Annotated in this window: 72 protein-coding genes (1 of these 72 running past the window's edge); 18 read left to right on the top strand and 54 right to left on the bottom strand. The window is 35.9% G+C overall.

Annotation, left to right across the window (positions count from 1 at the left end; genetic code table 11):
* From AB6B24_RS08580 to AB6B24_RS08495, 18 genes are all read right to left on the bottom strand, one after another.
* The coding region (locus tag AB6B24_RS08580; RefSeq protein WP_369164476.1) for a hypothetical protein at nt 1–3,409 on the bottom strand (3,409 nt) is incomplete at its 3' end.
* A complete protein-coding gene (locus AB6B24_RS08575) occupies nt 3,390–6,686 on the bottom strand; it encodes a KxYKxGKxW signal peptide domain-containing protein (RefSeq protein ID WP_369164474.1) in 3,297 nt (1,098 codons plus the stop codon). The genes AB6B24_RS08575 and AB6B24_RS08580, both read right to left, overlap by 20 nt.
* Before the next feature lie 467 nt (nt 6,687–7,153).
* Nucleotides 7,154–8,590, bottom strand: a complete 1,437-nt coding sequence (locus AB6B24_RS08570; protein ID WP_015426628.1) for a glycoside hydrolase family 1 protein — start codon at nt 8,588–8,590, stop codon at nt 7,154–7,156.
* Nucleotides 8,591–8,637: 47 nt separating this feature from the next.
* Nucleotides 8,638–10,548 (bottom strand): beta-glucoside-specific PTS transporter subunit IIABC, encoded by a 1,911-nt coding sequence (locus tag AB6B24_RS08565; RefSeq protein WP_058206903.1) that lies wholly within the window; start codon nt 10,546–10,548, stop codon nt 8,638–8,640.
* Between the two features lie 100 nt (nt 10,549–10,648).
* Nucleotides 10,649–11,488, bottom strand: coding sequence for a BglG family transcription antiterminator LicT (gene licT / locus AB6B24_RS08560; protein WP_311803261.1), 840 nt, complete (start codon nt 11,486–11,488; stop codon nt 10,649–10,651).
* A 176-nt stretch (nt 11,489–11,664) separates the two neighbouring features.
* Entirely contained in the window at nt 11,665–12,426 is a 762-nt protein-coding gene (gene trpA / locus AB6B24_RS08555) for a tryptophan synthase subunit alpha (protein ID WP_311803258.1), read from the bottom strand.
* Nucleotides 12,423–13,631 carry a tryptophan synthase subunit beta gene (gene trpB, locus AB6B24_RS08550; protein ID WP_311803256.1) on the bottom strand — a complete coding sequence of 403 codons (1,209 nt, stop codon included), beginning with the start codon at nt 13,629–13,631 and terminating at the stop codon, nt 12,423–12,425. The genes trpA and trpB overlap by 4 nt, the downstream gene beginning before the upstream one ends.
* 37 nt (nt 13,632–13,668) lie before the next feature.
* Nucleotides 13,669–14,730: a phosphoribosylanthranilate isomerase gene (locus AB6B24_RS08545; RefSeq protein WP_311803254.1), complete on the bottom strand. Its 1,062-nt coding sequence runs from the start codon at nt 14,728–14,730 to the stop codon at nt 13,669–13,671.
* A complete protein-coding gene (trpC, locus tag AB6B24_RS08540; protein WP_311803252.1) occupies nt 14,720–15,514 on the bottom strand; it encodes an indole-3-glycerol phosphate synthase TrpC in 795 nt (264 codons plus the stop codon). The genes AB6B24_RS08545 and trpC overlap by 11 nt, the downstream gene beginning before the upstream one ends.
* A 46-nt stretch (nt 15,515–15,560) precedes the next feature.
* Complete coding sequence (gene trpD / locus AB6B24_RS08535; protein WP_259757935.1) at nt 15,561–16,568, bottom strand: anthranilate phosphoribosyltransferase; 1,008 nt, start codon at nt 16,566–16,568, stop codon at nt 15,561–15,563.
* Nucleotides 16,558–17,154: an aminodeoxychorismate/anthranilate synthase component II gene (locus tag AB6B24_RS08530; protein WP_095587061.1), complete on the bottom strand. Its 597-nt coding sequence runs from the start codon at nt 17,152–17,154 to the stop codon at nt 16,558–16,560. Before AB6B24_RS08530 ends, trpD begins: the two co-directional genes overlap by 11 nt.
* A 123-nt stretch (nt 17,155–17,277) precedes the next feature.
* Entirely contained in the window at nt 17,278–18,648 is a 1,371-nt protein-coding gene (gene trpE, locus AB6B24_RS08525; RefSeq protein WP_058219893.1) for an anthranilate synthase component I, read from the bottom strand.
* 457 nt (nt 18,649–19,105) lie between these two features.
* The gene (locus tag AB6B24_RS08520) at nt 19,106–19,465 is read right to left on the bottom strand and encodes a DUF1304 domain-containing protein (RefSeq protein ID WP_038600249.1); all 360 of its coding nucleotides are present in this window, start codon (nt 19,463–19,465) and stop codon (nt 19,106–19,108) included.
* Nucleotides 19,466–19,479: 14 nt separating this feature from the next.
* Nucleotides 19,480–20,118 (bottom strand): nitroreductase family protein, encoded by a 639-nt coding sequence (locus tag AB6B24_RS08515; RefSeq protein ID WP_038602791.1) that lies wholly within the window; start codon nt 20,116–20,118, stop codon nt 19,480–19,482.
* 11 nt (nt 20,119–20,129) lie between these two features.
* Nucleotides 20,130–20,549, bottom strand: a complete 420-nt coding sequence (locus tag AB6B24_RS08510; protein ID WP_003130420.1) for a MarR family winged helix-turn-helix transcriptional regulator — start codon at nt 20,547–20,549, stop codon at nt 20,130–20,132.
* A gap of 113 nt (nt 20,550–20,662) precedes the next feature.
* On the bottom strand, nt 20,663–21,406 hold the full coding sequence (locus AB6B24_RS08505; RefSeq protein ID WP_311803243.1) for a class I SAM-dependent methyltransferase: 744 nt from the start codon (nt 21,404–21,406) through the stop codon (nt 20,663–20,665).
* 75 nt (nt 21,407–21,481) lie between these two features.
* On the bottom strand, nt 21,482–22,162 hold the full coding sequence (locus AB6B24_RS08500) for a VIT family protein (RefSeq protein WP_311803241.1): 681 nt from the start codon (nt 22,160–22,162) through the stop codon (nt 21,482–21,484).
* The gene (locus AB6B24_RS08495; protein ID WP_003130417.1) at nt 22,162–22,851 is read right to left on the bottom strand and encodes a VIT family protein; all 690 of its coding nucleotides are present in this window, start codon (nt 22,849–22,851) and stop codon (nt 22,162–22,164) included. The genes AB6B24_RS08500 and AB6B24_RS08495 overlap by 1 nt, the downstream gene beginning before the upstream one ends.
* Nucleotides 22,852–22,976: 125 nt before the next feature.
* Between AB6B24_RS08495 and AB6B24_RS08490 the strand changes: the two genes are divergently transcribed.
* The 3 genes from AB6B24_RS08490 (at nt 22,977) to AB6B24_RS08480 (ending at nt 24,939) form a co-directional block, all read left to right on the top strand.
* Nucleotides 22,977–23,363: a Fur family transcriptional regulator gene (locus AB6B24_RS08490; protein WP_010905993.1), complete on the top strand. Its 387-nt coding sequence runs from the start codon at nt 22,977–22,979 to the stop codon at nt 23,361–23,363.
* 145 nt (nt 23,364–23,508) lie between these two features.
* Entirely contained in the window at nt 23,509–23,856 is a 348-nt protein-coding gene (locus tag AB6B24_RS08485) for a YxeA family protein (protein WP_311803239.1), read from the top strand.
* 195 nt (nt 23,857–24,051) lie between these two features.
* The gene (locus AB6B24_RS08480; RefSeq protein WP_311803237.1) at nt 24,052–24,939 is read left to right on the top strand and encodes an EamA family transporter; all 888 of its coding nucleotides are present in this window, start codon (nt 24,052–24,054) and stop codon (nt 24,937–24,939) included.
* A gap of 40 nt (nt 24,940–24,979) precedes the next feature.
* On the opposite strand, the gene AB6B24_RS08475 is transcribed toward AB6B24_RS08480, so the two are convergent.
* Nucleotides 24,980–25,414, bottom strand: coding sequence for a MerR family transcriptional regulator (locus AB6B24_RS08475; RefSeq protein ID WP_010905994.1), 435 nt, complete (start codon nt 25,412–25,414; stop codon nt 24,980–24,982).
* A 76-nt stretch (nt 25,415–25,490) separates the two neighbouring features.
* Between AB6B24_RS08475 and AB6B24_RS08470 the strand changes: the two genes are divergently transcribed.
* The 7 genes from AB6B24_RS08470 to AB6B24_RS08440 all read left to right on the top strand — a co-directional run bounded on the left by AB6B24_RS08470 (nt 25,491) and on the right by AB6B24_RS08440 (nt 32,163).
* Entirely contained in the window at nt 25,491–26,222 is a 732-nt protein-coding gene (locus AB6B24_RS08470; protein WP_026138919.1) for an SDR family oxidoreductase, read from the top strand.
* A gap of 205 nt (nt 26,223–26,427) precedes the next feature.
* Nucleotides 26,428–27,468 (top strand): spermidine/putrescine ABC transporter substrate-binding protein, encoded by a 1,041-nt coding sequence (locus AB6B24_RS08465; protein WP_311803235.1) that lies wholly within the window; start codon nt 26,428–26,430, stop codon nt 27,466–27,468.
* Nucleotides 27,469–27,598: 130 nt separating this feature from the next.
* The gene (locus AB6B24_RS08460) at nt 27,599–27,946 is read left to right on the top strand and encodes a P-II family nitrogen regulator (protein WP_195935986.1); all 348 of its coding nucleotides are present in this window, start codon (nt 27,599–27,601) and stop codon (nt 27,944–27,946) included.
* Nucleotides 27,947–27,973: 27 nt separating this feature from the next.
* Nucleotides 27,974–29,095 carry an ABC transporter ATP-binding protein gene (locus AB6B24_RS08455; RefSeq protein ID WP_195935987.1) on the top strand — a complete coding sequence of 374 codons (1,122 nt, stop codon included), beginning with the start codon at nt 27,974–27,976 and terminating at the stop codon, nt 29,093–29,095.
* Entirely contained in the window at nt 29,085–29,960 is an 876-nt protein-coding gene (locus tag AB6B24_RS08450; protein ID WP_195935988.1) for an ABC transporter permease, read from the top strand. Before AB6B24_RS08455 ends, AB6B24_RS08450 begins: the two co-directional genes overlap by 11 nt.
* 1 nt (nt 29,961) lies before the next feature.
* Nucleotides 29,962–30,750 carry an ABC transporter permease gene (locus AB6B24_RS08445; RefSeq protein ID WP_104141671.1) on the top strand — a complete coding sequence of 263 codons (789 nt, stop codon included), beginning with the start codon at nt 29,962–29,964 and terminating at the stop codon, nt 30,748–30,750.
* Between the two features lie 45 nt (nt 30,751–30,795).
* Nucleotides 30,796–32,163 (top strand): putrescine aminotransferase, encoded by a 1,368-nt coding sequence (locus tag AB6B24_RS08440; RefSeq protein WP_195935989.1) that lies wholly within the window; start codon nt 30,796–30,798, stop codon nt 32,161–32,163.
* A 103-nt stretch (nt 32,164–32,266) separates the two neighbouring features.
* Here the strand turns inward: AB6B24_RS08440 and AB6B24_RS08435 are convergent, their stop codons facing one another.
* Both AB6B24_RS08435 and AB6B24_RS08430 read right to left on the bottom strand, forming a co-directional pair.
* Nucleotides 32,267–34,066, bottom strand: a complete 1,800-nt coding sequence (locus tag AB6B24_RS08435) for a 1-deoxy-D-xylulose-5-phosphate synthase (RefSeq protein ID WP_311803228.1) — start codon at nt 34,064–34,066, stop codon at nt 32,267–32,269.
* 264 nt (nt 34,067–34,330) lie between these two features.
* Nucleotides 34,331–34,750 carry a MarR family winged helix-turn-helix transcriptional regulator gene (locus AB6B24_RS08430; protein ID WP_003130113.1) on the bottom strand — a complete coding sequence of 140 codons (420 nt, stop codon included), beginning with the start codon at nt 34,748–34,750 and terminating at the stop codon, nt 34,331–34,333.
* A 182-nt stretch (nt 34,751–34,932) separates the two neighbouring features.
* Here AB6B24_RS08430 and AB6B24_RS08425 point away from each other — a divergent pair, with 182 nt between their 5' ends.
* Both AB6B24_RS08425 and AB6B24_RS08420 read left to right on the top strand, forming a co-directional pair.
* Nucleotides 34,933–35,838, top strand: a complete 906-nt coding sequence (locus AB6B24_RS08425; protein WP_311803226.1) for a magnesium transporter CorA family protein — start codon at nt 34,933–34,935, stop codon at nt 35,836–35,838.
* Nucleotides 35,839–35,942: 104 nt separating this feature from the next.
* Complete coding sequence (locus AB6B24_RS08420; RefSeq protein WP_038600219.1) at nt 35,943–37,322, top strand: MATE family efflux transporter; 1,380 nt, start codon at nt 35,943–35,945, stop codon at nt 37,320–37,322.
* Between the two features lie 43 nt (nt 37,323–37,365).
* Here the strand turns inward: AB6B24_RS08420 and AB6B24_RS08415 are convergent, their stop codons facing one another.
* The 14 genes from AB6B24_RS08415 to AB6B24_RS08350 form a co-directional block, all read right to left on the bottom strand.
* Entirely contained in the window at nt 37,366–39,102 is a 1,737-nt protein-coding gene (locus AB6B24_RS08415) for an MFS transporter (RefSeq protein ID WP_311803223.1), read from the bottom strand.
* Nucleotides 39,103–39,384: 282 nt separating this feature from the next.
* A complete protein-coding gene (guaA, locus tag AB6B24_RS08410; RefSeq protein ID WP_017864699.1) occupies nt 39,385–40,926 on the bottom strand; it encodes a glutamine-hydrolyzing GMP synthase in 1,542 nt (513 codons plus the stop codon).
* Nucleotides 40,927–41,134: 208 nt separating this feature from the next.
* Complete coding sequence (gene scrK, locus AB6B24_RS08405) at nt 41,135–42,010, bottom strand: fructokinase ScrK (RefSeq protein WP_153241306.1); 876 nt, start codon at nt 42,008–42,010, stop codon at nt 41,135–41,137.
* A 102-nt stretch (nt 42,011–42,112) separates the two neighbouring features.
* Nucleotides 42,113–42,994: an ROK family protein gene (locus tag AB6B24_RS08400; RefSeq protein ID WP_276871069.1), complete on the bottom strand. Its 882-nt coding sequence runs from the start codon at nt 42,992–42,994 to the stop codon at nt 42,113–42,115.
* A 36-nt stretch (nt 42,995–43,030) separates the two neighbouring features.
* Nucleotides 43,031–44,458 (bottom strand): glycoside hydrolase family 1 protein, encoded by a 1,428-nt coding sequence (locus AB6B24_RS08395; protein ID WP_311803218.1) that lies wholly within the window; start codon nt 44,456–44,458, stop codon nt 43,031–43,033.
* A 30-nt stretch (nt 44,459–44,488) separates the two neighbouring features.
* Complete coding sequence (locus tag AB6B24_RS08390) at nt 44,489–45,097, bottom strand: YesL family protein (protein WP_012898106.1); 609 nt, start codon at nt 45,095–45,097, stop codon at nt 44,489–44,491.
* A 114-nt stretch (nt 45,098–45,211) separates the two neighbouring features.
* Complete coding sequence (locus tag AB6B24_RS08385) at nt 45,212–47,983, bottom strand: discoidin domain-containing protein (RefSeq protein ID WP_369164468.1); 2,772 nt, start codon at nt 47,981–47,983, stop codon at nt 45,212–45,214.
* Nucleotides 47,984–48,004: 21 nt separating this feature from the next.
* Nucleotides 48,005–49,597, bottom strand: coding sequence for an alpha-glucosidase (locus tag AB6B24_RS08380; protein WP_311803214.1), 1,593 nt, complete (start codon nt 49,595–49,597; stop codon nt 48,005–48,007).
* Nucleotides 49,587–50,564, bottom strand: a complete 978-nt coding sequence (locus AB6B24_RS08375) for a family 20 glycosylhydrolase (protein WP_311803212.1) — start codon at nt 50,562–50,564, stop codon at nt 49,587–49,589. The genes AB6B24_RS08380 and AB6B24_RS08375 overlap by 11 nt, the downstream gene beginning before the upstream one ends.
* Before the next feature lie 77 nt (nt 50,565–50,641).
* Nucleotides 50,642–52,093: an ABC transporter substrate-binding protein gene (locus tag AB6B24_RS08370; protein ID WP_311803210.1), complete on the bottom strand. Its 1,452-nt coding sequence runs from the start codon at nt 52,091–52,093 to the stop codon at nt 50,642–50,644.
* 102 nt (nt 52,094–52,195) lie between these two features.
* On the bottom strand, nt 52,196–53,116 hold the full coding sequence (locus AB6B24_RS08365; RefSeq protein WP_003130090.1) for a carbohydrate ABC transporter permease: 921 nt from the start codon (nt 53,114–53,116) through the stop codon (nt 52,196–52,198).
* 55 nt (nt 53,117–53,171) lie between these two features.
* Nucleotides 53,172–54,104: a sugar ABC transporter permease gene (locus tag AB6B24_RS08360; protein WP_003130089.1), complete on the bottom strand. Its 933-nt coding sequence runs from the start codon at nt 54,102–54,104 to the stop codon at nt 53,172–53,174.
* The gene (locus AB6B24_RS08355; RefSeq protein WP_058203004.1) at nt 54,101–56,788 is read right to left on the bottom strand and encodes an alpha-mannosidase; all 2,688 of its coding nucleotides are present in this window, start codon (nt 56,786–56,788) and stop codon (nt 54,101–54,103) included. Before AB6B24_RS08355 ends, AB6B24_RS08360 begins: the two co-directional genes overlap by 4 nt.
* 34 nt (nt 56,789–56,822) lie before the next feature.
* A complete protein-coding gene (locus AB6B24_RS08350) occupies nt 56,823–58,082 on the bottom strand; it encodes a glycoside hydrolase family 125 protein (protein ID WP_058203080.1) in 1,260 nt (419 codons plus the stop codon).
* 274 nt (nt 58,083–58,356) lie between these two features.
* Here AB6B24_RS08350 and AB6B24_RS08345 point away from each other — a divergent pair, with 274 nt between their 5' ends.
* Together AB6B24_RS08345 and AB6B24_RS08340 are read left to right on the top strand one after the other, a co-directional pair.
* The gene (locus AB6B24_RS08345; RefSeq protein WP_017864709.1) at nt 58,357–59,394 is read left to right on the top strand and encodes a LacI family DNA-binding transcriptional regulator; all 1,038 of its coding nucleotides are present in this window, start codon (nt 58,357–58,359) and stop codon (nt 59,392–59,394) included.
* Nucleotides 59,391–61,544 (top strand): GH92 family glycosyl hydrolase, encoded by a 2,154-nt coding sequence (locus AB6B24_RS08340; RefSeq protein WP_311803207.1) that lies wholly within the window; start codon nt 59,391–59,393, stop codon nt 61,542–61,544. Before AB6B24_RS08345 ends, AB6B24_RS08340 begins: the two co-directional genes overlap by 4 nt.
* A gap of 92 nt (nt 61,545–61,636) precedes the next feature.
* Here the strand turns inward: AB6B24_RS08340 and AB6B24_RS08335 are convergent, their stop codons facing one another.
* The 8 genes from AB6B24_RS08335 to xylA form a co-directional block, all read right to left on the bottom strand.
* Entirely contained in the window at nt 61,637–64,105 is a 2,469-nt protein-coding gene (locus AB6B24_RS08335; RefSeq protein WP_311804351.1) for a phosphoketolase family protein, read from the bottom strand.
* Nucleotides 64,106–64,189: 84 nt separating this feature from the next.
* Nucleotides 64,190–65,563: a sugar porter family MFS transporter gene (locus AB6B24_RS08330; protein ID WP_195936001.1), complete on the bottom strand. Its 1,374-nt coding sequence runs from the start codon at nt 65,561–65,563 to the stop codon at nt 64,190–64,192.
* Nucleotides 65,564–65,731: 168 nt separating this feature from the next.
* The gene (locus AB6B24_RS08325; RefSeq protein WP_311803200.1) at nt 65,732–66,334 is read right to left on the bottom strand and encodes a sugar O-acetyltransferase; all 603 of its coding nucleotides are present in this window, start codon (nt 66,332–66,334) and stop codon (nt 65,732–65,734) included.
* Between the two features lie 58 nt (nt 66,335–66,392).
* On the bottom strand, nt 66,393–68,072 hold the full coding sequence (locus AB6B24_RS08320) for a glycoside hydrolase family 43 protein (RefSeq protein ID WP_311803198.1): 1,680 nt from the start codon (nt 68,070–68,072) through the stop codon (nt 66,393–66,395).
* Nucleotides 68,073–68,096: 24 nt separating this feature from the next.
* Entirely contained in the window at nt 68,097–69,581 is a 1,485-nt protein-coding gene (locus AB6B24_RS08315) for an MFS transporter (RefSeq protein WP_311803197.1), read from the bottom strand.
* A 54-nt stretch (nt 69,582–69,635) separates the two neighbouring features.
* On the bottom strand, nt 69,636–70,640 hold the full coding sequence (locus AB6B24_RS08310) for an aldose epimerase family protein (protein ID WP_311803196.1): 1,005 nt from the start codon (nt 70,638–70,640) through the stop codon (nt 69,636–69,638).
* Between the two features lie 2 nt (nt 70,641–70,642).
* Nucleotides 70,643–72,148, bottom strand: coding sequence for a xylulokinase (gene xylB / locus AB6B24_RS08305; protein WP_058208504.1), 1,506 nt, complete (start codon nt 72,146–72,148; stop codon nt 70,643–70,645).
* A gap of 66 nt (nt 72,149–72,214) precedes the next feature.
* Nucleotides 72,215–73,534, bottom strand: a complete 1,320-nt coding sequence (gene xylA, locus AB6B24_RS08300; RefSeq protein WP_153241293.1) for a xylose isomerase — start codon at nt 73,532–73,534, stop codon at nt 72,215–72,217.
* A 110-nt stretch (nt 73,535–73,644) separates the two neighbouring features.
* Here xylA and AB6B24_RS08295 point away from each other — a divergent pair, with 110 nt between their 5' ends.
* Complete coding sequence (locus AB6B24_RS08295; protein WP_023188757.1) at nt 73,645–74,598, top strand: AraC family transcriptional regulator; 954 nt, start codon at nt 73,645–73,647, stop codon at nt 74,596–74,598.
* Between the two features lie 144 nt (nt 74,599–74,742).
* Here the strand turns inward: AB6B24_RS08295 and purK are convergent, their stop codons facing one another.
* The 3 genes from purK to purD are packed head-to-tail and all read right to left on the bottom strand — an operon-like array spanning nt 74,743 to nt 77,655.
* A complete protein-coding gene (gene purK / locus AB6B24_RS08290) occupies nt 74,743–75,849 on the bottom strand; it encodes a 5-(carboxyamino)imidazole ribonucleotide synthase (protein ID WP_311803194.1) in 1,107 nt (368 codons plus the stop codon).
* A 50-nt stretch (nt 75,850–75,899) separates the two neighbouring features.
* Nucleotides 75,900–76,385: a 5-(carboxyamino)imidazole ribonucleotide mutase gene (gene purE, locus AB6B24_RS08285; protein WP_012898130.1), complete on the bottom strand. Its 486-nt coding sequence runs from the start codon at nt 76,383–76,385 to the stop codon at nt 75,900–75,902.
* 31 nt (nt 76,386–76,416) lie between these two features.
* Entirely contained in the window at nt 76,417–77,655 is a 1,239-nt protein-coding gene (purD, locus tag AB6B24_RS08280) for a phosphoribosylamine--glycine ligase (RefSeq protein WP_311803266.1), read from the bottom strand.
* 355 nt (nt 77,656–78,010) lie between these two features.
* On the opposite strand from purD, the gene AB6B24_RS08275 reads away from it, so the two are divergent.
* Nucleotides 78,011–78,637 carry a TetR/AcrR family transcriptional regulator gene (locus tag AB6B24_RS08275; RefSeq protein WP_311803192.1) on the top strand — a complete coding sequence of 209 codons (627 nt, stop codon included), beginning with the start codon at nt 78,011–78,013 and terminating at the stop codon, nt 78,635–78,637.
* Nucleotides 78,638–78,739: 102 nt separating this feature from the next.
* Nucleotides 78,740–80,137: an MDR family MFS transporter gene (locus tag AB6B24_RS08270; protein WP_195936008.1), complete on the top strand. Its 1,398-nt coding sequence runs from the start codon at nt 78,740–78,742 to the stop codon at nt 80,135–80,137.
* 35 nt (nt 80,138–80,172) lie between these two features.
* Here the strand turns inward: AB6B24_RS08270 and AB6B24_RS08265 are convergent, their stop codons facing one another.
* The 4 genes from AB6B24_RS08265 to AB6B24_RS08250 all read right to left on the bottom strand — a co-directional run bounded on the left by AB6B24_RS08265 (nt 80,173) and on the right by AB6B24_RS08250 (nt 84,490).
* Nucleotides 80,173–80,865, bottom strand: a complete 693-nt coding sequence (locus AB6B24_RS08265; protein WP_012898134.1) for a YjjG family noncanonical pyrimidine nucleotidase — start codon at nt 80,863–80,865, stop codon at nt 80,173–80,175.
* A 176-nt stretch (nt 80,866–81,041) separates the two neighbouring features.
* On the bottom strand, nt 81,042–82,598 hold the full coding sequence (gene purH / locus AB6B24_RS08260; protein WP_311803189.1) for a bifunctional phosphoribosylaminoimidazolecarboxamide formyltransferase/IMP cyclohydrolase: 1,557 nt from the start codon (nt 82,596–82,598) through the stop codon (nt 81,042–81,044).
* A gap of 175 nt (nt 82,599–82,773) precedes the next feature.
* Nucleotides 82,774–83,316, bottom strand: coding sequence for a hypoxanthine phosphoribosyltransferase (gene hpt / locus AB6B24_RS08255; protein WP_003130055.1), 543 nt, complete (start codon nt 83,314–83,316; stop codon nt 82,774–82,776).
* Between the two features lie 136 nt (nt 83,317–83,452).
* Entirely contained in the window at nt 83,453–84,490 is a 1,038-nt protein-coding gene (locus tag AB6B24_RS08250) for an NAD-dependent epimerase/dehydratase family protein (protein ID WP_311803188.1), read from the bottom strand.
* A gap of 129 nt (nt 84,491–84,619) precedes the next feature.
* On the opposite strand from AB6B24_RS08250, the gene AB6B24_RS08245 reads away from it, so the two are divergent.
* Nucleotides 84,620–85,150 carry a TetR/AcrR family transcriptional regulator gene (locus AB6B24_RS08245; RefSeq protein WP_058219847.1) on the top strand — a complete coding sequence of 177 codons (531 nt, stop codon included), beginning with the start codon at nt 84,620–84,622 and terminating at the stop codon, nt 85,148–85,150.
* 50 nt (nt 85,151–85,200) lie between these two features.
* Here the strand turns inward: AB6B24_RS08245 and AB6B24_RS08240 are convergent, their stop codons facing one another.
* The 4 genes from AB6B24_RS08240 to clpB form a co-directional block, all read right to left on the bottom strand.
* A complete protein-coding gene (locus AB6B24_RS08240) occupies nt 85,201–86,790 on the bottom strand; it encodes an ABC transporter ATP-binding protein (RefSeq protein WP_311803187.1) in 1,590 nt (529 codons plus the stop codon).
* Nucleotides 86,791–86,958: 168 nt separating this feature from the next.
* Nucleotides 86,959–87,507: a phosphoribosylglycinamide formyltransferase gene (gene purN, locus AB6B24_RS08235; RefSeq protein WP_311803186.1), complete on the bottom strand. Its 549-nt coding sequence runs from the start codon at nt 87,505–87,507 to the stop codon at nt 86,959–86,961.
* A gap of 27 nt (nt 87,508–87,534) precedes the next feature.
* Complete coding sequence (gene purM / locus AB6B24_RS08230) at nt 87,535–88,557, bottom strand: phosphoribosylformylglycinamidine cyclo-ligase (RefSeq protein ID WP_311803185.1); 1,023 nt, start codon at nt 88,555–88,557, stop codon at nt 87,535–87,537.
* A gap of 182 nt (nt 88,558–88,739) precedes the next feature.
* Nucleotides 88,740–88,882, bottom strand: partial view of an ATP-dependent chaperone ClpB gene (gene clpB / locus AB6B24_RS08225; RefSeq protein WP_311803184.1) — the final stretch only. The gene runs 2,461 nt beyond the window's last position; 143 of the gene's 2,604 nt are visible here — the last part of the coding sequence; its start codon lies off the right edge, out of view; it ends in the stop codon at nt 88,740–88,742.

The following is an 88,882-nucleotide window of genomic DNA, read 5'->3' as shown; positions in this document are numbered from 1 at the left end:
CGTCATCACCTGTGCCAGTTTTACCGTCTTGTCCAGGTAATGTAATAGTACCATCTGGGTTAATGACATTGCCACCTGGGAGATGAACTGTGCCATCTGGGTCTACGACACTTCCTCCTGGAACATTAATCGTTCCTCCTGGTGTTGTAACTGTACCTCCTCCGTCTGGGAGAGTGACACTTCCATTATCACCTGGAATAATTGGGCCGTTTGGTTTAACCTTACCGTCATCGCCTGTACCAGTTTTACCGTCTTGTCCCGGTAATGTAACAGTACCATCTGGGTTAACGATATCACCACCTGGGAGATGAATCGTGCCATCTGGGTCTACGACACTTCCTCCAGGAACATTGTATGAGCCATCAGGACGATCAACTTTTCCTCCATCACTTGGAAGTGTAACACTTCCGTCTGAACCTGGTGTCAATGGTTGATCCCCAGTTACAGTAACATCATCATCTGTACCTGGCTTACCATCTTTACCTGGTAAGGTAACGGTTTTACCGTCACTAGGAGTAGTTGGGTTTGTTGTGCCGCCTGAACTTGAGCCGCCATCTGTGCTTGAGGTTGGGTTTGTTGTGCCGCCTGAACTTGAGCCACCATCTGTGCTTGAGGTTGGGTTTGTTGTTCCGCCTGAACTTGAGCCACCATCTGTGCTTGAGGTTGGGTTTGTTGTGCCGCCTGAACTTGAGCCGCCATCTGTGCTTGAGGTTGGGTTTGTTGTTCCGCCTGAACTTGAGCCGCCATCTGTGCTTGAGGTTGGGTTTGTTGTTCCGCCTGAACTTGAGCCACCATCTGTGCTTGAGGTTGGATTTGTTGTTCCGCCTGAACTTGAGCCGCCATCTGTGCTTGAGGTTGGATTTGTTGTTCCACCTGAACTTGAGCCACCATCTGTGCTTGAGGTTGGATTTGTTGTTCCACCTGAACTTGAGCCACCATCTGTGCTTGAGGTTGGGTTTGTTGTTCCGCCTGAACTTGAGCCGCCATCTGTGCTTGAGGTTGGGTTTGTTGTTCCGCCTGAACTTGAGCCGCCATCTGTGCTTGAGGTTGGATTTGTTGTTCCGCCTGAACTTGAGCCGCCATCTGTGCTTGAGGTTGGATTCGTTGTTCCGCCTGAACTTGAACCGCCATCTGTGCTTGAGGTTGGGTTTGTTGTTCCGCCTGAACTTGAACCGCCATCTGTGCTTGAGGTTGGGTTTGTTGTTCCGCCTGAACTTGAGCCGCCATCTGTGCTTGAGGTTGGGTTTGTTGTTCCGCCTGAACTTGAGCCGCCATCTGTGCTTGAGGTTGGATTCGTTGTTCCGCCTGAACTTGAACCGCCATCTGTGCTTGAGGTTGGGTTTGTTGTTCCGCCTGAACTTGAGCCGCCATCTGTGCTTGAGGTTGGGTTTGTTGTTCCGCCTGAACTTGAACCGCCATCTGTGCTTGAGGTTGGGTTTGTTGTTCCGCCTGAACTTGAACCGCCATCTGTGCTTGAGGTTGGGTTTGTTGTTCCGCCTGAACTATCCGAACTAGCATTTGATGAAGCGACATAGCTTGAAGCTGCTGAAGCATTTGATTCAGCTTGACTTGCAGCATATGATGCAGCTTCAGCTTCACTTAATGCTTGTGAAGCAAGACTTGATGCTGCTATTGAGTCTGCCATAACTTCTGACCGATAAGAATCAAAGTCAGGATCACTACTAATAGCTGCAGATCCAGCTTGGTTTGCTTCTGAGCTTGCTTTATCAACAAGTGATTGTGCTTGACTTGCATGATCGCTTGCTTGACTCGCTAATGAGCTTGCTGTGCTTGCAGATGTTGAGGCATCTGAGGCATAGCTTTGGACATTAGTATCATCTGGATATTGATTTGCAAGAGAACTTGCTGTTGAAGATCCAGATGAGACTTCATTTGAAGCTTCAGATGCAATACTTGTTGCAGATGAGGCTGTGCTTTGCGTATCATCCCAACGAGGTGAGACATAAAGACCATTTCCTGAATTACCAGTCAAAGGATCCCCAACAGAAAAGTCAGAAGTCAAGAATGCATTTGCATATTGACTCAAATCAAGTCCAGAGAATTTAAAGATATTTTCTTTAGATACGCCATCAGCTCCAACTTTGATAGACACATTGATAGTGGCAATTGCTTTACCATCTGCGTACAAAGTAGCAGTTCCATCTTGAGTAGAACTTGGCATATCCGCATTCCAAACATCAAGAACAGCATAAACTGTTTGATTTGTGCTTGCTGGAAGATTTTCTCCTTGTTCGTAGGCAAGTGTATATCCATAAGAACCTGTGAACTCTTGACCAGTAGATGGATCAGTTGATTCGTATGTAAATGTGATTGGGCTTCCAGCTGTATCAACTGTTGCCGAACTTGCGGTTCCAGCTACAAGTGCATATCCTGAAATTGTAGGTGCTGAAACTGTTTCTCCAGCATACTTGTCATAGGTATATGAACCGATTGATGTACCATCAGACGTTACAGCATTGATGACTCCTTGAATATCATTTGTATTTACTTGATAAACAATTGAAGTATATTGGGTTTGGCCTGGTGCTGCTGATACTCCTTGCACTGCTCCTAAAGCATCTGCTGTAATTACTGTTGTTTCTGGAACGAAAGTATTATCTAATTGTCTGTCAGTTGTAGCTGCAGATTGACCTTCATAATAATAATTAGCTGTTTTTAAATTCTCTAAAATTTGTTCTGTTGGATCGTTAAATGTCAAACCAACTGCAACTGTCGCAAGTCCAGTTGCTGAATAACCTGAACTTGTTAAAATTTGTTGAACAGCTGAAGACATTGCAACAGACATTGCACTAGAAGCTCCTGATAAAATACCATTAGATTGAGTAACTACATTCATGGCGGACGTGTCAGCTGCTACAGAACCCGTTGCATTATTTGCAGTATTCAACATATTTTGGAAAATCGTATTAATATTTCCTTGAGCTGTTGCAATATAACTACCTGCAACAGAAGCTGTATTAGTATTCGTTGATAGACCGTAAATTGCGAGGGCGCCTGATAATGCAAGATATTTTGCATAGGCAAGATTTACTCCAAGGTTAGATTGCAAATCACCTGATGCAATAGCATTTGAAACTGCTGCGGAAAGATTGATTGGCATTAATCCAGCAATATTGGATGAAGATAAGGCTGCTGCGGATACTTTTGTTGATGCTTGGCTTGCTTGTGCTGTAGAAACAGCAATAGGAAGCGTAGAAACAGTATTAGCTGCTAATGTCGCCTGACTAATTAAGTTAGCCATGATATTTGAAATATTTTGACTAACCGCTGTTGTATATGAAATTCCATCGGCATTGATTGTTAAAGTACCATCAGTATTCATTGTTACAGGTGCCAAAATGGATTGTGTATAAATACCATTTGTTCCCTTAACTACAAGCTTTAGCATTTGTTGCTAAACCATCCAAAGTCGTTTGTGCTGCATTTACTGTTTGTTGATAAGAAAGTAATGCGTTAATTAACGCAGATAAGGGTTGCTGTGCTTGAGTTGCTGCTTGAGCTATCGAATTTCCAAGCACTGCTGTTGTTGCTTGAGTAATATCTTGATAGTTATTTAGTCCTAGGATATCGGAAATTTTAAAAGAGCCAAAAGTAGGACCTGTAATTGGGATTCCAACGTTCACAACATAATCCATCAAAGCATTAAGTTGATAGGTTTGCAAATCTTCTGAATAGATATTATATAATGCTCCATTATTATACACAGTAACTTGAGTGGTTCCTGTTCCTCCAGCAACTGGTGTGACATTTCCATTAATATCGATATTAAATGTGGTTGCATTATTTACTGCACCTAATAGTGAATAAGTTGGCGTTCCAATCAAAGCTGTGGTTGCTTGAGATGCTGCAACAACTGCTGCGGAATTCATCAATTTATTTGCTTGGGAAGCATTCAATTGAGTTATAAGTTGTTGAGTGTTGGTTGTATCAATTAATAGATTTGATGCTCCAACCATTTTAAGCATGTTATTTTCTGCTTGTTGAGCTGTATAAAGCTGTAATGCAAGGCTAAGTAATGTCGAATTCGTTGCCGTCGCTAAAGAGTCAACTGCTACTGCTGCGGCAGCATAAGAAGCAACTCCTGAACTAAAGGCTGTATTCACAAGTGATGTTGCTGATGAATTACCTGTAAACTGAACAGAAACTAAGGCTTGCGAATCTTGGGTCGTTTGATAGTTTCCATAAGTTGTTGTCAAAGCATTGTTAGAACCAAGCGAAGCAATTGTTTGATTGTTTGCAACTACAGCTGAGGATAGCGCAAGGATATTCCCTAATTCAAGAAATTCAAGGGTTGATCCTGTTTGAGCAGTAATTAAAGCTGAAAGACTTGTTAAATTCGTGTTATTAGTGAAAACTGCAGTTGACGCGGTAGCTGCCGCTGTTGATGCCATATCATATAATGATTGCGCAGTTTGTTGAACTGTGGCCAAACTTGAAGCAATTGTACTATAAGAGTTAGCAATATTAGCATATGATGAAGCTAAGCTTGTATTCGATTGTGTTTGATATGAGGATGCAATTATTGAATAAGAAGTTGCTAAAGAATTTTGCATTGCAATTCCAGCACTTGCAGAAGCTGCTACAACCGAAGCTGAGGAAAGTATCTCACTCTGTTCATCAAAAGTAGTATTTGCAGTAGACGCATTAGATGCAAATGTAGAAGCGTTAGCAAAATCATCTGCTTGTGATTTTTGTAAATCATTATATGCCGCTACAGATGACGCAATTGCTGTACCTGAATTATTAGTTGCAATGGAATCTGTAATTGAAGTAGCGATTGAGATATAAGCAGACTGTGCTCCATCAAGTAAGACTGACTCTGAATGAATAATAGTAATATAAGAGTTAGCAATACTATTAAAAGCCGATTGTGCTGCCGAAGCTGAATTCAATAGTGAAGTTGCCGAAGTTGCTACTGAAGTTGCAGATGAAACAATAGAACTCATAGTTGTCATTGTGGCATTCGCTGAAGAATATGCATTTGAAGCTTGCACATAGGCCCCAGAGGCATTAATTGCTGCTGTACTATATGAATTAGCTATCAATCCATAAGAACTTGCAAGTGAAGCATAAGAAATATTGTTAGGATCAGAATCAGCGGCTGCTTGGGCAGTTTTACTCGTGCTAGATCCTGTAATAAGATCTGATGGGTTGGGAATATAGACACCAGCAACAATGGTCCCCCCTGCTGCTTTATAAGCGGAATCATAGGCACTTTGGGCGTATGATGAAGCTACGCTTGATGTATAGCTTGATGCCAAACTTTCCCAAATATAATTACTCGTTGTTGCAAGATTTGCTGCCGATTGACCTGCAGCTACTTGAGAATTAAAAGTGCTAGTAGCTGATGAAGTATAGCTTGATAAGCCAGCAGAGTTAGCCCCAATTGCTGCTACTGAAAAAGCAGATTGTTTATTCATTTCAGATGAATTCGAAATGGCATTTGAAGAGGCTACTGACGCTGTTGAGGTTGCTGATGAAACTACTGAACTTGCAGAAGAAATCGTTGTTGTAGCATTTGAGGCAGCTATCGCATAAGAACCGGCAGATGACATATTTTGTAGTGCAAGCAGTGAACTTGCTGTATAGCTGGCTTGGATAGATGTCAGGGTTGCACTCAGTAGAGAATAAGCAGAGCTGTAGGTTAATAAATTATCAGATGTCGCTACCGCTGAAACTAGCGCAAAAGCTGAAGAAACATTACTAGCTAAAGAAGATAATACTGTAGTGGCGCCATCAGATATTAATACTGCTGTTTCTGAGTAATATGCAGATTCGAGAGATGCATTTGATTTACGAAGTGCATCAATCATTGAATTATTTGCTGCTACTGAAGAGGCTGTAATTGTATTTGCTGTTGAAGTTGCTGTAAAACTTCCGGAAGATGGCTGACCACTTGTAAGTTTTGTGTATGTCCCACCAGCAAGTTGAGCTGTCGCTCCTCCTGCAGAGGACTGACCAGAATCCGTACCAGGAGTTGTAATTGTTACAGCAGCTACAGAATAACCTGCTTGTGTTTGATCAGTTGATGGCGAAACAGTCCATGAATAAGAACCATCTGAAAGCGTAGAACCTGAATTTGAAATTGACTGAGTTGCTTTAATATCAACTGTTGTTTGTGAAGCCGCTCCAGAACCAGCTGTTACTGCTCCGTTTGAATTCAAGTTTGTCGAAGAGGTTGTATTAATCGTTCCTCCACTTGAAGCAGTAGATGAACTATTGATACCAATTGTTGTTGCTCCACCAGTGCCGTTTGTGTTTTGTGAGTTACTCGTTTCTGGTGCGCCAATTGGATTTCCAGAATTATTATCTTGCTTAAGTACAGCACTTGAAGAATTTACTTGTGCATCAGTATAACTACTCGGATTTGCTGAAGATTTTGCCGCTGTATTAGCTGAATTTGCTACAGAAGCATTATCAGCTCCAGCTGTAGCATTTGATCCAAGTCCACCAGTTGCAGTGTTTTCTGCTCCAGTTGTTTTACCTGTTGAAGTTGAAAGAACTTGGTCAGCAAAAACGCCATGTGAAGAGGAAGCAATTGCTCCACCTGAAACTACTAAAGCAAGGATAGACGAGGCATAGAGCCATTGTTTTCCTGATTTCCAAGTTCTAAAGTTTTCATGAACTTGTGCATTTTCAGGAATTTTGAATTGATTGTTTTTCATCAGTTCTCCTTTGTTCGTCATAATATTTTTTAGAGTAAATGTTTTTATTATGACTAGTGAATATTCCAATAATTTAACATATAATAAGTTTCAACTAAAACTACTAAAAGTCATTGTGACTTCTTTCAATAAACGGGAAAGCCCCTAATGGTAACATTACTTATTCTCATTTTCATGCCTCTTTTCTTTTGACTTAGTTCAATGATTATTTCCATGAATAAATGTAAAATGATGTATTTTCAGCCTTTATGAAAGAATGAAAACCTTATCAGGAATATGTACAAATTCCTTTTGATAAATTATACAACTTTCTTTCTTTTATTTCAATATATTTCTTTTAGATTTTTTGTTTTTATTTTAAATAAACATAGTATTTCATAGAATACATTTTGATTTTACCTTTCATTTAATTATCTTTTGAGTTAACAATTAAAAAAACCTCATCATATTGATGAGGTTTCTATCTTTTACATGTTAGTACCGTTTGAAGCAATTACTTCTTTATACCAATCAAATGATTTTTTCTTAGAACGTTTTTTTGTTCCATTTCCTTCGTCATCTAAGTCAACGTAGATGAATCCATAACGCTTACTCATTTCTCCCGTAGATGCTGAAACTAAATCAATACAGCCCCAAGGTGTGTAACCCATTAGGTCGACACCATCTTCAACTGCTTCATTCATTGATTGAATGTGTTTTTTGAGATAATCAATACGATAATCATCTTGTATCGTTCCGTCTTCTTCTACTTTATCAATTGCACCTAAGCCATTTTCGACAATGAAGAGCGGGACTTGATAGCGACCGTATAAATCATTAAGGGCGTAACGAAGTCCGTCAGGGTCAACTGCCCAACCCCATTCGCTTTCTTTTAAGAAGGGATTTTTAACTCCTCCAAGAACCATATTTCCTGAAGCTTGAACGCCTTCCCCTGTTTTTGATTCTACAGTCGACATATAATAACTAAATCCTATATAATCAACTGTTCCTTCTTTTATTATCTTTAGATCTTCTTCGGAAATTTCAAGTGCATCTGCATTTACTCCGTGTTTACGGTGAAGTCGATTCGTAAATGCGGGATAGGCTCCTCGAACTTGTACATCATTACAGAAATAATTAAACTCTTGAATGCTTTCTTGTGTTGCTAATTGATTTACTGGGTTTGCATCGAACGAATAAGTTGTTGAATAAATACTCATACAACCAATTTGTAAACTCTTATTCAAGTCATGCCCAAATTTTACAGCTTGAGCACTTGCAACAAATTGATTATGCCAAGCTTTGAAAACATTAGTTTTATCATCTCCACCATTAGATGGAACAAGTCCTTGACTTAAGCCTGAAAAGAATGTTGCTGAATTGATTTCATTAAAAGTCATCCAATATTTCACTTTGTCTTGATAACGTTCTAACAAAACTTTTGCAAAACGGACATAAAATTCGATTAGTTCGCGATTTTTCCATCCTCCATATGTTTTAGCTAAATTAAGTGGCATTTCATAGTGGGAAATTGTAACCACTGGTTCAATTCCATATTTCAAACACTCATCAATTAGTTGATCATAAAAAAGCAAACCTTTTTCATTTGGAGTTGTTTCATCTCCCATTGGAAAAATTCTTGACCAAGCTACCGAAAAACGGTAAGCTTTAAATCCCATTTCTGCAAATAATGCAATGTCTTCTTTAAACTGATGATAATGATCAATTCCATCATGATTTGGATAAGTGAAATGTTCAGTGTCAATCGTCCAATCAAATTCCGGACTTGCAAGAATTGCCAATCTTTCTTTACCTCCTGGCATTGCATCTGCTACTGAGAGCCCTTTACCATCTATATCATAAGCACCTTCTAATTGATTTGCTGCCGTTGCTCCACCCCATAAAAAGTCTGTTTTAAATGTCATTTTATAATTTTCCTATCTAATTTTTAAAGTTTTTCATCAATGCTATTTTAAACTGGATTTGCCACTAATTCAGTTGTTTGTGCATTAACTGCAGTTAGTAACACTTCATTTTGATGAATCGTCGATTGATTTGTAACTAGAATGTCCATATAATCCTGAGTATTTGTTACAATGATTGGAACTTGAGTACTGTATCCCGCATTTTGAATACGCTCAATATCAAACTTGAGGAGTAAGTCACCTTTTTTTACACTCTGTCCTTGTTTTACAAAGGTTTCAAAGTATTTTCCTTCAAGTTGGACAGTATCTATTCCGATATGAATGAGAAGTTCAGTTCCCTCATTTGAAATTAAACCTACTGCATGTTTAGTTGGGAACAAAATCATAACCATTCCATCAAATGGAGCACGAACCTCACCTAGTGTTGGTTCAATCGCTGCTCCTTTGCCCATTACACCTGCAGAAAAGGCTGCATCTTTAACTTGTGATAGTGGAATAACTTTTCCTTCAAGAGGGCTTCCAATTATTTCTTTATTCGTTTTTTGTTTATTAAATTTTTTGTCAGGGATTGGATTTTCAATAACATCATCTTCAAATCCCACAAGATAGGTTACTACAAAGCCAGCTATAACTGCTACAGCTGATACAATCATCATTTTAATCGCGCCTGAAACTTCACCTGTAAGGGTAATATTAGATGTAAAACTGAAGATTCCCAAAGCTCCCATTGTATAGGCTTTAATTCCCAAGGCCATGGCAACAGCTGATAAAATTCCACTTACGATACATGAAACCCAAAATGGACGTTTCTTAGGGAGGGTAATTCCGTAAATTGCTGGTTCTGTAACACCAAACCAACCAGAAATAAAGGCTGGTATTGCTAATTCACGAAGTCGTTTATCTTTTGTTTTTAACATCACTGCTCCAACAGCTCCAGTTTGCGCAAACGATGCTACACTTGCGGCAATTAAAAGCGCGGTTGGTTCTCCTTTTGCTAATGCGATAATTGCAAATGGAACAATTGCCCAATGTAGTCCAAACATGACTAAGACTTGCCAAGCAAATCCTAGCACTAAACCAAAGATAATAGGATTAAATCCTTGTAATGCTAGTAAACCTTTACCTAAAGCATCTGAAGCAAGATTCATTACTGGTCCAATAACTAGGAAGCCTAGAGGAATTGAGATGATTGCCGTAAAGAATGGTGTCAAGAAAAGCTTTACTACATCAGGAATAATTTTCTTTAACTGGTGTTCTAAAAATGCTGCAAATGCTGTAATGGCAATAATTGGCATTACAGAAGACCCGTAGCCAGCAGTTGGTACTGAAAAAGGAATTCCAAAGAGGCTTAATCCACCACTTTCTGCAAATGTTTTTGCAACTGTTCCGTCTACAAAACCTGGGTAAACAAGTGCTGCGGCAATCATCATTCCAACAAATGGTGAGCCATTAAATTTTTTCATTGAAGTATATCCAATGAAAATTGGTAGGAAGAGAAATAGACCATCACCCATTGCATTAAAAACAGCATAGGTTGCAGACGCTTGAAAACTTTGTCCCAAGGCAAAGGATAAAATTGCATTAACCCCTTTAATCATACCCGCTGCTGCTAATGGAGCTAATATTGGTTGGAAAATTCCTGAGATCAATTCCACAAATTGATCGAAAAGGTTTCCTTTTTGTGCAGAGTCTGCTGGTGAGGTATCAAGTACCCCAAGGACAGCATCTACATCTGCACGCACTTCTGGTACATGATTCCCAATAACGACTTGGTATTGGCCGCCAGATTGCATTACTGTAACTACACCATCCATATTTTTCAGGACATCGGTATTTGCTTTTTTCTCATCTCTGAGTTTAAAACGTAACCGTGTAATACAGTTAATCACTGAGATGACATTTTCTTTGCCACCTACATTTGCTACAATGTCTTTTGCAAGAGCTTCATATTTGCCCATTACAAACCTCCAAAATAATATATTTTTTAGAGGTTTCGCCAACTTAATGTCACGATCCAATTGTTACCATAGTTGATGATGACTAAAGTCATCTTAAAAATTAATCTTGTATTTTTTCTAAAATACGTGCTAGATGAACGGTCATATATATTTGTTCATTTTGAGAAACTTCGTACGACCTTGTCTGTTTAAGAAACTCACTGACTTTTTTTGTTCCTATGTATGCTCTTGGGTATTTTCTGGTTATTAGAATGAATAAGTCTTCATCGGTGCTTTCATCACTTTTTGTATTAGAAAGTATTCTTTCGGTGAAAAATTTAAGGTGAGTAATGAACCTTTGAAAATAAATATCTTGCTCATTAAAGTTTACTTGTAAAGTATACTTTAGAGTTGTTAATATTTCTTCCATTAATTTTGTTAATTCCGTTGCATATTCATGACCACTTCCCAGGGTTCCATTAACAATGTGCATGGCCAGAAAACCTGCTTCATCTTCTGGAAGTGAGATATTAAGTTTTTCTTGAACTTTTTGAAGTGTCTCAAGACAAAGTGCAAATTCTTCTGGAAAAAATCTCTTAATATCCCACAAAAGAAAATTTTTAATAGTTATATTGTCTTTTTCACGAATAATTGCTGCATTTAAATGGTCAGCGAAAGCAACCAATACGGTATCAGAAATTGTTTTATCAAATTTTGTTTTTGCTTTTGCTAAAGTTAAAATCGAAAGTTCTACGATTCCACTTGGAATTTCCGAAAGTAATTCTGAAAAATTCTGTTGCTCAGAAGTTACTTTTAATGCAAAAATTTTTTCAATTTTTTTGTCTTCAACAACTTCACCTGCTTTTTTCCCAAATCCTAAGCCTAAACCCATAAGAATGGTTTCTTCATTATCATTTTGAGCAATGACTACATTATTGTTCAGAACTTTTTTGATTTTCACATTCTTCTCCATTTCACAAAAATAGACCTTATCCCCCTATGACTATAGGTTTGATAAGGTCTAGCTTAACTTAATAATCACTATCCAATTTTTTGTAACCGTTTTATTTAATAAAAGTATACCATTTGTAAAGTGGACTGTCAAGGATATATGGTTTTATTAATTTTTCAATTATCTTAAAAATTGATTGCGTTTTCAATAAATTTAATAACTTCGTTTTCTTTACCTTCATGTAAATCACGAACAATTTTTGAACCAACAATAACTCCTGAGGACACTTTATTAAAACGGTCCACATCAGATAATGTAGAAATTCCAAATCCTGTCAAAACAGGAACATCCGTTAATGAAGACAACGCTTTTAAATGTTGGTCAAGCTGGTTACTATAAGCATTTTCTTTCCCAGTTACTCCATTTATTGCAACGGCATAGATAAATCCTTCAGCATCGGCTACAAGTTCTTTTTGCCGTGAAAGTGGCGTGGTTAATGAGACCAGAGGAACTAAACAGATATCTTTATCATTGATAAAGGGTTTGATATAGTCCTCATGCTCTTTAGGTAAATCTGGAATGATAAGGCCTTTAACTGGTGTTTCTTCAAGAGCTGCAACAAACTTTTCAATTCCAAACTGATAAACGGGATTGAAATAGGTCATAATTACTAGAGGAACTTTTGTATCAATTGTTTTTAAGGTTTCAAGAATACTTGAAAGTGATACATTTCTTGCTAAAGCACGCAAACCTGCTTGTTCGATGACTGGGCCATCAGCAACCGGATCTGAAAATGGAACGCCAATTTCAATAGCAGAACTCCCAGCTTGTTCAAGAAGTTGAATGGTTTCTTTAAGACCTTCTAAGCCTTTTTCATGGTCGCCAGCCATGATATAAGGGACAAAATTATTTTTTTTATTGCTTAAAATCATTTGTAAAGTTTTCATTTTTTCACCTCTTTTTCTGCTTCAAGTCGTTCTTTTACTTGAACCACATCTTTATCCCCACGTCCTGAAAGACAAACAATCATTGATTTATCTGGTCCTAATTCTTTTGCTAATTTGACTGCATAGGCAATAGCATGAGAACTTTCTAGTGCTGGAATAATTCCTTCAGTTCTAGATAAGATTTTAAAACCTTCAAGTGCTTCTTCATCTGTAATATCAACATATTTTGCTCGTCCAACAGCATTGAAATAAGAGTGTTCTGGACCGATTCCTGGATAGTCTAAACCGGCTGAAATACTAAAGGCTTCTAAGATTTGACCATTTTCATCTTGAAGGACATCCATGAGTGTTCCATGAAGAACGCCGGGGCGGCCTTTAGTAATTGTCGCTGCATGATGTGGTGTATCAATCCCAAGACCAGCAGCTTCAACACCATACATGGCAACTGATTCATCATTAACGAAGGGATAAAAAAGTCCCATAGAATTTGAGCCTCCGCCAACACAAGCTACTAAAGCATCTGGAAGTTTATTTTCTTTTTCTAAAAATTGGGCACGCGCTTCCTGTCCAATTACAGCTTGATAATCACGCACAATTTGTGGAAATGGATGTGGTCCAAGAACTGAGCCCATTACATAATGCGTGTCTTCAACTTGAGCAACCCATGCTCTAAGTGCTGCATTAACCGCATCTTTAAGTACGCGTGAACCGTCAGTTACTGAATGAACTTTTGCACCGAGTAATTCCATGCGAAAGACATTGAGAGATTGTCTTTTAACGTCTTCTTCACCCATATAAATCGTACATTCCATGCCAAAGAGGGCAGCAGCGGTTGCGGTTGCGACACCGTGTTGGCCTGCACCTGTTTCAGCAATGACTTTATTTTTTCCCATTTTTTTGGCAAGGAGGACTTGTCCGAGGGCATTGTTAATTTTGTGTGCTCCTGTATGGTTTAGGTCTTCTCTTTTAAGATAGATTTTTGCTCCGTCCGCATATCCTGTTAAGCGTTTTGCATAATAGAGTGGGTTTTCTCGTCCAACATAGTCTTTAAGTAATTCTTTAAGTTCTGCTTGAAATAGAGGGTCTTTTTTACTATCTTCGTAGGCTTCTTCTAATTGTTTTACTGCTGTCATTAGTGTCTCAGGTACGAATTGGCCCCCGAATTGGCCGTAAAATCCTTTGTTGTTAGGTTGGTTGTAGGTCATGTTGTTGCTCCTTTTTATGTAAGTTTCATGGTAAATCTCATTTAATGTTCGCGTCATTTTCTTCAAAAAGTAATTTCTTTAAAATCTTCTTATCTTTAGTTTTTTTGGCTCGCCAGCTATCTGTCACTGCCGCTTGGTAAATTTGAACATTTTGCTTTAAAGTAGGGAGGAAAAATTCTTGATGTAACTCAGATTTGAAATTGATTTTGGGAATATCATTATCGTCAACCCCGGCATAGTTTTTAAGGGTTTCCACACTTGCAAAGCCAACATGAATGCTAGCTTTTTCAAATTTATGCTCATGTAAGTCAATGAGCTGATAACCTAATTCTTCCATTAAACTTGTTAATTGCTCAAAATTTTCAAAATCGGGCTTTTTGAGTTGAATATCAATGTCATCAGGATTTGTTGGAAAATTGATTATTTGCTCAACTGCTAAACTTCCCATTAAATAAGGGATAATCTTATTTTCATTTAGCTTTTTTGTGATTCTTAAAAATTCTATAAATAATTGCTTTGATGAAGCAAGGCTTGCATTTTGAACAAAGTTTTTTATTTTTTTAAGGTTTTTAATTCCGTCAGTTTCTACTCCAGAAGAAACATCCACACCGTAGGCATTTGGAAAATGTTGAATAGCAGCTGCTACATTTTCTGGATTAAGTCCACCAGCAATGAAAAATTTATTTTTCAGACCGCTGGTCACCAAAGATTCCCAATCAAATGCTTGACCACTTCCAGCTTGTGGACTATCAAATAATAAAATTACATCTTCGTATTCTTTAAATTCTTGGTCTGGCCTTATTGCTTTAATAACCGAAATATCTAGTTGATTAATGTAATTCATATCTTCATTTCCGTGAAGCTGAACCAGATCAAGTTGAGCAACTTGAATGGCTTTTTTTACAAAATCAATAGGTTCATCAACAAAAACTCCTACTTTTTTGACTGTTTTTGGGACATCGTTTGTGATTTGAAGAATTTTTTCTGGTGCAACTTGGCGTTTTGAGGGACTAAGAATAAAACCGAGATGTGTGGCACCAGATTCTACGGCTGTATCAACAGCTTCTTTTGTAGATAAGCCACAGATTTTAATTTTCATTCGTTTTCCTCTTGACTTTTAAATCTTTCAAAGATTTTTCTAGATTTTCTGATTGCATGAGTGCTGTTCCAACCAATATTCCATTGAAAGTATCGGAAACTTTTTGGGCTTCGTTTGCGCTAAAAATGCCTGATTCGGAAATGTAGATATTGTCTTCTTTAAAGTAGGGAGTCAAATCTACTGAATTTTGTAAGCTCACTTCAAAGGTTTTTAAATTACGATTATTAACTCCAATAATTTTAGTCCCAAGCTGATGAGCAATCTCAAGTTCTGCTTTATTATGTGTTTCAACAAGAACTTCAAGTCCTAGTGAAAGTGCGTAGTCGTAGAGGTTTTGGAGTTTGGGGTATTGATTTTCAAAAACTGCGACAATGAGTAAAATAACTGTTGCTCCCGCATTAACTGCCCGATTGATTTGTTTTTTATCGATGATAAAATCCTTGTTCAAGGTGGGGATTTGGACATTTTCTGAAATTTCACGGAGATATTCAATATTTCCTTTAAAAAATACAGGGTCAGTTAAGACGGAAATCATAGCGGCACCGGCTTGTTCGTAATCTTTGGCTTGGTCAACGATATCCACTTCTAAATTGATATCACCTAGACTGGGCGAAGCTTTTTTGACTTCGGCAATCACTTGAAGCTGGTCGGAATGTTTTTTTAAGTAATCATAAAAATTGCATGTTTGACGAACTTTTCCTACTTGTTCTTCTGGCATTTTAGCAATTTCAAGTCTTTTTTCTGCTAGGATTGTTTCTAGAAATTTTCCTTTTTTTATGTTCATATTTTTCTCTCATTTTCTGCTATTTCAAAATTTGCCATCAAGATTTTTAACCAATTTGTTCTGCTTGTAATTCATGCAACTTGGTAAGAGCTGCTCCTGTACTAATTACTTCTCTTGCAAGGTCAACTCCGGATTTGACGGAATCAACTTTTCCATTGGCATAAAATCCAAGTCCGGCATTTAAAACGGTCGTTTCTAAAAAGGCTGACGGTTGATTTTCAAGGACATTTTTTAAAATTTCAGCATTTTCTGGGGCTTCACCTCCACGAATATCATTGAGTTGAACTTCTGAAATACCAACGTCTGAGGCTCTAAATTCATGCAAAGTCACTTTGTCATTTTCTAAAAGTGCGTAATGATTAAGTCCAAAGGGAGTTGCTTCGTCCATTCCGCCTTCACCTGTGATGACTAATGCTCGCTTACGGCCTAAGCCTTTCAAAACATTTGCTGTTAATTCAAGTAAATCTGGACGTGAGGTACCAAGAAGTTGCGTATCAAGTGGAATTGGATTGATTAGTGGCCCAGTCAAGTTCATAATTGTTGGAATTTCGAGTTGTCTGCGGACTGGCGTGAAGTATTTCATCGCTGGGTGGAGATTTTGAGCAAAAAGGAAAACTAAACCAACTTTGTCAAAAACTTGAGCTAACTTTTCTGCTGGTAAATAAAGATTGATTCCTAAGGCCTCAAGAACGTCTGCCGAGCCAGATTTACTGGTAATGGAGCGATTTCCGTGTTTTGCCATATTGACTCCACCAGCTGCTAAAACAAAAGCGGCTGTGGTTGAAATATTAAAACTGAATGAACGGTCGCCTCCTGTTCCACAATTGTCCATCGCATTTGTCAAATTTGTTGGAATAGGAATCGCTGCTTTTTGTAAAGCTCGAGCCAAACCAGTCAATTCGCTTGCTGCTTCGCCTTTCATTTTTAATGCTACTAAAAAGCTGGCAATTTGGACCTCACTTAATTCACCTTGGATAATTGAATTAGCAAGCATATTCATTTCATTTTCGGTCATGTCACGACCTGACATCACTTTTTCAAGTTCATTTTTCATTTGATGACTCCTTGTTTTCATTTACTTGGTTGACAAAATTTTCAATCATGGTCATGCCGTCCAATGTGCCAATGGATTCGGGGTGAAATTGTAATCCATAAATCTGTTCTTTTTCATTTTCAATAGCCATAATTTCACCATCATCTGTCGCGACTGCTGTGATTGCAAAATCTGGTAAAGCGACTGCCTCGTCCATGACAATTGAATGATAGCGCATGACTAGAAATTTTGAGGGAAGATGATTGAAAAGTAAATTTCCTGAGGTCTGACGGACTTGTGAATTTTTGCCGTGCATGACTTGATGGGCTAAGCGCAGTTTGCCACCAAAAACTTCAACGATGGCTTGAAAACCTAGACATATTCCTAAAATTGGTTTTTGACCTGAAAATTGCTGAATAAGTGTTTCCATTTTCCCAGCATCCGCAGGCCAACCAGGACCTGGTGAGAATATTAAGGCGTCTGCTTTTTCTGCCATATTTTCCAAAGAATCATCGTCATTTTTCACAACTGCTACATCAGTCAAAGCACCTACATACTGCACTAAGTTGTAAGTGAAACTATCGTAATTATCTATTATTAAAATCAATTTTGTCTCCTATTTTTAACAACAAGGCCTGTCAGTAATTTTTTATTTTCTGTCAGTAAAAAATTACTGACAAAATTATCTGATGATGTTAAATTTTTTATGTCTACATCTTTTTGGGTCTATTTATTGACCAACTTTCAATAAGCCTTGGGCTTTGTTTAAGGTTTCTTGATATTCATGTTCGGGTACTGAATCGTAAACAATTCCGGCTCCTGCTTGAACATGTGCTTTCTTGTCTTTCAAGACCATTGTCCGAATAGCAATTGCAAAATCGCAATTTCCATTTTTCGTTAGATAACCGATAGCTCCTCCATAAATTCCTCGTTTTTGCGTTTCAAATTCATAAATTCTTTGGTAGGCTCGATGCTTCGGTGCTCCTGATAGTGTCCCCGCTGGTAATGTGGCCCGTAAGGCATCCATAGCTGTAAATTCAGGACGAAGCTCGCCGGTCACTTCACTTGTAATATGCATGACATAGCGATATTTCTCAACTTTCATGAAAACAGGAACTTCGATTGAACCATATTTGGAGATTTTACCTATGTCATTTCGTCCTAAATCAACAAGCATTTTGTGTTCAGCGACTTCTTTGGGATCACTTTCTAAATCTTCAATAAGAGCTTGGTCTTCAAATTCAGTTTGCCCCCGTTTTCTTGTTCCGGCAATTGGATTGGTTGAAACTTGATTTCCATGAACAGCAACCAAACGCTCTGGTGAGCTGCCAATGACATGAAAATTATCGAATTCCATAAAGTACATATACGATGACGGATTTTCAACCCGAAGCTTTCTGTAATAATTAAAGGGGTTGTCAGTAAAATCGGCCGTTAAACGTTGTGATAAAACAATTTGGAACATGTCACCATTTCTGATAAGTTCCTTTGCTTTAGCAACTTTTTCTTCAAAAAGTTCTTGAGACATATTGCTGACGAAATTCATTTTACTTAATTCTGTCAGTTCATTTTCTGCTTCTGTCAGTAAAGATAATGACTCAATATTTGCTGACAGCGCGTTTTGTAGCTCTTTTTCTGAACGTTGACTGTAAGTATTGTCTTCAATAAAAATCAATTTTTCTCGTTTGTGGTCAAAAATTAGAGCTGATTCGTATAACATAAAATACATATCTGGTGTTCCAATCGAATCTTTCAGTTCAGGTTGAATGCCTTCAAAAATACCATAGGTATCAAATCCAGCATATCCAATCGCTCCACTTGTAAAAGGTAAGTCTAAATTTTCGTCAGTACTTTCTGGCTGACAAACTAATTTTTCCAGAAATTCCATTGGATTTTCATCGCTAATGATTTCGTCATTAACGCTTAAAATTCCGTCAGTAAATTTGATGTGCTTCACAGGATTTAACGCAATAATTGAAAAACGTGATTGGTCATTTTCTCTGGGAATGGATTCTAAAATTACTTTATTTTTCCCTTTCAGGCGAAGATAAACCGAAATTGGGGTCATGGTGTCTGCTGAAATCTCTTTAATTTTTCTCATGTTTTCTCTCTATCTATAGGTTTGAGGAAGTCTTTTCCATTGATACTGATTAGTTAAAATTTAAGCTTCGCCATCGTTGGTTCATTTTAGAAATCCTTTCAAAAAAATACAAAAAAGCCCGTAGAGTATCAAATACTCTACGGGCGTATGTCACGCGGTGCCACCGTAATTTAAGAGTCCCTAAAAGTATTACAAAAATACTAGAAAAACTCTTCTTTTCCTCGTCTAACAACAAGTCGCTTGGTATCGGGAGCATCCGTGATTTTTATTGTTTCAAATCAAATTGCGAAAAACAAATCGTTCTCGACTTTCAAATCAGCCCATTCGCTCTGATGAATTTATCTGCTCGCACAACCGCAGACTTCCTGAAAAAATTCTGATATAGAGTTACTTTTCTGATGTTGAAAATAATTGTAAAACTTTTTATGAGACTTGTCAAGGATTTAAAAATATTTTTTTAAAAAAATGAAGAAATTAGAGCTAAAATGGCTAAACCACCTTGAGTGAGAATAATCTTTTTATTACTTGTCAAAGAGCCATATAAAGCCACTAAAATAATATAAATAAGTAGTAATCTAACAATTTCAAGTGAAGCTGACGAAAAGAATATTGCATAAATTAATCCTAAACCAATCAAACCGTTATAAATCCCTTGATTTTTAAAAAGCGTTTGAACTGAAGAACGTTCTAGCTCCTCTTTTCCCATATTAAACACACGACTAGTTGTTTTTGAGCTTGTAGCAAAGGTTTCTAAATACATAATGTAGAAAAATTCCAAAGCAACCAAAAGCGATAGAATAATTGTTAAAACGGTCAAATTACTTCTCCTTTTTATTTAAAAGTAGTGATTTTATCAGCATTCATGCGGACAGATTCATAACCTTCTTCAACTGCTTTACCAATTGATAAAATCATAACTGGTACAAAACGTTCTTTGTCTAAATCAAAAGCTTCTGCTAATTGGTCTTTTTCAAAACCACCAATTGGATTTGTCTCATAACCGTGAGCTCTTGCCACCAACATCAATTGCATTGCTGCCAAACTTGAGTCAATTTTGACAACATCATTCATTTCTTGTTTAGAAAAGCTCTTGTAATAAGGGATAATTGCTTCGATTTGGTGGTCTCTGACATCTTGGGGCATTTTTCCTTCAGCAACTGCTTGGTCATAGATTTCTTCACCTAATTCATAATTAAGCATGTCACCAAAAATTAAAATCATGGCTGATGAAGTATCATTTTGACGTGTGTTAAAGCGAATTAAAGGTTTCAATTTTGCTTTTGATTCTTCGGTTTCAGCAATGATAAAACGCCAAGGTTGCATATTTACTGATGAAGGTGCAGCTGTTGCTTCTTGAATCATTTCAAGCATTTCTTCGTGAGAAATTTTGTAGTTTTCATCATAAAGTCTGACAGATTTTCTACCAAAAGTAATATCTGAGAAATCGTTATTTTTAAAGTTCTTATTCATTTTTTCTTCTTTCATTGTGTTAATTTTGTGAGTAGTTCTAAAAGTTGTTCTTCTTCTAAATCACTGAGCCCAATATTTAATATTTGTTGACTTTCATCTAAAGAATCATCATGTTTTTTTGCACAAAGTGCTAAATCATTTTTAGCTTTATCGGTAATTTCGACAAATACTTCTCGATTATTTTCTTTATTGCGCTCTCTTTTGACAAGATTTTTTTCTTCAAGTAATTTTAAATGTCTTGTTACAGCAGCACTATCAATTTTTAATTCATTTTGTAATTGACTTTGAGAGCAACGACCTTTACATTTTAAAATCATCATCAGTTGATAACGAGTAATACTATAACCCGTTGACTTCTCAAATTTTGCTGTCATTTCTTGATTTACAATTTTGAGCTGATAGAGTAATTGGCTGACTTTTTCAAGCTTCATAATTTATTTCTCCTTTCTTAATTGATTCGTCAATCGTTGATTAGTCAATTATAATATTAAAATAAATAAATTACAACTAAAAGAATTGAGAAATAAAAAAACTAGGATTCAACCTAGCATTTTTCCCAATATAATAACTCAAATATCACTAATCTTTCCATTTCTCGAATTTCTGTTTCACTAAAAAATAATTGCGTCAAAGCCGCTAATTCTGTATTTGAAAGGTCATCAGAGAAATAATCAGAGAAAAACTGTGAACTTACTTTTTCTGATAAAAAGAATCTAAATTTCTTACTTTTAAATTCCCAGCCTAATTCCTCTAACCATACCTTATAAAGCAACATCTGCGCTTCTTTATTCTGTTCTTGATTAGGCAAATACAATTGTTCGACCTGACTAAAGAGATTATCCTCATCAAAAATCAAACGTAAAATTCCAACATTTCCATTGGCAATCCGATTTAATTCTACTAAGGCTTCTTTTGACTCCAATGCAGGATTCATGGCTGAAAACACAAAATCATAAGTATTTTCTTTTGTATTCTTTAAAAATTTATTTTGTTCTTGATGCGTGAAAGTGATTTTATTTGAATCAGCTGACTTATTCTTGGCAAATTCTAACATTTTTGCTGACAGATCAACAAGATGATAGCTGTCAGTAAAATTTGAAAAGTGTGGAATATATTTACCTGTCCCACCAGCTAAATCTAAAAATTGACTTGTTGGTAAAAGTTTTTCAGTCACCAAAAATTCCTGTAATTGCTGACCAATATCAACCAAGCTTTCATTTTGAATTTCTTCATATTCTTGAGAAAACTCATCCCAATATTGTTCTAATTCTTTAGTATTATCATCCATTTGTCAGCCTCTTTCCCAATAATCATAAGTCCTATCTATAATTATAACAAAAGCTTTTAACTAAGCCTAAATTCATTAACCTAAAATCCGACCAATAAAATAATGAATAAAAATTGTCAGTAAACCAATAATAATATTTCTAAGAATTGCTTTAATTACCAAGCCATCCGAAAGCTTAGCACTAATCATTCCAGTTAAGGCCATTGCAAGCATTGTTGCAAAAATTGTTGCTGGAAATTGCCAAGCACCCTTAACTAAAATCATGGTTAGTAAAGGAAAAAGTCCACCAATCGTAAATGAAATTAATGATGAACCTGCCGCTTGCCAAGGATTCATATAATGTCCTAAAGCAATATCATATTTTACTGACAGAACAGTTTCCAAAGGTTTTCGAGCAAGTAATTCATTAGCAATTTCTGCTGAAGTTTCCGGACTGATTCCTTTTTCAATATAAAAATCTTTCACTGCTGCTTTTTGATTTTTAAAATCATCTTTCAGTAATATTTTTTCTTCTTGAACCACAACTTTCTCACTATCAGATTGAGAACTGACACTTGCATACTCACCAGAAGCCATTGAAAAAGCACCAGAAATCAAATTTGCCAAACTAGCAATCAGTAAAGCAAAGCTACTTCCAGAAGCTGCGGAAACCGAAAAGAGCACACCAACAACTGTAAGAATTCCATCATTTGAACCCAGGACTCCCGCACGGACACTATTTAATTTTTCATCTATTGTCATTGTTTGTTTTTTCATCACAAACCTCCTTGTTTAAAGAGCAAACCCACTACATAAGTAACAAGCATCGTTAAAATCCCAGCAATAATATTTCTAAAAGTTGCATGTTTTTTATCAGCACCATTTAAATAAGCCGCAGCATAACCTGTAAATCCTAGAGCGATTAGTACAGAAATAAATGTTGCCAAAGCACTCCAACTTTTAGGAATTAAAGAAATGGCTAGCATAGGCAAAAGCGCTCCAGTTGGAAATGAGAGCATTGAGGCAATTGCCGCTCCTTTAGCACTCAATTCTTGTCCAATTGTAAACCCGTGTCTTTCACGAACCGTTGTTGCTAAAGCATCCTTTTTCATCATCTCATCCGTTGCTTTATGAGCTAGTTCATTAGAAATCCCATCTGCTCTATATTTTTGATAAACAAAATCAAATTCATTTTGATAATTAGTAGCAAGTGCTACTTTTTGTTCTTGGATAATTTTTTCCTGAGCATCACGTTGCGAACTGACAGAAACATATTCTCCCATTGCCATACTGACCGTACCTGCTAAAGTTCCGGCAAAACCTGCCAGCAAAATTGTCCCAATATGAGAGGTTGCGCCAGAGACACCAATGACAATCCCTGCAATCGAAATAATTCCGTCATTTGCTCCCATAATACTTGCCCTGACAATATTATTTCTTTGAATTAAGTTATTTTTTTCTTTCATTATCTCACCCTTTTAGAATCATTCTAAACTATATTTTAGAATGATTCTAAACAAATGTCAAGTCATTGAAATGATTTTCTGTTGATGATATAATAAAATAAATAATAAAGATAGGAGTGCTGATTTTGGAACAAGACTTAAAAGAACTATTACAATCACATGGTTTAAAAGCCACACCACAGCGTCTCATTGTCTTAGAATACCTGATAAAACATCAAACTCACCCAACGGCAGAGCAAATTCACGAAGATTTGGAAAATATTAGCTTAGCAACGGTCTATAATACCCTTGATAAATTGGTTGATAGTGAGTTAGTGATTGCTATAAATGACGGTAGTAAAAGAAGATATGACTACTACGGAGAGCCTCATTATCATGTTGTCAATAAAACGACAGGTGAGATTATGAATGTAGATAATTTTGATTTTCGTCCCCTAATGGAGGCCGCTCGAAAAGCTAGTGGTCTTAATATTACTGGTTACAAAGTTGAAATTTATGGAGTTGAAGATTAAATTTATCAAAAATGCTAATGATAATCATTAGTGTTTTTTTGTTCTATTTTATTAATTAAGTAATTTTAATCTTACAATATAGTAAGTTTATTTTTGAAAAAAACTGATAAAATAGATTTGTTTAACAGGAAAGGAATAGAATTTTATGAAAAAAATATTAATTGGACTTGTGGCCTTGGTTTTTATTATTGGAGGTTCCGCTTTCGCTTGGTACAAGATAAATTATGGAGGAACAAATTATTATGTCCAAATCCATAATGACGGAAAAAAACTTGAGGAAAAAACGCAAAGCGGTTCGGTTTGGCATGGCTATGGTTATAAAGAAAAAGCCTACAACAATGCAGGACAAGAAAAAACACTAGAATTTACTGCCACGCATAACTTACGCCATGAAGCCTATTTGAAATTAACTTATAATAAACAAAAAGGAGTGACAAATTGGGAAGAAGTTAAAAAAACTGCAATCCCCAAAAAAGCTCTAGATAAATTATAAAAATTCCGTTCCTAAGCCAATTAGGAACTTTTTTCATTTAAAAGGATTAATGACTCGAGACTATTCAAACTTTCGGTAAATCTTTGATTAACATAAATCATCTATGTTAAACTATTAATAATACGAAGTATATAAAGTACTTAGAAATTGAGGATAAAATGACAAAAATAAAAAGTATCAAGTGTTGGTCTAATCATGACTAAATTTAAAGGAATTATTTACGCTTCTTTGGGAGCCGCCTTTTTTGGGATTAGTAGTATTATTGCTGGACTCCTCTTTAATCGTTGTTCTATTGAGCCAGGTTGGCTGGTTACCACGCGCATGCTCTTTTCAGGCTTGTTGTTACTTGCTTGGTTAGCAATTACTAAGCACAACATCTTTAGTGTCTGGTCTTCTGTAAAATCAAGTCTAAGAATTGTAGCTTTTGGGATTTTCGGAGTACTTTTTGCACAATCTTCTTTTCTATTATCTGTTTATTACGGAAATGCAGCTATTGCGACTATTTTACAATCTCTAGGTCCCTCCATCATTATTATTATTTTAGCTATCAAAAGTAAAGCAATTCCACGTCGTCTTGATATTATTGCCATTTTTCTTTCTTTAATTGGTGTCTTTCTGCTTGTGACTAATGGAAATATCGGAGAACTTAGTTTTTCAGCTTCTGCTCTTGTTTGGGGGCTTTTATCCGCCCTTGGTGTTTGTGCTTACACTCTTATTCCATGTCCACTTATCAAGGAACACTCTCCATTAAGTGTTGTTGCTTGGGCCTTATTAATTGGTGGTGTCATTTCTAATTTCTTACATCCAGTCACAAATTTACCTAAAAATTTTGATCAGACTGATTTACTTTTGGTCAGCCTCATCGTTGTTGTTGGAACGCTCTTAGCTTACTCTCTTTATATCAATAGTCTAAAATATACAGAACCTCATATTGTTGGTATGCTTGGAATGCTTGAACCTGTCACCGCTATTTTAATTTCCACTTTATTCCTAGGTGTTTCATTTTTAGGATTCCAACAGTTAGGTATTTTTGTCGTCTTTCTGTCGCTATTTCTCATAAATTTTCCAGCTAAGAAAAAATAAAAAAACAAAGCGTAAAAAATACGTTTTGTTTTTTTTAATATTATTTGAAAATATCTCTTATCTCTGGTTTAACTTGTGTTGTTCCCGGAATAAAGTGGATACTTTCAGTGCCTGCTTCTGCTGCTGTTTGATAGTACCAAATTTTCCATCTTAAAAAGGCCAAATTCATTTCTAAAACTTTAATTTTTTCTTCTAATTGCTCTTCGTGTGTTTTCATAAAATCTAAACGTTCATCAAGTGTTGAGTCGCCCTCCATACACCAATCAATAAATTGAGCAATATCTTTTATGGGTATGCCTGATTTTTTTAAACAATCAATGACTTCAATATAGCCAAGATCGTCATCTGTAAATTCTCTTCGACCAGCTTTATTTCTTTTAGCAAAAGGGAGCAAACCTTCCTTATCGTAATAACGTACAGCATCGTTAGAAACGTTTAATTTACGTGAAATATCGCCAATTGTATATTTTGTCATTCTTTCTCCTTGACATGGAGTTAACTCCATGTTGTATAATCAGTATATCAAAAAAATACTCTTAAGGAGAAATAAAATGTCTAAACCACTTATTGTTATAACAGGAGCAAGTTCAGGATTTGGTGCTGAAATTGCAAAATTATTTAATGCTGATGGATTCCCAATGTTGCTTTTAGGTCGTCGTACAGATAAAATCAAAGCCTTGCCCCTTGATTTTACGAATGTACTTGTGGAATCTGTAGATGTCACAGACAAAACATCATTTGAAAATGCAATTACTAAAGCTGAAGAAAAATATGGCAAAACTGATCTTCTAGTCAATAATGCAGGTGTCATGTTATTAGGAAATGTTCTTAATCAAGATCCAGCAGAATGGAAACAAATGATGGATACTAATGTTTTGGGTGTACTCAATGGAATGCAAATTGTACTTCCGCAAATGGTTGAACGCCAAGGAGGAACAGTAATTAATATGTCTTCTCTTGCTGGTAAAAAAACTTTTACCAATCACGCCGCTTATGTCGCTTCAAAATTTGGTGTTCATGGTTTAAGCGAAACTATCAGAGAGGAAGTTTCTGGTAAAAATGTTCGAATTTCACTTGTTGCACCTGGTGCTGCCGAAACAGAATTATTGACACATGTTACTGACGAAAGTGCCCTAAATGATTATAATCTTTGGAAAGAATCAATGGGTGGTACAACACTTGCTCCTGAAAGAGTTGCCCAAACCGTGAAATTCATTTATGATATGCCTCAAACGGTTAACATCAGAGAAATTGATATTGCTGCAACCAATCAAAATGCTTAATATTTAATAGCTTAGATAAAAAAAGACACTATTTTAAATTAGTGCCTTTTTTATTTGTGAAAAATTCAGAAAATTCTATCTTTTTGTTGACAAAATAATTTAAAAAATGTATCATGTAACAAAAAGTGACATAAAAATATCTATGTTATCAAAAAAATCACAAAGATATTTAAATATGCCATTTCTAAGAAAAGGGGATAAATTGATGAAAAAAATTATAATAACTAGCTTGTCTATTATCTGTATCTTGACCATTATTGTTATTTATCAAATTAGAAAACCAAAAAATCAACTCAATCTAATTATTTGGTCTTCTTATATGCCTCAATCCGTCCTTGATAATTATGAAAAGAAAACCGGAACTCATGTTAATATGACTACTTATTCTTCTCCTGATGAGATGATTGCCAAAGTTCGGGCAGTCTCTCCAGGAACTTATGACCTTGTTGTTGCTCCCGGAAATGACGTAGAAATTTTGAAAAAAGTTGGTTTGCTAGATAAATTAGACAAAAGTAAAATTCCTAATAGCAAAAACTATGCTAAAGATTGGCTAGGACTTTCTTATGATAAGAAGAACAACTATTCCTTACCTTATCTAGGTTCTTATTTGGCACTTGCCTATAACAAGAAAAAAGTTTCACCAATCAACAATTATTCTGATTTGCTTAATCAAAAGTTCAAAAATTCCGAGGTTGTTGTTTCCGATGCCCGAGCTGTGATTGATTCTGCTCTCATTAATTCTGATTTGAATGTTAATCAACTTACTAATGAAAATTTGAGAAGTGCAACTAATTTTCTAACAGCTTTACGTCCCAATATAGAAGCACTAGATTCAGATTCTCCTCATACATTATTGGCAAATGGCGAGGCTTCTGTCGGATTAGTCTATAATGCCGAAATAACAATGGCAAAAATGGCTAACAAAAACATTGTTGGCGTCTATCCAAGCTCTGGAATTGATTTACAAGTTGATAATTTTATGAAATTCAAAAATGCTAAAGGTGGGAAAAATGTCGAAAAGTTCATCAATTATGTAGAAAGTGCAAAAGTATTTTCTAGCATTGTCAAAGAATATCCCTATCTCAACCCCAACGAAGCAGCATGGACTTATCTTCCCATTTCTTGGAAAACTGACCCTATGAGAAATTTGACAGCTCAACAATTACAAAAGGCTCAAATGCCACTTGATATTGGAAGTAAAACAAGAGTTTTAGATAAAATGTGGAACAATTTTGTCAATCAATAAAGGCAACTATTATGTGTATTTAGATTAAACATATTTGATAGGAGAATACGATGAAAAAGCGGAAAAGGCAAAAAATACCCTGACTTATCTCGAAAAATCAGAACTAGAAATAAGAAATGAGGACAATAAAATGAAAAAAATGGAAATTACAATCCGTCCAGAATCACTTGAAAAATTAAAAGATATTCTTGCTAAAAATGGAGTGCATGGAATGACCGTCTACTCTGCAATGGGAGCAGGTAATCAAAATAGTGACGTCTCCAAAATTTTAGAATTAAGTGGCGGACAATTTCATGTCAATCTGTTACCCAAAATCGCTGTCATCACTTATATCGAAGATGAACGAGTCGAAAAACTTATCTCAGAAATTGTAGATGAACTCTCAACTGGAAATGTTGGTGACGGAAAAATTGCGGTCGTTCCACTTGAAACTATCGTTCGTATTCGAACTGGAGAAAGTGGTTCTAAAGCCTTATAGTATTTGAAAAGTGTCAGGAGGAAAATTATGGCATCAATCATAAAAATCCGTAATCTCGACAAGTACTACGGAAAAAATTATATTCTTAAAAATTTGGATTTGGACATCGAAGAAGGAGAATTCATCTCAATTCTTGGACCTTCTGGATCTGGAAAAACCACTCTTCTTCGGATGATTGCCGGATTTGAACAGCCAACGTCGGGTCAAATTTTTCTGGACGGAAAAGATATTGCAGGTGTGCCAGCTTATGAACGTGCGGTCAATACTGTCTTTCAACAATATGCACTATTTCCCAATTTGACAATCGCTGAAAATGTAGCTTTTGGTCTAACCTTGAAAAAAGTTCCTGAAGCTAAAAAAAGAAAACAGGTCTCCGAAATGCTTCATCTCGTCCAACTCTCTGGTTTTGAAAATAGAATGCCCAGTCAACTTTCAGGTGGGCAAAAACAGCGTGTTGCAATTGCTCGCGCCTTAATCAATGAACCAAAGGTCTTAATTTTAGATGAACCTTTATCGGCCCTTGATCGAAAGTTACGCAAATCAATGCAGCTTGAACTTCGTAAAATTCAAAAAAATCTTGGATTAACCTTTATTTTTGTCACACATGATCAAGAAGAGGCGATGACAATTTCTGACAGAATTGCTGTTATGAATGGCGGAATGATTGACCAAGTCGATTATCCTTATAAGATTTATGAAAAACCCGCAACTGAATTCGTATCAGATTTCATTGGTGAAAGCAATGTTTGGAATGGATTAGTTAAACGTATTGAAGATAAATTTGTTTATGTTGCTGTTGAAGCTGGCGAATTTATCATCCCAAGACCTGAAAACATTCGTGTAGGTGATTTAGTCTCCTTCGCCGTTCGTCCGGAATATATCGAACTTTCTCAAGACTCCGGTATCCCTGGCATTATTTCTGACCAAATTTTTGTCGGTGGGAGCACCCAATTGATGATTACAATTGCCAATGGTTATGTCCAAAAAACAATGACTGGTCATGTGGAAGACTACAAAACTGGCGAGACAGTTCTAGTTAATTTTAAACCTGAAAAAGTAGTAACTCTAAAAAATGAAGGTAATGATATCTATAATGCAATCTCCCACCCAGAATTTAACTTTCTAGGAGGTAATCTATTTGGTAGATAAATCTAGACTAAAAAAGCCTATTGATTGGTTTAAATATATTTTGATTCTACCTCTCATTGTTTGGCTTGGACTTTTCGTTGTTTTTCCTTTGTTAGATGTTGCAGTCATGTCTTTTATGAAATCAGGAACTTATGGTGGTGTGGAAGTTGGTTTTTCGCTAAATAATTATTTTAGCTTGCTGTCACCGCTCTATCTAAAAATTATCTTTCTCTCCTTTCTTTTAGCATTTGTTGTCACTGTGATTTCAGTTCTGATTGCCTACCCTTTTGCAATGTTTGTTTCAAAAAAATCTAATGCAAGTCTTTCTATTTTGACGGCTTTAATTACTACTCCTTTTATGATTTCATCCATTTTAAGACTTTACGCTTGGATTATGATTTTACGAACAAACGGAATTCTTAATTCTTCTCTTATGAAAGTTCATGTGATTGGTAAACCCCTCGATTTAGTTTACAACAACTTTGCTGTCGTTCTTGGTATGGTCTATACGCTGATTCCTTTCATGCTTTTACCTCTAATTTCTGGTTTTCGCAATGTCGATATAAGCTTGGTAGAAGCTACGCAGGATTTAGGGGGTAAAAAATTAGAAATATTTAAATATATCTATCTTCCGACTACCTTGCCCGCCGTATTTTCTGGCTCTATCATGGTTTTTATCCCCACCCTTGGTTATTTCTTCGTTTCAGATATTATGGGTGGTTCAAAATCTATTCTCATTGGGAATTTAGTCCGTGACCAATTTATTTCTGCACATAACTGGCCTTTTGGTTCAGCTTTGTCAGTTTCAATTATTGTTTTCACCTTCCTTGTTCTCTGGCTCTATAAGAGAATGGGTGGTTCCCTTGATGATTTAGGAGGTAACTAATATGAAAGAAAAAACTTGGTACAAATCCTTTTATATTTGGCTTGTTTTTATCTTTTTATATCTGCCAATTTTCGTTATGGTCTTCTTCTCCTTTAACCAATCACGGCAAAATATCTTTTTTACAGGCTTCACTATTGATTGGTACAAAACTTTATGGTCAAATCAAGCTTTGATTAACGGTCTGATGAATTCTTTGATTGTCGGAATATCAGCAACTTTTGTCGCCACAATTATCGGGACTCTGGGTGCTGTAGGTCTCGCTAAATATGATTTCGTAGGAAAATCATTGATCAATCAAATTCTTTATGTTCCAATAGTTATTCCAGAAGTCGTTTTAGGTATTTCCTTACTTTCGATTTTTGCCTTCTTTAATATTCCATTGGGACTTTCAACATTATTTATTGCTCATGTCACTTTTTCCGTTCCTTTTGTCCTTGTATCAGTCAGGGCCGGATTCACGGAGGAGACGCTCGCATTGGAAGAGGCGTCTATGGATTTAGGGGCAAATAAAGTAATTACTTTTAGCAAAGTAACAATTCCCGCTATTTGGCCTGCAATCATTTCTGGAGCTTTATTGGCTTTCACACTTTCACTAGATGATGTTATCATTTCCTTCTTTGTTGTTGGTCCTGACTCACAAACTCTTCCACTAGCCATTCTTAGTATGGTTAGAGTCGCAGTGACACCTGATGTCAACGCTCTAGCAACACTAATACTCATTGTTACTGTCCTTCTTATCTTTAGTAATACTGTCAGAAATGTCAGGAAGATACAGAAAAATAAACTGTGAGTACTAAAATATTCAAACATTTAAAACTTAGAAAAGAGAAAATTTATGTCACAAGAACAATTTAATTTCGATAAAGAAGCAACTATTGCAAAGCTTGATGAAGTGATCGGCTATATCAAAAAAGATAAGTTTGATAGCGAAACAATTAAAAAAATCACCGATGATACTCTTGAAGGATTTGATGATTATGTCAGTCCTGGCTGGCTAAAATATCGTAAATCTGTCTCAACTGATGCCGCCGTCCTTGAATGGCATGACGAAGGAAGTATCGATTATGGTTTAAATGATGAAGAATTCATTGACTTTTTAGGTGGATTTGGAATTTATACTTTCGGTCACCGTAATCAAGAAATTTTGGAAACGGTAGAAGCTCAATTAAAACACCAAGCACTCCATTCCCAAGAACTTCTTGATCCACTTCGCTCTTATCTTGCTAAGGCGGTCTCAGAAATTACTCCCGGCGATTTACAATACTCTTTCTTCACAAATGGTGGAGCCGAAGCTGTTGAAATGTCTTTGAAACTGGCACGTATCGCAACAGGTGGACGTTGGTATATTTCAACTGTGGGTGCCTTTCATGGAAAATCAATGGGAGCAATCTCAGTCGGTGGTAAAGGAAGCTATCGTGAACCTTACCTGCCAATGATTCAACAAGTGCAACACGTTGAATACGGAAATGCTGAAGATATGAGAAAAGCGATTGCTAATTTGCAAGAAGTCGGCGAAAAGGTAGCAGGAATTATCTTGGAGCCTGTCCAAGGGGAAGCAGGAATTAAATTACCACCTGAAGGCTATTTGCAAGAGGTGCGTAAAATTGCTGACGAATTTGGTGTAGCCTTAATTTTTGATGAAATTCAAACTGGAATGGGACGAACTGGAAAAATCTGGGCTTCGGAATGGTCTGGAGTTACCCCTGATATTATGACTTTTGGGAAATCATTTGGTGGTGGTATTATGCCAATTACAGGGATTGTTTTTACAAAGAAAATGTGGGTCCAACAGCTTATTGATAATCCTTGGCTCCTTGGCTCTCCAACTTTTGGTGGAAATCCACTGGCTTGTTCTGCTGCTCTTGCCGCAATTCGTTATATGATTAAATACGATATTCCTCAACAAGCTTTTGAAAAAGGAGAATATTTGATTCCAAAACTAAAAGAATATGCTAAAAAATATCCACAGCTTATTCAAGAAGTTCGCGGAATTGGGTTAATGATTGGTATTGAGTTCAATACAACCGATATTGGCTATGCTGTATCAAAAGGACTTTTTTCAAGAGGAGTGATGACCGCTGGAACTCTTGTTAATGCTAAAACAGTTCGAATGGAACCACCAGCAATCGTCACTTATGAACAAATTGATACTGTTTTAAAACGTTTTGGAGAAACACTTGAGGAAATTTCAAAAAAATTATGAAAATAATCCTTATCAAGTAAAAAGATACTAGTTAACTCTAGTATCTTTTTTAGCTATTTATTTCATATTTTATCTAGCAAATAAGCTCTGTCTTCAAAAATTATTATTTAGAAAATATTTTCTTAAAAAAATTAGGTCCTTTAGATTCTTTGGTTGCTTCAATTATATCATTTGCCATAAGTTCTGGTCTTATGTGATAACGATTGTAAAGTTCTTCTTTTGGAACAGCATCAATAAACTCAGTATCTGCACCATATACAAGTGTTTTTATCCCTTTACTTGCCAAATAGGTCGCCACTTTTTGACCAAATCCCCCATCTTTAGTGCCATCTTCAATCGTAACAAAGAGTCCATGAGTTTCAGATAATTTGTCTAAAGCAGCTACATCCAAAAGATTTGCAAAGAATGGATTTACAACCGTTGGATTAAATCCTGATTTTTCAAGTTCTTCTGCGACATTTTCAGCTTTTTCAAGCATTGCACCAAGTCCTAAGATTGCAACTTTTTCGCCAGACTTAACGACTTCATACTGAGGTTTGCTAAAATCAGTAATTTTTGTTGGGCGATTTTCCAAAGTATGCTCTGGCAAGTGTATAAATACTGGATGTTCATATTGATTATATGCCCAATTAAGCATTGCAAAAAGGTCTTCTTCACTTGTTGCTGCTAGGTCAATTACATTGGGAATATTTGATGTTTGACTATAAACAAAACTTCCTTGGTGAGTATCGTTTGTTCCGCCAATTTGACTATTACTGATAATAACAATTGCTGGTTCTTTATTCAGTGCCAAATCATGGTTAAGTTGGTCATAGGCACGTTGTAAGAAAGTTGCATTTTGGAAAATAATAGCTCGAGTTCCTGCTGCTGCGATTGCTCCACCAAGTGTCACTGTATATTGTTCAGCAATTCCTCCATCAACATAATTTTTTGGATGATTCTTAGCAAATTGTGACAGGCCAAAGAACATCGGAATTGCGGCATTAATGGCGATAAGATTGTCACCTTTGGCTAACTTTTCTTCCATAAAGTCAAGAAATACATTATTATAGCTGCGAACGATATTAGTTGAGCTATTGACTGGTTGACCTGTAGCAATATCAAAGGGTGCAAAGACTTGGTGCATTCCTTCTTTATTTTCAACTGCTGGTTTATAACCATGTCCTTTCTCTGTATGAATATGAAGAACAATTGGACGATTGATATCTTTTACTGATTCAAAAAGGGCAATCAAACTTTGGATATCATTTCCCTCCTCAAGGTAACGGTAATCAAGCCCAAATGATTTAAAAAGATTATTTGCTGAGGTTCCTTTACTTGCTCGCAGATCTGCAAGATGTTGATAGATTCCTCCATGATTTTCGGTGATGGCCATTTCATTATCATTTACTATAATAATAAGATTCCCGTTAAGTGTACCTGCGCCATCAAGTCCCTCAAATGCAAGTCCTCCTGAGAGTGCGCCATCACCAATGATGGCTACAATATTTTCATTTTTTCCTTGCATATCTCGAGCCAAGGCATATCCCATAGCTGTTGCAAAAGATGTAGATGTATGACCGACTCGAATAAAGTCATGTTCATTTTCTTCAGGGTCTGTATAGCCTGTTGTTCCAGAAAATTTGTCTTTGTCAGTAAAAAATTCTTTACGTCCTGTTAAAACTTTATGCGGATAGCTTTGATGACTAACGTCCCAAATTAATTTATCAACAGGTGAGTTAAAGACTTTATGTAAAGCAACAGTCATTTCTACCACACCAAGATTTGGTCCGAGATGACCTCCTGGATATTGACTGACACGATTAAGAATTGCATCACGTACATTTGTAGCGAGCTCTTCTAGTTCTAGCGCTGTAAGAGCCTTGATGTCTTTGGGGTCATTTATTTTGTCTAATACTGTCATAATTTTTTCTTCCTAGTTCTATTGAGATTATAAAGCTGCGAGTAAAATTTAATATTATTTAAGTTTAATAAGGTCATTTTTTAATAAGCTAATATAACATTAACGTTTACGTTTGTAAACGATAAAGAAATTATACTTTTTTATATTTTACTTGTCAAGAAATCTGTCATCTTTTTTAAAGAAAGTCTATAATATTATTTTGAGAAACGCATTGGACTGAAATAAAAAAAGACTAACGTAATTATTAGTCTTTTTCCTATTATCTTATAAATTGTCATCTATTTTTTCTAAGAGTCTCAAAAATTCAGCTTGTTCTTTCTCGGTCAAGGGTTCAATCAATTTCTTTTCAGATGCTTCAAATATTTGATTAATCTGATTAATAATTTTTAGTCCTTTGGGCAAAATATAGATATTTTTTTGACGTTCATTCTCTTTAGGAATTCGTCTTTCGATATATCCTTTTTTTTCCAAACCTTGGAGCATACTCGTAATACTTGCTCCTCGTCTATTAAATACTTCTGCTAAATCTTTTTGGATGAGACCTTTATCTTGATTTTCTGCAATATATGCGATTACTCTAGCTTGTTGATGATTCACTTCTAAATCTTTCATCATTTGACTAGAGGTCATCATTGATTTTTGTGAAATAGAACGAAATAAATTTGAATAGATTGTATTAGCCATTTGGAGGACTCCTCTTATTTGATTTGCTGTTTCTTATTTCTTAGTATAATGGTCTTTTATTCATTTGTCAATTTATAACAATTAGATATCTAACAGTTAGTTCTTTACTTTTTTATTTATTTGATTTATGATAATTCTTGTTAGTTAGAACTCTAACTATTTTTTAAAAAAAGGAGAATCAAATGTCTGAAAATTTAACAAGAGAATGGATTAATTTCTCAGACCAAAAACTGTTTGATAAAAGTTATCTCTCAAAAACATATCACATTCCGGAAGAGTTCTTATCGTATGCAACAGATAAAGATGAGAGTGCTCGAATAGAGATTGACGATGAAACTAAAAGTCTACTCATTATTTTTGATATGCCATTTGAAGATCAAACAGATGTGGCTTATTATTCATCGGGACCTATGAGTTTTATTGTAACAAAAGAGGTCATCATCACAAATATAGCGGATAAAAAGATGGCAACAATCTTGAAAAATTCAAAACTGCTTCATCAGTTAAATCCAAAACATAAAACTTCTTTTGTTCTTCATTTCATGTTAGCCATTGCCAAAATTTATGTCGATAAAATTAGAATTCTCAATCGTAAAAGAATATTAATTGAACAAACTTTGGGTAAGGCACCGAAAAATGAAGACTTGATTAATTTGATGAAAATTGAGCGAAGTTTAATTTATTTCATTATGTCCTTGAAATCAAATTCTTTAGTCATTTCTAAAATTAAAAGTGGTAAATATTTAATACTTTATGATGATGAAAAGGAACTTCTTGATGATTTAATGATTGAAGTTGACCAAGCTTTTGATATGTCTAATATTTCAAATAGGATTTTGAATGAGATGACTGATTCTTATGATTCAATCATTAACAATAATACAAATAGTGTCATGAAATTTTTGACCTCTTATTCAATTATTCTGACTATTCCTACCATCATTTTTAGTTTTTATGGTATGAATGTTCCTCTGCCCTTGACTAATCTCCCAAAAATATCTTGGGAAATCATATGTTTACTAGCCCTTTTCTTGTCAGTTTTACTGACTCTCTTCTTCGTCAAAAAAGATTATTTTTCTAAACGATAGTTTTGGGTTGACAAAACAAAAAATAAGTATTATGATATTCTAATAGTTAGATATCTAACTATTAGAATATCTATCATTTCGATTCAGAAAGAAGAACAATAAAAATGAGTAAAAAATCCAACTCTTATTATCTTAAGGAAGCGCCCATCAGAAAAGCAATTGCTCACTTATCAATTCCCATGATGATTGGAATTTCCGCAACAACAATCTATAACTTAATCAATGCCTATTTTATCGGCCTTGTCCATGACACAAATATGATGTCAACAATCACTCTAGGTTTAACAATAACCATTGTTTTTATGGCCATCGGAAACCTTTTTGGTGTCGGAGGTGGAACCTTTATTACTCGTCTGCTAGGTTCTGGCGACAAAGAAAAAGGAAAGAAAATCGCTGGTTATTCTTTCTATATGAGTTTAATCATTGGTTTGCTTATTGGGCTTGTTTCTCTTTTCTTTTTAAGTCCAATCGCTCATATTTTAGGAGCAGACGCCGCAACTCTTACTTATACTAAAGAATATGCTGGAGTTTTATTAGGTGGTGGTTTTAGTATGATTTTAAACTATGGACTGGAACAATTAGTTCGTGCAGAAGGTGCCTCAAAAGAATCAATGTATGGCATGTTCGTTGGGGTTGCGACTAGTATTGTCTTAGATGCCCTCTTTATCCTAGTTTTAAATCTTCATGTCATTGGGGCTGGACTTTCAATGGTGATCGCAAATCTAGCTTCTACAGCTTATTATGTCTGGTTTTTAGAAAATAAAAGTGAATCGCTTAAAGGATTTTTGAAACATTTTAAAATCAGTTTAAAAGACCAATTTGAAATCTATAAAATTGGGATTGCAGAAGTTTTCAAATCAGCATTTATGATTGTCACAACACTTTTGTTAAATCACTTTTCTGTTCAATATGGTGATAATGTTCTTGCTAGCTTTGGGATTGCCCTTAGAATCACTCAACTGCCTGAATTTTTGACCATGGGACTCTTTTTAGGGGCCATTCCACTCTTTGCCTATAGTTTTGCTTCAAACAATACTCAACGATTAAAAGAAGCACTTAAAGAGTTAACACTTTGGATTGGTGGAATTTCTATTCTCTTTGCTTTAATTGTCTATCTTTTTAGAGTTCCTGTCATGCAACTCTTTACTGATGATAGTGCAGTAATCAAGGTGGGCTTAATCGTACTAGCCGCACAACTGGTTTCATCTGTCTTCAATGGTTTTTCTGGATTATTTACTGGAATTTTTGAAGCTTCTGGTCTAGGTGCGCAAACTGGGGTAATGTCTACTATCCAAGGGATTCTTTATATCCCAATCGTCATTATCTTACATCATTTTTACGGATTAACCGGCCTCATCTGGTCAATGACCCTAACAGAAGGAATTGCCTTTGTAGCAGGTCTCATCATGCTTATCCCTTATTTATTAAAATTAAACAATGGTAAACTTATGGAAAATCAACCTGAATTAGCCGTTGCTGAATAATATATTAAAAACGAGGAAATTTATGGCCTCGTTTTTTTATATATTATTTTCCAGTCCAGACGAATTTATCATAATTTAAGCCTGATAAAGCTTCAATTGTTTGTTTTGTTTTGAGGTCAGCTGACTCTTTAGCATTTTTTACTGCCACTTCTCCCCCAAAAGAATCAGCCATTTGTAGACGTGAAATTTCTTCAACCAAAATAGCATGTGTTTTTGAATTAAGTTTAAAAGTAAAAGCATTCCATAAAGCAATCAGCATCAAGCCTCCAACTAAAAACGTCATCAGCATAGCAATTCCAAAGCCCGCACTTTGAATCTGATGTTCTAAAGTAGAACTTGTTACCAAATGGTGAAAAGCTTGTCTGGTCGTCACATGGTGCACTTGTACATAATTTGACATTTTATCTGCCACATTAGAAACATGTTGGTTATAACCAGCAGCTCCCATAACCGCTCCAATGACAACATTAAAGACAATATTAGTGAATTTACGTACAAAAGTCATAGCTCCAGCAAAAACTCCTGCCCGCTGTTCTTTATGAATGATCATATCAATATCAGGAATTAAAGGAAAGACGACCCAAGGAAGGCCCCCAATGATGTTACGACCCACAGTGAAAACACAAGTTGTAAAAATGATGAGTCCCGTAATCTGAGCTTCTGATAAACTTCCTCTTGTAAAATAAACAATACCATAAGTGATACATGCTAAAATACCAATGCCAAAACCAATTAGGTAAAGCAGGCGTGGTCCAATTTTGGGGTGATTAAAAAGCCATGCTCCAAATGGTGTATATGCAATTGTCATAATCAATAAGGGTGTCGCTAAAATAAGAGCTGCTTGCGCTGGATCAAGTGTTAGAGTTGGCAAAAACGAAATCGTCGCAAAGATAACAAAAATAGCTGTAAAAGAATCAATAATCCCAAAAGTAGAGAAATAAAGAACTAGATGTTTACGAAAAGTTTTAATCCTTAAGGTTAAAAGTAAATTAGCAATATTTTCCAAGAATAACCTAGCAGGAGTTTTAGCTCGTTTTCTTTCTTCATCTAAATGTCGCAACATAAGTTCTGTCTTTTCTTTAGAAATCAGAATAGGGTCCCAAGAAGAAAAGTAAACAAAGAGTGTAAATATAATTCCAATCACACCCCAAACACAAGCTGTTGCAAATAAGGCCCAGGCGGAAGTTTGCATTCCATGTTCGGCAGGTAAAAGTTTCATAAAGAGGGTTGGGACAAAAGCGATTAAGGGTTGGGCTAAACCTGAAGCCCACATTCTGATTGACCCCATTTTATTACGTTGTGTATAGGTAGAGGTAATTTCTGCAGGGATAGCTTCCCAAGGAATTAGAACCAAATCCAAACAAAAATCAAAAAGTATAAATGACACAAGATAATAAAGCCAAGAAAGGCCACCTGCCATTGGAATCCACATCGCTGCAAAAGCAACCGATGTTGGAATTGCAAAAATCAAAAAGAAGCGTCTACGCCCATATTTTCGGCCAAGTGCAAAGCGATAAAAATTATCTGAAATAACTGCAACAGCAGGAGCCCAGAACATATCTATAACGAGTCGGGCTGAAATTAAAAGTGCAGCTAATCCAGGATTAACCCCACCAAAAGAGGTCATAAAATATAAGAGCCACGAACCAATAAGACCACCAGTTCCTCCATTAAACATATCCCATGAACCAATTCCTAAAGCACGATGAAACCCAATTACTCCTTCTGCTTTGTTTGTTTTAAAACTAAAAAATTCTCTAAAAAAATTTGTTTTTTTCATTGCCAACTATAACCTTCTCCAAATTTAAATATATTTCTTGAAAGTAAAAAGTTACAAGTATATTAGGTTGCAAATTAAAGACTTTTTACTCTTAAATATTGCAAAACATAGTTACACCTAATTAATTTCAAGCAAATTAAGTATAACGCTTTCAAAGTGATAAAATTGATTAATATTACGTAATCTTTTAGGAAATAATGCTATTGAACAATGAGTGCTAGTTTTAAAATTTATTATTAAAATAAAAAAACTGATAACAGATACTGTTATCAGTTTTTTATTCTATTGCCACTCAACAGTTGCTGGTGGTTTGCTCGTAATATCGTAGACGATACGGTTGACGTGGTCCACCTCATTAACGATACGTTTTGAGATTTTTTGGAGAAGATCCCAAGGAAGTTGGGCAAAGTCAGCTGTCATTCCATCGATTGAAGTGATGGCACGAATAGCTAATGTATAGTCATATGTTCGTTGATCTCCCATGACACCGACTGATTTCACATCTGTATTTACTGTGAAATATTGCCAAACATCACGTTCAAGGCCTGCAGCAGCAATTTCTTCACGAAGGATTGCATCTGATTCACGAACAGTTTCTAGTTTTTCTTCTGTTAAATCACCAAGGACACGAATGGCAAGTCCTGGTCCAGGGAAAGGTTGACGCCAAACGATTTCATCAGGCATTCCAAGTTGTGTTCCAAGCGCACGAACTTCATCTTTAAAGAGCGTGTTCAATGGTTCAATCAATTGGAATTGCATATCTTCAGGAAGTCCACCAACGTTATGGTGTGATTTGATTGTTTGAGCTGTATCTGTTCCTGATTCAATGACGTCGGTGTAGAGTGTTCCTTGGGCGAGGAAGTCAACACCTTCTAATTTGTTTGCTTCATCATCAAAAACATAAACAAATTCGTTACCGATAATTTTACGTTTTGTTTCTGGGTCTGAAAGGCCAACAAGTTTGTCCATGAAACGTTTTTGAGCATCTACTTTAATGATATTAAGACCGAATTTCCCGCCCAATGTTTCCATGACTTGGTCAGCTTCGCCTTTACGAAGGAAACCGTGGTCAACAAAGATTGATGTCAATTGGTCACCGATGGCACGTTGTAAAAGTACACCTACAACTGATGAATCAACACCACCTGAAAGTCCAAGAAGAACTTTTTTATCGCCAACTTTTTCACGAATATCTTTGATTTGCATATCAATGAAGTTTTCCATTGACCAGTTCCCTTTTGCTCCACAAATGTTAAGCGCAAAGTTTCTGAGCATTTCTGTCCCGTGAACTGAATGACGAACTTCTGGGTGGAATTGGATACCGTACAAGTTGCGTTCTGTATTTTCAACAGCAGCAAATGGACTGTTTGGTGAAGTTCCGACAACGTGGAAACCTTCAGGAATAGCCGTTACACGGTCACCGTGGCTCATCAAAACATCTTGAACTTCGGGAGTTCCTGCAAACAATGCTGATTTTTCAGTAAGTTGAAGTGGGGCAACACCGTATTCGCGTTCGCCTGCTGCTTCTACCATACCGCCGAGCTTGTAGCTCATCAATTGCATTCCGTAGCAAATACCAAGAACTGGCAAACCAAGTTCAAAGATTTCAGGATCAATATCGAATGAACCTTCATCATAAACTGAATTTGGACCGCCTGAAAGAATAATACCGATTGGATTAATCTCACGAATTTCTTTGGCTGTAACTTTGTGACTCATGAGTTCTGAGAAAACACCAATTTCTCGGATACGACGCGCAATAAGTTGATTGTATTGTGAACCATAGTCGAGTACAATGATTTTTTCAAGTGTAGTGTCGGACAAGGGACCCTCCTCTAATAAGGTGCAAAAGTCCGAATTCCTGTTGGAAAGTTCGAACTTTTGTTCAATTATTTTATTAGATTTATTCTATCATAATTTATTGTTTTTTGCAGAGATATTTGTGAATAAATAAAATAAATTTTAGAAAAATCGTATGATAGTGATTACATTTATTTTTACTGACGAAAATGAAAAACTACTGACAGAGCTGTCAGTAATTTTTTTCATCTAAATCTTTTGCCAAAGCAAAATTTCCAATCGTTGCCGAACCATTATTTGCGACTGAAGGAGTCATAATATAATCTGTCAGTAAATAGGGAACGTGGACATAACCTGCCATTAATTTTGTGAATTCTTTGCGCACGCGCTCAATCATGTGCGTTTGGGTCATAACGCCACCACCAAAAACAATTTTCTCAGGTGCAAGTGCTAAGGTTGTATTAACGGCGATTTGTGCAATGTAAAATGCTTGAATATCCCAAACTTTGCTGTCAGCTGGAATATCTTCTCCACGAATTCCTAAGCGGGCTTCAAGGGAAGGACCGGCTGCCACTCCTTCTAGACAATCGCCATGAAATGGACAAACCCCTGCAAAATTAAGATCGTCTGGATGACGCTTCACATATTGATGACCCATTTCTGCATGAGAAAATCCTCCAATAAATTCCCCATCTTGTACGGCTCCTCCACCAATTCCTGTTCCAATTGTGAAATAAACCAACGATTTTCCGCCAGTCACAATCATTTCACCGTAAGCCGAGCTATTGACATCGGTAGTGAAAACCATCGGAATATCAAGTGCGGCTTTGAGTTTTCCTAATAAATCAACATTTGCCCAACCAGCTTTTGGCGTGGTTGTTATATAGCCATAAGTTGCACTTTCAGGCTTGATGTCAATAGGACCAAAAGAACCAACTGCCAATGATTTAACAGGATTCTCTTTAAAAAATTCAATGGTTCTAGTAATTGTTTCTTCGGGACTAGTCGTTGGAATTTGATTTGTTTTTAAAATGTTAAACTGCTCATCACCAATCGCAAGTACAAATTTTGTTCCGCCTGCTTCGATTGAGCCATAATGATTTGTCATAATTTTTTCCTATAATTTGTTACTTTTTATGTTCTATTTCGTATAGTATTAGTGAAGGAATTTTCTGTCAGTAAAAAATATTACTGACAGAAAACTTCTAGCCTATTTGTCAGTCTTATTTGCGTAAGTTTGTGAAAAATCTACTGCTGCACCAATTAAGTTGGCAGAATTTCTGAATTCACAAGTTACAATTTCTGGCATAAAAGTCGCCACTTCAATAATTTCCATAATTTTTTGAAGTTGTTTTTGTAGTTCTGGAATTAACCATTCAGCTTGGGAAACTCCTCCGCCAATAATCACTAATTCTGGATCAAAAGAATAAGTCAGATTAAAAATCCCTTTTGCGACATTGTATAGAAAAATATCTTTTTCTTCATTAGCTATTTCATCACCATTAAAGGCTTTTTCAAAAATTTCGATGGCATCAAGAGTTTCACCTGTGCGTTTATTATAGCGCTCAGCCATTCTAATCGTTGTTCCTAATGTTGAAAAAGAATGTTCATCATCCATGAGCATAAAGCCAAATTCACCGCCAAAAAGATGTTTCCCATGATGAACTTTCCCATTCATAACTACAGAACCGCCAACACCTGTTCCAAGCACAAGGAGCAAAACATCTGACAAACCTTTTGCCGCACCAAATTTCACTTCGGCAAGCGCTGCACAATTGGCATCATTTTCGATAGAAACAGGTAAACCAAATCGTTTTTCTAGTTCAGCATGAATATCAAAATCATGAATATAAGGGAGAGCACTTGCTCCTTCAATGACACCAGTCGCTTTATTTACTGCTCCTGGTGAACTAATAGCGACACCACAAACATCAGAATTTTCCTTAAATTGTTCAACGACTGCTGTCAGTGATTGATAAAATTGATCCAGATTATCAGGAGTTCCGAAAGCACCTTCTTCTCCTAATTTTCCGTCAGCAAATCTTGCATATTTAATGCTTGTTCCACCAATATCTATTGTTAATAATGACATATTTCTCCTCCAAATTTTCTTATGTTTTAACAGAAATCATTGATTGGATTTTTCTAAAATCGAATCCGGAACTTGCAAAAGTGATGAATCTGTTAAATTTTTATACCAATAAGCTGATTTTTTTAAAGTTTTTACTTGGGTATGGATATTCAAACTAATCAAACCATAACGATTTTTGTATGAATTACGCCAACTCCAGCAATCAATTGGTGTCCAAACATGATAACCAAAACAATTAGAGCCTTCTTGAATCGCTTTATGGAGCCAAAAAAGATGTTCTGTTGTAAAAATGATTCGATAATCATCTTGGATTTCTCCATCAGCATTTTTGAAACGTTCTTCATTTTCTACGCCCATCCCATTTTCAGAAATAAACCAAGGAATATTTCCATAATCTTCTTGAATTCGCTTGGCAATTTCGTAAATGGTTTGTGGATGTATCTCCCAACCTCTGTCAGCATTCATCCGCACCCCACGTTTATTGAATGATGCGTAATATTTGTCGGGACGCCAATCTTGAGCCAAACTATCACTAGAATATTCAGGTTCCTGCACTCGACTTGGATGGTAGTAATTAACTCCCAAAAGGTCCACTTTATTTTCCTTAATTCGTTTCAAATCTTCTGCTTCCGACTGCCACAAGACATTTTCTTCTTGTAAAAGACTGACTAATTTTTCTGGAAATTCTCCCTTTATTGATGCATCTAAAAAGAGGCGATTTTGCCAAAGGTCTGCCATTTCTGCTGCTTTTAAATCTTCGATTTTTTCAGTTGCTGGATAGGACGGAGTCAAATTTAAAATGATTCCAATTCGTCCTTCAGGATTTTTATTAATTTTTCGGTATTGTTCAATCGCAAGAGATGAGGCAAGTTGCAAATGATAAGCCACTTGAACAGCTTTTTTTCCATCAACAATATCAGGGTAATGGAAACCTAATAGATAAGCACACTCAACGACAACCATAGGCTCATTAAAAGTAAACCAATCACTCACTCGGTCGCTGAATTCAGCAAAACATTTTGCTGCAAAACCTGCATATAAATCAACAACATGACGACTTTCCCAGCCTCCATATGTTTTTAAAAGTTCAACTGGTAGGTCAAAATGATTTAAATTAATCATCGGACGAATCCCTTGCGCTATAAATTCATTAATTACAGCGTTATAGAAATCAACCGCTTTTTCATTTACCGTATTCTTTTCTAAATCATCTATCAAACGTGACCATTGAATACTTGTCCTTATTGATTTTAGACCAGCAGCCTTCATTAATTTTATATCTTCTCGAAAGTCATTGAAAAAATTACTGGCTGTATCAGGTCCAATTCCGCCCCAAAAACGTTCTTGATAATGGTCAAAATCATAATCAAAAACATTGTCATGCTGCTTTTTAAAACGTCCTTCAGTTTGTGGACCACTCGTTGCTGCTCCCCACAAAAAATTTTCTTGGAATTTTAATTCCATTTTCCACCCCTCTCAGTAACTCTTCTTTTTTTACTCTGCTAACTGTTCTTCAACTTTCAAACGCCAAGTTTTTGTCACACTTAAAGAATAAACTTGTAAAAGGCCAATCAAACCAAAGAGAATCATGCCTTTAAATTGCCAAGTCAAAACAAAGATAAGGACAATCCCAAATAAAAGTTTTAGATAGGTTTTAAAACTAATAAAATTTGAAATAAAGCTCATTTTTAATAAGTTTCCAAAACTAATTTCAAATTGACTATCAAAAATCATTGTATATTCAAAAGCGGTCATAAGATAAGTTAAACCAAAGAATAGAATGAAATCAATCACCAAGAAAAGTAAACCTTGGATTTGTACTGAAAGATATAAATTATAAGCGAGCAAAAGACTCAAAGACGTATAGAGCCAAAAAATGATATTTGCTCTTAAAAAGTCTCGCTTGAAAATTTGATAAGCCTGTTTCACTGAGATTGACTTATAGTCAAAACCATGTTCCAAATACAACTCTGTTACCACTTTAAAGGCAGGACCAAGTCCTAAAACAAACAGCCCTGTGAGCGCTAAGAGCCAAAATATCAAGGTCAATTTAACAACGACCCAAATTCGAATAAAGAATTCTTCTAGTGCTTTTCCAATCATTTTTCTATAACTTTCTAACTTTTATTACTTCATTATAACACTTTTCCAATGAAATGTTAGGGTTTTCATGATAGCCTTTTCTTTGCTTTTATGACAAGCTTTTACAGCTCTTTGTCAGCTATTTTTTTGTCCTAATACTTGTATTTCATATAAACGAACAGCGGTATCTGCTCCTTGTGTTGGTTTAGTGGCTGTGATTCTAACGTACCGCGCTTCTGTCTGTTTGAAAGAATCTTTGGTTTCCCCCAATTTATTTTTCTTAACGTTGACAACTTCTGTCCAATTTTGATTATCCTTTGAAATCTCAATGGTGTAATCAGAAGTATTCATGTCGGGTGATTCTCCTCCTTTTTGCGCATGGTCAATCAGGACTTGATTGATTTTTTCTGATTTTCCAAGGTCAATTGTAATATTGTGTTTACCTGGACCAACGGCACACCATTTGGTATTTAATTTTCCATCAACTGCTTTTGGTCCTGATTCAGATTCATTAGTGAAACTGTCTACTTGAACGGATTGGTTTAATGCAAAATTTGTTAATTCTACTGGTTGATCAATTACAGTAATCAGTTCAGTTTGAGTGACTGAATCTTCTTGTCCTTTTTCATTGATGGCCGTTAATTTGACGGAATAACTCCCTGCTTTATCAAAACTTACTTGAGGGCTCTTTTCTGTAGAAGTTGCGGGACTTGCACCATCAATTTCCCATTTATATTTGACGGAAGCTAGATTAGATTGATTCATTAAAGTTACTTTTTCACCAATTGTAACTAGGGTTTTATCTGCTACAAATGCCGCTTTAGCTAATGAATTATCTGGCCATTTCACAGAGGTCGTAACTGAATGTCCAGATTCTCCAGCCTTATTAATTGGGACAATTTCAAATTTTGTTGAATTGATATTTTTGCCGCGTTTTAAGGCATTAACAAAGAAGGCATTGATATTGCTTGCTCCTAAAAATTCTTTACTTCCATCATCATTCAACTGATAGATTTCATAAGTAGAAAAATTATTTTTAGTTGCATCTGATTTCCAAGAAAGTCTAAAACCGCCTACTGTTCCTTCTTCTTCAAAAGCTTCATCAGTTACTTTTGCATCCGAAAGTGCGATTGGAGCGACTTTTTGACCAGTGGTCAAAGTCATTTCTCCTAGATTAATGGCTTTAAAATCCATTGCTTGATCAGATTTTATGCTTAAACCGATTTTTTTGATTATTTGACCATCAAATTTCTTAACATCAAAACTTATTTCTGACCAATCCTCAGTCAGGCTTTTATCTCCTGCAATGCTAACTTTTTGACCATTTGCTAGTTCTAAGATTGCAGAAACTTTAAGCGCTTGGTCTGAGCGCATACTAACAGAGAATTTTGCTCCCTTATCAATTTTCAAATCACTAGCAAACAATGTGATGTTTGAGCTTTTCCCTGCATCTAAATGTTCAGCCATAAATTTCAGTGAATTTCCACCATTATAAGCATTTGCAAAGTCGAAGCTTGGACTTATTTTATTTTTTCCTTCGTTGTCAATAATCCAGCGGTAAGATGGTAAAATACCTGCTAAACTGCGGTCATTCCAATCCATTTCTGAGATTTTTTGACCAGCTTTAAAATAGTTATAACCATTTCCTAAATTAAAATTAGTATTAAATTCATTACCGCTTATTGCTGATTTTTCCAGAACATATTTGGAAAGTCCTGTCCATGATTCATTAACAGAGTGATCAACTTGACGAGGGTCTGCTTTTTGATTGACCCAGAATGCTGATTCACGATTTTGAAAATCATCCCAATTACTTGCGTTAGTATAGGTAGCGCTTGCTGCATAGAGTCCAATTGATGTTTGAGTGGCTTGATTTCCTTTTTCTAAAAGGTTCCATTTAACTGGAGTTTGGACGTCTTTCGCTTGCACATCTATTCCGGCATAAATATTATAAGGGTCAATATTGTGATTTTTAGCATAGAGATTCGATTTTTCAAGTAATTTTTGGTCGGCCAAATTATTTTGAGTCCACCAGAAATTTAAAAACATCGCGTCTGCTGCTTTATCTTGTACAAATGTCGCATTTTGGTCATTTAACTGATTTTGCCAATCCACTTTTCCATCTTTAGTCATGGCATCATACCACATGATTTGAAGACTAGAATCTTCTTTTTTCACCTGTTGAATCAAGGCTTTCATGTTAGCTGCATCGTCAGCATTTAGCCCTTGGGTTTCTTCATTGATAAACCATCCTTCAAATCCATAAGTCTTGGCAACCTTAACCATTTGACTGGCAAATGGATATTGCCCTTGCTCATCTTTTTTGAGCATTGTTTTGACCCAATCTACTTTTCCACCGTATTCTTTAGGTGGTAAGAAAATTGTTCCAAGTACCGGAACACCATTGCTATGTGCTTCATCAATAACATCTGCTGACGGAGTTACAATTATTCCTTCACCAGATGAGCCACCCCAATAAACCAGCGTGTCAATATATTGCCAATAATCAAAAGTATAGCTCTCAAATTTTGTCGTGCCTCGCGAAGGATTCCCAGAAGTTTGTGAGTTCATCATCGACAAGGCGACAATTTTTGTTTTTTTGTTTTGATTTTGATTGGATGGACTTAGTTTATCAGGAGAAATTCTTTTGGTAAGTGGAACTCGGGATTGATTGTAAACTAAATCTTTGTCATTTTCCGCTGACCATTCTAGAAATTTATCAGGCATCCAATAAGATGAAATGGGAGCATTCTTACTTTGGTAATCTGGAATTGCTTCTGCTGTCACTTTATAATTAGCTTTCACATGTTTTGCTGAAGTTCCAAAACAAGCTGTCAGTAAAGTTGCAGATGCCAAAATTCCTGTAGAAAGGCATATTCTAATAAAAAATTTTTTCGATTTTTTCATAAAATCCTCCAATAAAATTTATTAATCAAGATTTTTTATTTCTAAAGCAAAAGCTTGCCAAGGTTGAATTTCTATGTCTGTCAGTAAATCTGGAAAGCTGTCATTACTGATGATTTCATTTTTTTTGACAAAAGAACTTTCAAAACGTTGGCTTGAATTTGATAAATTGGCGACCACCAGAAAAGTTCTTGTTGTCGTTTTTCTCAAGTATGCGAAGATTTCGTCAGCACTTTCAAGTAATTCAAAATCTGCTTCTATCAGCCAATTTTCTTGGTGACGAAGTTGGATTAACTTTTGATAAGTATAAAATACAGAGTTAGAATCACTGACAGCTTGGTCAGCATTTATTGACTTAGTGTTAGGATTGATAGAAAGCCAAGGTTTCCCTTTTGTAAAACCTGCTTTCTCATCACTGGACCATTGCATTGGCGTCCTAGCATTATCACGACTCATTTCTCGCAAAACTTTGATAATTTCTTCTTCTGACTGTCCTCCTTTTTTTCTGTCAGTAAAATATTCATGTGATTCTACGTCATTTATTGCTGACAGATTTTCAAAAGGAAAATTGGTCATTCCTAATTCTTCACCTTGATAAATAAAAGGAGTGCCACGCATCAAATGAAAGAGAATTGCAAAAGCTTTGGCTGATTTTTCTCTGTATGTTCCCTCATCTCCCCAAAAAGAGACAATGCGTGGCAAATCATGATTGCCTAGAAAAAGAGAATTCCATGCTTCATTCGGCATCAATTTCTGCCAAGCGGTCATTGCTTCTTTTAGTTTTGGAACATTTAAGGGGAGTTTTTTCCATTTGTCCCCGTTTCCTGCTGATGTCAATAGATGCCAGAAGCCAAAAATCATTGAAAGTTCATGACGATTAGGGCCACTATATAACTTTGCTAATTCTGGTGAACTTGACCAAGCTTCACCAACAGTGAGATAATCCTTTTTACCAAAAGTTGCTAAATTCATCTCTTTTAGGTAATCATGCAGTTTTGGACCATTAACCGTGATTTCTTGATCTGGTTTTTTTCCAATCAAATCAATGACATCTAACCTGAAACCAGAAATTCCCTTAGCCAACCAAAAATTCATCATCTTATGAATTTCCTTACGCACTTCTTCATTTTCCCAATTTAAGTCAGGCTGCTGTGGACTAAAAAGATGAAAATAATATTGTTGAGTGCTTGAGTCATAAGTCCAATTTTTAAATTCTCCAATCGGTTGATCGCGCCAAATATAAAAATCTCTTCTCGGATTATTTTTAGATTTTTTGGATTCTTTAAACCACAAATGTTGGTCAGAAGTATGATTGACAACCAAGTCCATAATGACACGAATATTAAGTTGCTTTGCTTTTTCTATGAGCGCTTCAAAATCAGCCATTGTGCCAAAAAGTGGGTCAATTTTATAGTAATCACTAATGTCATAACCATTATCAACCATCGGGGATTGATAAATCGGAGATAGCCAAATACCATCCACTCCTAGTTTTTCAAGATAAGTTAATTTCTCTATTATTCCATTGATGTCACCAATTCCGTCATCATTTGAATCCTTAAATGACCGGGGATAAATTTGATAAATGACTGCTTTTTTCCACCAATTATTCATCATTTCCTCCATAAATTTTCATAAATTCCGGAAGTATTTTGCTAAGATCGTCTAAAATTTCACTGACAGCCTTAGCTGCAGCATTGTCAGCCCAAATCGAAAAGTAAGTTCCTCTGACAGCTTTCATCTCTTCTTGATTTAAATATTGCTGACCAGAAAATTTTTGAATTTTTCCTTCCCTTTCCAGTTTTTCAGCCGTTGGATAAGAATAGCCTGCTTCTTCACCTAAAACATAATAAAGGTCATTATCACAAAAATTTATTAAGGTATAACCCTTAGTTAACCATTCTTTGACTTCTGCCATCCCTTTGTCCCAGTTTGTCCAATAACAAATCTCCACATTTTTATTCAAAGGAACCAATGACTGAAGGTCTTTTCGTAAAAATCCATCATTCCAAATACGAACTTGTTTTCCTTTTTTCTGCAAATGCTCGGTCAATTGATTAACATAGTCATAATAAAACTCTAAACCACTTGCCTTATTTCCATATTTTTCCCGAGTTTTCTCCACTAAATAAAGATATTTTTCAATTTGCCGAAAATCAATAAATTCATCAGCCCCGATATGAAAAGTATCTGAATCTGGGAAAATATCGACTATCTTATCAATTATTCCCATAATCCAATCAATGGCTGCTAAATTAGTAACATCTACCGCTTGTTGCTTGCTGTCAGGCAGTGCAAATTCAGGATTTTTCTCTAATAAGGAGCCCATGTGACCTGGACTATCAAAATCAGGAATCAAAGTGATTTCGTGTGTTTTTGCAAATTCTTTCAATTCTTTGAGCATATTTTCTGAATATTTTTTACTGACAGGGCTGTCAGTAAAATTTAGCGCAAATCCTTCATTTTCATTGAGATGAAGTTGTAAATGAGTCAGCTTATGCTCTTGAAGTAAAAGAACTAATCTTTTTAACTCTGCTATTGACCAATATTTCCGTCCAATATCAACTAATAATCCTTTTTCCATAATAATTCCAATAAAATAAGACCTCCAAACTAGTTTCAAAATGAATTTAGAAAGGAGATCTTGGATTTGTTTACCTCTTATTTATTTTTTAGATAAGTATCATATTGACTTTGCATTTCTTTTTGAACTTTATCATAACCTGCTTTTTTCAATTCAGCTTTGAGTTTTGGTAAAGTTTGAACTGGGTCAACAGATCCTGTGTTCAATTGATCCAAATATTGACTCATGACATTTGATAAGTTTGAAATTTCAGATTTCACTTTTGATTGGTCAAAAGTAAAGCCAAGCAATGGTGAAACTTTTGCGTCTTTAATTGATTGGTCACGTTTAGTAATCATTTCATTGGTAACCGCATCAGTTGTATAAAGAATGGCATTATTTCCTGTATTCCAAGCAGCCATATGTTTTACCCCTTCACTGTATGAAGGAAGTAATTTAATTTTCTTATCACCAGTTTTTTCCCATTGTTGTCCTTCAACACCATAAACTAAACCATTTAAAAGTTCAGCGTCACTATTGATGATTCCAAGTGCTTTAACCGCTTCTTCTTTATGTTTAGAGGTATTTGAAACAACGAAGTTAGCCATACGAGCTTGGTCAGTTGTAATCAATGGATTAGTTACTGCTTTAGATACAAGTGTTTGTCCTGCTGCTTGAGTCAAAATAGTATCGCCGTAATCGTAAGGACCTTGTGTTTCGACACGAGCGAACCAGTTATTTGAATTCAAGTCAAATGCAGTATTTGAAGTAGCTGCATCGGCCGGAATTAAACCTTTAGTATAGTAATCATGCATTTTCTTCAAATTATCAATATAGGCAGGAATGTCATAAACATTTTGGATTTTTTTACCATCCCCTGTTGTATCTACAGCAAACGGCAAACCATTTCCAAGGACATAGTCAACATTACCTGGTGTTTTGAAACCTTGGCCAATGGCAAAAGCTGCAACATTAGGATCTTTTTTATGGAATTCTTCAATCACTTTTTCAGCAGAAGCAAATGAATCAACGCCGTCAATTGATAAATTATATTTATCCAAATATTGTTTGTTAAAAGTAATCACTTGTTGAGCATAAATATTACCATTTACAGGATATCCATAAAGTTTTCCATTGATTTTATTTCCCTCAATGTAAGCAGGATTAAGTTCATTATAGGCTGTCTTGGCATATTTAGGGGCTAAATCAGTTAAATCAGCAAAGGCACCTTTAGCGGCATTTGTTGCATAATCTTGGGCAAAAGCAATGTCATAAGCTTCACCAGATGAAACGATGACGTTCATTTTTTGAGCGTAATCTCCCCAACCAATATAGCTAATGTCCAATTTCACACCAGCTTTTTTCTCAAGAATTTTATTAGCGTTAACCATCAATTCTTTGTAATTGTCTGGCTTATCACCAATCTGGTACATGTGTAAAGTTGTTTTACCAGAACTACTTTTTGACTTCGCAGATGAACCACAAGCCACAAGTGTAAAGGCTGCAAGCACTGATACGGTACCGAGTGCAACTTTTTGATAATTTTTCATTAGAGTATGCTCCTTTAGGGTTTCCCCAATTTTTTTAACTTTATTAATGTTTGCGCTTTCTTTGAGCGTCTAAATTTACTCTGCTAAATAAGCAGAGTCATATTATTCTTTAACGCCACCAATGGTTAAACCTTTGACAAAATAACGTTGGAAGAATGGATAACTAATTGCAATTGGTAAAGTTGAAATGATAACAATTGCCATACGTGCTGATTCACCAGGGAGAGCCGCTAAACCTCCGGCAATCTGTGAGCCTGCTCCTGCATTTTGTGTTAAGAATTGTAAGTTGTTTTGAACTTTCATCAGCAAATATTGCAATGGAATCAATTTATCATTTGAGATATAAAGAAGAGCATTAAACCAGTCATTCCAATATCCTAAGGCCGCAAAGAGGGAAATGGTTGCAATCCCAGGTACCGCCAAAGGAAGAACAATTTGAGTGAAAATTCTAAGTTCACTTGCTCCGTCAATTCGGGCAGATTCAATAATTGAATCTGGAACTGAACGTTTAAAGAAAGTTCTCATAACAATGATGTTAAATGGCGAGACAGCCATTGGCAAAATCAAAGCCCAAATTGTGTCTTTCAATTGCAAAAGATTAGTCATTACCAAGTAATTCGCAATCATCCCAGGTGAGAATAACATTGTGATTAAACAAAAGATAGTGAAGAATCGACGGAAAGGAAAGTTATTTCTAGAAATCGCATAAGCATAAAGTGAAGTTGCTGTAGAATTAATTGCAGTCCCTAGAACCGTAACAAGTACTGTGACAAACAATGATTGCAACATTTTATCTTTCATTTGGTCAAATAAGAATGTATAAGCATAAAAGCTCCATTCTCGTGGCCAAAAGCTATAACCGAATTGTTGCAAAGCCGATTCTTTTGTCAGCGAAATGGCTAAGACAAAGAGGAAAGGTAAGACACAAGAGATTGCAAAAAGTGCAATGACGATATTAAAAACAAAGTTAACTGGACGATTAAATCCTCGAACAGATAATGAGGCTATTTTTTTCTTTTTCATATATTATTAGCTTTCAAGTTTGATAAAAGGCTTGACCTACTAGCTTCCTCCTTTCTTAGAATAATGCTGAATCACTATCAAGTCTACGGGCAAAGAAGTTTGTAATCATTAGAAGAATAAATCCTACTACCGATTGATAAAGCGCTGCTGCCGTTGCCATTCCTAAGTCACCAGTGTTAGCCAATCCATTATAGATATAGGTATCAAGGACTTGCGTTACTGGTGTCAAAGCACCTGATTGTCGTGGAACATTATAGAAAAGACCAAAGTCAGCACGGAAAATATTTCCAACGGCTAAGATTGTCAAAATCGTCATCAGTGGAACAACTTGAGGAATGGTAATATTTTTAATCTGTTGCCATTTTGTTGCTCCATCAACCATTGCTGCTTCATAGTAGGTTGGGTTAATTCCCATTACTGTTGCAAAGTAAATAATCGAATTATAACCAATTCCCTTCCAAACACCAATGAAGAGGATGATGAAGACCCAATATTTTGGTTCTTGATACCAATTGACTGGCATTCCACCATTATGCATAATCATTTGGTTGAAAATCCCTTTGTTTCCTGGTGCCAAGAAGGCATAAACAAAGTAAGAAATAACGACCCATGAAAGGAAATAAGGAAGAAGTGACATTGTTTGATACACTTTTACCAACTTTTTATTTCTTAATTCACTCATGATAATTGCAAACGCAATAGAAATAATCAAGTTCAGTGTAATAAACCCAACATTATAAAGAACCGTATTTCTTGTGATATCAAAAGCAGCACCGGAAGAAAAGAGGAATTCAAAGTTTTTAAATCCTACCCAAGGACTATTGGTCAAACTGGCCAAAAATCCATCTGGGTCAATATGAAAATCTTTAAAAGCCACCACATTTGCAAATACTGGAATATAAAAGAAGAATATCATCCAAATTGCACCTGGCAGAGCCATAATTATCAGTGCTTTATAGCGCCAAATATTCCGAAAAAATTTTTTCATTGATTTTTCTCCTTAATCAACAAAGTCCGGATTTCGTGAGCTGCAATTTGTGTTTGTGAGTCTGCTTCAATTTCATCTTCGAGTAAATTAAGTAATTTCGCTTCTTCTTCGAGCGCTAAACTTAATGACTGACCAGACATATTGTAGCCTCGTAAAACTAGACCATTATCTGATTCGCGACGTTTCAATGCCGTGATAGCAAATTTATCAGTATCAATTTCTAATATTTTCCCAGCTGACGGTAAAGTTTTTTCTGCTGACGGATTTGTCAGTTCTACCGTTGAAAATGGAACTTGTGCAACATAAGCATGTTGATAAGTTTCATAACGTTCGTAAGCCGGTCCATGAAATTCTAAACTATAGTTAAAAGTATGACGTCCTAAAGTTTGAGCCTCTGGTGTTGGGAAGTAACCCCAATCACCAAGTTCGCCAACTCCTCTAAGTAAAGTTAATGCAATATTTGCACTGTCAGTAATTTCGTATTCATTTAAGCCAAAATTACCAACAGTTAAACCATATTCTTCATTATGAAGATTAACGAAAGCTTGCTGATGCTGTGGATTTGTTGGATTTTCCCAAGTTTCAGGCATAACATTAGGTCTTGTCACTACTTCATAAATACTGTCAGCTTCGTGATTTTCGCTTGTTAATCCCGCTGGGAATAGTACACGAAGTCTGTGATCTTTCATTTGGTTATCAATGCTTGTTTCAAAATCAACTTTTTTTGAATTTTTACGTACAGTGATTTTGCTTGTTACCTCTAAAGGCAAAAGTTTATCAGAACGACCAGCATTACGATAACGGAATTCCAAAACCTTTTTTTGTTCCTCATCCAATAATTCGTCAGCAGATTCAGGAATCATCAGCACTTGTTTAAGCTGAACTTCCGCAATTTCTGCTCTGTCAGTAATAATTGAAAACTCAACAGGACTGTCCGTAGAAAGAATTGGTTTGGTATTTTTAGGTTGGAAATAGATATATTCATTTCCAATATCACCAGTGTCTTCAAAGACAAGCAAATCTTTAAAAACTTTATTGAGCGACTTATCAAAAATACTCAATGTTCCATTATGATTAACTGTCAGTTTCAAACTTTCATTTTCAATAGTTTGACCAGAAATCATACTTTCATTATTATTGACAGAACTGTCAGCATCGTCAGTAAGTACCAAATCAAAACTTTCCCAAGAAAAAGCACTCATTTCATTTAAAAATAATTTCACTTTCACAAATCGTTTCATGTAAGGAACTCGGAAACGATCTTTCGGTAAATCATAATCAAATAAGACTTCTTCTTCACTGATTTCAGCTGGGACTTCTTGACCTTCACGATTGATTACTTTATAAGTTGCCTTGGGCTGTGCCTTAAGTTCATCATAAAGCTTTTCAGGAATTCCTTCTTTAAATAATTTACGCTCAAGAACTACTTCAACTTCAGCCTCACCTGTTTTAGAATGTCCAGCTGTATTAAAAACGACAAAAGGATGTTGGCCTTCAAAGTCAATCACTTTAGCGAGTTCAAATAATGCATCATCAGCAAGATATTTTCCTACTTCATTCGCTTTTTCAAAACGTGTCATCATTTCACGATGAACTTCGTCAACAGAGCAACCACAGATACTATCATGTGGATGATTTTGCATCAAAGTTTTCCAAGCATAAGTCAATTTGTCGTGCGGATACTCTCCTGTCACCCGATAAGCTAAACTGGCGAGAGGTTCTGTAACATTTTCTAACTGACGCTCAACTTTTGTATTCCATTGTTTGAGATAAACTCGACTCGAAGCCGTATTTGCTAAAGTGTACCAGCCATCAGTTTCCTGTGAGGTTAGTTCCCCTGTTACCGTAGATAAGTTTTCAGGCAAATCTGACCTTACAGCTTCTAAATAAGTTGGCCAATTAGAATGAACAAACTCATAATCTGGGAAAAGTTCATTTGCCAAGCGAATCGCTTTGCTCAAATCTTTCTGAACTGGTTGATGATCCACGCCATTCATCATTAAGAGATGTGATGTCGAAGCAAATTTTTCAACATCTGCTAATTTTTGATTCCAAAAGTCAAGTGCTGCTGCTTTTTCAGCAGGAATTTCATTTCCATTTGAATACCAATTGGCAAATAGAATTCCAAGAATTTTTGTCCCATCAGGACCTTCCCACCACATTTCTGAAAATTGTGAACTATAGGCTTCCTCTGATTGTTCCAAAACTTGATTATCAAACCCGATTGGCTTCACTCCTCGACCAAAAGCTGCAGCGCTAAGTCCTGCCGCTTTCATCATTTGTGGCGTTTGGCCCATATTCCCAAAAGTATCAGGGAAATACCCCAACTCAACTGGAGCCCCCCAACGCTCCGATTCTTTACGCCCAACAAGCATATTACGAACGTTTGATTCAGAACTAATGAGGAAATCATCTTGTAAGATATAAAATGGACCAATTTTCAATTTTCCAGCTGAAATTGCTGCTTGTACTTCCTCACGACGCTCGGGACGTACTTGCAAATAGTCATCTAAAATAATCGTTTGTCCATCCAAATGAAAGCTATCAAACTCAGGATCTTCCTTGAATAAATCAAGTAAATCATCCACTAAATTGACTAAACGCATATGATGTTCTTCATAAGCCATATACCATTCTCGATCCCAATGACTGTGAGAGATGATATGTACCGTTTTCTTTTTCATAAAGCTCTATCTTTCTAAAACTAATCTCATTAACTTATTTTTCAATTCGGATATCAAAATAATCCATGACTAACTCACAAAACATCATATTAGCCCAGCTAAACCATTCTCTAGTGTAATTTTGTGGATTATTGACATCAAATCCTTCATGCATCAAATGTGTTCCAGCGTCTGTTTCGACCAAATGATTTAAGATTCGTTCTTTTTCGCTCTTATCATTTGTAGTCATTCCTTCCATTGCTAAAGCAATTGGCCAGACATAATTTTCTGGTGTATGACTAGAACCAATTCCTCGTGCATATTTTCCTTCATAGTAATAAGGATTTTCTTTACTCAATAATGTTTGTCGTGTTTTCAAATAAACTTCATCTTCAGCCTGACAAAATCCCAAATACGGAGCTGCAATCAGATTGGGAACATTGCTATCATCCATTAAAGTTTTGTTCCCAAGTCCATCAACATCATAAGCCCAAACTTCATCGCCTTGTTGATTTTTAGTTTTGGCAAATTTCTCAAGTCCCTCTTGAATTTCATCTCTAAGAATCTCTGCTTCATTTGCAATTTCTTTATTAGATAGAAGCTCAGTAAAAATTTCCTTGATATAATCCAAAATAACGACAGCAAACATATTTGACGGAACCAAATAACCATACTCACAAGCATCATCACTTGGTCTAAATCCTGACCAAGTCATTCCAGTGTAGGCTGTCTTGGCTCCTTTTCCATCTCTTATTAAAGTATCTTCATGTCGCTCAGTATCTCGAACAAAATGGTAGGGAGAATCCTCATGATTTTGTTCTGTTTTAAAAACATTCAAGGTGTTTTTGACTGCTTTGATAAATTCTTCATCAAAATGTTTGGTATAACCTGTGTTTTTATAGACTAAGTAAGCGAGTTGAATAGGATAACAAAGGGAGTCAATCTCATACTTCCTTTCCCAAATCCAGCCTTTGTGTTCATTAAAGTTGGTATGGTCTGTCTGATGCCCAGCAAAGTTTTCACTTTCGTTGAAAGCATTAGCATAAGGATCAAGATTAATATATATCATTTGCTTTTTTACTAAACCAACAATCAAATCACGAATTTCTTCATCTTCACGTGCAAGTACCAAATAAGGTCTCATTTGAGCTGTCGAATCTCGTAACCACATTGCTGGAATATCACCTGTTAAAAGAAAGGTAGTCCTGTCATCATGCACTCTTAAAGTAGTTTCAAGTGTGTTTGAGAAAGAATGATTAAAGTTTACAGCCCACTCTTTATGTTCTTCTCCACAAAGAATTGTTATGTCATTCATAAACTTTTTAACAGATTTTGGAATATTTGCTTTCACTGCATCTCCTTTTAAAATTCATTTGATATATCATTTAAGGTTATTTTAATATAAATTTTTATATTTTGCAAGCGCTTTTTTATTAAAATAAGATTAATTATGTTATCTATTTTTATTTTTTCTGAATTTTATAGAGGTAAAAAGCCTATTTTTATCATTTTCACTTGTAAAAGACTTGTTTTTTTATAAAAAAAGAGTAAAATATGATATATCAAATAAAATACAAAGGGATACTTCTATGAGCTTACCACTCTACCAGCAGATTTCCGATGATTTAAAGCAAAAAATTGTCACTAAAACATTTAAATCAGGAGACCAGCTTCCCACTGAAAAAGAACTCTCAGAGACTTATTCAGTTAGCCGCATTACTGCAAAAAGAGCTCTTACTGAATTAGAACAGCTTGGTCTTGTCAGTAGAACACGAGGAAAAGGAACTTTTGTTCAAGAATTAAATAAAAACCATACCAAACTATTAAAAAGAGTGCTCTTTATTATTCCTTTTGAAGGAATGTCATTTGGAGATTTCACACAAGGTTTAGTTCCCGCTTTAAAAGTTGAAAACACAACCGTATTTATCACTTACGCAAGTTACCTTAAAGAAAATACAGCGGATGATATTAAAGAAAATTTTGATGGATTAATTTACTATCCAATGTATACAGAAGATTATCTAGATATCTTATTAGAACTTTCACTACAAAACTTTCCTGTCGTTCTTTTAGATAAACAAATTTACGACCTCGGATTTCCTTGTGTTTCCTCAGATAACTTTAATGGTGGTGAGCAAGCCGCTCAAGCGCTCTTAAATTTAGGGCATAAACGAATTGCTTTTGTGGCTAGTAATGATACCCACCATCCCCAAACAACAAGAAATCGATACTTAGGATATGTCAAAGTTCTAAAAGAACAAGGAATCAAGTTTCACACTACTCTTGATGACTCACTTTATACCGAAAGTTCTGTTTTGGAACTTATTCATAATGAAAAAGTCACAGGACTTATCTGCGAAAATGACTTAGTCGCTCTTCAAACTATGAAGACTTTGCAAGATAACCATTTTTCTGTTCCAAATGATATATCAATTATTGGTTTTGATGATATTCAAGCAGCAAGCTTATCAAATCCGCCATTAACAACCATTGCTCAAGATTTTATTGGCATGGGAAGAATCGCTGGTGAACTGCTTTTAGACTGGATTAAAAGTGGTCAAACCCCCAAAGATGTCAAAGTTCCAATCAATTTAATTAAAAGAAAAACAACTGAGGAGTTGAAATGAAGATAAACAAAATTGATACCCGTCATGGTACTGCTAACCAATCCACTTTTTCACATGGGAATTGCCTTCCTTACACTGGTTTTCCTTGGGGAATGAATTATTTTGCCCCTTCAACTGGTGCTGCTCGTGGAGCTTGGTGGTTTCATCCAGAAGACCGCACCTTTGAAGGCTACCGAATCACTCACCAACCCAGTCCTTGGATGGGAGATTTCTCACATTTGACAATGACGCCTGTTGCAGGTCCTTTGCCTGAAACTTCTTTGTGGCACACAGTGAGTTCATACCGTCCAGAAGAATCAACTTTTAATCCAACGCAACTCAAAATTACTCAATTACGTTATCAGATTACATCTCAGTTAATTCCATCAATGTATGGTGGAATTCTATCAATGAATTATCAAAATTTAGGCCTCAAAGATAATGGCTTGATGCTCCATCTCCCCGGTTCTTATGAACTTCAACAACTTGACGATTACAGCTTAGAGCTTTCAATTATTAATTTTGCTGGTTGTGAAGATGAAAATTTTACTTTTTATCTCAAATTTACTGCTGACCAACCTTTTGTTTTAAGTGGAAATCTATCTGATGAAGATTCTTCCGTTCGCTTAGATTTCAAAGCAGCCAAGCAGGTTCAAATACATTTTGCTACTTCTTTTATTTCCAAGGAACAAGCCGCTCTTAATCTGGAGCGTGAACAAGATAATTCAGCAGAAACATATTTGGAAAATGCTGAATCAGCTTGGAATAACCTTTTTTCACGTATCGAAATTGAGCATCATAATCAACAAGAAGTTTCCACTTTCTATCACAATCTTTATCGCTCATTTCTCTTTCCACAAACTTTTTATGAATTTGACCAAGAGCATCAAAAAATCCATTACGATACAAGCTCTAAAACTGTCAAGAAAGGCCCGCTCTATACAAACAATGGCTTCTGGGATACTTTCCGAACAGTCTATCCGCTTTATAGTCTAATAGCCGTTGACGAGTACGGTGATATGCTCGAAGGTTTCCTAAATTCTTATCGTGCGACTGGTTTTCTTCCAAAATGGCTTTCTCCTGATGAACGTGGTCTAATGCCCGGTACCTTGATAGACGCTGTCATTGCTGATGCTGCAAGCAAAAACATTCGTCCTGATTTGATGCCCGAGTTTTTGGAAGCAATGAAAAAAGGAGCCACAAGTCAATCTGAAAACTCTAATTATGGCCGTCGTGGCACAAAAGATTATCTAAAACTTGGTTATGTTCCGCTCACTCACCATGAATCAGTTAATCACACTTTAGATTACGCATTTTCTGATTATTGTATTTCTCAAGTGGCGAAACAAACCGGTGACAAAGAAACTTCAGACTTCTATGCCCATCAAGCAAAAAACTATCAAAATATTTTTGATTCTGAAACTGGTTTTATGCGAGCAAAAGATGCTGACGGAAATTTCAGACCTGACTTTTTAGATATTCGTTGGGGGCGTGATTATGCAGAAGGTTCTGCTTGGCAAACTTCTTGGTCAGTTCTTCATGATTTTGCTGGATTGATTAAACTACATGGCTCAAGAGAAAATTTTGAAAATAAACTCATCGAGCTTTGCAACCAACGACCAAATTTCAATGTTGAAGGATACGGTTTTGAAATTCACGAAATGAGTGAAATGGCTGCTATCGAATTTGGACAAGTGGCTATCTCAAATCAACCAAGTTTCCATTACCCATATCTTTTTAGCTACACTGGCAAACCTTGGATGGCTACGCCTTTAATCAAAAATTTACTGACAGAAACATTTAATGATAGTCCAAAGGGCTATCCTGGTGACGAAGATAATGGAACAATGGCAGCTTGGTATATTTTTTCAAGTTTAGGATTCTATCCAGTCACGGCTGCTTCTAATCAATATGTATTAGGAATTCCACTTTGGGACAAAGCTAGAATCAACCTTTCCTCTGGTCAGAAGCTTACTATTCTTGCAGAACCAAATGCTCCGCAACAAGTTTTCGTCAACCAAATCACATTTACTGACAAAAAAGTCAATGATACTTTTATCAAGCACGAAGAATTGCTGAAAGGTGGAACCCTAAAATTTGATTTAGGAATCGTACCAAATCCACTTAAATATACGAACGAACAACTTCCTTATTCACTGACAGAAAATTAATTACTGACAGACCAAACCTAATCATTCTGTCAGTAAAAAAACACACTTGATTGATTAAAATCAGCGTGTTTTTTTATTTTATAAATTTAAGCCTATTTCTTTAAATCAGACCAAACCCATTCAGTAAACTCAGGAATATCAACTCCTTCATTTCTTGTTACTTCAAAGTGTTTAACTAGTGTCCGTTCCATTCGGTCAATGAAAGCTTTCGCTAGACCTTGATTAACTTTTCGGTTAACATAAAGAACTTGCATGGCATCAATCGCTTGGTGGAAACGGTCAAGCTCAGAGTAAACCCGCATATCATAAGTCGTCGTAATGTCACCGTCTTCACGGTAACCATGAACAATCAAACCATCATGTCCTCTTTGATAGAAAATGGATTCGATTAAATCTTCATATCCATGGAATCCAAAAATTACTGGAGTGCCTGAAGGACCAAAGTATTTTTCAAATTCTTCATCTGAGAGTTCACGTTCTTGGTTGAGCGCTCCTTTTTTCTTTTGCAAGCGACCTAATTCAACCACATTCACATAACGGAATTTTGCCTGTGGGAAAACTTCGTTTATAAGATGTAAAGCTGCCAGTGTTTCAATTGTAGGCTCAGCTCCTGCTGAGGCAAAAACTAAGTCTACTGCTTCTCCATCTTTAGCCGTTGAAGCCCAATCAATTGTTGCAATTCCGTCAGCCGCCAATTTTTCAGCCTCTTCTTTAGTAAACCATTGTTGACGAGGTTGTTTAGAGGCTACAATATGATTAATTTTACTTCTATCTTGAAAAGCACGGTCAAATACGGCAAGCAATGTATTCCCATCAGCCGGCAAGTATTGTCTGATAAAATCAGATTTCTTTTCAGCCAAATGAGTCAACATTCCAGGATCTTGGTGAGTATAACCGTTATGGTCTTGTTGGAAAACAGTCGAAGTCGAAATAACATTAAGCGAAGGATAATCATGGCGCCATTTTTGGTCTGCTGCTTGACGAATCCATTTGAAATGTTGAGTTAACATTGAATCCACGACTCGCAAGAATGATTCATAACTTGCAAATACTCCTGTGCGTCCGGTTAAAGTATAACCTTCAAGCCAACCTTCTGCTTGGTGTTCTGATAATTGAGAATCAATAATCCGACCCTCAGGTGAGATAAATTCATCATTTGGATTTTTTATGACTTGCATCCATTGACGATTCGTCACCTTAAACATTTCCCAAAAACGATTAGACATGGTTTCATCAGGACCAAACAAACGGAAACGCGTAGGATTAAGTTTGACTATTTCAGCAAAATATTTTGACAAAACATTCATATCCATATTGTCATTTGTATCAGGGAGTAATTTTCCTCGATTATTTTCAGAAATTGGATTTGCAAATTCTTGCCAATCTGGTAAGAACAAATTAGAAGAATCAATTCCCCCATTTGTTACAGGGTTTGAAGCCATTCGCATCTCACCTTTTGGTGCAAAATCACGCAACTCTTCTTTCAAACTTCCATCAGCATTAAATAAAGTTTCCGGTTGATAGGAAGTCATCCATTTTACAAATTCTGGTAAAGTTCCCATATTTTTAGAAGATAATGGAAGTGGAACTTGGTGCGCACGGAAACTATGTTCAATCGGCATTCCTCTTCCGTCAAATTTAGGACCTGACCAATCATTATAACGTGGACCACCCCAACCTTTTGGTAAACGTGCGATAACAATTGGCCAAGCTGGAATCTCTCCATTTTGATAACGATTATCTTCACGCGCATCTTTCTGAATTTGATGAATATCTTCAATCGCTTTATCAAAAACTTCAGCTGCTAATTTATGATAAGCCATGTAATCATGGATATCATCATTTTCAATATAACGAGGAGAGTAACCCAGTCCTTCAAAGAATTTACGAATATCAACATCTGAAGTTCGAGCGAACAAAGTAGGATTTGAAATTTTAAAACCATTTAAATCAAGAATTGGTAAAATCGCCCCATCATTCTTAGGATTAATGAATTTAATAGAGTGCCAACTTGTCATCAACGGTCCAGTTTCAGCTTCTCCATCCCCAACAACAGCAAAAGCAATTTGTTCAGGTTGATCAAGAATAGCCCCTGTTGCATGTGATAGCACATAACCCAACTCACCTCCTTCATGAAGTGAACCAGGGGTTTGTGCTGTCATATGTGACCCTATTCCTCCAGGAAATGAGAAACGTTTAAACAAACGTGACATTCCTTCCAAATCTTGGGTAATCTCTGGATAAGCTTCTGTATAGGAGCCATCAAGATAAGAAGGAACAACCATAGCTTGTCCACCATGTCCGGGGCCACCCATGTAAAACATCTTTTGATTATATTTATTTATTAGACGATTGGCATGAGCATAGAGGAAAGTTTGTCCTGAAACCGTCCCCCAGTGCCCGATGGGATTTGCTTTAAGATTTTCCGCTTTAATTGGAGTACCTGTCACAGAGAACAAAGGATTTTCTTTCAAGAAAATCATTCCTGCTCCAAGATAAGTTGCTGCTCGCCACCATTTATCAAGCTTTTTCAAATAAGCTTCTGAATTATATTCTGTCATTTTTTCCTCCTGATTTTCCTTCATTATAGGTCAATTATGCTTGATATTCTAATAATTTGTTCATATATCCACTAGGAAACATTGCTACTCTTCTTCTAAATGATGCACACGATGCAGTAATTCTGCTTCGATTTGTTCGAGTGTTTTACCTCTTGTTTCAATAACTTTTTTACTAGTAAACCAAATTGATAGGAAACAACAAGCCGCATAAATCAGGAAAATTTTACCTGTTCCAAAAAATGATAATAATGGTAGGAATGTTAATGACACCACCCAGTTAGCAGCCCAGTTGACAGCAGCACCAAATGAATTTCCTAAGCCACGGATTTTAAGTGGGAAAGATTCACCAATCATCACCCACATTACTGGTCCCCATGTTGCTGAGAAGAAGGCAATATATACCGTTAAAGCGATAACTGCTAAATATTTACCAAAGCCAATATGAGCATTTTCTGCTAAAATCATCCCTACTGACATTAATACAAGAGAAACCCCCATTCCCCAAGCACCAAAATTGAGCATCCACCGACGATTAACTTTATCCATTACTCTCATTGCAATATAAGTTACAATAACATTGAAAATACCAATCCCAATATGAGCAAGTAAAGCTGCGCTTGCCCCAAATCCTACCGCAACAAAAATTGATGGTGCAAAGTATAATACTGTATTACAGCCCATAACCTGTTGAAAAATTGCCAGACCAATTGCCATAATCAAAACTGGACGTGACATTTGACCAAATAATTCTTGTAAGCCACCTTGTTTTTCTTCCTTAGCCATCAATTGAATATCAGAAATTTCTGCTTCAATCGAGTTTGGATCATCATTTATCATACCTAATATTTCACGTGCCCCTGCTTCATTATCATGACGAACAAGAAATCTTGGAGATTCTGGCAAAAAGAGTCCACCGATGAAAAGAAGGGCTGCTGGAACAGTGGCCAAACCGAGCATCCAATGCCAATTTCCTGAGACTCCCTTTAAAGCATAGTTTGAGATATAGGCTAATAAAATCCCAGTCATAATCATCAATTGAAACATAGTTGAAACTCCACCACGAATTTTAGCGGGTGAAAGTTCCGATAAATAAGTTGGCACCAAAGCTGAAGCTGACCCAACAGCCATCCCGAGAATAACCCGAGAAATAATTAGTAACTCAGCGCTATTTGAAAGCCCTGAACCTAAAGCTCCAACAAAAAAGATGACCGCTGACAAAAGTAACAAACGTTTCCGACCAAAACGGTCACTCATTGGTCCAATAACGACCGCGCCAATTACAGCTCCCATTAAAACTGCCGCTGTAATCCATCCTTCCATCCAAGCCCAAGAACTCACCTGCCAGCTCTCTTTTTCAATAAAAAGTAGCGCTCCCGATATGACGCCTGTGTCATATCCAAATAATAAGCCACCTAAAGCACCAAAAAAATAGATGAAAGTGGGAGAAAGTTTTCTCATGATAGTAACTCCTTAATTTTTATTTGCAAGTCTTCTTGCCTTTTTTACTACCCACAAATGATACCGCTTTCTACGCTCGCTTTCTTGTAATCCTTGATATTTTAAAATGGAAATGTTGCTCATAATAAAGCTAAAAACTACTCTTATGTAAGAGCAGTTTTAATGAGTTTATTCATTTTTTATCAAGCGTGCCGGATTTCCAGCAATCATGCAGTGGCTAGGAAATGATTTGGTCACCACAGAGCCAGCACCAACGACAACATCATCTCCTAAAGAAACTCCAGGCAAGAGAATCACTGAACCGCCAAGCCAACAATCATTACCAATTACTATTGGCCCATCATATTGCCAGCCTTCACGTCTTAAAAACACATCCCTGGCATGATGATTAGGTGTAAATAATTGACAATTTGGTCCAATAAAACAGTTTTTCCCAATCTTAACCTTACCCGCACTAATAATCTGAAGTCCACTATTAATAAAAGTATTTTCTCCGACTTTAAAACGATTGGGGTATTCCAAAGCAGTTATTGGAAAATATATTTCTGAACTTTGAGGTAAATTTGGAAGAAAATCCTCCAAGAGTTTTCTTGCTTCATCAATATTTTCTTTTGCCTTATCATTAATTTCAGAAATTTTTTGACTAGAATTTTTGACTATTTTTTGTAGTTCTACTTCTTGGCTATATTGGTACCAATCACCTTTATTTATTTTATCAAAAATAGATAGCTTTGCTAAACGTAATTTTTCTGCTTCATCTAACGTTCTCATCGACTTTTTCCTTTACTAAAAATCCCTTACTACAAATATGTAGGTAAGGGATTATAGACTAATCAAATCTTGATTCACTTGCTTTCCAAGTATAAGAACCGTCTGGTAAGACCTTGTCTCCTAATTCTTTATAGTCAAAGTTATAAAATTCTGCAACTCTATCATATCCAGAATAATCAACGGCAGCAAGCCCAACAAATGCTCCAGTGAAGAATCCGCCATAAGTTTGTAAAACATAATCATCTGAAAGGACAGCCGCATCTAAGACTACAGGAATTTCTATGAATTTTTTGCCGTCAAAACTATATTCATAAGAATATGATTCTTTACGGACTTTAGTGCGGAACCAAACATATTCAGTCCCGTCAGGAATTTTAATGGCATTATCTTTTAAATAAGAAGTATAGTTTCCTCTGTTATTTTCAGCCACTTCAATAACAGCTCCATTGACTTCATTCCATGTGATAAAAGCGAAGGACCAATGACGGTCATTATAATAGTTGGTTAATCCAGCCATTTGTTGGTAAGAAAATGGGTCAAATTTTACTTTGACTTCTGCGTCAAAATAGAAAGCTTGCCAGCGTCTAGCGATCAAAGATAAATCAAAATTATTTGCCAAAGAGCCCTGACCAATTAATGTTAACTTGCCATTTCCAACTGAACCCATTTTCTCAGTAAATGGGACACGTAATGTATTCCAGTTAATATCCAAAGTAGAACTTGCAAAATCGTCTTTTTGACTGTGGTCAGCAGGTGCATTAGTTTGAATTGCATCTTTTGGTCCTTCAACAAAAGTTGTCCCACCATGACCACCAACAATACGTGGCCAACCTTCTTCGTCCCATTCCACTTTTTGGATAGAAGTTTCACGACCTAAAGAGCTCCAACCACGGGGGTCTGTGCTTGACTCATTTTTATGATTCCATGGTCGAGCGCATAAGGAAGCATAATACCACTCACCTTTGGGTGTAGATACAAGACCTCCGTGTCCTTGTTTTTGAATATAATTATCAGGAGTATCGAAGTTTGTAATAAATGGGTCGCCGGGTTCAGTTTCAAAAGATAAAGTATCCAATGTTTTAGAGCGGGCCACGACTTCTTGGTGCGTAAAGACTGTTCCACCTTGAGCCGCAAAAAGATAATAATAATCATTAATTTGGTAGAGGTGTGGACCTTCAACCAATTTAACATTTGTACCATTGTAAATCGTTTTAGCTGTTTTAGGTTGTAACTTCATTGTTGTCACATCAAACTCAGTCAATGTGATTCCGTCAAATGGATGCTTGTATTCACGATGATCCCATGTTTGTTGAACTAAGTATTTCCGTCCGTCTTTATCATGGAAAAGTGAAGCGTCAAAGCCAAGACCATTAAGCTTGATTGGGTCTGTCCATGGTCCTTTGATGTCTGTAGCTGTTGTTAAATAATTGGTCATATCTTTGAAAGCACCATTGACAACCTTAACATCTGTATAAACAAGCCAAAATTTACCATCCGCATAAGATAAATCAGGGGCCCAGATCCCACCTGAAGCTGAGTTTCCTCTCATATCCAACAAAGTGGTTGTCGACAATGGACTTGGAAGTAGGTTCCAATGTTCTAAATCTTTTGATTCATGTAAACGAACACCGGGGAACCATTCAAAAGTGGAGTTCGCGATGTAATAAGTATCTTCTACGCGAATAATGCTTGGGTCTGCATTAAAGCCGGGAAGAATTGGGTTTTGAATAAGTGACATGATTTTGTCTCCTTTTAATATAAATTATTCCGCTTCCTTAAGTTGAGCACGTTTTTCATCAAGTTGTTGATTAATCTCTGCTACATCCTTATCAGAAATTGGATAGAGTTGCATAATAATCATTGATACAAAAGCAAGAATGGCTGGAATCCAAATTGCTGTGAGATTTATACCGGCTAAAGCATTAGCGTGTTGATGTGCTGCTGTTTCATTGAAACCATAAGCTGCTAAGAACCAAAGTGGAATCGCTCCACCTAATGTAAAACCAATTTTGAAGAAAAGTCCCATGATTGCGTTAATAATCGCAGCATTTCTTTTACCCGATTTGAGTTCTCCATAAGCGACAACTTCAGGGACTAATGCCCACATGAATCCTGTTGCTGATGTTAAGCCCCATTGTTTAATAAAGGTAGCAACATAAGCTAACCAGAGGGCATCATGCATTCCATTAAGTGACCAAATATATGTCAAAATTTCTCCAACAATGAACATTCCGATAAAAAGATGAAAGAAACCTTTTTTACCGAAAATTTTCTTTAAACGAGGCCAAAAGATTGGGAAAACAATTCCTGGAATTGAAGCAATGAGGCCAATGGCTCCCATCCATTCTGAATGTCCAACAACAAATTGATTAAAGAAACCATTTACAGTATTCATGAAAAACATGAAAGTGAAAGCTAACATGAAGAAAATCCCTAGAATCACAAGTGGACGATTGTTCTTTAATTCGAGGAAGAGGTCAGTTGTTTTAACTTCTGCCGATTGTTCTGCTGTTGCAACCACACGTTCTTTGGTCAATTTATAACATAGGAATAAAGCTATTGCACCAATAATCATATAAACTGAGTAAACTCCAAACCAAGCATGTCCCGCTGAGGGATCAGTATAATTCCCCATATGAAGTTTAAGACCAAATAATCCAGTATCTTTAAGACTTCTTCCTTTCGGTGCTGCCATTTGAACAAACATTGGAAAGAGAGTATAGACTAAGAGATTTGCTCCATTTGCCAACATCATCCGTGTACTTGTCAGCTTATCAACGGATTCCGGATTACGAGTTAATGATGCATTAAGTGAACCATAAGGAATATTAACAACTGAATATACTAAGTCTAAGGCAAAATAAACGATAAAAGCAAAGGGGACAGACCCTTTAACACCTGGTAGAGGCGCAAAAAGTAAGGCGGCTAAAATTACCAGAGGAATACCTGCTCTTAAAAGCCAAGGACGATATTTTCCTGCTTTTGATGTTCTTTTATCAATAAAAGTTCCAACCATTGGGTCCCAAAATACGTTAATAATTCGGACGAACAGAAAAATAAAACCGGCTGTTGCAGTACCAATCGCATTGACTGTTGTCATATAGAGTGCTAAAAAGCCACCAACAGTCCCAAAGACAAGGTTTTGTGCAAAATCCCCCATTCCATAACCAATACGTTCTCCAAGCGTTAATTCATGATATTCATCATGTTGAACTTGTTTGATTTCATTATTCATTTTTGAGTACATCCCTCCTATTATTTTATTAAAATTATTTTTACTGATGAGTCTGTCAGTAAATTTTTAATCTCTTGTAAATAGATATTCTGTTATAAAAGTCTTTTTTTGACCTGCTTTAAGCTCAATCGTTCCCCATTCAGGATGATGAACAAGGTCAGGTATTTCTTGAAATTCAATAGCAATTCCGCGATTTTTGGACATTGGTTTGCCATTAATCATTGACTCTGTTTCTGGATTTGTGGCTGTGTAAATCACGACCGCTTGTCTATCAGTTTGAGCTACTAGTTTACGACCAGATAAAGGGTCATAAAGCATTAAACTTTTATCTCCTTTGGGATTAAAAACAAAGCAATCATCTAGTCCTTCGGGATTATCTTTTAAAAGTTTTTTGATTGAAACGCTTTCTTTAATTGAATAAGAACTGTCGTCAACAGTTAGAAGACGACCAGTTGGTATATTCTCTTGATTGGTTTCAACTAGAAAGTCAACATTTGCTTGAATGAAATGCTCATGAGTCGTTGATAATTCTGCTGACAGATTAAAATAAGGATGCCAAGCCGGATTAAAGACTGTGTCAGTTGCTGACAGAGCTGATATTGTCACTTCTAACTTATTGTCAGTTAATTTATAAGTGACTTCTGCTTGGATTTGACCTGGAAACCCGGACTCCTCATCTCTTAAACTTAGTTTAATGCCAAGAGATGATGCTGTTTCAAAAGTTTCATAAGACCAAAATTGTCTTTCCCAGCCGTGACTTCCTGAATGTAAATTATTTTTTCCTTCATTTGCCTCTAAACTGACAGAATCATAAGTAGCGCCTGAAATACGCCCGGCAACTGGACCGCAAATTACACCATAATATCCTCCATCATTTGCATAGGTTTCGGAATTGTTTTTGGATAAAAGAATATTTTCAAATGTTCCATTTTTGTCAGGAGTGAGGAGTTGATGGACTCTTGCTCCATAATCATGGACAACGATGGTGAGTCGTTCATTTGATAATGTAATCTGACTAATTGATTTGTCAGCTCTAAAAGGCAAAGATTCTTTGGAAATGGTAAATGTCATAATTAACCTTCGTCATTGAATTCTACTAATTGATGAGAAATTTCAGAGGTATTTTTATAAACTTGTTTCCAAATTTGATAAATTTGCTCATAACGTGCTACATTTTTTGGATTTGGTATGAAACTGGCTTCCTTGTAGTGAACAAAAGCTTTAGTGACCGCTTCTAAGCTATCAAAAAGTCCGCAACCAAAAGCAGCAATCATACAAGCACCAAGTCCCGGTCCCTGCTCAACCGTTAAGCGAATCATTTCAGAATTAAAAATATCTGCTTGCATTTGCATAATGTCGGGATTTTGCGCACCCCCACCTACGGAAATCAAACGTTTAAACTTCTTGTTTTTCGTTTTTTCCATGATATCTTTAGAATCACGCAATGAAAAGGTAATTCCTTCAAGCACTGCTCTTGAAAAATGTTTTTGTTCATGATGAGCAGAAATTCCTATAAAACTTCCACGAATTTTTGAATCAAAATGTGGTGTTCTTTCACCTACAATATATGGCGTAAAGAGCAATCCTTCTGAACCAGGAGAAACTGTGTAAACTTCTGACAAAAGTTCATTGAAACTCAAGCCTTTTCCAAAAGTTTCCTTATACCAGTTTAAAGAATTTCCAGCAGCCAAGGTTACTCCCATTGAATAATATGCGCCTGGAACCGTGTGATTAAAGAAATGAAGTTTTCCTTTATAATCTGCAATTTTAGGTTCATAAGCGGAAACGACTCCGGAGGTTCCCATTGAAATCAAACCCACTTCTTCATTGATTAAACCAACACCCAGAGCGGCGGCAGCATTATCGGCTCCACCAGCAAATACTTTTACTTCATTTGTCAGTTTATAGCGTTCAGCTATTTCTGCTTTGACAAATCCTGTTCGGTCAGTGGATTCAATCAATTCAGGTAGAATTCCCCTATCAATATTGAATGCGTCAGTAATTTCCTCTGACCATTGTTTTTTCTCAATATCTAAAAGTAAAGTTCCTGCTGCGTCAGAAAATTCGGTATAAATATTTCCTGTCAGCCAAAGGCTCAAGTAATCTTTTGGCAACATTATTTTTTTTACTCTTGACCAAACCTCTGGTTCATTTTCTTGGAGCCAAAGAATTTTTGGTAAGGTAAATCCTTCAAGAGCAATATTTTTTGTAATCTCTAAAAGTCGCTGACCAAGTCTGTCAGTAATTTCTTGACATTGTTTGCTTGTTCTCACATCATTCCAAAGAATTGCTGGATAAACTGGTTTATTATTGTCATCTAAAACGACTAATGAATGCATTTGCCCCGAAAAACTAATGCCTGCAAGTTGCTGACCAAAATCTGAAATTTCTACTGACAAACCGGTCAGTACTGATTCAAGTGCCACAATCCAATATTCTGGACGTTGTTCAGAATAGCCTTGTTTGGGCGTATCAATTTGGTATTCAGCAGATTTTGTCGTAATTAAATTACCAACTTCATCCATCAAAATCCCTTTAAGACTTGATGTTCCTAAGTCAATTCCTAACACGTAAGTCATTATTATTCCTCATAATAAAAGAGAAGGACGAGGAGGAATTCCTCGCCCTCTTTTAAGTTCTAAATTTTAAACAAGATAGTCATTTAATACTGATTTGATGTATTCCAAGTGGTTAGAATCAAGTTCAATATCGTCACCTTGTTCAAGTGCAAATGCGGCAAGACTTTCAAAAGTTGCTGTTCCATTTTCAATAGATTGTCCAACTTCTGTATTTTTGTATGAACTATAACGTTCGTCAACAATATCAGACAAGAATTTATCTTCAATGATTGCTGCTGCACCTTTCAAAGCACGCGCATAAGTATCCATCCCTGCAATATGAGCAAGAATTAAATCTTCTGCTTTGAAACTTGTACGACGTACTTTCGCATCAAAGTTAATTCCACCTTTGCCAAGTCCACCGTTTAAAAGAATTTGGTGCATCGCAAGTGTGATATCAATAACAAGTGTTGGGAATTCATCTGTATCCCAACCAAGCAAGTAATTTCCTTGATTGGCATCAATAGAACCCAAAGCATTGAAAGTACGTGCAGTATTTAATTCGTGTTCAAAAGTGTGCCCAGCCAACCAAGCATGATTTGTTTCAAGATTGAGTTTGAAGTATTTGTCCAAGTCATATTTTTGCAAGAAAGCAAGAGCTGTTGCTGAGTCAAAATCATATTGGTGAGTCATTGGTTCTTTTGGTTTTGGTTCAATCAAGAAAATAGGCAAGTGGTTGATTGATTTTGCATAATCAATTGCCAAATGGAAGAATTTTGCCATATGATCCATTTCAAGACCCATATCTGTATTCAAAAGTGATTCATAACCTTCACGCCCACCCCAGAAGACATAATTTTCACCACCGAGTTTTTTAGAAAGTTCAAGACCTTTTTTAACTTGTGCAGCGCCATAAGCAAAGACTTCAGCACGGTTAGAAGTTGAAACACCATTCATATAGCGGGGATTTGAAAACATGTTTGCTGTATTCCAAAGTAATTTAATGCCTGTTTCTTTTTGTTTTTCAAGAAGGTGGTCAGTAATTTCGTCCAAATTAGCATAAAATTCTTTCAAAGAATTTCCAGTAGGTGCAATATCAATATCATGGAAACAATAATATTTAACACCTAATTTTTCAGCAATTTCAAAGAAAGCATCTACTCGACGGTGAGCACGGTCAAGTTCAGAACCACCTTCCAAATCCCAAGGACGTTCCATTGTTGCTCCCCCAAAGGGATCTGACCCATCCATTGTAATTGTATGCCAAAATGCAAGGGCAAAATGAAGTTGTTCTTCCATTGTTTTACCAGCAACTACTTCTTCTGGATTATAATGGCGAAAGGCAAACATATTTTTAGTTTTTGTACCTTCGTATTTGATAGGTGCGATGTCGTTAAAGTAAGCCATTTTTATAGCTCCTCCTCTTTATGATATTAATATTATTTTCAAACTCGTAATTACTACTATACATTTCTTGTAATATATGTCATAATAATAGTGATTAGGAGAGAATGAACATGAAAAACGAATTAGAGAATATTTATCACTCAAAAATAAATAATCTTAATTTTCTACTTGTCGATATTACTTACAGAAAACCTCACCTTCATTTTGACATTGAATTAGCTTTTGTCTTAGAAGGGGCTGGTCAGGTAATAACGCAAGAGCAATGCTTTGAAATCAAAGCTGGACAGGCAATTATCTTTAATAGTTGCCAAGTTCACGAACTATCTTCAAGCGACTCTATGAAACTTTTGATTCTACAGTTTTCATCAGAAATTTTTAAAATTATCTTCCCTCAGCTTGATAAAATTTATTTTGAAAGTCATCCTTTCAATCTAAAAAATCAACCTGAAACTTTAAAATTACTCTTACAAGCGGCTTTAAGTTATTTTGCTGATGATAAGAATAATTCCTTGCGTACTCACGGATATACTTCCCTTTTATTAGATCGCTTATTAAGTATTTCTGAATACAGTATTTTAAGCAGTTCTGAACAAAATAAATTAATGGATCTCCAAGAGCGAATGGAAAGAATTTCTTCTTACATTCATGAAAACTACGACCATAAAATTTCTTTAGAAATGATTGCTTCGCATGAAGGACTTTCCAGAACGTATTTTTCCCATTTCTTTAAAAGTAATTTTGGGATTAATTTCAACGAGTATTTAAATAAGATTCGTTCTGAAAAAGCAAGAACATTACTTTCTTCTTCTAAAGATAATTTATTAAATATTGCTTACATGTGTGGTTTCTCAGATATCAGAACGCTCAACACCGCTTTCGTTAAATCTTATGGTGTTCTACCGAAAGAATTTAGAAAAAATAGTGTACTCTTCCCAAATCTCAACTACATGACTTTCAATCAAGATAAAATTGATAATCAAGTTTTTTATTCTGATAGAGGCTCTTTTGATATTCTGCAATATTATTTAGAAAAAAACTTTGAAAAAACAAGTAGTCATTTTTAGACTCTTTATTTTTAACAAGTTAATGATATCGCTTTCTAAGAATCTTATCTTACTGTTTTGTTCTATTTTTCAGGGGAAATGTTGTCATTTTATCATGCCTAAATCAAATAAAAAAAATACTTGGCTTTTACCAAGTATTTTTTATTAATCCCAAATTTTAGTTGCTTTAATTTCATTAATCGTTTGGTCAAAATCATTTGTTAAGATCGTAACATGTCCCATTTTTCGGTTATGTTTAGCATCTGCTTTTCCATAATCATGTTGATGCCAATCGGCATGCTCATGATTAAGTTTCTTAACTGCCTCAACGTGTTGACCTAAAACGTTCAACATAATGGCAGCTTTCAAAAGTTTAGGTTCTGGTAGGTCTTCTCCTAAAATCCCTTTAATATGCAAATCAAATTGGTTGAAATCACAAGCTTCAATTGTAAAGTGGCCACTATTATGTGGTCTTGGAGCTAGTTCATTGACATAGATTTGACCATCTGCTGTTAAGAACATTTCCACACAAAGCACGCCAGATAGCTCTAATTTTTCCGCAATTGAGGTCGCAATTTTATAAGCATTCTCAGTAATTTCAGCAGATATACGAGCCGGAGAAATCGTCTGATGTAAGATGTTTTCTCTATGTTCGTTTTCAGCTAGAGGAAAAACCACATATTCGTGACCATTTCCACTAATAATAACAGAAATTTCACGTTCAAAAGAAATAAAATCTTCTAAAACACATTCTGAAAGTTCTGTCAGTGATTTTGCAGCTGACAAGTCTTCATCAGCATTTAAAACCACTTGTCCATGACCGTCATAGCCTCCAGTTGTTGTTTTTAGAACTTGTTTTCTAGTTACTATCTCTGGGAGTTTTTCCGCTGAATCTACGAGTTGCCAAGGTGCAACATTAACTTTAGCTTCTTTCGTCAAAAATTCTTTTTCAAAGCGACGGTTTTGCGTAATCTCTAACAGACGTATTCCTTGAGGAATTCTTACACAGCCTTCAATTTCGTGCAAAGCTTTTGCTGATACATTTTCAAACTCATAAGTAATGACGTCACAAGCGTAGGCAAGTCTTAATAAATTTTCAACGTCATCATAAGGTGCAACGATCAGTTCATCAGATACTTTTGACGCAGAACAGTTTGGATTTGGGTCAAGTGTAATGACTTTATGTCCCATATATTGAGCAGCAATTGCCATCATCTGCCCAAGCTGACCTCCACCAATAATACCAATTGTTTGCTTTGTATTCTTTATCACAAGTCTTCCTACCCTTCATTATTTAAAATCTGACAACTTTTAAACTCTTTTTAAAGTAATGCTTTGTTTGATTCCTCAACCATTTCTTGTGCAGCAGCCCGATAGACCAACAATTTTTGGTATAAATTCTCGTTTGTATTCGCCAAAAGTTGCAAAGCAAATAAAGCAGCATTTTTTGCTCCAGCCTCTCCAATTGCCATTGTCGCTACAGGAACCCCTGCCGGCATTTGAACAATTGAATAAAGTGAATCCAAACCAGACAAAGCTCGCGATTTTATTGGAACGCCAATGACTGGGACGAGGGTCTGAGCAGCTACCATTCCTGGCAAATGAGCGGCTCCACCTGCACCTGCGATGATCACTTTATAACCTGCCTCACGAGCTTGGCTCGAAAATTCAGCCATTAAAGCTGGTGTTCGGTGTGCTGATACGACCTTTTTTTCATAAGCTAAACCAAAGTCATCTAAAATTTTTGCTGTTTCTTTCATTGTCGCCCAATCTGAGCTCGAACCCATGATAATTGCTACTTCTGCCATTTTTCCTCTTCTTTTTTCTTAACCGAAATTTTTATATTGCTCGTGAACCGATATCATGACGATAAAAGAAACCATCATTTTCCAATTTATCAAGTTTTTCATAAAGCAATTTTTGTGTACTTTTTACATCTTCTCCCGTTTCAGAAACAAGATAAACTCGGCCTCCACTAGAGATTAATTGATTATCTTCATTTTTGGAAACTCCTGCATAATAAACATTTAAACCTTCAGGAATTTTTGGAAGAATAAGTCCAAGTTTTGCTTGACTAGGATAGCCTTCTGCAGCAACAACCACACCCAAAGTCACACCAGACTCAAGCCATTCTAATGTTGGCTCATTTCCAGCTAAAATATCAATAATTACTTGAGCTAAGTCACTTTTTAAACGAGGAAGAACAACTTGGGTTTCAGGATCACCAAAGCGTGCATTAAATTCAATTGTTTTGACTCCGTCTTCTGTCAAAATTAACCCTGCATAAAGAACACCTGTAAATGACTTGTCTTCTTCTATCATTCCAGCAACTGTTGGTTTAACAACTTTTTCAAAAGCCTCATTCACAACCTCTTTAGAAATATGTAGGACCGGTGAGTAAGCCCCCATTCCCCCTGTGTTAGGACCTTTGTCACCATCGAAAGCTCGTTTGTGGTCTTGAGCAATCGGCATCGGATATATTTTTCCGTCATGGACAAAACTAAATAAAGAAAATTCTTCACCGTCAAGAAATTCCTCAATCACAACTTTTCCTTGACTACCAGAAAAAATATCGGCCAGAGCTGACTTAGCGGTCTCGATATCAAAGGCAACTGTCACACCCTTACCAGCAGCGAGCCCATCAGCTTTAATAACAAGGGGAACTCCTTTTTCATCTAGATATGCAAGAGCAGGCTCTAAGCTATCAAAAGTAGCATAATCAGCCGTCGGAACCCCATATTTTTTCATAATTGATTTTGCAAAATCTTTAGAACCTTCTAGCTCTGCGGCCATTTTATTTGGCCCAAAAATTGGTAATTCTGCTTTTATAAAAGCATCGACGACGCCATTCATCAAAGCAGTTTCTGGTCCAACAAACGTTAGTCCAATGTTTTGATTTTGAGCAAATTCAACTAATTTATCATTAGATAGTTCGGAAATATCAACTATTTGAATTCCATCTTTTTCCATTCCTGAATTGCCTGGAGCTACAAAGACTTCTTCAACTTGAGGACTTTCCATAAATTTTTTTGCTAAGGCATGTTCGCGGCCGCCAGAACCAATTACCAAAATTTTCATCATTTCTCCGATATTCCCAAACGCTTTTTATATACACAAACTTGTGTATTCAGCTATTTTATTTATTATTCAACAAATCTTGAACGAATAATAAAAGTCAAAGTGATGATAGCTCATCTATCTTTTCTTGCTTTATAAATCTTATAATTCTATCTTAAAAGATTTATGATAAAAGAAAAAGCCTGAACAAAAGTTTCAAGAAATAAGAAGAGAGATTGTTCGGTATTTACTCAATTCTAGCTAAAGTTTTTCCCTTGCAATTTTTAAATGACAAATTTGTTTATCAGCTTTTCTATCGCAATTTTCATTAAAAACATGTAAAATAAATCTAAGTAGAAAAAGAAAGCGAAAACTTATGGCGACTCAACCAACCAAAGATAAAATTATTAGTAGCAGCTGGGAACTTTTAGAAGAACTTCCTCTCACAGAATTTTCAATGCGTAAGTTAGCTAGTCGGCTAGGAATGACAGTGTCTTCTCTTTACTACCATTTTTCAAGTAAAGAAGCACTTTTTGCAGAACTTATTGATAAAGTAAGCCTTGAAATTATTTTTCCAGCAAATGAGAAAACGTGGCAAGACCGCCTTTTCGTCTACGGTAAAAATATTTATGCTGTTTTAGAATCTTATCCAAACCTCGCACAATTGATGATGGATTATCCACCAGAATCTGAGAACTATCTTCGGCTCTTTGATAAACTTTTAATGATTGTAGATGATCTCAAGCTTTCTGATGATCACAAATTTTACACCATTAACCTTTTTCTAAATTTTATTTACACCAGTAAAATAGATAGTGATCGTTTAGTAGAGCAACCCGAAAAACCCGTTTCTACTGTCAAAATTCCTCTGGTACAACTGGCTCCTTTTCTCGATAAATATTGGCGAACTGAAAGCCTCACCAGTCTTGGCTCTTCTGAAAGTTTTGAGTTTGGTTTACAGCTTATTATTTCAGGAATTGAAAAAATGCTTAAAATTAATTAATTTATAAAAAACTTCCTGAGGAAGTTTTTTCTTGACTTTGTTTTAGAACAATGGTATTATTTTTACCGAACGGTGTTCTAAAAATATAAAAGAAGGTTCTTTATGAATAATACTAATGATTTTAATTTAAAAAAAGTCTTACCTGCAGTTTTAACAATTGCAATTGGAATGCTTTTAGTAATGATGGATACAACCATTATGAATGTCACTCTTCCGCATATCCAGTCTGCTTTCCATCAAAATCTCTCAAATAGTCAGTGGGTCATTACTGCTTATACTTTAGCTATGGCCACAGTTATTCCATTTGCTGGATTTTTGGGAGACCGCTTTTCAGATAAAAAAGTTTTTGCTTTAGCAATCATTTTTTTCACTATCGCTTCATTTCTTGCAGCTAATGCTCACTCACTGCAAAGTCTTATTATTTGGCGAATTGCTCAAGGCTTAACTGGTGGCGTTGTTGCTCCAATCGGAATTGGGATGTCTTTTAAAATTATCCCAATGGAAAAACGAGGTTCAATGATGGGCCTTCTAGGGTTACCAATGTTGCTCGCTCCAACAATAGGCCCTGCACTTTCAGGTTTCTTAGTTAAACACTTCAATTGGACAACTGTCTTTTTGATTAATCTTCCGGTTGGAATTCTAGCCTTAATCTTTGTTCTCCTCTTTCTCCCAAATTTTTCTGCAAATAAAGCAAGTAAAATTGACTTAAAAGGGGCTCTTCTTTCTCCATTTGCCTTTCCAATTTTAATTTATGGTGTGCACGTTGGGGCAGATAAAGGCTGGTCAAATCCTACTGCCCTCTCTTTTGTAGGGCTTGGTTTTATCATGTTGCTTTTATTCATTATTGTTGAACTACGTGTTGAGAATCCTCTTTTACACCTTCGAGCTTTTGCAATTCCTGAATTTACAAAAGGAATTTCGCTCATGTGGCTTAATCAAATCGTTGTTTTTGGGGCCATGCTTCTTGTCCCACTTTACTTACAAAATGTCGTTGGACTTTCTTCTGAAAATACAGGGCTAATCATGGTTCCGCAGGCAATTGCTAGTTTTTTAGGAATGACAATCGGTGGGCGTATTTTTGATAAATTTGGGACGAAAGCCGCAGTTCTGCCGGGCTTTACTCTGGGAGCTTTAAGTCTTAGTCTTTTTAGTCAAATTAAACCAAGTTCTTCTTTGGCTTTCACACTTTGTGCTATTGTTTTGCTTGGTTTAAGTCAAGGTTTAGTCAATATGCAAGTTAATAATCACGCCCTTCAATCTGTTCCAATGAAAAATATTAGTCGAGTTACTCCACTGACAAATGAAATGATGCAAGTAGTCAACTCATTTGCCATTGCCTTTTTGACAGCATTTTTAAGTGGTCAAATCAAAAAACAGACTGGACTTTCTCCTTTACAAGCGAATCTAACTGCCTTCCATAATACTTTTTACTTACTTCTTATTTTTGTAAGCTTCGGTTTCATTTTAAGTCTATTTTTGAGAAAAAAAGTGAAGGCATAATAAAAAAACACTGTTAAAATAAACAGTGTTTTTTATTACCAATTTTTAACCAAAGCTGGAATTTCTAATAGGTCTTGAATTTGCACATCTGGTTGTGCTTCTCCACTAACTTCCAATTGTTTTGGATTATACCAAATTGTCTTTATTCCAGCTCTATTCCCTCCTAAAATATCAGTTGCTAGGGAGTCGCCAACGATGGTAAATTCCTTTTGATTGGCCGCTTCAATGTGGTCAAAGACATAATCGAAGAAAGCAAGAGAAGGCTTATGATGACCCACTTCTTCACTAATAAAGATTTCTCTAAAGTGATCAGAAATTCCAGACTCAAATATTCGTGGGCGCGATACACGTGACGTTCCATTACTAACCACATACATTTCTGCCTCTTTTGCTGACAGCTCTGTCAGTAATTCTTTGGCATGATTAATCAACTCATGCCCTTGTGATAAGTAAAGTTGATATTCATCATCAACAGCAACTGGATTATAATTTACTGACACATTTAAAGCTCTAAAAGCATGGTCAAATCGAGTAGATAGAAGTTCTTCGCGTGAAAGTTTTTCTGATTCGTGTAAACGCCAAAGCGCTTTGTTTTCACGAGAGTAAGTCGCACGATTTTCCTGATTATCTTCAATTTGATAGTGGGTAAAAATTTTTCCCAAAGCATCATATTCTGCTTTATCAAAATCAAGTAAGGTGTTATCAATATCAAAAAGTAGTACAGTCATTTCTTTTCCTTTGCTTAATGTATTCTTTGCATTCCCTACATTATAACAGAAAAGGAGATAAAGATGAATGTTCTGAAACTTGAAAATTTTTTCAATGACAATAGACAGATGATTTTACGATAAAAATTTTAATATTAAATTAGTGAAAAAAATCTACCCTAAAGGTAGACTTTTTATTAATGTCTAAAATGACGAAGTCCTGTGAAGACCATCGCAATTCCATATTTATCACAGGCATCAATCACTTCTTGGTCACGTACAGAGCCACCTGGTTGAACAATTGCTTTAATTCCTGCCTTAGCAATTTCATCGATATTGTCAGCAAATGGGAAAAAGGCATCCGAACCAAGAACCGCATTTTCTTGAAGTTCTACTGATTTATCTGCGGTTGCCTCTAAGGCAATTTTTACTGAGCCCACACGGTTAGTTTGGCCAGGACCAACACCAAGCGTCTGGTGGTCATTGGTCACAATAATCCCATTTGATTTGACAAACTTAACTGCTTTCCAAGCAAACTTCATGGCCTCCATTTGTCTGTCAGTTGGTTGAACTTTAGTCGCCACTGTCCATTCTTTTGGATTTTCAACAATGACATCTTGATTTTGAACAAGTAGTCCTCCAAGAACACCTGTTATAAGCGCTTCTTTTTCTGAGGCTTCTTTTTTAGAAAAATCAACGGTTAAAAGTCGAATATTTTTCTTTTTACTTAAAACTTCCAAGGCTTCTTTGCTATAAGAGGGTGCGATAATAATTTCAAGGAAAATCTTACTCATTTTTTGCGCAGTTGCCAAAGTTACTTCTCGATTTAAAACAATAATTCCACCGAAAATTGAAACTGGGTCTGCTTCATAGGCATAATCCCAAGCTTTTTCGATATCCGTTGCTCTTCCAATCCCACATGGATTCATATGTTTGAGGGCTACAACTGTTGGTTCTTCAAAATCTCTTGCAATCTGTAAAGCAGCATCTGCATCACGAACATTGTTATAGCTTAATTCTTTACCATGAATTTGCTTACTTTGGGCAATTGAATAAGTCGTAGGTATTCCTGACTCATAAAAATCTGCATTTTGTTGCGGATTTTCACCATAACGCATTCCTTGTTTAAGGTCGTAAGTCAAGGTTAATTTTTCTGGTTTTACATTTTCTACCGGAAATTCTTCTGTCAAATATTGTGCAATTAAAGCATCATAACTTGCAGTGTGGCGAAATACTTTTGCTGCAAGTTGCTGACGAAAACTTAAACTTGTTTCGCCTTTTACTGACAGCTCTGTCAGTACTTTTTCATAATCATTTGGGTCACAAACGACTGTGACTGACGCATGGTTTTTAGCTGCTGAACGCAACATTGAAGGACCACCAATATCAATCTTCTCAATCATTTCTGCTTGACTTCCCCCAGCAAGCAAAGTTTCTTTGAAGGGATATAAGTTCACAACAACCAAATCAATTGGAGAAATATGATGTTCTGTCATTGATTTCATGTGACTTTCCAAGTCTCTACGTCCAAGAAGGGCTCCATGAATTAGTGGATGCAATGTTTTAAGGCGCCCATCCATCATTTCTGGAAATCCTGTTACTTCATCAATTGCAATATTCGGAATTTCTTCTTGGTCCAGAACGGCTTTCGTTCCACCCGTTGAGATAATTTCCCAACCTAATTCTCGAATTTCCTTAGCAAATTCTACAATACTTTCTTTGTCTGAAACACTGATAAGTGCACGTTTTGACATGATTTCCTCCAAGTTTTCTGCTGACAATTCTGTCAGTAATATTTTTCTTATAAAAGAACTGACAGAACTGTCAGTAAATCTTTATCATGTCTTTATTTTACATTTATCGTTTGGAAATAAAAAGCACCAGTTTTAAAACTGGGCTTTTTTTATTATAATTGTTCGGAAATTACTTTTAGTCTTTAATTAAAAACTCTTCATTGAAAATTCCAATATATGGCAACTGACGGTAACGTTCCGCATAATCAATTCCATAGCCCACAATAAAGGCATCCGGCACTTCAAAGCCAACATAATCAGCGTCAATATCAACTTTACGACCACTTGGTTTATCTAATAAAGAGATAATTTTTACTGAATGCGCTTGACGTCCTGTCAGCAATTTTTTAAGATAGAGCAGAGTATTTCCAGTGTCAATGATATCTTCAACAATCAAAATATCACGTCCATGAGCCACGGTTGATAAATCTTTCAAAATTCTAACTTCTCCAGAAGATGAAATCCCATAACCATAACTGGTAACATCCATAAAATCAACTTCAGCATCAATTGATAATTCTTTAAGTAAATCAACCGTAAACATGATTGACCCTTTTAATATTCCAACAACAAGTGGATTTTTTCCCTCATAATCGCGTGAAACAACTTCCGCAAGTTCTTTGACACGTTCGGCAATTTGTTCTCTGGTAAATAAAACTTCTTTTAAATGTGGATGCATTTTTCTCTCCAATTTTTTTCACAATATGTTTCTATTTTAGACTTTTTTAGAGAGAAGAAAAAGACCAGAAGTCTGACTTTGGTCTTTTTTAGCTTACAACGTTCGGAAATAGAAAATTTTCAAAACCATAATTTTCTTAATCAACTTTAATAACTCCCAAATCCAACATCGTTTGTGCCGTTTGAATAATCGCTGCTTCACCTGAACGTGGTTTCCAGCCTAAAAGTTTAACTGATTTTTCATTTGAACAAGCTGTGTTTTGCCCCAAAAATGTAGCTGGCATCGCCAAACTTTTATCAAATCGAGCTAAAATTTTAACAAAAAAGTCGGGAATTACCTGAGTAGATACTTTTTTAGCTTTTGTACCAAATTCCTTTTTCAAAAACTCGGCTTGCTTTTTGTAAGTAATATTTTGGCCTGAAGTTGCAATGAAACGTTGACCAATCGCTTCATCTTTTTCAAGAGCTAGCAAATGTAAATCAGCAACATCACGAACGTCAACATAATCAAATGCTAAATTTAAAAGTCTGGGCATTTTACCTTCAAACATATTTTTTATAGCCGCACTAGAATGTGAAAAATCATTTCCAAGAATTGGACCCATAACAGCTGTAGGTAAAACCGATGCTCCTTCAATACCATAAGCTTCTGCAAGTTTCCAAAACTCCATTTCCGCCATCGTTTTAGAACGTTGATATGCATTAATTGGAGCATCAAGATTTGTCCAATCTTTCTCTGTGAAGATTTCTGGATGATGCTTATGCCCCGCTAAAACTGCTCCCGATGCTGAGGTCAAAACCACTCGTTTAACTCCTGCTTGCTTGGCTGCTTTCATCACAAACTTCACTCCATCTATAGCCATTTTCACCATTAAATCATCAGCGTCAGGACGTTGCAAAGGCGTTGGTGAAGCCACATGAATCACAGAATCAACACCAGTCATGGCTTGACTCCAGCCTTCTTCTTTTGTCAAATCAGTTTGGACAAAACCTAAATCTGTAAAATCTGAAATTCCGCCTTGTGCCATCATTTTTTTCACTTCTTCTTGTCGAGACATCGTCCGCAATGTCGCCCGTACTCGATAGCCTTTTTTCAATAAAGCAATCATGATAAACATAGCAATATATCCAGAACCACCTGTTACAAGAATTGTTTTTTTATTTGTATTTGTCATTTAATTTTTCCTCTATTTTTCTTAATCCACATCTGTTACACTTGAAACTTATGTAAAATTATTGTACGATAGAAGTGTTAAAAATACAAGCCTTTGAAAAGCTTGTGTGACACAATCAGGAGAAGTGTAATGGCAGCGACAAACTATTCCCAAACTATCAAAAACGATACAAAAGATTTTATTACTACAGCTATTTTGCAACTATTAGGAATTCAAAAAACATCCGAAAAACCAAAAAATCTTGCTCAACTCACCGTTTCAAACGTTTGTAAAAGAGCCGGAGTTAGCAGAATGGCTTTTTATCGTAACTTTGAGTCCATTGACCAGGTCATTTATCAATACTATCAGCCTCAAATTTCTCAAAGTTTTGAAATCATTCGTCAGAATGTTTCTGCCAGTTCAAAAATTGAAAACCAATTAAAATTCTTTGAAGAATTCAAAAATGACCTCTTCCTTTCTGAAAGTCAAGGTTACGAACCAATTATTCGTCAAATTTATATTGAAGAAATTGAGAAATTTTATGAAAAAACAAATGACGAATATTTCATTACTTTTGTCGCAAATGGAGTTTATGCTCTTTGGCGCAAATGGTTAATGAACGGTCAAGATAAGCCAATTGAAGAAATACATGAACTCATTAGAAAAATTGTTACAATTTAAGTAAAAATAAAAAGACACTTGCACGTGTCTTTTTAATATAAATTTATTTTTTAAGCAATTTCCTGTCCTAAATGAATCACCTCATCCAAATAACTTTGAGTTTCATCATATAGATGGTGTGTAATCATAATCACCGTCAAATCAGGATTTTCTAAAATATTTTTTTCTACAGCTAGAGCTGTTTTTTTGTCAACACTCGCCGTACTTTCATCCATCACTAAAATTGGCTTACTGCCCATTAATTCTCTAGCAACAGATAATCTTTCTTGCTGACCTCCTGATAAATTTTTATCATAAACCGTATCAAGTTTATTAAATACAAAGTCATCAGCACAAGCAATTCTAATCGACTTATCAAAGATATCTGGCGAAATTTTACGCCCTAAAGTCAAATTTTCTTCTACTGTTTCCTTAAAAAGATAGGGAAATTGCATAATCACACTCATCACATGAGGTAAAGATTTTCGATTAATTCCTTTGTAATCTTTCCCATCTAATAAAATTTCTCCTTCATAGTCTTGCTTATTCCCAACCAACAAATTAATCAAGGTTGATTTTCCACTTCCACTATCGCCAATAATCGCGTATTTTTTTCCTTTTTCAATGACAATTTCTGGATATTCAATTTTTTGCCCATCAGGAAATGCAACAGCCAGATTTTTTAATTCTAACTTACTTTCAAAAGCTGTCACTTCTTCTCCGTCAGTAACTTTTGATTCGTCAGTAATTTTTCCATATTTCTCTAACAGCTTTCCCGTTGCATTGAGCAATATTAAACTATTTGCTACACTTTTTGAGTAATTAGTTACTGTTCCTGACAAATTTCCGACACTCATGACAACACCAATGCCAATTTGCCCATTCATGATAAGAAAACCGGCAACAGCTAAAATCAAAAACTGCCCTAACATACTAGTCCCTAATAAAGAATACTGCATCCAAGCACGGGTAAAAATTAATTTCACATTCGCCGTAGCTAATTGATTAAATTTTCCCATGGTTCGCTCTTGCATAAGACCCAATTGTTTATTATGATAAAGCACTTCATAACCACGCAAGTAATCCGTAGATGTCGCTAAGGCATCATTTGCAAGTTCCGACACTTGTTCCGTATCTCGTTCCACTGATTGTTTAAACATTTTTGGAAAATAGAACAAAAGTGCTCCAACCAAAAGGGTTGTCAAAAGCAATATCCAGTGGAAAAAGATAATAGCAATTCCTGAGAATAGCATCGCAACAATTCCCGTATAAACAAAATAAATCTGGTGGAAACCATTATCATAAAGTAGTTTTGTATCATTATTTAACCACGAATTATAATCTTCCTTACTATTTTTTTCAAAATCAGAATAAGAAATTTCCGTCAGAGGCTCAATGATATCCCGGCGTACAGCATTAAGCTGTTTTTGTATGGCAATTTCTTTCCAAACATCACGCGCTCCTTGAACAAAACTATCGACCAACCAAAGGATAATATCAATAGCTAACCATAAGAAAAATTGATTCATCTCTTTTGCAATCAAAGAATTGAGCACATTTGCTAAAAAGACCGAACTCAAGACCGCAAGAGCAATATCAATCGTGATAAGTAAGAAAACCATAAAATTTTCAAATTTGAATTCTTTAAGATACTTTACCATTTTTCCTTCTCTTATTTTACTTAAGATTATGTTACCACTACATTTTAGCATTTAAATTTCAAAAGTAAATAGCGCTTACAAAAGTATTCTAGATGTTTTATTTTCTTAAAAGAACTGAAAATTTTCTCTTATTTTTTTTATTAAGCTAAAACGTAAGAAAAAACTTCATCATTGCTGATGAAGTATAATTTGGCGAACGACTTCTGGATAGAGCTTGTGCTCTGCTTCATGAACAGAACGCTCATAGACTTCTAAATTTTCGTGATAAGCGAGCGGGATTTGAGCAATCAATTCCCCAGTATCAACACCCTCATCAACATAATGAATACTGATTCCCAACCCCTTTTTTGCCTCATGTGAGTCTTCAATCGCATGAGGTGAACCGGCAAAATCCGGAAGATAAGAAGGGTGAACATTGATTATCTTTCCTTTATATTTTGATAACATCGTCGCACCAATGATTTTCATGTAGCCCGCCAAGAGAATTAAATCAATTTCTTGGTCTTCTAAAATTTCCACCAAAGCCTTCTCATAATCCACTTTTGAAGAAAATTCTTTTAATTCCAAACTTGCCTTTGCCACCCCTAATCGCTCAGCACGTTCAAGTACATAAGCATCATGATGATCTGAAAAAACAAATTTCACTTGGTCTGGAAATTGTTCAGCTAGTGTTTGAAAGTTTGAGCCATTTCCTGATGCAAATACCGCAATTTTCATGCTATCCCCTATTCTCAATGAAAAAGATTATTTTTTAATCACTACTGCTGAATCTTGTCTTTTGACCATTTTACCAATTTCAAATGCATTCAACTCTTTTTTGAGAGCTTCAGCATTTTCAGGAGCAACAGCAATTACCATTCCAATTCCCATATTGAAAATTTCATACATTTCTTCATGTTTGATATTCCCATATTTTTCAAGAGCTTTGAAAATTGGTAAAATATTCCAAGAACCTTCAACAATTTCAGCTGACAAGCTATTTCCGAACATTCTTGGTAAATTCTCATGGAATCCTCCGCCTGTAATATGAGCAATTCCTTTTATTTTATTTTGTTTAATCAAGGGTAAAAGCTCTTTGACATAGATTTTTGTCGGAATTAAAAGAGTATCAATCAAAGATTGGTCAAGTTCAGGCAATGATTCATTCAAATCAAAGTCAGCAAAAACTTTCCGAACCAAAGAGTATCCATTAGAATGAATCCCAGATGAGGCAAGACCAAGCAAAACATCGCCCGCTTCCACATCTTTTTCACCATCAATTAATTGTGATTTTTCAGCCACACCCACAGCAAAACCAGCTAAATCGTAATCATCTTCATCATACATTCCGGGCATTTCAGCTGTTTCTCCACCAATCAGCGCTGCTCCTGCTTGCAAGCAACCTTCGGCCACTCCAGCCACAACTTGCTCCAATTTTTCAGGAATATTTTTCCCTGTGGCAATATAATCCAAAAAATACAACGGCTCAGCCCCAGCAGCAATAATATCATTGACGCACATGGCCACGCAATCAATCCCAATCGTGTCATGTTTGTCTGCTTGAATAGCTAACATCAATTTAGTTCCCACACCATCTGTACCCGAAATCAATACAGGCTCTTTGACATCAAGCACAGATAAATCAAAACTTCCACCAAAACCACCCAGTGCCCCAAGCACACCCAAACGTTCGGTTTTAGCCACATGCTTCTTAATACGAGAAACCACCTCATACCCTGCTTCTACATCTACCCCAGATTTTGCATACGCATTCTCAGACACTGTCATTCTCCATTTTCTGATTTATTTTATTCTACTTCCATGTTAAATGATTTTCAAACATAAAAAAAGTTCCAGCGGGTAGTACTGAAACTTTTCGATTGAATCGTTCGGAAATAACAAATCATTTCAACTGTAATTGTCTATCAAATATAAAAAACCGCCAGCATCAGCTAACGGCTTTTTTCTATTTATTCAGCAATTTTTTGAATATCAAAGTCAATCTTGTTATCTATAAGTGTTACAATTACTTTTGATTTTGGTGGAATTTTTCCTCCGATAATCAGCTTAGCTAATGGATTTTCGATGACTTTTGTCAAATAACGTTTGAGTG

This window comes from Lactococcus sp. AK05 (assembly GCF_041026685.1).
GTDB classification, from domain to species: Bacteria; Bacillota; Bacilli; order Lactobacillales; family Streptococcaceae; genus Lactococcus; species Lactococcus lactis.
Note: the sequence above shows the minus strand (reverse complement) of the source record. Positions and strands in the feature narration are given on the sequence as shown.

What these genes read in the sequence shown, in the direction of transcription:
- AB6B24_RS08575 (WP_369164474.1), bottom strand. Translation starts at nt 6,686, where the DNA reads ATGAAAAACAATCAATTCAAAATTCCTGAAAATGCACAAGTTCATGAA.
- AB6B24_RS08570 (WP_015426628.1), bottom strand. Translation starts at nt 8,590, where the DNA reads ATGACATTTAAAACAGACTTTTTATGGGGTGGAGCAACGGCAGCAAAT.
- AB6B24_RS08565 (WP_058206903.1), bottom strand. Translation starts at nt 10,548, where the DNA reads ATGGGCAAATATGAAGCTCTTGCAAAAGACATTGTAGCAAATGTAGGT.
- trpA (WP_311803258.1), bottom strand. Translation starts at nt 12,426, where the DNA reads ATGAAAACTTTACAAATGATTTTAAGCAATAAAAAAAATAATTTTGTC.
- trpB (WP_311803256.1), bottom strand. Translation starts at nt 13,631, where the DNA reads ATGACCTACAACCAACCTAACAACAAAGGATTTTACGGCCAATTCGGG.
- AB6B24_RS08545 (WP_311803254.1), bottom strand. Translation starts at nt 14,730, where the DNA reads ATGAAAATTAAAATCTGTGGCTTATCTACAAAAGAAGCTGTTGATACA.
- trpC (WP_311803252.1), bottom strand. Translation starts at nt 15,514, where the DNA reads ATGAACATAAAAAAAGGAAAATTTCTAGAAACAATCCTAGCAGAAAAA.
- trpD (WP_259757935.1), bottom strand. Translation starts at nt 16,568, where the DNA reads ATGAAAAATGAACTTGAAAAAGTGATGTCAGGTCGTGACATGACCGAA.
- trpE (WP_058219893.1), bottom strand. Translation starts at nt 18,648, where the DNA reads ATGAGAAAAATTAAAGAGATTTCAGCAGACACCATGACCCCAATTTCG.
- AB6B24_RS08515 (WP_038602791.1), bottom strand. Translation starts at nt 20,118, where the DNA reads ATGAATAAGAACTTTAAAAATAACGATTTCTCAGATATTACTTTTGGT.
- AB6B24_RS08510 (WP_003130420.1), bottom strand. Translation starts at nt 20,549, where the DNA reads ATGAAGCTTGAAAAAGTCAGCCAATTACTCTATCAGCTCAAAATTGTA.
- AB6B24_RS08505 (WP_311803243.1), bottom strand. Translation starts at nt 21,406, where the DNA reads ATGGATGATAATACTAAAGAATTAGAACAATATTGGGATGAGTTTTCT.
- AB6B24_RS08500 (WP_311803241.1), bottom strand. Translation starts at nt 22,162, where the DNA reads ATGAAAAAACAAACAATGACAATAGATGAAAAATTAAATAGTGTCCGT.
- AB6B24_RS08495 (WP_003130417.1), bottom strand. Translation starts at nt 22,851, where the DNA reads ATGAAAGAAAAAAATAACTTAATTCAAAGAAATAATATTGTCAGGGCA.
- AB6B24_RS08485 (WP_311803239.1), top strand. Translation starts at nt 23,509, where the DNA reads ATGAAAAAAATATTAATTGGACTTGTGGCCTTGGTTTTTATTATTGGA.
- AB6B24_RS08480 (WP_311803237.1), top strand. Translation starts at nt 24,052, where the DNA reads ATGACTAAATTTAAAGGAATTATTTACGCTTCTTTGGGAGCCGCCTTT.
- AB6B24_RS08475 (WP_010905994.1), bottom strand. Translation starts at nt 25,414, where the DNA reads ATGACAAAATATACAATTGGCGATATTTCACGTAAATTAAACGTTTCT.
- AB6B24_RS08470 (WP_026138919.1), top strand. Translation starts at nt 25,491, where the DNA reads ATGTCTAAACCACTTATTGTTATAACAGGAGCAAGTTCAGGATTTGGT.
- AB6B24_RS08465 (WP_311803235.1), top strand. Translation starts at nt 26,428, where the DNA reads ATGAAAAAAATTATAATAACTAGCTTGTCTATTATCTGTATCTTGACC.
- AB6B24_RS08460 (WP_195935986.1), top strand. Translation starts at nt 27,599, where the DNA reads ATGAAAAAAATGGAAATTACAATCCGTCCAGAATCACTTGAAAAATTA.
- AB6B24_RS08455 (WP_195935987.1), top strand. Translation starts at nt 27,974, where the DNA reads ATGGCATCAATCATAAAAATCCGTAATCTCGACAAGTACTACGGAAAA.
- AB6B24_RS08445 (WP_104141671.1), top strand. Translation starts at nt 29,962, where the DNA reads ATGAAAGAAAAAACTTGGTACAAATCCTTTTATATTTGGCTTGTTTTT.
- AB6B24_RS08440 (WP_195935989.1), top strand. Translation starts at nt 30,796, where the DNA reads ATGTCACAAGAACAATTTAATTTCGATAAAGAAGCAACTATTGCAAAG.
- AB6B24_RS08435 (WP_311803228.1), bottom strand. Translation starts at nt 34,066, where the DNA reads ATGACAGTATTAGACAAAATAAATGACCCCAAAGACATCAAGGCTCTT.
- AB6B24_RS08430 (WP_003130113.1), bottom strand. Translation starts at nt 34,750, where the DNA reads ATGGCTAATACAATCTATTCAAATTTATTTCGTTCTATTTCACAAAAA.
- AB6B24_RS08425 (WP_311803226.1), top strand. Translation starts at nt 34,933, where the DNA reads ATGTCTGAAAATTTAACAAGAGAATGGATTAATTTCTCAGACCAAAAA.
- AB6B24_RS08420 (WP_038600219.1), top strand. Translation starts at nt 35,943, where the DNA reads ATGAGTAAAAAATCCAACTCTTATTATCTTAAGGAAGCGCCCATCAGA.
- AB6B24_RS08415 (WP_311803223.1), bottom strand. Translation starts at nt 39,102, where the DNA reads ATGAAAAAAACAAATTTTTTTAGAGAATTTTTTAGTTTTAAAACAAAC.
- scrK (WP_153241306.1), bottom strand. Translation starts at nt 42,010, where the DNA reads ATGACAAATCATTATGGCTCAATCGAAGCAGGCGGAACAAAATTTGTA.
- AB6B24_RS08400 (WP_276871069.1), bottom strand. Translation starts at nt 42,994, where the DNA reads ATGTCATTATTAACAATAGATATTGGTGGAACAAGCATTAAATATGCA.
- AB6B24_RS08395 (WP_311803218.1), bottom strand. Translation starts at nt 44,458, where the DNA reads ATGGAATTAAAATTCCAAGAAAATTTTTTGTGGGGAGCAGCAACGAGT.
- AB6B24_RS08390 (WP_012898106.1), bottom strand. Translation starts at nt 45,097, where the DNA reads ATGATTGGAAAAGCACTAGAAGAATTCTTTATTCGAATTTGGGTCGTT.
- AB6B24_RS08385 (WP_369164468.1), bottom strand. Translation starts at nt 47,983, where the DNA reads ATGAAAAAATCGAAAAAATTTTTTATTAGAATATGCCTTTCTACAGGA.
- AB6B24_RS08380 (WP_311803214.1), bottom strand. Translation starts at nt 49,597, where the DNA reads ATGATGAATAATTGGTGGAAAAAAGCAGTCATTTATCAAATTTATCCC.
- AB6B24_RS08375 (WP_311803212.1), bottom strand. Translation starts at nt 50,564, where the DNA reads ATGGAAAAAGGATTATTAGTTGATATTGGACGGAAATATTGGTCAATA.
- AB6B24_RS08370 (WP_311803210.1), bottom strand. Translation starts at nt 52,093, where the DNA reads ATGAAAAATTATCAAAAAGTTGCACTCGGTACCGTATCAGTGCTTGCA.
- AB6B24_RS08365 (WP_003130090.1), bottom strand. Translation starts at nt 53,116, where the DNA reads ATGAAAAAGAAAAAAATAGCCTCATTATCTGTTCGAGGATTTAATCGT.
- AB6B24_RS08360 (WP_003130089.1), bottom strand. Translation starts at nt 54,104, where the DNA reads ATGAAAAAATTTTTTCGGAATATTTGGCGCTATAAAGCACTGATAATT.
- AB6B24_RS08355 (WP_058203004.1), bottom strand. Translation starts at nt 56,788, where the DNA reads ATGAAAAAGAAAACGGTACATATCATCTCTCACAGTCATTGGGATCGA.
- AB6B24_RS08350 (WP_058203080.1), bottom strand. Translation starts at nt 58,082, where the DNA reads ATGAATGACATAACAATTCTTTGTGGAGAAGAACATAAAGAGTGGGCT.
- AB6B24_RS08345 (WP_017864709.1), top strand. Translation starts at nt 58,357, where the DNA reads ATGAGCTTACCACTCTACCAGCAGATTTCCGATGATTTAAAGCAAAAA.
- AB6B24_RS08340 (WP_311803207.1), top strand. Translation starts at nt 59,391, where the DNA reads ATGAAGATAAACAAAATTGATACCCGTCATGGTACTGCTAACCAATCC.
- AB6B24_RS08335 (WP_311804351.1), bottom strand. Translation starts at nt 64,105, where the DNA reads ATGACAGAATATAATTCAGAAGCTTATTTGAAAAAGCTTGATAAATGG.
- AB6B24_RS08330 (WP_195936001.1), bottom strand. Translation starts at nt 65,563, where the DNA reads ATGAGAAAACTTTCTCCCACTTTCATCTATTTTTTTGGTGCTTTAGGT.
- AB6B24_RS08325 (WP_311803200.1), bottom strand. Translation starts at nt 66,334, where the DNA reads ATGAGAACGTTAGATGAAGCAGAAAAATTACGTTTAGCAAAGCTATCT.
- AB6B24_RS08320 (WP_311803198.1), bottom strand. Translation starts at nt 68,072, where the DNA reads ATGTCACTTATTCAAAACCCAATTCTTCCCGGCTTTAATGCAGACCCA.
- AB6B24_RS08315 (WP_311803197.1), bottom strand. Translation starts at nt 69,581, where the DNA reads ATGTACTCAAAAATGAATAATGAAATCAAACAAGTTCAACATGATGAA.
- AB6B24_RS08310 (WP_311803196.1), bottom strand. Translation starts at nt 70,640, where the DNA reads ATGACATTTACCATTTCCAAAGAATCTTTGCCTTTTAGAGCTGACAAA.
- xylB (WP_058208504.1), bottom strand. Translation starts at nt 72,148, where the DNA reads ATGACTTACGTGTTAGGAATTGACTTAGGAACATCAAGTCTTAAAGGG.
- xylA (WP_153241293.1), bottom strand. Translation starts at nt 73,534, where the DNA reads ATGGCTTACTTTAACGACATCGCACCTATCAAATACGAAGGTACAAAA.
- AB6B24_RS08295 (WP_023188757.1), top strand. Translation starts at nt 73,645, where the DNA reads ATGAAAAACGAATTAGAGAATATTTATCACTCAAAAATAAATAATCTT.
- purE (WP_012898130.1), bottom strand. Translation starts at nt 76,385, where the DNA reads ATGGCAGAAGTAGCAATTATCATGGGTTCGAGCTCAGATTGGGCGACA.
- purD (WP_311803266.1), bottom strand. Translation starts at nt 77,655, where the DNA reads ATGAAAATTTTGGTAATTGGTTCTGGCGGCCGCGAACATGCCTTAGCA.
- AB6B24_RS08275 (WP_311803192.1), top strand. Translation starts at nt 78,011, where the DNA reads ATGGCGACTCAACCAACCAAAGATAAAATTATTAGTAGCAGCTGGGAA.
- AB6B24_RS08270 (WP_195936008.1), top strand. Translation starts at nt 78,740, where the DNA reads ATGAATAATACTAATGATTTTAATTTAAAAAAAGTCTTACCTGCAGTT.
- AB6B24_RS08265 (WP_012898134.1), bottom strand. Translation starts at nt 80,865, where the DNA reads ATGACTGTACTACTTTTTGATATTGATAACACCTTACTTGATTTTGAT.
- purH (WP_311803189.1), bottom strand. Translation starts at nt 82,598, where the DNA reads ATGTCAAAACGTGCACTTATCAGTGTTTCAGACAAAGAAAGTATTGTA.
- hpt (WP_003130055.1), bottom strand. Translation starts at nt 83,316, where the DNA reads ATGCATCCACATTTAAAAGAAGTTTTATTTACCAGAGAACAAATTGCC.
- AB6B24_RS08250 (WP_311803188.1), bottom strand. Translation starts at nt 84,490, where the DNA reads ATGACAAATACAAATAAAAAAACAATTCTTGTAACAGGTGGTTCTGGA.
- AB6B24_RS08245 (WP_058219847.1), top strand. Translation starts at nt 84,620, where the DNA reads ATGGCAGCGACAAACTATTCCCAAACTATCAAAAACGATACAAAAGAT.
- AB6B24_RS08240 (WP_311803187.1), bottom strand. Translation starts at nt 86,790, where the DNA reads ATGGTAAAGTATCTTAAAGAATTCAAATTTGAAAATTTTATGGTTTTC.
- purN (WP_311803186.1), bottom strand. Translation starts at nt 87,507, where the DNA reads ATGAAAATTGCGGTATTTGCATCAGGAAATGGCTCAAACTTTCAAACA.
- purM (WP_311803185.1), bottom strand. Translation starts at nt 88,557, where the DNA reads ATGACAGTGTCTGAGAATGCGTATGCAAAATCTGGGGTAGATGTAGAA.